This window comes from Gordonia aichiensis NBRC 108223 (assembly GCF_000332975.1).
Lineage (GTDB): Bacteria > Actinomycetota > Actinomycetes > Mycobacteriales > Mycobacteriaceae > Gordonia > Gordonia aichiensis.
Genome location: NZ_BANR01000022.1, coordinates 1 through 103,777, shown reverse-complemented (window position 1 = coordinate 103,777; position 103,777 = coordinate 1). Strand labels below are relative to the sequence as shown.

Annotated in this window: 87 protein-coding genes and 4 tRNA genes; 51 read left to right on the top strand and 40 right to left on the bottom strand. The window is 65.6% G+C overall.

Annotation, left to right across the window (positions count from 1 at the left end; genetic code table 11):
* Positions 1–48 precede the first annotated feature (48 nt).
* From GOACH_RS17995 to GOACH_RS17985, 3 genes are all read right to left on the bottom strand, one after another.
* The gene (locus GOACH_RS17995; RefSeq protein WP_005177855.1) at positions 49–1,893 is read right to left on the bottom strand and encodes an FAD-dependent monooxygenase; all 1,845 of its coding nucleotides are present in this window, start codon (positions 1,891–1,893) and stop codon (positions 49–51) included.
* 74 nt (positions 1,894–1,967) lie between these two features.
* Positions 1,968–2,888, bottom strand: coding sequence for a VOC family protein (locus tag GOACH_RS17990; RefSeq protein ID WP_005177853.1), 921 nt, complete (start codon positions 2,886–2,888; stop codon positions 1,968–1,970).
* A gap of 6 nt (positions 2,889–2,894) precedes the next feature.
* The gene (locus GOACH_RS17985; RefSeq protein ID WP_005177850.1) at positions 2,895–3,758 is read right to left on the bottom strand and encodes a fumarylacetoacetate hydrolase family protein; all 864 of its coding nucleotides are present in this window, start codon (positions 3,756–3,758) and stop codon (positions 2,895–2,897) included.
* 152 nt (positions 3,759–3,910) lie between these two features.
* On the opposite strand from GOACH_RS17985, the gene GOACH_RS17980 reads away from it, so the two are divergent.
* Positions 3,911–4,606 carry a GntR family transcriptional regulator gene (locus GOACH_RS17980; protein WP_040519082.1) on the top strand — a complete coding sequence of 232 codons (696 nt, stop codon included), beginning with the start codon at positions 3,911–3,913 and terminating at the stop codon, positions 4,604–4,606.
* Between the two features lie 15 nt (positions 4,607–4,621).
* On the opposite strand, the gene GOACH_RS17975 is transcribed toward GOACH_RS17980, so the two are convergent.
* The 3 genes from GOACH_RS17975 to GOACH_RS17965 all read right to left on the bottom strand — a co-directional run bounded on the left by GOACH_RS17975 (position 4,622) and on the right by GOACH_RS17965 (position 9,128).
* Positions 4,622–6,193, bottom strand: coding sequence for an APC family permease (locus GOACH_RS17975; protein WP_005177845.1), 1,572 nt, complete (start codon positions 6,191–6,193; stop codon positions 4,622–4,624).
* A 16-nt stretch (positions 6,194–6,209) separates the two neighbouring features.
* A complete protein-coding gene (locus GOACH_RS17970) occupies positions 6,210–7,088 on the bottom strand; it encodes a universal stress protein (protein WP_005177843.1) in 879 nt (292 codons plus the stop codon).
* Between the two features lie 186 nt (positions 7,089–7,274).
* Positions 7,275–9,128 carry an NAD(P)/FAD-dependent oxidoreductase gene (locus tag GOACH_RS17965; protein WP_005177841.1) on the bottom strand — a complete coding sequence of 618 codons (1,854 nt, stop codon included), beginning with the start codon at positions 9,126–9,128 and terminating at the stop codon, positions 7,275–7,277.
* Between the two features lie 202 nt (positions 9,129–9,330).
* Between GOACH_RS17965 and GOACH_RS17960 the strand changes: the two genes are divergently transcribed.
* The 3 genes from GOACH_RS17960 (at position 9,331) to nucS (ending at position 12,868) form a co-directional block, all read left to right on the top strand.
* Positions 9,331–10,590: a helix-turn-helix domain-containing protein gene (locus GOACH_RS17960; protein ID WP_052004063.1), complete on the top strand. Its 1,260-nt coding sequence runs from the start codon at positions 9,331–9,333 to the stop codon at positions 10,588–10,590.
* Positions 10,591–10,648: 58 nt separating this feature from the next.
* Positions 10,649–12,085 (top strand): glutaminase A, encoded by a 1,437-nt coding sequence (glsA, locus tag GOACH_RS17955; protein WP_005177835.1) that lies wholly within the window; start codon positions 10,649–10,651, stop codon positions 12,083–12,085.
* 84 nt (positions 12,086–12,169) lie between these two features.
* On the top strand, positions 12,170–12,868 hold the full coding sequence (nucS, locus tag GOACH_RS17950) for an endonuclease NucS (RefSeq protein WP_040519073.1): 699 nt from the start codon (positions 12,170–12,172) through the stop codon (positions 12,866–12,868).
* 17 nt (positions 12,869–12,885) lie between these two features.
* Here nucS and GOACH_RS17945 read toward each other — a convergent pair whose 3' ends face one another.
* Both GOACH_RS17945 and mce read right to left on the bottom strand, forming a co-directional pair.
* Positions 12,886–13,926, bottom strand: coding sequence for a coiled-coil domain-containing protein (locus GOACH_RS17945; protein ID WP_005177832.1), 1,041 nt, complete (start codon positions 13,924–13,926; stop codon positions 12,886–12,888).
* Between the two features lie 79 nt (positions 13,927–14,005).
* Positions 14,006–14,524 carry a methylmalonyl-CoA epimerase gene (gene mce / locus GOACH_RS17940; RefSeq protein WP_040519072.1) on the bottom strand — a complete coding sequence of 173 codons (519 nt, stop codon included), beginning with the start codon at positions 14,522–14,524 and terminating at the stop codon, positions 14,006–14,008.
* A gap of 81 nt (positions 14,525–14,605) precedes the next feature.
* On the opposite strand from mce, the gene GOACH_RS17935 reads away from it, so the two are divergent.
* The 5 genes from GOACH_RS17935 (at position 14,606) to trxA (ending at position 18,868) form a co-directional block, all read left to right on the top strand.
* Positions 14,606–15,811, top strand: coding sequence for an acetyl-CoA C-acetyltransferase (locus GOACH_RS17935; protein WP_005177821.1), 1,206 nt, complete (start codon positions 14,606–14,608; stop codon positions 15,809–15,811).
* Between the two features lie 61 nt (positions 15,812–15,872).
* Positions 15,873–16,241: a DUF3817 domain-containing protein gene (locus GOACH_RS17930; RefSeq protein ID WP_005177819.1), complete on the top strand. Its 369-nt coding sequence runs from the start codon at positions 15,873–15,875 to the stop codon at positions 16,239–16,241.
* A 62-nt stretch (positions 16,242–16,303) separates the two neighbouring features.
* Positions 16,304–16,609, top strand: coding sequence for a thiamine-binding protein (locus GOACH_RS17925; protein ID WP_005177816.1), 306 nt, complete (start codon positions 16,304–16,306; stop codon positions 16,607–16,609).
* A 31-nt stretch (positions 16,610–16,640) separates the two neighbouring features.
* Positions 16,641–17,876: an MFS transporter gene (locus GOACH_RS17920; RefSeq protein ID WP_005177815.1), complete on the top strand. Its 1,236-nt coding sequence runs from the start codon at positions 16,641–16,643 to the stop codon at positions 17,874–17,876.
* Between the two features lie 86 nt (positions 17,877–17,962).
* Complete coding sequence (gene trxA / locus GOACH_RS17915) at positions 17,963–18,868, top strand: thioredoxin (RefSeq protein ID WP_005177811.1); 906 nt, start codon at positions 17,963–17,965, stop codon at positions 18,866–18,868.
* Positions 18,869–18,904: 36 nt separating this feature from the next.
* Here trxA and glgB read toward each other — a convergent pair whose 3' ends face one another.
* The 5 genes from glgB to GOACH_RS17890 all read right to left on the bottom strand — a co-directional run bounded on the left by glgB (position 18,905) and on the right by GOACH_RS17890 (position 27,398).
* Entirely contained in the window at positions 18,905–21,112 is a 2,208-nt protein-coding gene (gene glgB / locus GOACH_RS17910; protein WP_005177809.1) for a 1,4-alpha-glucan branching protein GlgB, read from the bottom strand.
* Between the two features lie 7 nt (positions 21,113–21,119).
* Entirely contained in the window at positions 21,120–23,120 is a 2,001-nt protein-coding gene (locus GOACH_RS17905) for a maltotransferase domain-containing protein (RefSeq protein ID WP_005177806.1), read from the bottom strand.
* A gap of 116 nt (positions 23,121–23,236) precedes the next feature.
* Positions 23,237–25,360, bottom strand: coding sequence for an ATP-dependent DNA helicase (locus tag GOACH_RS17900; RefSeq protein WP_005177802.1), 2,124 nt, complete (start codon positions 25,358–25,360; stop codon positions 23,237–23,239).
* The gene (locus GOACH_RS17895; protein WP_005177798.1) at positions 25,360–25,971 is read right to left on the bottom strand and encodes an isochorismatase family protein; all 612 of its coding nucleotides are present in this window, start codon (positions 25,969–25,971) and stop codon (positions 25,360–25,362) included. The genes GOACH_RS17900 and GOACH_RS17895 overlap by 1 nt, the downstream gene beginning before the upstream one ends.
* Before the next feature lie 122 nt (positions 25,972–26,093).
* Positions 26,094–27,398, bottom strand: a complete 1,305-nt coding sequence (locus GOACH_RS17890) for a nicotinate phosphoribosyltransferase (protein WP_005177796.1) — start codon at positions 27,396–27,398, stop codon at positions 26,094–26,096.
* Positions 27,399–27,418: 20 nt separating this feature from the next.
* Between GOACH_RS17890 and clpS the strand changes: the two genes are divergently transcribed.
* The 11 genes from clpS to rdgB all read left to right on the top strand — a co-directional run bounded on the left by clpS (position 27,419) and on the right by rdgB (position 35,060).
* Positions 27,419–27,760: an ATP-dependent Clp protease adapter ClpS gene (clpS, locus tag GOACH_RS17885; protein ID WP_005177792.1), complete on the top strand. Its 342-nt coding sequence runs from the start codon at positions 27,419–27,421 to the stop codon at positions 27,758–27,760.
* Positions 27,761–27,777: 17 nt separating this feature from the next.
* Entirely contained in the window at positions 27,778–28,353 is a 576-nt protein-coding gene (gene aosR / locus GOACH_RS17880; protein ID WP_040519071.1) for an oxidative stress transcriptional regulator AosR, read from the top strand.
* Positions 28,353–29,477, top strand: a complete 1,125-nt coding sequence (locus GOACH_RS17875) for a P1 family peptidase (RefSeq protein WP_005177785.1) — start codon at positions 28,353–28,355, stop codon at positions 29,475–29,477. Before aosR ends, GOACH_RS17875 begins: the two co-directional genes overlap by 1 nt.
* Positions 29,478–29,594: 117 nt before the next feature.
* Positions 29,595–30,002, top strand: coding sequence for a M67 family metallopeptidase (locus GOACH_RS17870; RefSeq protein WP_005177783.1), 408 nt, complete (start codon positions 29,595–29,597; stop codon positions 30,000–30,002).
* Positions 30,003–30,009: 7 nt separating this feature from the next.
* Positions 30,010–30,318, top strand: coding sequence for a MoaD/ThiS family protein (locus GOACH_RS17865; RefSeq protein WP_005177781.1), 309 nt, complete (start codon positions 30,010–30,012; stop codon positions 30,316–30,318).
* Between the two features lie 7 nt (positions 30,319–30,325).
* Positions 30,326–31,297 carry a PLP-dependent cysteine synthase family protein gene (locus GOACH_RS17860; RefSeq protein WP_005177779.1) on the top strand — a complete coding sequence of 324 codons (972 nt, stop codon included), beginning with the start codon at positions 30,326–30,328 and terminating at the stop codon, positions 31,295–31,297.
* 46 nt (positions 31,298–31,343) lie between these two features.
* Positions 31,344–31,994, top strand: a complete 651-nt coding sequence (locus GOACH_RS17855) for a rhomboid family intramembrane serine protease (protein ID WP_040519070.1) — start codon at positions 31,344–31,346, stop codon at positions 31,992–31,994.
* Positions 31,961–32,800, top strand: coding sequence for a glutamate racemase (gene murI / locus GOACH_RS17850; protein ID WP_005177775.1), 840 nt, complete (start codon positions 31,961–31,963; stop codon positions 32,798–32,800). The genes GOACH_RS17855 and murI overlap by 34 nt, the downstream gene beginning before the upstream one ends.
* A 104-nt stretch (positions 32,801–32,904) precedes the next feature.
* Positions 32,905–33,672 carry a cyclic nucleotide-degrading phosphodiesterase gene (locus tag GOACH_RS17845; RefSeq protein WP_005177771.1) on the top strand — a complete coding sequence of 256 codons (768 nt, stop codon included), beginning with the start codon at positions 32,905–32,907 and terminating at the stop codon, positions 33,670–33,672.
* A gap of 17 nt (positions 33,673–33,689) precedes the next feature.
* Complete coding sequence (rph, locus tag GOACH_RS17840; protein WP_040519069.1) at positions 33,690–34,445, top strand: ribonuclease PH; 756 nt, start codon at positions 33,690–33,692, stop codon at positions 34,443–34,445.
* A gap of 3 nt (positions 34,446–34,448) precedes the next feature.
* Positions 34,449–35,060: an RdgB/HAM1 family non-canonical purine NTP pyrophosphatase gene (rdgB, locus tag GOACH_RS17835; protein WP_005177766.1), complete on the top strand. Its 612-nt coding sequence runs from the start codon at positions 34,449–34,451 to the stop codon at positions 35,058–35,060.
* 20 nt (positions 35,061–35,080) lie between these two features.
* Here rdgB and GOACH_RS17830 read toward each other — a convergent pair whose 3' ends face one another.
* Genes GOACH_RS17830 through GOACH_RS17820 form a run of 3 tightly spaced genes read right to left on the bottom strand, consistent with a single transcriptional unit; the run spans position 35,081 to position 37,071 of the window.
* Positions 35,081–36,187 carry a glycosyltransferase gene (locus tag GOACH_RS17830; RefSeq protein ID WP_005177764.1) on the bottom strand — a complete coding sequence of 369 codons (1,107 nt, stop codon included), beginning with the start codon at positions 36,185–36,187 and terminating at the stop codon, positions 35,081–35,083.
* Positions 36,188–36,232: 45 nt separating this feature from the next.
* Entirely contained in the window at positions 36,233–36,604 is a 372-nt protein-coding gene (locus GOACH_RS17825; protein ID WP_005177762.1) for a DUF3817 domain-containing protein, read from the bottom strand.
* A complete protein-coding gene (locus tag GOACH_RS17820) occupies positions 36,601–37,071 on the bottom strand; it encodes a glucitol operon activator (RefSeq protein WP_040519068.1) in 471 nt (156 codons plus the stop codon). The genes GOACH_RS17825 and GOACH_RS17820 overlap by 4 nt, the downstream gene beginning before the upstream one ends.
* Positions 37,072–37,131: 60 nt before the next feature.
* Between GOACH_RS17820 and GOACH_RS17815 the strand changes: the two genes are divergently transcribed.
* Positions 37,132–37,216 (top strand) — tRNA-Leu (locus tag GOACH_RS17815).
* Positions 37,217–37,321: 105 nt separating this feature from the next.
* Positions 37,322–37,519, top strand: a complete 198-nt coding sequence (locus GOACH_RS17810) for a hypothetical protein (RefSeq protein WP_157227823.1) — start codon at positions 37,322–37,324, stop codon at positions 37,517–37,519.
* A 3-nt stretch (positions 37,520–37,522) separates the two neighbouring features.
* Here GOACH_RS17810 and GOACH_RS17805 read toward each other — a convergent pair whose 3' ends face one another.
* From GOACH_RS17805 to GOACH_RS17795, 3 genes are all read right to left on the bottom strand, one after another.
* Entirely contained in the window at positions 37,523–39,475 is a 1,953-nt protein-coding gene (locus tag GOACH_RS17805) for an ATP-binding protein (RefSeq protein WP_052004062.1), read from the bottom strand.
* A gap of 221 nt (positions 39,476–39,696) precedes the next feature.
* On the bottom strand, positions 39,697–43,002 hold the full coding sequence (locus tag GOACH_RS17800; protein ID WP_005177748.1) for a GH92 family glycosyl hydrolase: 3,306 nt from the start codon (positions 43,000–43,002) through the stop codon (positions 39,697–39,699).
* A 108-nt stretch (positions 43,003–43,110) separates the two neighbouring features.
* Entirely contained in the window at positions 43,111–44,418 is a 1,308-nt protein-coding gene (locus tag GOACH_RS17795) for an SGNH/GDSL hydrolase family protein (protein WP_005177746.1), read from the bottom strand.
* Between the two features lie 115 nt (positions 44,419–44,533).
* On the opposite strand from GOACH_RS17795, the gene GOACH_RS17790 reads away from it, so the two are divergent.
* Complete coding sequence (locus GOACH_RS17790; protein WP_005177744.1) at positions 44,534–45,910, top strand: NAD-dependent succinate-semialdehyde dehydrogenase; 1,377 nt, start codon at positions 44,534–44,536, stop codon at positions 45,908–45,910.
* 67 nt (positions 45,911–45,977) lie between these two features.
* Here the strand turns inward: GOACH_RS17790 and GOACH_RS17785 are convergent, their stop codons facing one another.
* On the bottom strand, positions 45,978–47,711 hold the full coding sequence (locus tag GOACH_RS17785) for a hypothetical protein (protein WP_005177743.1): 1,734 nt from the start codon (positions 47,709–47,711) through the stop codon (positions 45,978–45,980).
* 399 nt (positions 47,712–48,110) lie between these two features.
* Here GOACH_RS17785 and GOACH_RS17780 point away from each other — a divergent pair, with 399 nt between their 5' ends.
* Together GOACH_RS17780 and GOACH_RS17775 are read left to right on the top strand one after the other, a co-directional pair.
* Positions 48,111–49,592, top strand: coding sequence for a DUF7782 domain-containing protein (locus GOACH_RS17780; protein WP_040519067.1), 1,482 nt, complete (start codon positions 48,111–48,113; stop codon positions 49,590–49,592).
* Positions 49,593–49,752: 160 nt separating this feature from the next.
* The gene (locus tag GOACH_RS17775; protein ID WP_005177739.1) at positions 49,753–50,901 is read left to right on the top strand and encodes a phosphatase PAP2 family protein; all 1,149 of its coding nucleotides are present in this window, start codon (positions 49,753–49,755) and stop codon (positions 50,899–50,901) included.
* Between the two features lie 152 nt (positions 50,902–51,053).
* Here GOACH_RS17775 and opgC read toward each other — a convergent pair whose 3' ends face one another.
* The 3 genes from opgC to GOACH_RS17760 form a co-directional block, all read right to left on the bottom strand.
* Entirely contained in the window at positions 51,054–52,220 is a 1,167-nt protein-coding gene (gene opgC, locus GOACH_RS17770) for an OpgC domain-containing protein (RefSeq protein WP_085950625.1), read from the bottom strand.
* 104 nt (positions 52,221–52,324) lie between these two features.
* Positions 52,325–54,112, bottom strand: a complete 1,788-nt coding sequence (locus GOACH_RS17765) for an AMP-dependent synthetase/ligase (RefSeq protein ID WP_005177734.1) — start codon at positions 54,110–54,112, stop codon at positions 52,325–52,327.
* Between the two features lie 395 nt (positions 54,113–54,507).
* Positions 54,508–55,230, bottom strand: a complete 723-nt coding sequence (locus GOACH_RS17760) for a hypothetical protein (protein WP_005177732.1) — start codon at positions 55,228–55,230, stop codon at positions 54,508–54,510.
* A 352-nt stretch (positions 55,231–55,582) separates the two neighbouring features.
* On the opposite strand from GOACH_RS17760, the gene GOACH_RS17755 reads away from it, so the two are divergent.
* From GOACH_RS17755 to GOACH_RS17745, 3 genes are all read left to right on the top strand, one after another.
* Positions 55,583–57,340 (top strand): DEAD/DEAH box helicase, encoded by a 1,758-nt coding sequence (locus tag GOACH_RS17755; RefSeq protein WP_005177731.1) that lies wholly within the window; start codon positions 55,583–55,585, stop codon positions 57,338–57,340.
* Positions 57,341–57,499: 159 nt separating this feature from the next.
* Positions 57,500–57,832: a rhodanese-like domain-containing protein gene (locus tag GOACH_RS17750; RefSeq protein ID WP_005177728.1), complete on the top strand. Its 333-nt coding sequence runs from the start codon at positions 57,500–57,502 to the stop codon at positions 57,830–57,832.
* A 97-nt stretch (positions 57,833–57,929) separates the two neighbouring features.
* Positions 57,930–62,087 carry a PDDEXK-like endonuclease domain-containing protein gene (locus tag GOACH_RS17745; protein WP_005177726.1) on the top strand — a complete coding sequence of 1,386 codons (4,158 nt, stop codon included), beginning with the start codon at positions 57,930–57,932 and terminating at the stop codon, positions 62,085–62,087.
* A gap of 68 nt (positions 62,088–62,155) precedes the next feature.
* Here the strand turns inward: GOACH_RS17745 and GOACH_RS17740 are convergent, their stop codons facing one another.
* Both GOACH_RS17740 and GOACH_RS17735 read right to left on the bottom strand, forming a co-directional pair.
* Positions 62,156–62,998 (bottom strand): NAD-dependent deacylase, encoded by an 843-nt coding sequence (locus GOACH_RS17740; RefSeq protein WP_005177723.1) that lies wholly within the window; start codon positions 62,996–62,998, stop codon positions 62,156–62,158.
* A complete protein-coding gene (locus tag GOACH_RS17735) occupies positions 62,995–63,444 on the bottom strand; it encodes an HIT family protein (protein WP_005177721.1) in 450 nt (149 codons plus the stop codon). The genes GOACH_RS17740 and GOACH_RS17735 overlap by 4 nt, the downstream gene beginning before the upstream one ends.
* A gap of 498 nt (positions 63,445–63,942) precedes the next feature.
* On the opposite strand from GOACH_RS17735, the gene GOACH_RS17730 reads away from it, so the two are divergent.
* Together GOACH_RS17730 and acpS are read left to right on the top strand one after the other, a co-directional pair.
* On the top strand, positions 63,943–73,155 hold the full coding sequence (locus GOACH_RS17730; RefSeq protein WP_005177719.1) for a type I polyketide synthase: 9,213 nt from the start codon (positions 63,943–63,945) through the stop codon (positions 73,153–73,155).
* Between the two features lie 4 nt (positions 73,156–73,159).
* A complete protein-coding gene (gene acpS, locus GOACH_RS17725) occupies positions 73,160–73,552 on the top strand; it encodes a holo-ACP synthase AcpS (protein WP_005177717.1) in 393 nt (130 codons plus the stop codon).
* Positions 73,553–73,587: 35 nt separating this feature from the next.
* On the opposite strand, the gene GOACH_RS17720 is transcribed toward acpS, so the two are convergent.
* Together GOACH_RS17720 and bcp are read right to left on the bottom strand one after the other, a co-directional pair.
* A complete protein-coding gene (locus GOACH_RS17720; RefSeq protein ID WP_052004060.1) occupies positions 73,588–74,244 on the bottom strand; it encodes a TetR/AcrR family transcriptional regulator in 657 nt (218 codons plus the stop codon).
* A 22-nt stretch (positions 74,245–74,266) separates the two neighbouring features.
* On the bottom strand, positions 74,267–74,737 hold the full coding sequence (bcp, locus tag GOACH_RS17715; RefSeq protein WP_005177713.1) for a thioredoxin-dependent thiol peroxidase: 471 nt from the start codon (positions 74,735–74,737) through the stop codon (positions 74,267–74,269).
* A 245-nt stretch (positions 74,738–74,982) separates the two neighbouring features.
* Here bcp and GOACH_RS17710 point away from each other — a divergent pair, with 245 nt between their 5' ends.
* The 5 genes from GOACH_RS17710 (at position 74,983) to GOACH_RS17690 (ending at position 79,244) form a co-directional block, all read left to right on the top strand.
* Positions 74,983–75,204: a DUF3618 domain-containing protein gene (locus GOACH_RS17710; protein ID WP_005177709.1), complete on the top strand. Its 222-nt coding sequence runs from the start codon at positions 74,983–74,985 to the stop codon at positions 75,202–75,204.
* The gene (locus GOACH_RS17705; protein WP_005177707.1) at positions 75,201–76,445 is read left to right on the top strand and encodes a L,D-transpeptidase; all 1,245 of its coding nucleotides are present in this window, start codon (positions 75,201–75,203) and stop codon (positions 76,443–76,445) included. Before GOACH_RS17710 ends, GOACH_RS17705 begins: the two co-directional genes overlap by 4 nt.
* Positions 76,446–76,536: 91 nt before the next feature.
* Positions 76,537–76,609, top strand: a tRNA-Lys gene (locus GOACH_RS17700).
* Positions 76,610–76,825: 216 nt separating this feature from the next.
* Positions 76,826–78,031, top strand: a complete 1,206-nt coding sequence (locus tag GOACH_RS17695; protein ID WP_005177705.1) for a L,D-transpeptidase — start codon at positions 76,826–76,828, stop codon at positions 78,029–78,031.
* Positions 78,032–78,101: 70 nt separating this feature from the next.
* A complete protein-coding gene (locus GOACH_RS17690; protein ID WP_005177702.1) occupies positions 78,102–79,244 on the top strand; it encodes an acyl-CoA dehydrogenase family protein in 1,143 nt (380 codons plus the stop codon).
* A gap of 18 nt (positions 79,245–79,262) precedes the next feature.
* Here GOACH_RS17690 and GOACH_RS23820 read toward each other — a convergent pair whose 3' ends face one another.
* From GOACH_RS23820 to orn, 3 genes are all read right to left on the bottom strand, one after another.
* On the bottom strand, positions 79,263–79,424 hold the full coding sequence (locus tag GOACH_RS23820) for a hypothetical protein (protein ID WP_005177699.1): 162 nt from the start codon (positions 79,422–79,424) through the stop codon (positions 79,263–79,265).
* 212 nt (positions 79,425–79,636) lie between these two features.
* Positions 79,637–79,709 (bottom strand) — tRNA-His (locus GOACH_RS17685).
* A 103-nt stretch (positions 79,710–79,812) separates the two neighbouring features.
* Positions 79,813–80,412 carry an oligoribonuclease gene (gene orn / locus GOACH_RS17680; RefSeq protein ID WP_005177697.1) on the bottom strand — a complete coding sequence of 200 codons (600 nt, stop codon included), beginning with the start codon at positions 80,410–80,412 and terminating at the stop codon, positions 79,813–79,815.
* 101 nt (positions 80,413–80,513) lie between these two features.
* Here orn and GOACH_RS17675 point away from each other — a divergent pair, with 101 nt between their 5' ends.
* Positions 80,514–82,079, top strand: coding sequence for a helicase HerA-like domain-containing protein (locus GOACH_RS17675; protein ID WP_005177696.1), 1,566 nt, complete (start codon positions 80,514–80,516; stop codon positions 82,077–82,079).
* Position 82,080: 1 nt separating this feature from the next.
* Here the strand turns inward: GOACH_RS17675 and def are convergent, their stop codons facing one another.
* From def to GOACH_RS23815, 7 genes are all read right to left on the bottom strand, one after another.
* Positions 82,081–82,656, bottom strand: a complete 576-nt coding sequence (gene def / locus GOACH_RS17670; protein WP_005177695.1) for a peptide deformylase — start codon at positions 82,654–82,656, stop codon at positions 82,081–82,083.
* Between the two features lie 15 nt (positions 82,657–82,671).
* Entirely contained in the window at positions 82,672–83,481 is an 810-nt protein-coding gene (cmrA, locus tag GOACH_RS17665) for a mycolate reductase (protein ID WP_040519078.1), read from the bottom strand.
* A 45-nt stretch (positions 83,482–83,526) separates the two neighbouring features.
* A complete protein-coding gene (locus tag GOACH_RS17660; protein WP_005177692.1) occupies positions 83,527–84,036 on the bottom strand; it encodes a nitroreductase/quinone reductase family protein in 510 nt (169 codons plus the stop codon).
* A gap of 84 nt (positions 84,037–84,120) precedes the next feature.
* The gene (locus tag GOACH_RS17655) at positions 84,121–86,199 is read right to left on the bottom strand and encodes an NADPH-dependent 2,4-dienoyl-CoA reductase (protein WP_005177690.1); all 2,079 of its coding nucleotides are present in this window, start codon (positions 86,197–86,199) and stop codon (positions 84,121–84,123) included.
* Between the two features lie 75 nt (positions 86,200–86,274).
* Positions 86,275–86,853 (bottom strand): PadR family transcriptional regulator, encoded by a 579-nt coding sequence (locus GOACH_RS17650; protein WP_005177688.1) that lies wholly within the window; start codon positions 86,851–86,853, stop codon positions 86,275–86,277.
* Positions 86,854–86,897: 44 nt separating this feature from the next.
* Positions 86,898–88,655, bottom strand: coding sequence for an ABC transporter ATP-binding protein (locus GOACH_RS17645; RefSeq protein ID WP_005177686.1), 1,758 nt, complete (start codon positions 88,653–88,655; stop codon positions 86,898–86,900).
* A gap of 120 nt (positions 88,656–88,775) precedes the next feature.
* Positions 88,776–88,913, bottom strand: a complete 138-nt coding sequence (locus tag GOACH_RS23815; protein WP_157227822.1) for a hypothetical protein — start codon at positions 88,911–88,913, stop codon at positions 88,776–88,778.
* A gap of 321 nt (positions 88,914–89,234) precedes the next feature.
* Between GOACH_RS23815 and GOACH_RS17640 the strand changes: the two genes are divergently transcribed.
* Positions 89,235–90,494, top strand: coding sequence for a uracil-xanthine permease family protein (locus GOACH_RS17640; RefSeq protein WP_040519076.1), 1,260 nt, complete (start codon positions 89,235–89,237; stop codon positions 90,492–90,494).
* Positions 90,495–90,521: 27 nt separating this feature from the next.
* Here the strand turns inward: GOACH_RS17640 and GOACH_RS17635 are convergent, their stop codons facing one another.
* Positions 90,522–91,046, bottom strand: coding sequence for a GNAT family N-acetyltransferase (locus GOACH_RS17635; protein ID WP_005177683.1), 525 nt, complete (start codon positions 91,044–91,046; stop codon positions 90,522–90,524).
* 741 nt (positions 91,047–91,787) lie between these two features.
* Here GOACH_RS17635 and GOACH_RS17625 point away from each other — a divergent pair.
* From GOACH_RS17625 to GOACH_RS17570, 12 genes are all read left to right on the top strand, one after another.
* Entirely contained in the window at positions 91,788–92,891 is a 1,104-nt protein-coding gene (locus GOACH_RS17625; RefSeq protein ID WP_005177678.1) for a tyrosine-type recombinase/integrase, read from the top strand.
* Between the two features lie 190 nt (positions 92,892–93,081).
* On the top strand, positions 93,082–93,279 hold the full coding sequence (locus tag GOACH_RS17620) for a helix-turn-helix domain-containing protein (RefSeq protein ID WP_005177677.1): 198 nt from the start codon (positions 93,082–93,084) through the stop codon (positions 93,277–93,279).
* 154 nt (positions 93,280–93,433) lie between these two features.
* Positions 93,434–94,765, top strand: a complete 1,332-nt coding sequence (locus GOACH_RS17615) for an AAA family ATPase (protein ID WP_005177674.1) — start codon at positions 93,434–93,436, stop codon at positions 94,763–94,765.
* Positions 94,766–94,929: 164 nt separating this feature from the next.
* The gene (locus tag GOACH_RS17610) at positions 94,930–95,253 is read left to right on the top strand and encodes a hypothetical protein (protein ID WP_005177672.1); all 324 of its coding nucleotides are present in this window, start codon (positions 94,930–94,932) and stop codon (positions 95,251–95,253) included.
* The gene (locus GOACH_RS17605) at positions 95,250–95,474 is read left to right on the top strand and encodes a hypothetical protein (protein WP_005177669.1); all 225 of its coding nucleotides are present in this window, start codon (positions 95,250–95,252) and stop codon (positions 95,472–95,474) included. Before GOACH_RS17610 ends, GOACH_RS17605 begins: the two co-directional genes overlap by 4 nt.
* On the top strand, positions 95,471–95,749 hold the full coding sequence (locus GOACH_RS17600; RefSeq protein WP_005177666.1) for a hypothetical protein: 279 nt from the start codon (positions 95,471–95,473) through the stop codon (positions 95,747–95,749). Before GOACH_RS17605 ends, GOACH_RS17600 begins: the two co-directional genes overlap by 4 nt.
* Positions 95,750–96,175: 426 nt before the next feature.
* Positions 96,176–97,642 carry a terminase large subunit domain-containing protein gene (locus GOACH_RS17595; protein WP_005177657.1) on the top strand — a complete coding sequence of 489 codons (1,467 nt, stop codon included), beginning with the start codon at positions 96,176–96,178 and terminating at the stop codon, positions 97,640–97,642.
* Between the two features lie 14 nt (positions 97,643–97,656).
* The gene (locus GOACH_RS17590; protein WP_005177655.1) at positions 97,657–99,000 is read left to right on the top strand and encodes a phage portal protein; all 1,344 of its coding nucleotides are present in this window, start codon (positions 97,657–97,659) and stop codon (positions 98,998–99,000) included.
* Positions 98,997–99,545 carry a hypothetical protein gene (locus GOACH_RS17585; RefSeq protein ID WP_005177651.1) on the top strand — a complete coding sequence of 183 codons (549 nt, stop codon included), beginning with the start codon at positions 98,997–98,999 and terminating at the stop codon, positions 99,543–99,545. Before GOACH_RS17590 ends, GOACH_RS17585 begins: the two co-directional genes overlap by 4 nt.
* Positions 99,546–99,765: 220 nt before the next feature.
* A complete protein-coding gene (locus tag GOACH_RS17580; RefSeq protein WP_005177648.1) occupies positions 99,766–100,599 on the top strand; it encodes a phage major capsid protein in 834 nt (277 codons plus the stop codon).
* 76 nt (positions 100,600–100,675) lie between these two features.
* Positions 100,676–100,993 (top strand): hypothetical protein, encoded by a 318-nt coding sequence (locus tag GOACH_RS17575; RefSeq protein ID WP_005177646.1) that lies wholly within the window; start codon positions 100,676–100,678, stop codon positions 100,991–100,993.
* Between the two features lie 23 nt (positions 100,994–101,016).
* Positions 101,017–101,310 (top strand): hypothetical protein, encoded by a 294-nt coding sequence (locus GOACH_RS17570; RefSeq protein ID WP_245551938.1) that lies wholly within the window; start codon positions 101,017–101,019, stop codon positions 101,308–101,310.
* Positions 101,311–101,473: 163 nt separating this feature from the next.
* On the opposite strand, the gene GOACH_RS17565 is transcribed toward GOACH_RS17570, so the two are convergent.
* Positions 101,474–101,547: transfer RNA gene (locus tag GOACH_RS17565), tRNA-Arg, on the bottom strand.
* A 197-nt stretch (positions 101,548–101,744) separates the two neighbouring features.
* Here GOACH_RS17565 and ssb point away from each other — a divergent pair.
* Positions 101,745–102,182 (top strand): single-stranded DNA-binding protein, encoded by a 438-nt coding sequence (gene ssb / locus GOACH_RS17560; RefSeq protein ID WP_005177642.1) that lies wholly within the window; start codon positions 101,745–101,747, stop codon positions 102,180–102,182.
* A gap of 55 nt (positions 102,183–102,237) precedes the next feature.
* Here ssb and GOACH_RS17555 read toward each other — a convergent pair whose 3' ends face one another.
* The gene (locus GOACH_RS17555; RefSeq protein ID WP_245551939.1) at positions 102,238–103,098 is read right to left on the bottom strand and encodes a formylglycine-generating enzyme family protein; all 861 of its coding nucleotides are present in this window, start codon (positions 103,096–103,098) and stop codon (positions 102,238–102,240) included.
* A 487-nt stretch (positions 103,099–103,585) separates the two neighbouring features.
* Between GOACH_RS17555 and GOACH_RS17550 the strand changes: the two genes are divergently transcribed.
* The coding region (locus tag GOACH_RS17550; RefSeq protein ID WP_005177637.1) for a hypothetical protein at positions 103,586–103,777 on the top strand (192 nt) is incomplete at its 3' end.

Here is a 103,777-nt window from a genome sequence, read left to right as displayed (position 1 = left end):
TCCGGTGCGGGGCATGACTGCATTCTGAGGCACTTTTTTGTCCGATGTTCAGATCCCGGCGGTGACAACTGGCGCCACGGAAGCAGGGTCTGGAATTCGTCCGTCCTGGGTGTCGAGGTCCTCGTCGGGTGGTGTGGTGTGGGCAGGGACGGATCTGGCAAGCACTGTGGCCAGTGCAGTGCGGAGAGCTGTCACCGGATCAGTGTCCATCGCCATGCTGCGCCACGCGACATGGTGGTCGGGTCGGACGAGTAATGCGCCGTCGTCGCCGACCTCGCGCTGCTGGGTCCATTCACGCAGTACGTCGTGGTATTCGCATCCCGTTCCGATGGCACGTACCCGAAGACCGACTCCTAACTCGTGGGCTACCCGTCGAGCCGCGTCGGCCCAACGGGCACCGTTCTCGCCGATGACGAGGGTGAGTTCGCCGTGGCCAGTGACGTCGATCGTGGAGACCCGGCGCCGACCCTTTTCCACCCACGCGTGGGGAATGCGGGCTCCCGGATGCGTCGTCGGCTGGTAGTAGAGCTCTTCATCGCGGGGGCTGTCCGGGTAGTCGGTGCCGTCGTCGACGATGCACGTCGACGAATAGCGTTGTCCCAGTTCCACTCCGTGCGCGTTGAACTGGTAGTTCTGCAACGCGACAGCGCTGTCGAGTTCGCGGCGTCGCTGCGCGCCACGCTCGGTTCCGGAGAACAACTCGTCGAGCATCCTCCAACCGTCCTCCGCGGACTGTCCCGGCTCGAAGCCGAGCGCCTTCGAGATGGGCAGCATGTTGCGTACGCTCTGCATCGCGCGATCAATGACCTGCTCACCGACGGGTTGTCTCTCCTGCGTGTAGGTGTCGAGCAGTGCGGGTCCGGCGCCTCCGCGCAGCACCATGGCGAGCTTCCACGCAAGGTTGAACGAGTCCTGCACCGAGGTGTTGGTGCCGAGACCGTTCGCAGGCGGGTGCCGGTGTGCCGCGTCGCCCGCCAGAAACACCCGGCCCTTACTGAACGTGTCGGCGATGACGTGGTTGATCTGCCATTTGCTGACGGACTTGATGCGGATGTCGATCGAGTCGTCGCCGATGGTGGTGCGGGCACGCTCGATGACCGCCTCCTCGGACGTGTCGGGTTCGCCGTCCTCGGGGTTGTACATGCACAGCAATACCCATTCCGTCCACGGCTTCACGCAGATCCACGTGCCGCTGCCGACCCAGTAGTCGTTGCCGGGCTGCGCCATCCAGTAGAGGGTTCCGGGACGGTGAGCGGTGTATTGGGAAAGGTCTGCTTCGAGCCAGATGTTCATGGCGGCCCCGAGTCCCATCTCGCCGCGCAGTGGGAACTCCAGTTGCTGTGCAACTGTCGACCGTCCGCCGTCGGCGCCGATCACATACGTGGCGCGTACGCGATACTCGGCGCCTGTCGTGCGTTCGCGCACGATGGCATCGACGTGATCGCCGGTGTCGGTCAGCGAGACGGCCTCCGTGCTGAACCGGATCTCTGCGCCGAATTCACGCGCTGCCTGCAGCAAGATCGGTTCGAGGACATGCTGCGGAATGTTGCACATCTCTGTCGGGCTCGATACCTCGTAGTCGGCGTGCCGAAGTGTCCCCGAACCCCAGGAGTTCAACCGGGCGATCTCGGTCCCCGCAAAGCTGGTCGCCCAGACGTTGTTGCCCATGTACTCGTTCGGCACGGCTGCGGCGCGCACCCGGTCATCGATGCCCAGGTCCCGGAAGACCTCCATCGCACACTGATTGGTGATGTGGGCGCGTGGTGAGTTCGCGGTGCCGGAGTACCGGCTGACGGTCAGGGCCCTGACGCCGTACTTGGCGAGCAGTGCTGCTGCGGTCAGGCCTGCCGGCCCTGCGCCGACGATGAGGACATTCGTGGTAACGGTTTCCATGGGAAGTCGACCTCCGTTGGTCGGAGTACCGGCGTCAGGCCGGCGGGGTGAATAGGGGGTGCGGGTTTGCGGCGTCAGTTGGTGGCGTGGGAGCCGGTCATCATGGCAGCGAGGTCTTCGGGCGCGAGAAAACTCGGGGGAGGTGGCGGTCCCCAGTTGAACAGTCCTCGTGCGCCTTCGAGATCTTCCGGCGTCCACAGCGCATCGTCGGGGATGCAATCCATGTCGGAGTAGTACTCGGAAAAGTTCCCTGCGGGGTCCTTCAGATACCAGAAGAAGTTCGACCCGGCGTGATGTCGGCCGAGGCCCCACACATGGCGTTCGGGATTGCCCTCGAGCATCGCGGCGGCGCCGCGTCCCACGTCGTCGATATCGTCGACCTGCCATGAGGTGTGATGCAGGTAGGTCACCGGCGAGTTCATGACGAGGACGTTGTGGTGGTCTTGTGAGCAGCGCAGGAACGACCCATGCCCCTTGATGTGGTCGCTGATCTTGAAGCCGAGTCCGTCGACGAAGAATCGGCAGGTCGTTACGTAGTCGGTGGAACCGAGGACCGCGTGTCCGAGCTTGTGCGGCTTGATCGCGTAGTCGCGCATCACACCGGGTGCGCGGCCGTACCGATCGATGCGACCGGGACCGTTGTACGGAGTCGGTTCGACACGCTGTTGGTTCAGGCGGGGCAGGACCCGGACAGTGGCACGGAGATCGGCGACCGGTTCGTGGGCGGTCACCTCGTTGCCGTGCCGTTGCGCCAGAAAGCCTTTCGAGATCAGTTCGTGGTGGATGCGGTCGATGTCGTCGAGATCGTCAGCGCCCACCGAGAGTTCGAGAAGTCGACGTGTCGGCGCGGCGACGATCCGCAACTGTTCGCCGCCCTCGGTGGTCGACAACCAGCCGTCCGACGTCGGCGTCAGCCCGAACTCCGTGTAGTAGGCCAGAGTTTCTTCGACATTCGGTACGCCGATGGTGACCGACGCGAGTCTGTGCAGTGCCATTGTCGATCACCGCGTCTCTACCGGTGCGACGAAGCGCTGCTCGATGTCGCCGATCCCGGCGACTCTGGAAGTGAGAACGTCACCGTCGGTGAGGAATCGCTGCGGCGTTCTGCCCATGCCGACACCGGACGGCGTGCCTGTGAAGATGATGTCGCCCGGGAGGAGCGGCGTGATGTGCGAGAGACGCGAGACCAATTGCGGGACAGAGAAGATCATCTCCGACGTGCGGCCCTTCTGCATCTGCTCTCCGTTGACGGCGCAACTGAGTTCGAGGTCGTCGCGGTCGGCGAACTCGTCCGGCGTGACGACGACAGGTCCCATCGGCGCGTACCCCGGATACGACTTACCGAGGCTGAACTGCGGTGGATGCGCATTGAACTGCGTCTCGCGATCGGAGATGTCCTGCCCGATCGTCAGACCCGCCACGTGGTCCCACCCGTCTGCTTCGCTGACACAGTGCGCGGCGCGGCCGATCACCGCTACCAACTCGACCTCCCAGTCGACCTCGGGACCGGTCAACTCGACGACGCCGACGGGGCCGGCCAGCGATGTCCTGAACTTGGTGAACACGGGCGGGAAGTCGGGAACGTCGTACTTCGACTCCGCCGCGTGTTCGGCATAGTTGAGGCCGATCGCGAAGACCTGAGACGGCTCGGGGACCGGGTTGTCCAGAGTGGCGTCGAAGACGCTGCCGTTGGCGGGGTCGATGGTGCGGGCCCACTCGGTGAAATCGTCCCAGCCGTTGTAAATCGCGGTGATCGATGGCCCGAAAAGTCCATCGCTTGCCTCGGCGATGTCGATTGCCAGCCGATTCCCGTCGTCGACCAACACCGCACGCTTCTCGAGAACTCCAGGCGCATGCTCGCTCACTTCCTCCTGTTGCTGCGCATCGATGCCAGTGGGTGATCGGTGTCACAGTTACTGAACCCTGGTCTACTCCGTCATATTCGTCAGTGCAAGTGATTTTCGAAAATCGAGCGATATGACGCGGATCTAGCGAATGATGGACTATGGTTGTGACCATGGCCACAGCGAAGACGAGGCAGACGAGAGGCGATCTCGTCTACGCGCAGTTGCGCGGCGAGATCCTCGGCGGTCGATATCTGCCGGGTGACCGCCTGAAGTTCGGAACCCTTGCGGCGGAGTGTGACGCGAGCATGAGTGTGATTCGCGAAGCGCTCACACGGTTGTCGCTCGAAGGGCTCGTCACCAACGAGCCCAACGTCGGGTACGCGGTCACCGAGATCTCCGTTCCTCGATTGCGCGAACTGACCGACGCGCGTCTCGAACTGGAGGGGCTGGTGTTCGGCCGCGCGATCGGCGACGGCGACCTCGCGTGGGAATCGTCTGTCGTCGCCGCTCACCATCGGATGGTCGGTACGCGCTATCTCACCGACGACGCTCCCGTGCGTGTGACCGATGAATGGGCGCTGGCCCATGCGGCGTTCCATCGTGCATTGCTCGAGGGTTGCGCGAACAAGAAGCTCCTGCAGCTGGCCAACGGTCTGCGCGACGAGGCAGAACTCTACCGACGATGGTCGCAGCCGTTGGGGCGCGAGAAGAATCGCGATCTCGATGGCGAGCATCGTCGAATGATGGAGTTGGCGCTCGCGCGTGACGTTGGCGGCGCAGTGACAGCATTGCGTGACCACATCGCCCACACCACGGACTTGCTCGTCGAGAGCGACATCGCCGTGCACACTGCTGTCACGATGTGACAGCGCTCGGCGGTCCTAGCGGCTGTCTGCGTCCGATGAGACGGGCAGCGACCGCGGCAGCGTTTCGCCCTTGAAGAACGCCGGCTGGCGCACGCGGAGGTAGAGCATCACGAACAGCCCGAGCACCAGCAATCCGAAGCCGATATAGAACACCAGACCAACACCGAATATCGAAGCGCCACTGCCGTTGTCGGGGTTCATGCTCTCGCCGACGGAGATGATGAACACGACGATCAGCGCGGCACCGCCCAGCAGCGGGAACAAGAATCTGAAGAAGAAGTTGTGGGCTGAGGAGAACAAGCCTCGGCGGAAGTACCAGACGCACGCAAACGCCGTGATGCCGTAGTACCAGCAAATCATGATGCCCAGCGCCGCGATCGTGTCGATCAGCGTGCGCTCGGAGAGAATGGTTACCACGGTGTAGAACACGGCCGTCACGATCCCCGCCACCAGGGCCGCGAACGACGGTGACAGGAATCGCGGGCTGATCTCGGCGACCTTCCGGGGAAACGCTCCGTAGCTGCCCATGGCGAGCATGGTGCGCGCGACCGGAAGGAATGTGGTCTGCAGACTCGCTATCGACGAGACCAGGATCGCGGCGAACAGCAGCACACCGCCCCAGCGGCCCAGAATCGGATCTGCGAGGGCGCCGAACACATTCTCTGCATTGTTCTCATTGCCCAACCCGACTCCGTCGGTGCCGACGCCCGCGTACATCATCACCGCGACGGCGACCAGCAGATACGTGAGCAGGATCGACATCACGCACAGCAACCCGGCTCGCCCCGGGGTGCGCTTGGGGTCCTTGGACTCCTCGCCAAGCGTCAGACACGTGTCCCAACCCCAGAAGGCGAAGATGGAACCGGTGAGGCCGACGGCGAAAGCCGAGATCGTCAGTCCCGTGAAGGGATTGAACCAGTCGATGTCGAAATGCAGCCCGGCAGGCGCCGATCCATCAGCAACCTTCACGAACGCGATGATCGCGAACGCGAACAGCACGATGAGCTGAAAACCGACCAGCACGTACTGAATTCGCTCACTGGTGGTGATGCCGCGCATCGACACCCAGGTGGCGATCGCGAGCAAGGCCAACGTCGTGAGAATGTTGACGAGTTTGTTGGTGCCGAGGTCGGCGATCGATGGCTTGTCGAAGATCTGCGCGATGATCAGATAGAAGAACTGCACGCCGATCGCGGCGAGATTCGACAGGACGATAATGGTGGCCACGACCATGCCCCAGCCACACATCCACCCCACGTATGGTCCGAATGCCTTGGTAGACCAGGTGAAGGATGCGCCGCAATCGGGAGTGTCCGAATTCAGCTCGCGGTAGGCGTAGGCCGTCAGAAACATGGGAATGAAGCCGGCGATGAAGATCGCGGGCATCTTGAGTCCGACGGCCGCGACGATCAGTCCGATGCTCGCGGTGAGTGTGTAGCCGGGGGCGACCGTTGAGATCCCGAGGATCGCGCCGGAGAACACACCGACCTTCCCCGATGCCAGCCCCTTGCTGCTGGCGTCAACGGTCACGGGATTCGACGTCGCGGGGTCGGGTGATTCGATCGGCGACGGTTGGGACGAACTCATCTCTGCATCTCCGGTGTCAGGCGCCGCGGGGAACGACGATCATGGGAACGGCGAGTACCCGCAGCATCTTTGCCGCAGTCGAACCGAGGAACAGATGGAACGGCTGTGCCAGTCGGCTCGAACCGACGTAGATGAGATCGCCAGGCTCCCACTCCAACGACGCCGCGGCGTCCTCGACGGTCTTACCGGTCGCGATGGCCGTGCTCACCGGATGACCTGCCGGCAGGTCGGCGCGCACGGCGGCAACGGTGCGCTCGAGGTGGTCGTTGACCGCCCTGCGTGCATCGGAATCCTGGCTGGAATCGCTCGAGAGGCCGTCGTCGACCGGTAGCAGTGACAGCAATCGGAGCGGGACATCGGCCCGTGCACACGCCTCGGTTGCGGCCTGCAACAGTGCGTCGACTCCCGGTCTCCTGCCCACGGCGCATGTGATCCGTGTGACCGGCGAGACCACCTCGCGGATTCCGCGCGGCGTGACCGCGACCGGGGTTGTCGACGTGTGGACCAGGTTGGTGACGATCGACCCGAGCGAATGCCGACCGAGGATGCCGCCGCCGGAGCCGCCGACGACGATCATCGACGAGTTCAGCCGCCGCGCCTCGATCGACAGGCCTTCGGCGGTGTTCTCGTACTCCGCGACGTACCCCTCGGCGTCGACCCCGTCAGGTAGCGAGCTCAGCGCGTCGTCGAGCCAGGTGGTGGCCTGCCTGTCCAGGATCTCCTGGAAATCGCCCGGCGCCGCGGCCTTCTCGGCGGCTGTCGACGGTGGGACGACGAGGCAGACCTTCAACTCGGTGTGCAACGAGAGGGCCAGCTGTGCGCCGAGCGCGAGCGCGTCCTCGCCGCCGGGGGTCGCGAGATAGGCGACCAGAAGATTGGGCCGAGAGGTGGTCATCGTGGTGCGCTCCGATCGGTCGACACGGGAGGAAGGGCCAGGCAGCGTTCGTGGGTTCGATGTTCACGGCAGTGGATTCACTGTGCGCTGGGCCACTCCTGGACGCACTGGCCAGAATGTCCTGCGTCGGGGTGATGCGCAGGACATTCTGGCCAGTGAACGGAGGGGGCGGACTTCTGTGCCCGGTCAGCTGAGGTGGTGCACCTCCTGCAGGCCGTAGACCGGGGTGTCCATGTTCTCGAATCGCGCCTTGAGCTGCAGTGCGAGATACAGCGAGTAGTGGCGGGATTGGTGCAGATTGCCGCCGTGGAACCACAGTCCGGGCTGCTGGGTCGGCTTCCACATGTTGCGCTGCTCGCCCTCCCACGGTCCGGGGTCCTTGGTGGTGTCGGAACCGAGCCCCCACACCTTGCCCACGCGGTCGGCGACATCCTGCCCGATCAGATCGGCGGCCCAGCCGTTCATCGAGCCGTATCCGGTCGCATACACCACGACGTCGGCCGGCAGTTCAGTGCCGTCGGCAAGTACCACGGAGTTCTCGGTGAGGTGATCGACCTGGCCGTGTGCGAGTCTGATGCTGCCGTCGGCGACGAGATCGCATGCGCCGACATCGATGTAGTAGCCCGAGCCGCGTCGCAGGTACTTCATGAACAGGCCGGAGTCGTCGTCGCCGAAGTCGAGATCGAATCCAGCGGCCTCCAGTCGGGCGTAGAAGTCCTTGTCGCGCTCACGGATCTGGTCGTAGAGCGGAATCTGGAATTCATGCATGATCCGGTAGGGCAGCGACGCGAACGTGAGGTCGGCCTTTTTGGTGGTCATCCCCGACGCGACGGCTTGCTCACTGTAGAGCGCACCGAGACCGATCTCCATGAGCGATTGCGAGCGCACGATGTGGGTCGACGATCGTTGAATCATGGTGGTGTCGATTCCGTTCTCCACCAGTGCTTTACAAATGTCGTGCGCCGAGTTGTTCGCGCCGACCACCACGACCCGTTTTCCGGCGAACCCGTCGGGGCCCGGGTGCTGGCTCGAGTGGTGCTGCTCGCCTGTGAACACGTCCTGACCGGGGAAAGCGGGCACGTTGGGCTTGCCGGACATCCCGGTCGCGAGAACCAGTTGGGTGGGGGTGAGGGTCAGGGGTTCGCCGTCGCGGATCACCTCGACGGTCCACCGGCCTGCCTGCTCGTCGTAGGTGGCCGAGGTGCAGGTCGTCTTGGACCAGTAGGGCACCTCCATGACGCGCGTGTAGAACTCGAGCCAGTCGCCGATCTTGTCCTTGGGGGCGAACACCGGCCAGTTGTCGGGAAATGGCAGGTAGGGGAGGTGGTCGTACCAGACCGGGTCGTGCAGGCACAGCGTCTTGTACCGGCCGCGCCACTGGTCGCCCGGCCGGTCATGGCTATCGACGACGATCGACGGCACGCCGAGTTGCCGCAGTCGTGCGCCGAGCGCGATGCCGCCCTGGCCACCACCGACGACGAGGACGTACGGCTGACGTGTTCGGCCGAGTTCTGCTTCCTCCGCCTCGCGACGCTCGGCCCACGACCGCGTGTCCGGGTCCGAACCATGCACCGCGCCCAGCACTCTGCCGGTGCCTCGCGGCTCCTCGTGCCCCTTGAGCTCCTGCAGCGTGGTCAGCAGGGTCCATGCCTCGTCACGGTCGCTGCCGTCGGCCGCCTCTCGCAATCGCAGAATGCCCTCACCGCGTCCGGTGGATGTGTCGAAGGACAGAAAGGCGGTCACGACACCGTCGTCCTCGGTCGGGGTTTCCGTCGCCTCGAAAGAACCGGGATCGGTGTCCTCGAGCCGTGCCGCGAGCATGTCGGCAAGTTGATCGCGTCCCTCGACGGTCTTGAGGTTCCAGGTGAACGCCACGAGGTCGCGCCAGTAGCAGTCAGTCGCAAACATCCCGGTCACCGCAGCGATGTCGCGTGCCTTGAGCGCCGCTTCGAAGTCGGCGAACCATCGGTCGACGCGTTCGGTCGGGGTGCGTGGGCTCGATCGGTCATGACCGGTGGTCGGCTCGAGAGTCTGGGTCATCGCTGCTCCTTGTTCTGTGTTTCCGTGTTCTGTGTTTCGTTGACAGGACGTCTGGGCCGGGCGCGCGCATCGGGTTGACGGTGCCGCGCGACCTGTGAGCCACAGCACACTCGCCGGAGACTGTGGCGTGCAAGGGTTGCAGTGGGTTGCGATGTGTCACTTCTTTGCGACGACGGTGTGATGGAGAGCACAATCACTGGTGATGTCTTCCACCGCACCCTCCGGAACCGGCGAGCCCGCCGTCGCCGCGGGCGACGATCCGCGGCAGTACGCAGCGGTCCTCGCCGCCGTCTACGACGCCGCGATGTCGGGTAATCGGCCACCGGCGCGCCCACGAGACGTGATCAGCCAGTCGTGGGGGCGCGTTCTCGACGCAGGAGTCGATCCCGATCACGGATCGCCCGACCATCTCATCGACGCGGCAGAACTGGAGGCGCGTCGTGCCGCAACGCCGCTCGCGCTCGTCCTCGACGATCTCACCGGCGGTCTTGACGCGATGATCGCCGACGGCGACAACATCCTCGTGATCGCCGACGCCTCGGGGCGCATCCTGTGGCGCGGAGGGCAGACGCGTGTCCTGCACCGCGCTGATCGCCTCGGTTTCATTGAAGGTGCCGATTGGGGTGAACGATCGGTAGGTACCAATGCGATCGGAACCGCGTTGATGTCGGGCGGACCAGTGCAGGTCTTCTCGGCCGAGCATTTCGTCCGTACGCACCACACGTGGACGTGCGCGGGGGCTCCCATCCGAGACCCGCGGTCGGGGTCACTGCTCGGCGTCGTCGATGTCAGTGGACCCGCTGCGACGATCCACCCGACGACACTCGCGCTCGTGGGTGCCGTTGCCAAACTCGCGGAATCGCAACTGCGTGAACATCATCGGCGTCACCTCGACGAGCTGAGGGCGGTCGCGGCCCCGATCCTCGCGCGGTCGTCGGGCCCCGCGCTCGCCGTCGATGCCGACGGCTGGGTCGCGGCTGTCGACTCGGTTGCGCCGTGTTCGCGGCTGCTCCTACCGCGTCGGCCCGAGCCGGGACGGGCGTGGTTGCATTCCCTGGGCGCGTGCGAGTTCGAACCGCTGCCGGGTGGATGGCTCGTCCGCGTCGCCGACGTCCAGAGTCCTGCGCGGACGACTCTCGTCGAGCTCGACTTCACAGAGGGCCACCGGCCGACGGTGCGGATCTCGGGCGCCACCGGCTCATGGACTCATCGCCCGTCGCCGCGGCACGCCGAGATCCTCGCGCTCCTCGCAGCCCACCCCGACGGGTTGAGTGCTGCTGCGATGTCGGAGCATCTGTTCGGCAGCGACGACCGCACGGTGACGGTGCGTGCCGAGATGTCGCGCCTGCGAAAGAGTCTCGGCGGTGTGCTCTCGGCGAATCCCTATCGGTTCGCAGCGGGCGTCGACATCAGCACGGATCTCCGCGGGCGAACCGACGAGGGCGTCGAGCGCCGTAGCTGACCTCGCCTGCGTTGTGCGGTTACTCGACCGGCACCCCTTCGCGGGATACGGTCGGTGCGTGACGATTTCGCATGTGGACGGCTACCTGAGCAAGATCATGGCCGATTGTGCCGACGATCGGGCCGGGGAGGTGGCCGACTACATTCCCGAACTCGCGGCCGTCGATCCCGAGGGCTACGGACTCTCGGTCGCCATGCACGACGGCTACCTCTACTCACTCGGCGACGCGGACACCGAGTTCACCATCCAGTCGGTGTCCAAGCCACTGACGTATGCGATGGCGCTGAGCAGACTCGGGCCGAAAGAGGTCGACGCGAAGATCGGTGTCGAACCATCGGGCGAGGCGTTCAACCAGATCAGCGTCGACTCCAGGAGACGGCCCAAGAACCCCATGATCAACGCGGGGGCGATCGTCGCGTCGTCGTTGCTTCTGCCACCAGTGCGCGACGTCGGTCCCGAGATCGTGGAGAAGACCTTCGACGAGATCCTCGCCTTTTACTCCGCGTGCGCCGGACGTCAGTTGACTCTCAACGAGAAAGTCTTCGAATCCGAGGCCGCGACCGGGTCGCGAAACCGCGCGATCGCCTACATGCTCGACAGTTTCGGCGCACTCGACACACATCCCGATGCCGCGATCGCGCTGTACTTCCGGCAATGCGCCATCGAGGTGACGACCGACGACCTCGCCGTGATGGGTACGACGATCGCGTGCGGCGGCGCCAACCCGCGCACCGGACGGCGGGTGATCAGTCAGGAGGTCGCACAGCGGCTGTTGAGCGTGATGACCACCTGCGGCATGTACGACGCCGCGGGGGATTGGGTGACCGCGGTCGGAATGCCTGCGAAGAGCGGTGTGGGGGGAGGCATCCTCGCGGTGCTGCCCGGGCAGTTGGGCATCGGTGTCTACTCGCCGCGGCTCGACGAGCACGGCAACAGCGTGCGTGGGGTCGACACCTGCGAGCACCTGTCCACCGATCTCGGGCTGCACATGTTCAACGTCACCCGGGAGAACAGGGTCACGATCAGAGCGACCTACGACGTTGCGGACTACCCCGTCGGCGACGACTGGACCGAGGAGGAGCGCGGCTTCCTGCGGACCTGCAGGGACCGTGTTCGGGTGTACGAGTTGCAGGGCGACCTGACATTCGGGAGCGCGGAGAGCGCGTTACGCCGCGTCGAGGAGGACATCGAGCGCGTCGATGTCGTGATCATCGAGATCTCGCGGGTCGGTGTGATCGATCCCGTCGCGCGCACGATGATGCTCGCTGTCAAACGTACGGCTGACGACAACGGCAAGCGCGTGGTACTCGTCGACCCCGACGGCGAGGTGCGTGCGAGCGTCGAGCGTCATCGCTCCGACAGTGTGGTTCACAACCTCGCTGTTCCCGAGCAATTGCAGGGACTCGACCCGGCGCTGCCACATGTACACCCGTCGATGGCCGATGCCGTCGACGACGCCGAGCAGTTCCTGCTCAAGCTCTACCGGAACTCCTGACCGCGCGGGAAGGTCCGAGTGGTGTGGCTCGCCGGGCATCGGGGGTCGACTCGGTCGTCACGCGCGACCGATAAGCTGCCGGGTGTGCGTCTGGTGATCGCGGAATGCCAAGTGGACTACGTCGGCCGACTGACGGCTCATCTGCCGATGGCCAAGCGGCTGCTGCTGATCAAATCCGACGGGTCGGTCAGCGTGCACGCTGACGACCGCGCATACAAACCGCTCAATTGGATGAGTCCGCCATGCTGGTTGACCGAGGCGGAGGTCCCCGACGAGATCGCCGCAGCACACGATTCGGTCGAGGCGTACTGGGTGGTGACCAACAAGGCAGGCGAGGAGCTGCGCATCACGTTGGCGTCGATCGACCACGATTCGTCGCACGAGCTCGGTGTCGATCCCGGCTTGGTGAAGGACGGCGTCGAGGCGCATCTGCAGGAACTGCTCGCCGAGCACGTCGAGACTCTCGGACCGGGACATACGCTCATCAGACGCGAGTACATGACGGCGATCGGCCCCGTCGACATCCTGTGCAGGGACGCCGAAGGAGCGACGGTGGCCGTCGAGATCAAACGTCGGGGCGAGATCGACGGTGTCGAACAACTGACCCGCTACCTGGAGTTGCTCAACCGTGACCCGCTGCTTGCGCCGGTCAGCGGTGTTTTCGCGGCCCAGCAGATCAAACCGCAGGCGCGGACACTCGCCACCGACCGCGGAATCCGTTGTGTCATCCTGGATTACGACGCGCTCAGGGGAGCAGAGAGCACCGAGTTCCGATTGTTCTGAGCGCGGTCGGCGCGCAGTCAGTCGCCGGTGGTGAAGCGGGCGCGCTCGGACAGCACCCGATTGAGCAACTCGGCGTCGTCGGTATCCGACATCGAGGTGTAGTCGATGTCCTCGGCCGGACGCAGGGTCTCCGGGAAGGTCCCGAATTCGTTCTGGATCTCGGTGAGCTTCTTTCGGATCTCCTCGAACTCCTCGAGTACCTGGGTGCGAGCGTCGTCGGCCTTCGCCGACAGCATGCGCGAACTCGCGAGTCGTTCGACGGCGATGTCGCGCGCGGTGTCGCGGATCTGCTTCGCCTCGGCGAGTGCCTGACGCCTTTCTTCCGCGAGTTGCTGGTCGTGGCGTTGGCGTTCCTCGGTGCGTGCCTGCTTGCTCTGTCGTGCCAACTCGTCGGCGTCTGCGTGTGCCTTGTCGAGCAGTTGCGACGCCTGCGTACGGGCGGCACTCATCGTCGCTGTGTGCTCGGACTCCATGGCGGCGGCACGCTCCGTGCACAGTCGGTCGGATTCGGCGGCATCGGCCTTGGCCTTGGCGTGAATGGCCTCGGCATCGGTACGCAGGTCGGTGGCGTGGCGTTCGGCCTCAGCGACGATGCTCGCTGCCTTCTCCTCCGCGTCGGCGACGATCGACTCGGCCTTCGCCTGAGCCTCGGACACGATCCGGTCGGCATCGGCCCGCGACGTCTGTGCGAGATCGGCAGCCTCCTGGCGTGCCACCGACACCGTCTCCGCGGCCTCGGCGCTGGCTTCTGCGCGCATCTCCGACGCCTCGTCGGATGCGAGTTGCAACATGCGACTCAGGCGCTCGCTCATGCCCTGAGCGGTCGTGGGTGGCACCGAGAGCGCGTCGACCTCGCGCCGGAGCTCCTCGATCGTCGCGCGCGCCTCGTGTAGATGCGCGGCGAGCTCCTGGGCGTTGGCGGTCGCGGCGTCGCGGTCGGCGGCCAGGACGCGCATGTCGGCGTCGATGCGTCGGAATCGCTCTGCGACCTGCTCGCGATCGTATCCGCGCATGACGACGGCGAACGGGAGTTGCTGCCTCGGAGCCTGGCTCGACATGGTTCGACAGTCTAGTCGGCCGTGCTGTGGAGGCGCTGTGTCACACCGGGTACGCACACCTGGTGTGCGGGAGTGCGGATCAGTGCGCCGTAGAGCTCTGCTCGGCGGCCGGTTCGACCAATTCGAGAAGAACCCCGCCCGCGTCCTTGGGATGGACGAAGTTGATGCGCGAGTCGGCAGTTCCGCGTCGTGGCTGGGGATACAGCACACGAACGCCCGCGCTGGTGAGGCGTTCGGTCACCGCGTCGACATCGGTCACCCTGACCGCGAGCTGCTGAAGCCCGGGACCGTTTCGGTCGAGGAACTTGGCAATCGTCGACGACTCGGACGCCGGCGCGAGAAGCTGTATGACCGCGCCGGTTCCCGCGTCAGCAGGGCCGACCATGGCCTCCTCGACTCCCTGCTCGTCGTTGCGTTCTTGATGGAGGGTGACGAATCCCAGGTGATCGGCATACCACTGCTTCGCAGCGTCGAGGTCGGGGACCGCGATGCCGACATGGTCGATGGCGACCACGAGGTCGGAGATGAGGGCGGTGGCTCCGCGGGGTCCGGTGGTTCCGGCGGATTCGACGGGGGGCACGGATGGTGAGGTCGTCATGGGATAAAGGTAACGTTTAAGAGGTCATACGAACAGAGCGACCGCTCGGTTGGTCGCTGTCCCAGTACTTGGAGGTCTTCCATGTCCCCGGCATCAGATCAGGCGACGTCGGTCATTGTCGCAGGCGCGCGCACGCCGTTCGGCCGGCTCCTCGGCTCGCTCAAGGATTTCAGCGGTGTCGATCTCGGTGCGATCGCCATCAAGGCCGCGCTCGAACGCGGCGGCGTCCCGGCGTCGGCCGTCGACTACGTGATCATGGGTCAGGTGCTGACCGCGGGCGCCGGCCAGATGCCTGCCCGCCAGACCGCGGTGAAGGCCGGTATCGGCTGGGATGTCCCGGCGTTGACGATCAACAAGATGTGCCTGTCGGGCATCGACTCGATCGCACTGGCCGACCAGCTCATCCGCGCGGGTGAGTTCGAGTGTGTCGTCGCGGGCGGTCAGGAGTCGATGACCCAGGCTCCGCATCTGCTGCCGGGCAGCCGCAGCGGCTTCAAGTACGGCAACACCGAACTGGTCGACCACACGGCGTTCGACGGACTCTTCGACGCGTTCACCGATCAGCCGATGGGCGCGTTGACCGAGCAGGGCAACGACAAAGACGGGTTCTCCCGTGCCAAGCAGGACGAGTTTGCTGCGCGGAGCCATCAGCTCGCAGCGACGGCATGGAAGAACGGCCTCTTCGCCGACGAGGTCGTGCCGGTGAGTATCCCGCAGCGCAAGGGCGACCCCATCGAGTTCTCCGAGGACGAGGGTATTCGTGCCGACACCACCGTCGAGACGCTCTCCAAGCTGCGCCCGGCGTTCCGCAAGGACGGCACCATCACCGCGGGCAACTCGTCGCAGATCTCCGACGGCGGCGCAGCGGTGGTCGTGATGAGCAAGGCGAAGGCTGCAGAACTCGGCCTGACCCCGCTCGCCGAGATCGGCCCGCACGGTGTGGTTGCGGGACCCGACTCCTCGCTCCAGCTCCAGCCGGCCAACGCCATCGAGAAGGCTTGTGCGCGTGCCGGAATCGCGCCGACCGACCTCGACCTCGTCGAGATCAACGAGGCGTTCGCGGCGGTTGGGCTGGCCTCGACCAAGGCCCTCGGCATCAACCCCGACATCGTCAACGTCAACGGTGGCGCCATCGCCATCGGTCACCCGATCGGTACCTCGGGCGCGCGCATCGCACTGCATCTCGCGCTGGAACTGCAGCGTCGGGGTGGGGGCGTGGGTGCCGCCGCGCTCTGCGGTGCGGGTGGCCAGGGCGATGCGCTCATCATCCGCGTGCCCAAGGCCTGAGACAGTCGCGATCACGGATGCCTACTACGCAATGTCGTAGTAGGCGTCCGGGTCAGGCACAATGGCTGACATGAGGCGATTCTTCGATCTGTCCACGCCGGCCAAGCGATTCCGGTTCGTCGCTGTGCTGGAAGCGATCACCTGGGCCGCGCTGCTGGTGGCGATGTTCTTCAAATGGGTTCTCGGTCACACCGAGGCCGTCGCGATTCCCGGCATGACGCACGGGATCGTATTCGTTCTCTTCGTGGTCATCTCGATCGTCACTGCGATCTCGCTACGGTGGAGCCTGTCGGTGACCGCGCTGGCCCTGGTGTCCAGCCTTCCGCCCTTCGGCTCACTGGTCTTCGAGTGGTGGGCTCGCCGCAATGGTCACCTGGCCGAGTTGTCGACGGTCGGCGAGTCCGATTCCGCTCCCCAGTACGCGGCCTGATCCATTACGCGGTCTGAGACACCGCTCGCCCGATCCCGCACCCGTCGCGCAGAGGAGCCCGCATGATTGCCGCGTTCAGTGTCACCCCGTCGGGTGGAGAGGCAGTCGACGATGACGGTGGCATGAGCGCGGCCGTCGCGGAAGCGGTTCGGGTCGTGCGCGAATCGGGTCTGCCGTACCAGACCACGGCGATGTTCACCTACGTCGAGGGTGACTGGGATGCGGTGATGGGCGTCATCAAACGTGCCGCCGACGCGGTCGGTGAGCTCGCCCCGCGCGTCGGGCTGGTGATCAAGGCCGACATCCGTCCCGGTCACACCGATGAACTGACCGGCAAGGTCGATCGGGTGATGCGACATCTGTCCTGATCGGGCTGATGTCGGTGCTCGACCATCCCGCATGCACCGCGCACGCGGTGCGGTCTCGGTGATCTTCTTCCTCAATGGTTTTCTCGCCGCACTGTGGGTTGCCCACATCCCCGTCATCACCGCTCACACGTCTACCTCGCACGAACAACTCGGCGGACTCCTACTCCTGCTCGGGGGCGCGGCATTCGTGGGCATGCAGGTCAGCGGGCATGCTTTGGACCGATTCGGTTCGCGTTTCACGACGGTGGTCGCAGCGACCCTGCTGTGTCCGGTCATGCTCGGACCCGCGCTGGCGTCGAGCACCACTGCGCTCGCGGCGGCCCTCGCGGTCTTCGGATTCGTCAACGGCAGCCTCGATGTCTCGATGAATGCACAGGCCGTCGCCGTGGAACGCGCCTATCGCCGGCCCATCATGTCGTCGTTTCACGGATTCTTCTCGCTCGGCGGACTCGCCGGATCGCTTGTCGTCGCCGCGACGCTGTGGGCGGGGGTCGGCGTCGTTGCGACGGTCGGCGTGTCGGTGCTCGTGGGGCTGGTGGTGGTCGCGGTGGCCGCGCGCGGGCTCGTCGCGCCGGATGACACGAGAGTCGTCGGCGCGTCGGGGGAAACGGGCTCGGCGTCGAGCGACCCCGATGTAGGTGACGAACAAGCCCCGCGGGAACGGTGGTGGCACGGGCTGGATGTGCGCCGCCTGGTGATCCTCGCGGCCGTGGCGTTCGTGCTCATGCTGGCCGAGGGGACCGCCTATGACTGGAGCGCGCTGCAGATCGTCGAAGGTTTCGACACCCGTGATGCCGTCGGTGCGGTGGCCTTCGGTGCGTTCAGTGCGGCGATGACGATCGCTCGCTTCGGTATCGACCCGCTTGCAGGCAGACTCGGCCCGGTCTGGGTGGTGCGGACCGGTTCCGCGCTCGGCATGGTCGGGATCACCGTGGCGATCCTCGCCCCGGAGCCTGTCACCGCGATCGTCGGCTGGACTGTGTTCGGGGTGGGGCTTGCCGGACTGATCCCGCAGATCTTCACTGCCGCAGGCAATCTCACGACGTCGTCGAGCGGACGTGCAATCTCGGCCGTCGTGGGCTGCGGCTACCTCGGGATGCTGTCGGGACCGGCAATCGTCGGATTCATTGCCGGTCACTCAGGGGTGTCCATCGGCCTGACCCCCGTCATCGGAGCTCTGCTGTTCGCGTTGGTGGCGGCACCGGTCGTGCGTCCCGCCGCACGAGCGGTGAGCCGTCGGGACACACGTGACACACTGGAAGGGTGACACGACCGACCCCAAGGCCCCAGGGAAATGCCGCACGCGCTCAGGCTGCGGCAGCAGCACGTCAGCAAGCCGCAGCGACCGTCGCCATGTCCGGCGCGGTCGATCTCTCGGCACTCAAGGAGCGCGCCGACGCGCAACGAACGCAGGTGCGGCAGCAAACGACACCGTCTGCGCACTCTCCCGACGGTAGCCCTCCGGCGGGGCCGAGCGTCATCGACGTCACCGACGCGACCTTCGAGACCGAAGTCCTTGCCAGGTCCACCCGGCAGCTAGTCCTTGTCGACCTGTGGGCCGAGTGGTGCGGGCCGTGTAAGCAGCTGTCACCGGTGCTGGAGAAACTCGCGAATGCCTCGGGCGGATCGTGGGTGCTCGCCAAGATCGACGTCGACGCCAACCCGCAGATCGCGCAGGCATTCGGTGTGCAGTCGATCCCGACGGTCGTGGCGCTTGCTGCCGGCCAGCCAGTCGCCGCGTTCAACGGTGCGCGGCCGGAGGCCGAGATAGCCGACTGGATCGATCAGATCCTCGCCCAGGTCGGCGGCGCCCTGTCCGGCGCGCCGAGCGCCGATACCGAGCAGGAAGCCGCCGATGATCCGCGCATGATCGCCGCCGAGGACAAGATGAACGCCGGCGATTTCGACGGCGCGCTCGCCGATTACCGGGCGATCCTCGAGGCCGAGCCCGACAACGTCGAGGCCGCATCGTTGGTGCGAAACCTCGACTTCATGCTCCGTGCGCAGGCACACGATCCCGCGATCGTCGAGAACGCGGCCCCGACCGATGTCGACGCCCAACTCGCTGCCGCAGATGTCCTGCTGCTCGGGCAGGATCCCGAGGCTGCGTTCGCGCGCATCATCGACGTGGTCAAGGCGACGTCCGGCGACGACCGTACGCGTGCCCGCACACGACTTCTCGAGCTGTTCGAGCTTTTCGATCCGGCTGAACCGTTCGTCGTGTCCGCGCGTCGGAAGCTGGCCGCAGCGCTGTTCTGAGCTCGAGGCTCCGAGCGGAGTCGCGCCGGTGCCCGGTCAGTCGGCAGGCGCTAGCCAGATCGCCGAATTGGCGGGCAGCATGACCGATGCCGACACCTCACGTCCGTGCCAGCCGGGGCCGTCGGCCGTCACCGCACCGAGGTTGCCCTTGCCCGCTCCGCTGTAGGCGGCGGCGTCGGTGTTGAGGACCTCCGTCCACGTGCCGCCGCGGGGGAGCCCGACCCGATAGTCGCTTCGGTCGATTCCGGAGAAATTGAACAGGCACGCCATCACCGAGCCGTCCGAACCCCACCGGAGGAAGCTGATCACGTTGTTGGCGGTGTCGTTGGCGTCGATCCACTCGTAGCCGGCGGAGTCGGTGTCCTGGCTGAAGAGCGCGGGACTGTTCCGATAGATCCTGTTGAGATCGGTGGTCAGTGCCGAGATCCCGCGGTGGAGTTCACCTTCCCAGCCCTGGAGCTGATACCAGTCGAGGCTGCGATTGTCGGCCCACTCGGCCGTCTGGCCGAATTCCTGGCCCATGAACAGCAGCTGCTTGCCCGGATGCGACCACTGATACGCCAAAAACACCCGTACGCCTGCGGCTTTCGTCCACGAGTCGCCCGGCATGCGACTGAACAGAGTGCCCTTGCCGTGTACCACCTCGTCGTGTGAGAGCGGCAGGACGAAATTCTCGCTCCATGCGTACATCAGTGAGAACGTGATCTCGTGATGGTGGAAACTGCGGTGGATCTGGTCGCGACCCAGGTAACCCAGGGTGTCGTGCATCCAGCCCATGTTCCATTTGAAGCTGAACCCCAGGCCGCCGAGATCGGTCATGCGCGTGACTCCGGGCCACGCTGTCGACTCCTCGGCGACGGTCACCGCGCCGGGAAAGAGCTTGTGGACCGTGGCGTTGGTCTCCTGCAGGAACTGGACGGCCTCGAGGTTCTCGCGCCCGCCGTAGATGTTCGGCCGCCACCCGCCCGTCGGTCGGGAGTAGTCGAGGTAGAGCATCGAGGCCACCGCGTCGACGCGCAATCCGTCGACGTGGAACTCGTCGATCCAGTAGATCGCGTTGGCGACGAGGAAGTTGCGCACTTCGCGGCGCCCGAAGTCGAATACATATGTGCCCCAATCGAGTTGCTCGCCGCGCATCGGGTCGGCGTTCTCGTAGAGGGGAGTACCGTCGAAGCGCGCGAGAGCCCATTCGTCCTTGGGGAAGTGCGCGGGTACCCAATCGATCAGCACGGCGATTCCCAGCGAATGCAGATGATCGACAAGGTACCGGAAATCGTCCGGCGTGCCGAAGCGCGATGTCGGCGCGTAGTACGACGTCACCTGATAACCCCACGACCCGCCGAACGGATGCTCGGCAACAGGTAGGAACTCGACGTGGGTGAAACCCTTCTCCGTCACGTAATCACCGAGTTGCTCAGCGAGTTCGCGGTAGTCGAGCCCCTTGCGCCACGAGGCGAGGTGTACCTCGTACACGCTCATCGGTTCGCGGGTGGGTTCGCTCACCGTTCGGCGCTCGATCCAGTCGTCGTCCGACCACGTGTATCGCGAGTCGGTCACCACCGACGCAGTGGCAGGCGGCACCTCGGTACGCCTTGCCATCGGATCGGCCTTGTCGTGGATCGCGCCGTCGGCACCGTGGACACGGAACTTGTACAACGTGCCCTCGCCGACGTCGGGTATGAACAGTTCCCACACTCCCGACGGCCCCATCGACCGCATGGGTGCCGAGCGTCCGCTCCACCCGTCGAAATCGCCGATCACGACGACGCCGTGCGCGTTGGGTGCCCACACCGAGAACGTCGTACCGGACACCTCACCGTCGGGCGTGGTGTAGGTGACGATGTGCGCACCGAGGACCTTCCACAATTCCTCATGGCGTCCCTCGGAGAACAGGTGCAGATCGAGTTCGCCGATGCTCGGCAGAAAGCGATACCCATCGGCGACGATGAATTCCCTTGTGCCTCCCTGTCCGTCGGGATAGACGACCCGATAGCGGTAATCGATCAGATCGGCGACCGGCACGGTCACGACGAACAGATCGTCGGTCTGATGATGCATCGGATAGTCGACGCCGCCGATGACCGCCGACACCGAGATGGCGTCGGGACGCAGCGTCCGCAGGATCGTGTAGCCGCCGGGAGCGTCGTGCGCGCCGAGGAAAGAGTGTGGGTCGGGATGCGTCGTCGACATCAGACGGCGGAGGTCGTGGTCGGAGGCGAAAGGATCGGGCATTGTGCTGGTCACGATGAACTCACTGGATTCGGTAGGAGAGTCGGCGGGCGGCGTCGGGGTCAAGGGGCGGCAGGGCCACGATGTGCGCGACCGCCCGCCACGGTTCGAGCCGGACGTAATTGGCCTGGCCCCAGGTGAATTCCTCGCCGGAGACCTCGTCTGTGCCGACGAAGCGCTCCTGCCAGTCGAATCCGAGCGCAGGCATGTCGAGCCACAGCGTCGACTCCTCCGCGCCGAACGGGTTGATGTTGACCACCACGACGACGCGGTCGCCCGACACGGGATCGAGCTTCGAGTAGGCGATCAGGGCTGGATTGTCGAGGTGGTGAAAGGTGATGTTGCGCAACTGTTGTAGGGCGGGATGACGTCGTCGGATCTCATTGAGCGACGTGATCCACGGTTCCAGCGACTCGCCACGGCTCGCTGCGCCCTTGTAGTCGCGCGGGCGCAGCTCGTACTTCTCCGAGTTCAGGTACTCCTCGCTGCCCTCGCGCACAGCGACGTGCTCGTAGAGCTCATAGCCGCTGTACACCCCCCAGGTCGGCGACAGTGTCGCTGCCAGTGCCGCGCGCAGGGCGAACATGCCCGGTCCGCCGTGCTGCAGGCTCTCGTGCAGGATGTCGGGCGTGTTGACGAACAGGTTCGGTCGTGAGTCGTCGGCGTGTGCGGCGATCTCGCGGCCGAACTCCTCGAGCTCCCACTTCGCCGTCTTCCACGTGAAGTAGGTGTACGACTGGCTGAAGCCGAGGCGCGCAAGGCCGTAGAGCCGCGCGGGCCGCGTGAAGGCCTCGGCGAGGAACAAGACGTCGCGGTCGCGCTTCTTGACCTCCGTGATGAGCCATTCCCAGAAGTTCGGCGGCTTGGTGTGAGGGTTGTCGACCCGAAAGATCTTCACGCCCAGCTTGTTCCACGCCAAGACGATCTCGAGTACCGCGCGGTAGATTCCATTGCGGTCATTGTCGAAGTTGAGGGGGTAGATGTCCTGGTACTTCTTGGGTGGATTCTCCGCGTAGGCGATGGTGCCGTCTGGCAGCGTGGTGAACCAGTCCGGGTGCTCGCTCGCCCACGGGTGGTCGGGGGCGGTCTGCAGCGCCAGGTCGAGGGCGACCTCCATCCCGAGTTCTGCGGCGCGAGAGAGGAAGTACTCGAAGTCGTCCTGAGAGCCGAGCCGTGGATGAATGGCGTCGTGCCCGCCCTCGGCGGATCCGATCGCCCACGGTGAACCGACGTCGTCGGGCGCCGCGACCAGCGTGTTGTTGGGTCCCTTGCGGTTGACCTCACCGATCGGGTGGATCGGGGGGAGGTAGACGACGTCGAACCCCATGTCGGCGATGCGGGAGAGATCCGCGGCTGCGGTGAGGAAGGTACCGTGCACAGGTCTTCCGTCGTTGTCCCACCCGCCCGTCGAGCGCGGGAACATCTCATACCACGAGCCGTAGAGCGCGCGGCGACGATCGGTCCAGATCCGTAGGTTGCGGCTCTTGGTCACCAGCTCGCGAACCGGATATGCGTCCAGCAGTTCGGCGACCTCGTCCGACAGTGCCATCCCGACGCGGTTCTCGACGCGCCTGCGCCGCGAGCGGAGCGACTCGACGGCGTCGAGCAGCAACTGGCGGTCGTCGCCCTCCACGAGCTGCGCGCCTCGGGTGAGTACCTGCGCCCCGATCTCGAGGTCATTGGCGAGGTCTTCTGCGCCCTGGCCGGCGTCGATCTTCTTGGTGACGGCCGAGCGCCACGTCGAGTACGGGTCGCTCCACGCCTCGATGCGGAAGGTCCAGTAGCCGACGGCGTCGGGCACGATGGCCGCGTTGTAGACGTCGGGCTCGGTGGACGCGGACATCCGCACGTCGAACGAGGTGCGATACGGGGTCTCGACGTGCAGGGTGACCCCGAGCGCGTCGTGACCCTCGCGCCATGCCGTTGCGCTGATCGGGATCATCTCTCCGACAACGCATTTGGCAGGGAACTGCCCTGCGGAGATCAATGGTTGGATGTCGTCGATGCCCATCCGGCCGATCACTTCGGCCCCCTCTCGTCAGCGGCCACGCGTACGGCCGGGAGTCCTCATCGATCCCACACTCTTGATCTCACTGTAGTGATGTCGTCGGGTCGGGAGGTCCGATCCGGGCGTCAGATTCACCGTAGCGGTACGGCGGCGAGTCTGCCGAGTGCCGCGCGGACGACATCACGGTCGGTGGTGCGCCAGAACGGCGGCATCGAGGCCAGCAGATAGCCGCCGTAACCGGCTGTCGCCAGGCGCGAGTCGAGAACAGCCACGACGCCACGATCGTCGACCGAGCGCAGCAGTCGTCCGGCGCCCTGAGCGAGTAGGAGTGCCGCGTGATTGGCGGCCACGGACAAGAACCCGTTGCCGCCACGCGCGGTGACCGCGCGTTGGCGTGCACCGAGCAACGGGTCGTCGGGCCGCGGGAACGGAATGCGGTCGATGATCACCAACGAGAGTGACGGGCCGGGGACGTCGACACCCTGCCAGAGCGAGAGCGTGCCGAACAGGCAGGTGCGCGGGTCCTCCGCGAAGCGTGCGACCAGCGCCGCGGTCGTGTCGTCGCCCTGGCACAGAATGGGGAGGTCGCTGCGCTCGCGTAACGCTTCGCTGGCCTCGCGGGCCGCACGCATGGACGAGAACAGCCCCAGTGTGCGCCCGCCCGCGGCCTCGGTGAGTGCCGCGAGTTCGTCGAGTGTCGCCGGTGCGATGGAATCACGTCCCGGCCGCGGCAGGTGGCGTGCGACGTAGAGGATCGCCGAGCGCGGGTAGTCGAAGGGTGAGCCGGCGTCGAGGCCTGTCCACCGCATCGTCGAACCGTCCGACGGCGCCGCGCTGCCCGTCGCGGTGACGTCGCGCGCCGGTGTGTCGTTGCGGGCGTCACCAAGTGCGATGTCGTCGGCGGCCGGGGTGTCGGTGCCGCGTCCTGCTGCGGGCAGGCCCCAGGTGGCGGCCAGCGCGTCGAAGGAGCCACCGATGGTGAGCGTCGCCGAGGTGAGGATCACCGTCGATTCGGTGAACAGCGTCGCGCGTAGCAGCCCGCCCACCGACAGCGGTGCGATGTGCAGTACCGTGCGCGTCGATGCCTCGGATCGGCCCGTGCGTTCCTCGGCGACCCACACGACGTCGCGTCGTTTCGACGGATCGGGTTCGTCGAACGCGCCGAGGATGCGGACAGCGGTGTCGTGGAGCTCCTCCAGCGAGGTGAGGGCCGCAGACCGTGCGGCCCCCTGGCCGTCATCGGTTCCGCCGGGACCGCGCGCCGGGCCGATGGCCGAGCGCGCCTGCCACAACCGATCGCGCAGCGTCGCCAGAACCAGCGAGGCGTCCGCGGGCATGGCCGTCCACTCTCGTTTGGGCGCGTCGTCGAGCATGTCGCCGAGTTGCTCGCCCGCGCCGACGAGTGCGTCGACCGTCTCCTCATCGATCAGCTTCCCGCAGCGACGCGCCGCGACGGCGATCGATGTCGCCGAGAGATCGGCTGTGGACACCGATGTGATCCGGTCGACGAGGTCGTGTGCCTCGTCGACGATCACGACGCGGTGGTCGGGCAGGACATTGGCCGGGCTCATCGCGTCAATCGCGAGCAGCGCGTGGTTGGTCACCACGACGTCGACCTGCCCCGACGTCCGTCTGGCGCGTTCGGCGAAGCAGTCGTCCGCGTACGAGCAGTTCGACGCTCCGAGGCATTCACGCGAGGTGACGCTGACCTGGCGCCACGACCGATCGGCGACGCCGGGGCTCAGATCGTCGCGATCGCCCGTCTCGGTGTCGGAGACCCACTCACGTAACCGGGTGACCTCGCGGCCGGTGCGGGACAACTCGAAGGCGTCGAACAGTTCGGTGTCGGGCTCCTCGACCGTTCCCGCGTGGATCTTGTTGAGGCACAAGTAATTTCCGCGGCCCTTGAGAATTGCGAAGGTCGGCTCGCGGCCGAGTGCCGCCGCGAGTGCCTTGGCGAGCCGGGGCAGATCGCGCTCGACCAACTGCCGCTGCAACGCGATAGTGGCGGTGGAGACCACCACGGTGTCGCCCGATTCGACGGCATGCCTGATGGCAGGTACGAGGTAGGCCAAGGATTTTCCCGTGCCGGTGCCCGCCTGCACCGCGAGGTGCTGGCCGGTGTCGATCGCGTTGGCGACCGCGGAGGCCATCCGGACCTGCCCGTCGCGACGCTTGCCCGAGAGCGCGGTCACGGCGGTCTCGAGAAGATCGGTCACCGGTGGGATGCCGGTTACGGCTGCTGCCTCCGGCACTAGGACGCGGCCTGTCCGCCATAGACGAGATCGCCGACGAGCGTCACGCCCGCCTTGCTCATCGTGGTCAGCGCGGCGTCGGCCGTGGGTTCGGACACCGCAGCGGTGAAGTTCAGCAGAACGCGGGTGTCGAACCCCTGCGTAGCGGCATCGACAGCGGTGGCCCGCACGCAGTGGTCGGTGGCGATGCCCACGACGTCGACGCTGCGTACGTCGTGTGCACGAAGCCAGTCGGCCAGAGTGGTGCCGTCGGCGGCGACGCCCTCGAATCCGGAGTAGGCAGCGCTGTACTCGCCCTTGGAGAACACCTCCTGGACCGCAGAGGTATCGAATTCGGGGGAGAATGCGACGCCGTCGGTCCCGACCCGGCAGTGGGGTGGCCAGGTGTCGACGAAATCGGGATCGTCGGAGAAGTGCGCACCGGGATCGATGTGGTAATCGCGCGTCGCGACGACGATGTCGTACTCGCCGGTCAGCGACGCGAGCGACCGTGCGACCGCCGTGCCGCCGTTCACGCCGAGCGCGCCGCCCTCGCAGAAATCGTTCTGCACGTCGACGACGATGAGCGCCTGTGCGGGCTTGACGTCGGCATCGAAGTGGGGGCTGGACATTCCGAACTCCTCGGGTCGTGGTCGTGCTGCGTTACTCGGTCGGGTCGTGGGTTGGACGTGGGCGGGCGAGGATCGGTTCCCTGCTGATGCGCTGCCGGTGCTCGCGCGCCACCGATCTGGTCTCAGCCGAGTTGGAACCGGGTCGGTACTGCGGGGTCGCCGTGGGAGAGTCCGAGTCCCTCCCAGGGCAGGCTGACGAGGCCGTCGGCGAGGAACGCGCGCGCATCGTCGAGCGTCGGGAGGTCGTCGACGCGACGACCACCGCGGACCAGCGGTATCTGCAGCGGCCGGACGTCGTGACCGGGCACCTCCGGTGTGGGTGTACCCGCGCGGTAGAGGATCTCCTCGACGATGGTGCCGGTGGGGCGTGCGACACGCACCGCGTTCTTCGCTCCGCCCTTGGACTCCTTGTGACTGGCGCGCTTGGCCACCGGGATGCCGTCGACCTCGACGAGCTTGTAGACCATGCCGGCGGTCGGAGCGCCGCTGCCGGTGACCAGGGAGGTGCCGACCCCGTAGGTGTCGACCGGTTCGGCGCGTAGCGAGGCGATCGCGTACTCGTCGAGGTCGCCCGAGACCACGATCTTCGTGTTCGGCGCACCCAGCTCGTCGAGCTGCTCGCGAACCTGCCTCGCGAGCACGCCCAGATCGCCGGAGTCGATGCGGACCGCTCCGAGTTCGGGGCCTGCGACCTCGACGGCGTTGCGCACACCCTGGGTGATATCGAAGGTGTCGACGAGCAGCGTCGTACCGACGCCGAGTGTCTCGATCTGTGCGGCGAACGCGGCTTTCTCGTTGGTCCCATCGGGTTCTGTGAACGCGAGGGTGAACGAGTGCGCCGCGGTCCCCGCACTGGGCACTCCGTAGGTACGTGCGGCCTCGAGATTCGAGGTGGCCGCGACACCCGCGAGATAGGCGGCCCGCGCGCTCGCCACGGCAGCCCACTCGTGGGTGCGACGCGATCCCATCTCGATGATCGGTCGCCTGCTCGCAGCGCTCACCATGCGTGCGGCCGCGGAGGCGATCGCACTGTCGTGGTTGAGGATCGACAGGATCAGCGTCTCGAGGACCACTGCCTCGGCGAAAGTTCCGCGAACGGTGAGGATGGGCGAGTTGGGGAAGTACAGCTCACCCTCGCGGTAGCCGTCGATGTCGCCGCTGAACTCGAAGGTGCGCAGCCACTCGACGGTGTCCTCATCGAGAAAGCGTTCGACGACGGCGATCTCGTCGTCGCCGAAGCGGAACTGCGTCAACGCATCGAGGATGCGTGCGGTGCCTGCGACGACTCCGTACCGGCGGCCGTCGGGGAGGCGGCGAGCGAACACCTCGAACACACACTGTCGGTGTGCGATGGGGTTCCGCAGCGCGGCGGAGACCATGGTGAGCTCGTACTGGTCGGTCAGCAGGGCGGTGTTGCGGATGGTCACGATCCCTTACCCTAGGTTGTATGGCGCCTGACGATATTCGTGCGCATGAGGCTACTCCCGGATCCGGCGGCAACAGCGGTGGCACGGCCGTGGTGGATCCGGCCGTCGCCGACTCCGCGTCGGCGTTCGATCGACCCTGGGTGACCATCGTCTGGGACGACCCGGTCAATTTGATGCGCTATGTGACGTTCGTGTTCCAAAAGGTCTTCGGATACTCGGAGTCGAAGGCGAATCAGCTGATGATGCAGGTCCACACCGAAGGTAAAGCAGTGGTTTCCGCAGGTGAACGCGACAAGATGGAAGCCGATGTGACCAAGCTGCATGCCGCGGGCTTGTGGGCGACTATGCAGCGCGACAGCTGAGCGGCGGGGCAGAAATAGTGCGCGTCTTCACACGTAGGGGCCGAGGCCACTCGGTGCGATACACCACGTCGCTCCAGGCACATGAGTCCGAGCTTCTCGCGTCGATGGTGGTATCGATGTCGGAGTTGCTCACCGAGCGCGACGCGAGCGCACCGCGTGACGAGCTCGCAGAGCTGACGGGTATCCGGACGGGACACTCGAGTGCCCCGACCGACGCGACCCTCGGCCGGTTGCTGCCCGATTTCCATCGCCCCGACCAGGACACCGAACTCACCGCAGACGCGGTCAACGGACGACTCAACGCAGCGTTGCGCAGCGTGAACGAGCCGAAAATCATTGGTGCCAAACTTGCGGCGTCGTCGACGATGCTCGCGACGTTGCCCGAGGGCGGCGGCGACGTCTCGCTCACCGATGAGGAGGCGTTGAGCTGGCTGACCGCGCTCAACGATGTACGCCTCGCACTGGGCGCGATGCTCGGAATCTCCGAGGACACACCCGACCAGCTACCCGCCGACCACCCGCACGCGGCGCATCTGGATGTTTACCACTGGCTGACCGTCATCCAGGAACTTCTCGTCGAGGCGATGATGTGATGACCGCCCGGGCGCCTGAAGGCGACCGCATCACCGACGTGGCGGGTATCGGCGTCGGACATCACCACGTCATCGACCCCGACGCCACACTCGGGGCAGGCGGCCCCGACGATCCGCCGGGGACGGGCTGGGCAACGGGGACGACCGTCGTCACCGTCAGTCGACCCGAGGGCGCGGCGGGCGCGCCCACCGCTGCCGTCGACGTACGCGGTGGCGGTCCAGGAACTCGAGAGACCGACCTGCTCGATCCGTCGAACACCGTCACCACGGTGCATGCCATCGTGCTGACCGGCGGCAGTGCGTACGGACTCGCTGCCGCCGACGGCGTGATGGCCGGGCTCGAGGAGTCTCGCGTAGGACTGCCGATGAACGCCCAGGGTGCAGTCGTACCGATCGTCCCGGGAGCAGTCATCTTCGACCTCCCGATGGGTGCGTGGCACCACCGGCCCGACGCGGGCTTCGGTCGCGCGGCGCTCGACGCCGCGGGCACCGAGGTCGAGCAGGGGAGCGTCGGCGCGGGAGCGGGTGCGCGTGCCGGAGGCCTCAAGGGCGGCGTCGGGACTGCGTCGCTGCTGATCGATTCGGGTGCAGCGGCCGGGATCACCGTTGGCGCGCTCATCGTCGCCAATCCGGTGGGTTCGGTGATCGACCCCACCACCGGGCTTCCTTGGGGCGCAATCGATTCCGATCTGGCCTATCACGGTCTGGCTCGGCCGGACGGGTCAGACGTCGCGCGGCTCGCGCAGGTGGCCGCCAAACAGACTGTGCTCAATACGACCATCGGCGTCGTCGCCACCGACGCGGCGCTGTCGGCGGCGTCGGTGCGTCGAATCGCGATGTCGGCGCACGACGGACTCGCGCGCGCCATCCACCCGGTGCACTCACCGCTTGACGGGGACACAGTCTTCGCCGTTGCGACCGGGGCCCGCGCGGTCGGCCCGTCGCCCCTGGTGCCGCCCGGTATGAATCCGGATATCGCGGTACTCGCCGACATCTGTCGAGTAGCGGTCACGGTGACACAGCGCGCGATCGTCAATGCAGTTCTCGCCGCGGAGTCGGTGGCAGGGGTGCCCGCATATGCCGATCTCGCGCCGTCGGCCATCGCGATCGAGGGCATCTCGTAGGCATCGCCCGCGCAGGCGGCCGACCGGAATACCCACTCCTGCCCATGCGTTGTGCGCAGCGATGCGAGCGGTGTGACCGATGGCCGCCGAAGTCCATCACGAGGAGAACGAGGACGAGTGCTGCAGATCAGCCAGGAGTTGGTCGATGCGATGATCGCGCATGCGCGCGCCGACCACCCGGACGAGGCGTGTGGTGTGATCGCGGGTGCTGAGGGATCCGACCATCCCGAGCGCTTCATCCCGATGACCAACGCCGAGCGTTCGCCGACCTTCTATCGCTTCGATTCCACCGAGCAGCTCAAAGTATGGCGCGAGATGGACCGCAATGACGAGGAGCCGGTCGTCGTCTATCACTCACACACCGCGACCCAGGCCTACCCGAGTCGCACCGACGTGTCGTACGCCAGCGAACCTCAGGCCCACTATGTCCTGGTATCCACCCGCGACGCCGACGACACCGAGATCCGCAGTTATCGCATCATCGACGGTGAGGTCACCGAAGAACCCATCGAGATCAGGAGCTGAAACCACCATGACGGTCATCGTGTCCATCCCGACGATCCTGCGTACGCACACCGGAGGCGAGAAGCGCGTCGAAGGTTCCGGCGCGACGTTGTCGGAGCTCATCGACGATCTCGAGGCCGCCAACCCCGGCATCAAGGAGAGGCTTGTCGCTGCCGACGGCGACGGACCGGCAACACTGCACCGCTTCGTCAACATCTACGTCAACGACGAGGACGTACGTTTCTCGGGCGGCCTCGAGACCACGATCGACGACGGTGATGAGGTCACCATCCTGCCTGCTGTCGCGGGCGGTGCGCTGCCACCCCTCGGACGATAGGGACGTCGTGGCGCGATACACGTCGCTGATCTCGTCGGTGGGCAATACACCGCTGATCGGATTGCAGCGCCTCTCACCCCGCTGGGAAGACTCCGACGACGGCCCGCACGTGCGACTCTGGGCGAAGCTGGAAGACCGCAATCCGACGGGATCGATCAAGGATCGGCCCGCGTTGCGCATGATCGAGCAGGCCGAAGCCGACGGGCTGCTGCGGCCGGGCTCGACAATCCTGGAACCGACCAGCGGCAACACAGGCATTTCGCTGGCCATGGCCGCAAAGCTCAAGGGCTACCACCTGATCTGCGTGATGCCCGAGAACACCTCGGAGGAACGCCGATCACTACTGCGCATGTACGGGGCCGAGGTGATCTCGTCGCCTGCGGCGGGCGGCTCGAACACCGCGGTACGTGTGGCCAAAGAACTCGCCGCGGAGCACCCCGAGTGGGTGATGCTCTATCAGTACGGCAACGAGGCCAACTGGCGCGCGCACTACGAGGGCACCGGCCCGGAACTGTTCGCCGACCTCCCGGAGATCACCCACTTCGTCGCAGGGCTCGGCACCACGGGAACATTGATGGGTGTGGGGCGGTACCTCCGTGAGCAGAATCCCGACATCGAGATCGTGGCGGCAGAACCACGCTACGGCGACGAGGTGTACGGCCTGCGCAACATCGACGAGGGATTCGTGCCCGAGTTGTACGACGAATCGGTGCTGACCCGCCGCTACTCGGTACAGGGTGGCGACGCCGTCGCTCGCGTGCGTGAACTGATCGACCGCGAGGGGATCTTTGCCGGAGTGTCGACGGGCGCGATCCTGCAGGCGGCGCGCGGCATCGGGCGCAAGGCACTCAAGGAAGGCAGACGTGCCGACATCGGCGTCGTGGTGCCGGACGCGGGATGGAAGTATCTGTCCACCGGGGCGTACGACGGTAGCCTTGAGGACGCCGAGCAGGCGCTCGAGGGACAGCTCTGGGCGTAGCCGCACGCACGGCCGAGCTTGTCGAGACCCCCGGGAGAAGGACGAGATGACATCGAGTACGACCCCAGGGACTCGGGGAGCACGACCGCTGTGGGTGCGGTCGGCGATCGTGATGGCGTGCATCGTCGCGGTGCTGTTCATCATCGAGGCCATAGACGCCGCTACCCATTACGACCTCGATCGCGCGGGAATCGAGCCGCGTCGTATCGACGGCCTCGACGGGATCCTGTGGGCGCCCTTTCTGCATGCGGACTGGCAGCACCTGTTCGCCAATCTCGTGCCGCTGATCGTCCTCGGTTTCATCCTGTTGCTCAGTAAGCGATTCCTCGTCGTCACGGCGATCGTATGGATCGTCTCCGGGCTCGGCGTGTGGCTGTTCGCACCGCCCTACTCTGTGACGGTCGGGGCGTCGGGCATCATCTTCGGCTGGCTGACGTATCTCCTCGTGCGCGGTCTGTTCAACCGAGACCTCACCCAGATCGCGATCGGCGTGATCTTGTTCCTCGTGTACGGCTCGGTGCTCTGGGGCGTGTTTCCGGGCACCTTCGGGGTCTCGTGGCAGGGGCATCTGTTCGGCGCGATCGGCGGGGTGTTGGCTGCGTGGTTCCTTGCCGACCGGGATCGTCGACGATCACGGAGAATCTCAGCGGATCCTGCGTCGCCGTGGGGTCCGACGACACCGGGGGTGCGCTCATAGTCACCAACACACGCGCCGACGCGCCCATCGGAATCTTCGATTCCGGCGTCGGGGGACTCACTGTCGCGCGCGCGATCATCGATCAGCTGCCCGACGAGGACATCGTCTACATCGGCGACACCGCGAATGGGCCGTATGGACCGTTGACCATTCCCGAGATTCGGCATCACGCCCTGGCAATCGGCGACGACCTCGCCGAGCGCGGGGTCAAGGCGATCGTGATCGCCTGCAACACCGCATCCGCGGCCTGCCTGCGTGATGCGCGCGAGCGGTACGCGCCGATCCCGGTGATCGAAGTCGTACTCCCCGCGGTGCGCCGAGCGGTCGTCGCCACGAAGACCGGCAGGATCGGCGTACTCGGCACCGAGGCCACCATTTCGTCGCGCGCCTACCAGGATTCGTTCGCCGCTGCCCGTGACGCACAGATCACCGCGGTCGCCTGCCCGCGTTTCGTCGACTTCGTCGAGCGTGGCATCACCAGTGGACGGCAGATCCTCGGCCTGGCACAGGGCTATCTCGAACCTCTCCAGGAAGCCGATGTCGACACCGTGGTCCTCGGCTGCACGCACTATCCGCTGCTGTCGGGCGTGATCCAGTTGGCGATGGGCGACGAGGTGACGCTGGTGTCCAGTGCCGAGGAGACCGCCAAGGATCTGTTCCGCGTGCTGACCGAAAGCGACCTGTTGCATCCGCACAGCGGACGTGAAGCCGTCCGTCATTTTCAGGCGACCGGCGACCCGGAGATGTTCGCGAAGCTCTCGAGACGGTTTCTCGGCCCGGTCGTCAGGTCAGTCGACCCGGTCTGACACACGGCGTATCTCCGCGGCCCGGGCCTGGTCACGTCCCGCAGCGTCGTGCTTGTGGCCCATATGTGGTCTGCGCGCTACACGCGCGTGGCAAGGTAGTGCCTATGCGTTTGACTGTCCTGGGGTGTTCGGGCAGTGTCGGCGGCCCCGGCGCGGCGTGCTCGGGATACCTGCTGACACTTCCCGGTCACCGGCCCGTGCTCGTCGACTGTGGTCCGGGCGTGATGGGGGAGTTGCAGCGACTCGTCGATCCCAATGACGTCGACGTCGTCCTGAGCCATCTGCATGCCGACCACTGCCTCGACCTGCCCGCGATGCTCGTGTGGCGGCGCTACGCGCCCACGCCCGCGACCGGATTGGCATCGCTGTACGGACCACCCGGAACCGCGCTCCGTATAGGCGCGGCGTCGAGTGAGTTCGCCGGCCAGGTCGACGACATCAGCGACACCTTCGACACTCACGAGTGGACCGACGACATCGAGATCACGCTCGGGGGGATCACGATCGACCCGATCCGGGTCGACCACCCTCCCGCCACCTTCGGTTTGCGTTTCACCGGCCCGCAGGGGCAGGTCGTCGCCTACAGCGGCGATACAGGCCCATGCGACGCCGTGATCGATCTGGCCGCCGACGCTGACATCTTCCTCTGCGAGGCGTCGTGGACGCATGCGCCGAGCGAACGCCCACCGCACCTGCACATGTCGGGTATCGAGGCGGGCGAGGCAGCTACCAAGGCCAACGCGAAATCGCTGGCGATCACCCATGTTGCGCCATGGTCAGATGCCGAGGCGATCCTGGCGGAGGCGCGCAGCACCTTCTCCGGGCCCGTCGAACTGGTGCGTCAGGGCCAGGTGTTCGACCTTCCGGGTTGATCTCTACAGTTGACGTCGTGACCACACGAGCTGACGGCAGGGCCGACGACGAACTGCGTCCCATCACCATCACCCGCGGATTCACATCCAATCCCGCAGGGTCGGTGCTGATCGAATTCGGTCAGACGAGGGTGATGTGCACCGCGAGTGTCACCGAGGGCGTCCCGCCCTGGCGCCGCGGCTCGGGCCTTGGCTGGCTCACCGCCGAGTACTCGATGCTGCCCGCAGCGACCCATGAACGGTCGCGCCGCGAATCGGTCAAGGGCAAGATCGGCGGGCGGACCCACGAGATCAGCAGGCTCATCGGGCGGTCGCTGCGGGCCTGCATCGACCTCGGTGCGCTCGGCGAGAACACCGTCGCACTCGACTGCGACGTGCTGCAGGCCGACGGCGGCACGCGCACAGCGTCGATCACCGGCGCGTACGTTGCGCTCGCCGATGCGGTGACCTGGCTCAAAGCCGCTGGACGACTGTCGGATCCGCAGCCGCTCTCGTGCATGATCGCTGCGGTGAGTGTCGGTGTCGTCGACGGCCGGGTGCGCCTCGACCTCCCCTACGAAGAGGACTCGCGTGCCGAGGTCGACATGAACGTCGTCGCGACGGATGCGGGCACCCTCGTCGAGGTCCAGGGCACCGGTGAGGGTGCGACGTTCCCGCGCGCGACGCTCGACAAGTTGCTCGACATGGCCGAGATCGGGACCGACAAGCTCTTCGAGGCACAGCGCGAGGCCCTTGCGCTGCCGTATCCCGGCGATCTTCCCGAGTCGGTCTGACTGATGCCGCAGGTACTGCTCGCAAGTCGCAACCGCAAGAAACTCGCGGAGCTGCAGCGGGTGGTCGACGCCGCGGGCCTCAGCGGTCTCGAGGTGATCGGGCTCGACGCCGTGCCGGAGTATCCCGAGGAGCCCGAGACTGGTGCGACCTTCGAGGACAATGCATTGATCAAAGCGCGCGCGGGCGCGCGCGCCACTGGTTTGCCCTGTCTCGCAGACGATTCCGGAATCGAGATCGACGCGCTCAATGGGATGCCCGGGGTGTTGTCTGCGCGATGGAGTGGTGTGCACGGTGACGACGCAGCCAACAACGCGTTGGTGCTTGCGCAGCTCGCGGACACTCCTGACGAACGACGCGGTGCTGCTTTTGTTTCCGCATGCGCGCTGGTGTTGCCGTCCGGTGAACAGACCGTGGTGCGTGGCAAATGGCGCGGTCGATTTGCCCGAGAAGCGCAGGGTCGCAACGGCTTCGGATACGATCCACTGTTTCTGCCGGACGACGCAGATGCTGCCGGACGCTCGGCCGCTGAACTCTCTCCGTCCGAGAAGGACGCGTTGAGCCACCGCGGGAAAGCGTTGGCGCAGTTGGTGCCCGCACTCGCCGCGCTGGCGTGAGCGCCGGCAGCACCGTCGGCTCAATGACCGGCGTGCACCGACAGCATTCGTGACACCGAACCGGCCCAGGTGAACTGAGATGCCCGGGCGCGTGCGGCACGCTCGCGTGTCGGGCGCGGAATCGACAGAACCCGCTCGACGGCGTCGGCGAACCCCGCACCCGAATTGTCGGCGAGTGCGCCGCACGAATCGTCGACCATGCCCGCAACCGCCGACGACCGCGATCCGACGACGGGTGTTCCCGAGGCGAGAGATTCCAGTGCGGACAGGCAGAACGTCTCGTGCGGTCCCGGTGCGAACGAGATGTCGGTGCTGGCAAGCATGCAGGCGACGTCGTGGCGATTGCGCAGGTGGCCGAGGAATGTGACCGGAAGCCCGCGCGCCGCGTGCTGAAGTGCGCCACGCATCGGCCCGTCTCCCGCGATCACCAGGTGCACGGGAAGCCCGGCGCGATGAAGTCGACCGACGGCGGCGATCGACCGGTCGGCGCGCTTCTCCACCGACAGCCGACCACAGTGAGCGAGCAGCGTCGTCGAACCGTCTGCCCACCGAGCGCTGAGTTCCGGGTTGAGGTGATGGGGCGCGAATTGATCGAGGTCGACGCCGAGCGGTGCGCACACGACGTTCTCGGCGCCGATGCGCTCGAACTCTGCTGCAGCGAACCCGGTGGTGCACACCACTGCGTCGTACGAGCGTGCGGTGGCGGCATTCGCTCTGTCTGCCAGCGCACGTGCGCTGGGGCGCGGCATGATCAGCGTGAGTAGTCTGTCGAGGCGCTCGTGGGAGACCATCGCCGACGGGATGTCGCGACGTCGGGCCCACGCTCCGAATCCGCGCAACGTCAAGCGGTCCGACACCTCGAGTGCATCCGGTCGAACATGCGCGAGCACACCGGCCACACGCCGTGCCGACGCCAGTCGGTAACCGCCGAAGAAGGGTATGCGTGGTGCCGGAACCGACACCTTGACGACGCCGGAGGGCATCAGCTCCTCGCGCGAATCGTGTCCCGGGACCACGAGCACGACCTCGTGACCGGCGGCTACGTAGCCCGCTCCCCAGCGGTCGACGGCCGTGCGCAGCCCACCTGAGCGCTCACCATAGAAGTTGGCCAACTGGACGATGCGCATTCCGCCAGTCAGCCGCGGTCACATGAACGCGGTGCTGCACCGCGTTCACGAGATGTTGAACTGCGCCTTTACTTCCTTCGTCCGGATGTGCTCGACGTAGAAGGACAGGAACGGAATGGTGCCGGCGATGGCGGTCAGAACGATCTTTCCGACCGACCAGCGCACCTTGATGCCGAGGTCGATCGCGCAGATCAGGTAGATGAAGTAGATCCAGCCGTGGACCGGCGGCACGAAGTCGAGGGCGTGATTGCCGAACCCGTATCTGATGATCAGCTCGACGACGAGCAGCAGCAGCCAGATACCGGTGATCCATGCGAGAACGCGGTAACGCGTGAGCGCGCTCCGTACCTTGGCCACCGGCGTGGTCGTCTGAGCGGACTGCGCTGGTTCGACGGTCTGTGGGGTCTCGCTGCTCACCTGTGGTGTTCCTCCGTGTGTGTGGTGTCGCCGCGCGCTGCGGGCGCTGTGACAGGCTCCGCCGCGTGGTGCTCGCGGTCTGCGGCGGCGAGCTCGGCGAGGTATCGGTTGTAGTCGGTGAGCGTGGAGTCGTCGTGTGCGGGGTCGGCGGCGAGAGACGATGCGCTCGGTGTGTCGGCTCGCTCGGGCAGGATGCCCTCGGGTATCTCGGTGACGCCGTGCGGCCTGAGTTTCTCGACCTCATCCGGGTCGGCTTCGAGTACCACGAAACGCCGGTACGCCCAGACGAACGCGATCGCGAAGGCGGGCCACTGCAGCGCGTACCCGAGGTTCTGGCCGGTGCCGCTCGTCGACTCGTATCGGTCCCATTGCCACCACGCCATGCCGAGACATACGACGGCGGCGAGCGCCACCAGCACCAACAGTGCCGGGCGGTGCCGACGGGCACCACGACGCGTAGTAGACATACCTTCGACGGTACCTGGCCTGGGTCTATCGCCGCGCGACCGGTACTGTTGAGTGCGCACGCGCGAGTGGCGGAATTGGCAGACGCGCTGGATTTAGGTTCCAGTGTCCTAGGACGTGGGGGTTCAAGTCCCCCCTCGCGCACCAGCTGGTCAACACGGGTGAGGCACCCTATCCCTGGCACTTCGAGGATCACGCTGCCCAGAAATCTGACACAAGTTGACACAACTCGCGGCTAACTCTGCGTAAAGCTTGGTGATCGAGCGCGACGGCGACCTCATCGACCGGGCGTTAGTGCAAGTGCCGCCGAACCGTGCCGACGACGTGGTGGTGATCAACTTCGCCGACCTGCACAACTTCTTCTCGTACAACCCGCTCGACATTGAGAGCGCTGAGCATTCCGGTAGTCGGTTGGTGAACATCTTCAAGAAGCAGCCCCTAAACCCATGATCGCTATGCGCCAGCAGCTCTAAGCTTGTCTGGCACCGTCTCTTCGGCGAAGTGCTTGTTCACATAGTCAATCGCGTGTTCACGTGACGCATCGTGGTTCAGTGCATCCTTGAAGAAGCGAAGCTGATCAGCCCGCTCGTCAATGATCTGCGCCCAGGTTTTCACCCAGATTCGCGCGGGCGGATCTTGGTCGCGCCAATCGGCCAGTAAGCCTAGAGGGTTGTCTTGAATATCTTTCGTAGTGAGGCGGTCAATCTTGGTCGACACCAGGACGAAGTCCCAGTGTGACTTTCGACCTTTAAACTGCGCGTCGCTCGTTACGGCATCTGCGTACGACTTGATCTGGTTGACTTCCTTCGCGGAGATGGTCACGCTGGGGCGCTTGAGCTCTACGACCAAATAGTCGTTTCGTCCTACTGCAGGTCGGGATTGGCCGAGCATCATGTCGACTCGTCCGACTGAGCCATCTGCGCGACGAACGGGTTTTGGTTTCGTCGCTACACCTTCGATGTGTGCCATGTAGCGGTCGAGAACCGTATCGAGGCTGCGGTCACTTGCCATGAGGTCGTATTCCTCGCCGAAGACCCAAGTGTTCTTCTCGAGCATGGCGTGAAGCTGGGTTCGCTCCTGTGTTGACTTGTTCGTCTCGGGATCAAAGACCATCTGCTTCAGCGCCTGAAGGAAATCGAGCCGATTCACGAGCTTCGTATTTGCTTCGATGAGCTGGGTAATCTGTGTTCGGTCGAGTAGCGATGCGAGACGTTTGACTTCATGCTTCGGTAGCCCCATGACGCTCTCGAGCACCTGCATGGTCTCGTCCGGGCTGTTTGCAACGGTCGTCTTTAAGAGCGCGAGCATCCCGCGTTGTTGCTTTTCGCTCTTCGGCAGTTTGCGGGCGATGGTGGTAGCGACGAAGTCAAACGTCTCGCGTTCAAGGCGTTGAAGCTCATCCTCGGGGTCTTTGTCGTACGGATAGATCCCGTCATCAACCCATAACTTGACCTGTTCCTCACGACGGGCAGCGTCGCGATCTTTGAAGTACTCCTTGATTTCTTTTCGTGCGGCGGTGACAACGTCACTGACTGGACCATCGAGCTCGGCGGCTGCAAGTTCCTCATCGCTCAAGTCATTGAAGTGATCCCACAAGATGAACGCTGTGTACTCGAGTCCGGGCGTGTGGATGTTCGGATGTACCGAAGTCCGGATGGTTCCCTTTGTGTCGCACAGATGGATAGCGCGTTCGGCTGCTTCGTGCCATTCAATGATCCGGAGCTTGGGGATCTGGTTCTTGTCGTTCTTGAACTCGACCAGTTCCTTCTCAAAGCGGTGCCGTTCGGCCGCTGTAGGATCGAGCTCATCGCCCTTGAACAGAATTTTCACATCCGGGTTCTCAGTCAAGAAGACTGAGAAGGTTGTAGTCAGTCGGCCTACTGCGCTCTTGGCTTCAATGCGAGTGATGTACTTCGGTGGGTTGATCGCCTCGAAGACTGTTCCGGCGGTATCACCAGGGAGCGTCGGCTGCGTGTCGCTCTCGAAGTTCGTTGGATCGTTCACCGATCCGCTGATGACGCTGCGCTTCAACTCGCCAGGTGTATTGCGAGCAGTTGTCGTCCACTTGATCAGATCACCCAATGCGAAGCCGCGAATACGCCCTTGGCCATTGCGGCCATTCAGCTGTCGGTTGATGTTGGGCGACTTTTTTGCCGTCTGCTTCCACGAGCCCCCCAGATGCCCGAAGCTTGACTTCACTTCTTCTGGCATCACTCCATGGCCGTCGTCAGTGATAGTCACCCGAGCGATGCCGTCTAGTCCATCGGGTTCAACGTCGATGCTTACTTTGTGAGCCTCGGCATCGAGGCTGTTCCAGACAAGTTCAACGACGGCGCGTACAGGATCGTCACGGTGAGCGATCCGGATTACATAGTCGTCTTGAGCATCGATGTGGAAGCGGTTCACGTGAGCAGTATCGCGTACGACTCCGACAGGCGATGCCAACAGGCGACGTAGCTGTCACGTTTGTAGCTTGCATTCGATTGTTGGCACGTTGCCACGTAGTTGACAGAACTCGTGCCGACAGCCTTCCGCTCTGTTAGAGAACATGCAAGTCAGATGTGCGCACAAGACGCAACAGGGGCCATGTACTCGATTTAGGTTCCAGTGTCCTAGGACGTGGGGGTTCAAGTCCCCCCTCGCGCACCATCATCTTCGGTGCTCAGCCGGAAGAACTCCAGCTGCGACACCTCGACGTCGTGGGTGGCTCGTAGTCGGATCTCAGAGGTCGTGGTCGGCACCGGCAGCGTGAAGATCCGGGTCTGTCTGTCCCAACGGAACGTGGCCGTTCGTCCGTCGACGACGATCCACGTGTCGCTCGCATCGAGCGTCTCGACCGTCCATGCCGCCGTCCCCGCAGACCGTGGGGTGACCGTGTAGTTGTCGACGAGTGTCGGGACGTCGAACGCCCAGCCGACCGCCTGCCCGGCCGTCAACGTCAACGGGGGCGTCGACGAGTCGTCGTCGAAGGCGTTGCCCGCGTCGCTCGGTCCGCGGGAACAGCGGGCTGCGTCCTCGGGAAAGGTCAGATCTCGCGGCGGTCGGGGCATCGCGCCGGGCGGGGTCAGTGATGGTGGTACCGAGCCGGCGGCCCAGGGGGTCGGTTCTGGTCCGAGTGCGACGCGAATCAGCGCACCGTGACGTAATCGCTCGCGGGGGACCGTGATCTGCTGCCACGGCTCGCCGTCGATGGTCACCGACTCGATGTAGCGATTGGTCGCCGACGCCGCGGGCGCTTCGACGCGGACGACGGCGCCGTCGTCGAGCGTCCAGCTTATCGACGGGAACGTCGGTGCGGTGATCACGAACTCTCCGGAACCGATGGTCAGCGGGTACAGGCCGGTGGCAGCGAACAGGTACCACGCCGACATCTCGCCGTTGTCCTCGTCGCCCGGGTAGCCCTGTCCGATCTCGGAGCCGAGGAACAGTCGCTGCGTCGCCTCGCGCACCATCTCCTGGGTTCTGGCATGGGCGAGGTTGCCGGGTGTTGACGCGAATGCGTACATGAACGGAATGTGGTGGGCCGGTTGGTTGGACAGTGCGAGCATGCCCATACGCGTGTCGCGGGCCTCCCGCATCTCGTGGATGACAACGGGGTACGAGCCGCGGACGTCGTCGCGTCCGGTCTCCTGCAGCGCGCGGAACTCGTCGAGCCGTCGGCACAGGGCGTCGCGCCCGCCGTGCAGCGCAGCTATGCCCTCACCGTCTTGTGGTGCGGTGACACATGTTCCCCACGCGTTGGTTTCGGTGTAGTCGAGTCCCCAGTTGCGGGGATCGAAGGTGTCGATGGGTCGGAACCCGCCGGATCGATCGCGGCCACGGAAGAAGCCGGTCTGCGCATCGAACACGCTGGCGTAGTTCGTGGCTCGAGCGGTGAACCACGTCGCGTTGGCTCGGAATTCGTCGATCCGACGGTGCGTCGGAAACCGGTCGGCGAGCACGCGCGAGAACACCGCGATGGCCGCGTCGTTGATGGCGGCGTCGACGGTCCAGCTCATGCCCTCGAAGGTCTCGGTGTCGGTGAACCCTCGAAACAGTGAACGCTGCAAGCCCTTTCGTCCCACGCGCGGGTCGTCCGAGGGTGTGGTTGCGTTCCGAAGGCATGCGTCGTATGCGGATTCGAGGTCGAAGTCCAGACCTGCCAGCGCAGCGTCGGCGAAAACGGCGTCACTACTGGTGCCGGTCATGATGTCGGCAGGGCCTGGAGCCGACCAGCGACTCGTCCAGCCGCTGCGTCGGTAGTGCTCGACGAAGCCGTCGACGAGTTCCGCGGTCGACGTCGGCCACACGAGTGTGCGCAGCGGCCAACTCGCCCGGTACGAGTCCCAGAATCCGTCAGTCGTCGTCAGCGTGCCCTCGACGACGGGTCGTGCGGTGTGAGTGGGACCGTCGACTGGTGCTGAGCAGAAGGGATCGGCGTACGCCATGCGCGGACTGTGTGGGGTGCCGACGTTCTCGTGTGCGATGTTCGGGTACAGGTGCACGCGGTGCAGACACGAATACAGGGTGGTCAGTTGGTCGGCGGTGGCACCTTCGACGTCGAGCCGGCCGAGGATATCGTTCCACGCGGTTCGGCTGGTCGCCCAGATCTCGTCGAAACCGCCTCGCGCGAGCCACATGTCGTAGTCGAGGTTGCGGTGCGCCTGCTCGATACTGATAAACGACGTTCCCACGGCGAGAACGGCGCGCCGGTTGTTGGACACGTCAAGGTCTATCGAACCGAGGACCGCGCTACGTTCGTGCGTCGAATCGGCATGGGCGAGCGAGGTCACCGGTACGTCGATTCGTGCTGAGAAGTACATGCGGGGGACGGTGACCAATCCGCCAGGTCCGTCTACGAATCCGGTGACAAGCCCGTCGGTCGCCTTGTCCAGGACCAGCGCGCCGGCATTGTCGAACTGGTCGAAGATGAGGGACCCGGAATCGGTGGGAAATCGCATCCGAAGCCACACGGACCACAAGCCCGCAGTCAGCTCGGCGTCGATACCACCGTGATCGGCGCCTCCGCCGAGGGGAACGGCGTAGCGATCGGGTCGGTCGGCCTCGTCCTCGTGTGAGAACCGAAGCGCACGGGCGTCGCGGTCGAGCGGTGGACGGCGACGCACCGCAGGGAAGAACTGCAGCACGCCGCGGTCGCCCATCCAGGGACTGGGAATGTGGGATGTCGCGAAAGACTGTAGCCGCGAACGGTTCTCGGTGTCGTTGGCCTCGTGGTACGAGTACGGCCATCCCCGGTTCCCTCCGTCGGTCATCGGCAAGCCGAACACCGATCCGTGCGGTGAGGCCACCAACGGCGCGCAGTTTCCGCGGGAGAAGCGGTCACTCGAGTGCGTTCCGCGGGTCGTGCGTACACGATGAATGCGCTCGAGTGACTCGGGTTCGGCGCGGCGTAACCCCACGTCGTCGAGGAATCCGTGCATGCGTCGTCGTGTACGAGTCCCGTCGGCTCGTACGGGCGCCGTGATCCGTAGCAGCACCCGCGTGATGCGACGATCGGCGAAGGCAGACAACCGGATTCGTTTCAGAGTCCACTGGTCGACGGAGACGGTGCGCGAATCGTACTGCGCCGCTGGATCCACGATGACGCCGTGTTGGTCGCGCAGACGCTGATCGGACAGCGTGCTCCCGTCGTCGAATTCGAGGTCGAGTGCGACGGCGGTCCCCGCATAGGAGTCCCGCACGTCTGGCTCGTCGGCGTCGAACACGGGATGCAGCGCATAGACGAGTTCCTGCTCGCCGTCGATGACGAGCCCGACGAGGTCGCAGTCGCCGACGTCGAAGACCAATTCACGATCGGCCTCCGCCGTGAAGGCGTACACCCACGGTTGCAGCGACGTCAGACCAGCGAGTGGCTTGGAGTTGACCGGGTGGGCGGGGCCGGGCCCGCGACGCAGCGTGCCGTCTGGTCTGTCCCCGCGCCGAGATGCCTGCACGATCGCCACCTTAGCGAGCGATGCCCGTCAGCAGGTCCGAACGGGTGCGTGACGATGTGCGGAGCCGGAGCGATATCCGATGCTCGCGACCTTCAGGGATCGTGGCGTTCAGAGAATCGTGTCGACGACGAACTCCGATATCGCGCCGCGCGCGCCTACGCCGTTGGCGACCGCGGCGGCGCCCGGTTGTGCGACGCTCTCGACGCGCGCCACGTGGACCACGATTCCGTTCCGCATGAGCCAGACGTCGTCGCCGTGGACGCCGAGGGTGAGGAGGTCGCCGGGGCGTGTGATCGTGTGTGGTTCGGCGAGGTCGATCAGGCGGTCGTCGACGCGCAGGAGGAGGCTCAGCATTCCGTCCGGCGCGACGCTGCACCGAATCGCGTCGGGTGCTGTGGCGGTCTGCAGCGATTGTCGTCGTACATCGAGGAACCATTGCCGCGGCTCGCCGGTGGGGAGTTCTGCGAGGCGGGCGGTGAGTTCGTAGTCCGGCACCGGCATCTCGATTCCGACAACACCACGTCGGCTCCCGGTGTTGCGGAGCGCGCCGTCGGCCACCACATACTCTCCGGGTTCGCCCGACCAGATAACCGAGTTGCCACCCCACGCTGAGTCCGATGGTGCGCCCACCACCTCGCCGCAGTGGGCGAAGATGTCGGAGCACCACACGCGTCGACGTCCATCGGCGCGAATCGGGGCGGGCAGCGGAATGCGCAGCGCCGCAGTGATCGTCGACGCCAACAGATCGTGTCCCGCCACTGTCATGTGGACTGCGTCGGAGGCGATGAGGTGTAACGGATCCGCCTCGGGCAGGCCCGCCGCGCTGAACGGTTCCGATGCGTCGATCAGCAGCACTGCGTCGGGAGCGTCCGATGCGACGGCGCGCAACCGATCTCGATAATCGGTCCACGAGATCGTCCCGTCGGCGGTATCCATGCGGTGGTAGGAGTGCACCAGAACGTGCACCATCGCCGGCGACGCGTCAGCGAAGTACATGAGATTCGCACGAATGTTGCGCTCGTAGATCGCGGGATCGACACCGTCCCCGAAATCATTGGAACCGACCATGTGCGTCATGAGGATCGGCCGCAACGACGCGATCGCCGCCCGACTCGTGTCATTGAGGTAATTCGCCGACGTCGTACCCGAGACACCGGCATTGACCACCACGACGCCGGGCACGGCGGTTGACATCATCGACGAACCCGCGAGGGTGACGCGACCTTGCGACGGTCGGCCGTCCAGACGCGGATACGCGGCCTGCACCGTTCGGGCCCACCGCTGCACCCAGCTGTGTGACTGGTCGTCGAGGCCGTGGCCGGAGGTCGTCGACGATCCGGCGGTGACGATCACTGCTTGGCGCGAGCCTGCCGTGGCGAGCGCGGCGTGAATCCTGCCGAGGACGTGTGCGGACACCCGGCACACGTTACTCGTGGTGCACATGGGTTCGATGTGGCCGCAACGGGTTGCGATCGGATCAAGATGGACATTTCGGGCACAGCTGGTGTGATCGCGTCCGTAGCGTCGGGATATGAGCAGCTATGTGACTACAAATCCTGCGACCGGCGTCACCGAACGCGAATTCCCGACTCTTCCCGACGACCAACTCGACGCGCTCGCCAAGCGATCGCTCGACGCGTACACGCAATGGCGGGACACCTCGCCGGCTGCGCGCGCCGAGATGCTCTCGCGCACTGCGGATCTCTACGAGAAGCGGGCCGACGAGCTGGCCGCGGCGATCACCACCGAAATGGGCAAGGTGACCAAACAGGCTGTCGGCGAGGTGCAATTGGCCGCCAGCATCTATCGCTGGTACGCCGACCACGGGCCCGACCTACTCGTAGACGAGAAGATCGATCCCCAGGGCGCAGCCGAATCGCTCATCCAACGCCGCCCCATCGGGCCGCTGGTCGGAGTGATGCCCTGGAACTACCCCTACTACCAGGTGGCACGTTTCGTGGCCCCGAACCTGATGCTGGGCAACACCATCATCCTCAAGCACGCCTCGATCTGTGCGGCGTCGTCGGCGCTGATGGCGGACGTCCTGCACGAGGCGGGCGTGGGCGAGGACGTCTACATCAACGCGTACATCAACAGCGACCAGGTGGCGAAACTGTTGGAGAACACTGCTATTCGCGGTGTATCGCTGACCGGTAGTGAGGCGGCGGGTGCCGCGGTAGGCGCAGAGGCCGCCAAGAACCTCAAGAAGTCGGTGCTCGAACTCGGTGGGTCCGACCCCTTCGTCGTGCTCGATACCGACGACATGGCCCGCACGGTCAAGGTCGCGTCACGGGCTCGTCTGTCCAACACGGGTCAGGCCTGTAACTCGCCGAAGAGGTTCATCGTGCTCGACGACCTCTATGACGACTTCGTGGCCGGTCTCGTCGAGGCCTTCAAGTCTGCGAAGGTCGGAGATCCGACAGACCCGGCGACACAGGTCGGACCGCTGTCGTCGGAAAGCGCGCGGGACACCGTCGCCGAGCAGATCGACAAGGCTGTACAACAGGGAGCGACACTGCACACCGGTGGCACACCGATCGGCGACAGCGGTGCCTTCCTCGAGCCAGCAGTTCTGACCGACATCACTCCCGAGGCCGATGCGTACTCGGAGGAGATCTTCGGCCCGGTGGCGATGGTCTACAAGGCCAGCTCGATCGATGACGCTGTCCGCGTGGCCAACGACGTCCAGTTCGGGCTCAGCGGATCGGTGTGGAGTACCGACATCGAGAAGGCGCAGCAGGTTGCCGACCGACTCGACGTCGGTATGGCCTACATCAACGAGCACGGCACGACGCTGCCCGGACTGCCCTTCGGCGGGGTCAAGCGATCCGGCTATGGTCGCGAGCTTGGTCGGTGGGGGATGGGCGAATTCGTCAATACCCGGCTTCGCCGCACGTCCGAGAAGTAGTGCGGCGAATCCGGTTGCGATCGTCCTCGTAGATCGAGACCGATCGCAACCGGATCTGCGACCGAGGTCAGCCGGCGGCCGGAATGGTGAAGGGTAGCCCCGGCACCGGAGTGATCGCGGGCTTCGTCGAGGGGGCTGCCGCGCGACGACGGTCCTCACCGGCGGGCACCGACGGCGACGTCGTGGAAGTGCCTGGCTTTAGCGACTTCTCCGCGTCGGACTTTTCGGTGTCGATCTTCTCGGTGCGGAGACCGTCCCTGGCGTCGCGCAGCTTCTTGTTCTGCTCGGCGCCCAGCCCGGTGCCCGTGGTGTCGTCTTCACGCAGACACATCGAGCGGATCACGTTGTGGTAGTTGACGAGTCCGTAGGTGATGGCCGCAGATCCGGCCGCGTTGAGCAGGCGGACGGGAGTGAGCGGAAGACCTGTGATGCCTGCGGCCTCGAGGCCCGCCGACTCCACGAGTCCGCCCGCTGTGCTGAACAGATACAGAGAGAGGTACAGCGAGTAGTACGCGGCGGTCATTCCCTTGGTGACGGTGAGGTCGGAGAGCGGTACCGTCGCCGCGAGGTTGTCGCCCTGGCCGATGTTGTGCCCGAGGCCCAACGCGATGTCGAGGGGTGCGCCGCCGACGTAGGGAATGATCGTGCCGATGTAGGAGGCAATCGATTCCGCCGTGTTGAAGTCCGCGGGATCGGCAGGAATCAGGTTGTGCGGGATCGGCGTCGAGCGCATCGTCGAAAGAATGCGCTTGGTCTCGTTGCGGATGTTGCGCTTCTGCGCCTCGGTGGTGACCATCGTCTGCGCGTAGTCGGAGGTGCGGGTCACGATGCGTGACAACGGAAGCGAGCCGACCGGAGCGCAGGTCTTGTTATCGGCGAGTGCGAGTTGATCGGCGATGTCCTGCACGATCGCCGGGATCGGGATGTTGTAGCGAACGGTCTCACTCGGACGGCCGGCGTCGTCCTTCTGTTCCTTCGTGACGCGCGCGACGCACTGGTTGATCATCGAGCTGGCGATGGCCTGATAGGTGTACTGGGCTCCGAGCGCGCTGGCAGAGACTCCCAACTGCAGGATGCTCTTCCAGGTGATGAAGCCCGCGAGGGTGTTTTGGATTGATTGCCCGTTCTCGGTGCTAGGTATTGGACTGCCCGGAATCGGCGCGATCTGCGACAGCACCTTTGCCGGCGCCACGACCGTCGCGAACAGGTACAGCCAGGCGGTCTCGACCGCCTGCATGAGCGTGATGCGGCTGACCGGGATGGCGTCGTTCTGCTTGCCATCGCGGATCTTGAGGAGTTGCACGACGATCCACTGTGAGATGGGGGTGCGGTACTTCAGTGATGGGTCGTCGGTGTCGGCGCCCAGGGCGAGCGGGCTGTCGGAGATGGCCAGCGTCGAGACGTTCATCTGGTCCATGTCGCGGTGTGCCTGCGCGCGGGCAGCCAACGCGTTCTGCTTCAACTGCGGCGGAAGCGACGGCAGGATGGACTCGAACAGGGAGTCGTAGACGACCGATAGTGTCGTGAATTCTGCACTGACGCAGGTGGTTTCCTTGCCCAGGTTCTCCTTGGGGGTGGCCAGCAGTGACCGCTTCGATTCACCGATGCGGTCGAGACGCTCGTCGTACGTCTCGGCTGGCTTCGGCGTCGGCTTGGCCTTCTTCTGCGCAACGGACGTGGCAACCTGCTGCTGGTGCGCAGCCTGGGTCGCCACGACTGCTGCCGCGCCATTTCCGGTCGCCCCAGCGGCGAACACCGAACAGAGCGTGGTGGCCGCGGTGACCCGGACGAGCCACGTCACTCCGGTCCTCGACCGCCCTGCTGTCTCCGAATGGTCCTGACCCCCGCCTCGCACCATGAAGCTCTCTCTTCTCATGTACTCAACCGAATGGCTGCTGCCGACTGCTCACTCACCGTGTCGCAGGCGCAGACGCCGGGCGACAGTTGGTGAGGTTAGCATAACCTTAATGACACTCTCAGGTCACTATCAGGTCTCGTCGGACACTCGGAAGAGTAGGGCACAGGGAGCAGGCAGTACAGATACTTGCGACATGTGGTCCGAGTGTCCTGTGTCACGTTGTTGCCGACGTCGGTCCTACGATTGGCATGGACCAGCTCTCCGGGCCGGTTCCTGATCGGATGTCGAGAGGACCGTGATCGCATTTCCCCACATGACCATCGCCACCCACTCGCCGACGAGGTGGTTGTGGATTCGCTCGGCGACGACCTCCGGGCCGCGCACTACGACTCAGAAGGCGTATCCGACCTGCTCGGCGAGGACGCGAACTCCGCACTCGGCAGGGGGGTGTGGTGGCCCGCGTTTCGGGCTACCACGGCCGCTCCCGCCGCACGTCGACCGCTCGCGACGCTGATCCGATTGTTCCTTCTCGGGTCCGACGAACCGTGCGATGACGTGGTCGAGGCGTTCACGTCGACGCCGCTCGACGCATTGATCAGCAACGGCGTCGTCGAGCGCGTCGGCGATGGGCGGGTCCGCGCCATCCTCGACATCCGACCGCACGCCGACGACGTCCGGGACTACCTCGTGGTCTCCGACCAGGACGCCGCGATGCGATCAGGTCCGGTTGCCCCCGATCACGTGCTGGGCATAGGCGGTGCGTCGATCTCGTTGGCGCGCGCCATCATTCGTGACCCGGTCGGGTCCGCACTCGACCTGGGTACCGGTTGTGGAATACAGGCGCTGCACCTGGACACCCACGCCGACCGCATCGTCGCGACCGACACCAACCCCCGAGCGCTGGCGTTGGCTGCGGCGACCGCGCGCCTCAACGGGATGACGTGGGATCTGCGTGAGGGCAGTCTGTTCGATCCGGTCGGTGACGAACGCTTCGATGTGATCGTGTCCAATCCGCCTTTCGTCGTCGGTGCGGGATCGCGGGACTACGAGTATCGGGACTCCGGGATGGAGGGTGATGCGCTGTGCGCCCGACTGATTCGTGAAGTACCCCAACACCTGACACCTGGTGGCACCGCGCAGTTGCTCGCCAACTGGATCGTCCACGAGGACACCGACTGGCGCGAACGAGTCGGTTCCTGGATCGCGGAGACCGGCCTCGACGGCTGGGTCGTGCAGCGTGAACTCGCCGATCCGGTCGACTATGTCTCGCTGTGGTTGTCCGACGCCGGCGAGGAGCCCGCTCAGGTGGCCGCGAGGGGTGCGGCCTGGCTCGACTGGTTCGAGCAAGAGCGCATCGCGGGAATCGGCATGGGAGTCATCACGCTTCGCGATCGCAACGGCAGAAGCGGCGCGCCCGACGTCGTGCTCGAGGAGATCACCGGTGCCGGTGAGGAGGTCACCGGCGCCGAGGCCAGGGCGTTCCTCGATCGCCGCGAGTACCTGCGTGAGACGACCGATGCCGCGCTGCTCGCCGCACGACTGAAGACCGCTCCGGTGTTCCTCGACGCGCAGTCACTGCCCGGTGACGACGGCTGGCAGGAGGTCGGTGCCACCGTTCGGCGCCCAGGCGGCCCCGGTGCCGTACTCGGCGTCGACGAGGTCTCGCGGGCGCTACTCGCGGGCTGTCGGGGCCAAGTACCACTCGGCGCCCTCATCGACCTCCTCGCAGGATTTCATGGTGTTGACGCCGAGGCGCTTGCGCAGGCTGCGCTGCCGGTCGTGCGCGAGGCGATCGGTCGAGGAATTCTCTACGAGGTCCGTTGACGCCTCGACGGTGAACCGACCGGATTGTCCGACCCCGACTCATTGGGACAGTGCTGGTCATCTGACGTTCACCGGATCGTCGACGTCGCGTTGCTGCGGGCTGGTCAGCTGAGTGGGTTCAGCACGCCCCGGGCCGGGGCGTCTCGTCGGGAGGAGCATGATGCGCGTACGGAGTAGCCGTCGGATACTGACCGCAGCCGTCGTCCCGGTCATCGCAGCGGTGGGACTACTGATCCCGGGCACGGCGTCGGCCGCCCCGACAGCGTGCGCGTTCACGCCGACCACGGTCTCGACGGCGGGTGGCTTCTCCACGGGCGACAAGGCGGCACCCTTCAGCACGCCGAAGCCCTCGGATCACATCGCGACTCTCGACGCGTTCAGTTCGCTCTCCCCGGCGATCAAACAGCAGAATCTCCTGGAAACCATTGCGGTGAACAATACTGCGAGCCAGAAGGTGTCGAGTTACGCCGTCGACGACAACTATGCGATCGAGGGGCCTGCGATCTTCAACGCCCTCGGCTCCACGCTTTCCCCCGCCTTCTACGACGCGCTCAAGGCGGGACAGCTGCCGAAGACCAGCGAACTGCTGCTCGGCGAGAAGGCGTTGGTCGGTGAACGCGTGGGGACCTCAAAGGAGAAGAAGCACTTCGACTACAAGCGTCCCTTCGAGGTCGCACCCACGTTCATTCGCCACTACGGCGATGGTCGGCCCGACCTGTACGCGTCGGTGCGTGGCAGCGGCTCCTATCCCTCAGGTCACACCACCTGGGGTTACGCTCAGGCGTTCTTGATCGCGACGATGCTGCCCGAGGTCGGACCCCAGGTTCTCGCGCGCGGCGCCGAATACGGCTACCACCGCATCGTTCTAGGGGTTCACTATCCGCTCGACGTGATCGGTGGCCGGATGCTCGCGGAGAACATCACCTCCGAGGTCATCGCCGATCCCAAGTTTGCGTCGCTACTGGCTCAAGCGCGCACCGAGTTGCGTACCGTCCTCGCGGCCAGAGTCGGGGCACCGATCGGCCGCATCGTCGGATGCCAGCAGCCGTACGTGTCGACCGGCGACGCCCTGCGCAGCTACCGGCAGCGCGCCACCTATTCCTTCCTGCCAACGGGACCCGCAGCGCCCGTACAGGTTCCGGCAGGTGCAGAGAACCTGATCCGTGCCGCGCACCCGGGCTGGTCGACGCAACAGCTGCGAGACCTATTGGCGCGCACAGCCCTTCCCGGCGGCTATCCGCTCGACAAGACAGGACCGAGCGGCGGCTGGCAGCGACTCGACATCGCCAGGGCATGGGTGACTCGCTGAGGCAGGCCGCGCAGCTCAGATAGGTCGGATCGCAGCGCAGAAAACCACGTCCCTCGGGGCCTGCGCACGTACCGGTACATGCGGAGGCCTCGAGGGACGTAACTTTCTGCGCAGCCGACCTGAGTTCCCGGACCAGTCAACGGCTACGGAACTCAACCGGGTACAGCTTCGCTGACAGGTTCGCGTTCCGAGTTAGGAGCAGCCGAGCCGTCGGACGGCGGAGCAGCGGGGATGCGCGTCGCGCGGTAGGCGATCGTCGGTATCCGATGAAGCTTGTCGATGCCGACGACGCGCCGGAACTCCGCCCACGCCCAGCAGGCCCCGAACACGAGCAGGGTGGCTGCGACCGCGGTTGTCTCGGCCCACGGCCGATGGGCGATGTGGATGGGCACGATGATCAGAGCGATGGCCTGAATCACGTAGGAGTCGAGGCTGCGGGCACCGGTCATCACCAGGGGACGCAACCAGTCGTGATGCCACACACGCAGCAGCGCGCGGAAGATGCCGTAGAGAGCCGGGACCACGACCCACGCACCCAGTGCGCGAGCCGGGGCGAATGACACCTTGTCGGCGAAATGTGGCTCGAATTCGGCCCAGGGGCCGGTGTCGATGACGTAGTGGAACACCACCCACACGCACACGGCTCCCGCCACGATCGCGACGAGGTACTTGTCGATGAATCGAGCTCCATGCCACCGACGCCAGTTCCACCCGACGACCACTGCAGGGACGAACATGATCTGCCAGGCCGCCCAGTTCTCGGTGCGCGGCGACGCCATCGACTGTGTGAGGAAGAACCAGCCGGGGGAGTGGATCTGCGCGAGCACGTACAGCGCCGCCGATGTAACGAGTACGAAGACCCACCACCCGCGCATCAGCAGGGGGAACACCACATACGCCGACGCCATCAAGACCATGTACAGCAACAGGATGTTGCCACCACTCGGCAGGTAGTCCATGGCCAATGCCGACCGGATTCCGTCGAGCCACCCGTCGATCGGCAACAGGAGCGTCAGCCAGCGATGACCGGCCATGGCGGCGGCTACGGCAACGAGGGCGATCGTCAACTGGCAGACGTAGAGCACGACGATCCGCTTGGTGAGTCGGCGGTAGGCGAACCGCAGCCCGTGCCGCTCGATCCACCGCTGATACACCAGTCCGAGGACGAATCCCGACAACAGAACGAACGCCGACATTCCGTCGACGTAGGGGAAGGCGTGCGTCGGCTCTGCGATGCGCATACCGAGCGCGAAGTGTGCGGTGATCATCGACCAGATGGCGACGCCGCGCGTGGCGTCGATGGCGAGATCACGAGTCATGGTCACCCGAGCGTAGAAGACCGCACCCCGCGTGGCCGTGCAGGGCCACGCGGGGTGCGGGTGTGAAACGTGTCTACAGTGCCGTCACATGACGAGGTCGGCGATCACGTGTAGAGGTCGGCGATCGCCTTCTGATGAGCCGAGTGGATGACGTTGCGCTTGAGCTTCATCGTCGGTGTCAGCTCACCCGAGTCGATGGTGAAGTCGGTGTCTAGGATGTTGAACTTCTTGATCGCCTCGGCTTTGGACACCTTCGCGTTGGCGGCGTCGACCGCCTCGGCGATCTCCGCGCGCAGTTTCTCGTTGGTCGCAAGGTCGGAGAGCGAGGTGTCCGACGCCAGCCCGTTGCGCTCCAGCCACCCGGGAACCGACTCGGTGTCGATGGTGATGAGCGCTGCGATGAAGGGCTTGTTGTCGCCGACGACGAGGCACTGGCTGATCATCGGATGCGCACGGATCGAGTCCTCGAGCTGGGCGGGGGAGACGTTCTTGCCTCCGGCCGTGACGATCAGTTCCTTCTTGCGGCCGGTGATGTAGAGGAAGCCGTCCTCGAGGTGCCCCACATCACCGGTGTGGAACCACCCGTCACGAATCGCATCCGCGGTGGCGCCGGGGTTGTGCCAGTATTCGGTGAACACCACCGGCCCCTTGACGAGCACCTCGCCGTCCTCGTCGGCGATCGCGATGGAGACGCCGGGGATGGGACGTCCGACCGAACCCACACGCTGGTGTTCTTCGCTGTTCGCGGTGATCGCCGCGGTGGTTTCCGACAGTCCGTAGCCTTCGTAGACCGGAACGCCTGCACCGCGGAAGAAGTGCCCGAGGCGGGCACCGAGCGGGGCGCCGCCGGAGATCGCGCCATCGCAGTTGCCGCCGAGAGCCGCGCGCAGTTTCTTGTAGACGAGGGCGTCGAACACCGCGTGCTTGAGCCTCAGTGCGATCCCCGGACCACCCTGCTCGAGAGCCTCGCTGTACTCGATCGCGGTGTCGGCGGCCTTGTCGAAGATCGACCCCTTGCCACCGTCATACGCCTTCTGCTTGGCCGAGTTGTAGACCTTCTCGAAAACACGCGGCACAGAAAGGACGTAATTCGGCTTGAAGGTCGCGAGATGCTCGACGAGGTGTGGGATGTCGCTCGTGTGGCCGACGATGACCCCACTCTCGAGACTCGCCACCGCGATGACTCGGGCGAAGACGTGTGCCAGCGGCAGGAAGAGCAGCGTCGAATTGCCTTCTTCGAGTCCCGACCCGACGGCCTCGCGCGTGGCAGCGCACTCGGCGAGGAAGTTGGCGTGGGTGAGCACCACACCCTTGGGTCGGCCGGTCGTGCCCGACGTGTAGATCAGCGTCGCGGCGTCGGAGGAAACGGTATTGGCATGCCGCGCATCGAGTTCGGCGTCGGGGACGTCCTTCCCGCGCGTACTCAGTTCGTTGATCGCTCCGTTGTCGATGACCAACGTCTCGCGGACGGCAGGGAGTGCGTCGGTCACCTCGCGGAACTTGTCGCGATGGTTGTCGTCTTCGACGATCAGCATCACGGTGCCGGAGTCGTCGAGGAGGTACTGCACCTGATCGGGAGCCGAGGTCTCGTACACCGCGACAGTCGTCGCTCCCGCGCGCCAGATGGCGTAATCGAGAACCGACCACTCGTAGCGCGTGGCCGAACAGATCGCGACGCGGTCGCCCGGCTCGACGCCCGATGCGACGAGACCCTTCGCGACTGCGTCGACCTCGTCGGCGAAATGCTTGGCGGTCACCGTGATCCACTGGCCTGACGAGAGGCGCTTGAAGAGTGGCAGCGTCGGGCGCTCGTCACGGTAACGGAGGAGGGTATCGACCAGCGTGGCCTTGTCTTCGACGGTCAGATCCGACGGAGTGGCGTACTGCTGCATGTAGGTGGCTCCCTGGAAGCGTGTGATCCGGCATTTCGGACATAGGCGAGGGCGGACGTGTCGCCGCTCACATATGTTGGCACTGAGGGTAGCAGGGCAGTGGCGTGCGTCACATTCGGGCGCCTTCTGTCACTCAGTGGTCGCGTTCCCACTCCATCTCGAAGCGGACCTGCTTGGCGAGTTCGTTCCGGACTTCTTCGGGCATCGTGAGCCAGGAATTGCGGGTGTGCCATTCGAAACACGCCGTCTCGAGGCGAGCGGCGAACTCAACCTCCTGTCCGCACGGACCTGTCGGATGGTCGGCGAGGATGTCTTCGACTGTCGTTCCCGGTGGGGCTTTCAGCGCGGCGACGATGTGCGGGGGAGTCCGTCGAGTTCGTGCGCCATGGCGGGTCCTATTGGGTGGAGTGTGGCCAGCCTGGGCTGGGTGTGTGGAGTGTGTCGGTGTCGGCAGGTGTGGTGGGCGGGTGGTTGCAGCGGTCGGTGATTTGCACTGCGGGTCCGATCCAGTCGACGCCGGTCCAGTTGCCGAAGATGTTGGTGGTGGGTGCGGTCTGTGGTCCGTGTTGGTTGGTGGGTGGTGGTTTTCCGGTGCGGCGGTAGGTGAAGAAGAACAGGGCGTGGTCGGTGGCGGGGGGATGGGGGCCGGCGATGCAGATGGCTGCGGCGCCCATTCCGGGGGTGAGGGTGTGGCCTTGGCCGATGTCGGTGGGGTGGTCGGCGAGGTGGTCGTAGGGGAAGGGTGCGGCGAACAGGTAGATGGTTTCGGGGGGTTCGTGGTCGGTCTTGAGGGTGCCGAACTTTTTGCGCATCAGGTCGAAGTCGAGGGCGGGTCGGATGGCGTCGGTGAATCCGGGGGTCAGTCCTGGGTCGCCGAGAAGGCGTGCGTGGAGGTAGGTTTCGGCGATGCCGCGGACGAAGGTGCCGTCGCGGCTGGTGAGGTCGAGGTTGGGGGTGGGGAGCCAGCGGATGGGGTAATCGGCGACGGTGTGAGCTGTGCTCGGTGTGGCAGTGCCTGGTGTCGTGGTGGGAGATGACGTGCAGGCGTTGAGTAGTGCGACGACGAGTATGAGGATGCCGGCGCAGGTTGCTGTTCGTGTGCTTCGGTTGCGAGTCACTTCGGTCGCCGAAGGTATGAGGGTGTCCTGCGAAGCGCGTTCGGCTCCACGATGTGCGGCGGGGCGTCGAGGCAGGCGCCTCCCGCAGCGCTGATGACGAACTCCACTGAGATCGACGCTGCGGAGCCAGGCGTCGGGTTTTGTGGAGTCGGCTTCTGCCCTACGGCACGCCGTTCTGGCGGGGCGACCCCCAGTGTCATGGTGTAGGGAACTCCTTGGCTAGTAGCGTGTACCGGCGAGGATATTAGTCGCACGCTGCATTGCTCGCCTCGATGGCGCGTCTTGGCGCTCTGATTCCGCTGTTGGCGCTTCCGCGGATTAGAGTTGAGTCGATGAACGGGACACCCAGACCATGACCGACAGCCCGACCCCCGACGCACCGTCGATCACCTTCGACGACCTCGACATCGACGAACGCGTTCGCAACGCCATCGCCGATGTCGGCTACGAGACCCCGTCGCCCATCCAGGCGGCCACGATCCCTCCGCTCATGGAGGGGCGCGACGTCGTCGGCCTCGCGCAGACCGGCACCGGCAAGACCGCGGCATTCGCCATTCCCATCCTGTCGCGCATCGACCCGCAGATCCGTAGGCCGCAGGCGCTGATCCTCGCTCCGACCCGCGAACTCGCTCTGCAGGTGTCCGAGGCGTTCGGCAAGTACTCGGCGCACATGCCGGACGTGCGCGTGCTGCCGATCTACGGCGGGCAGAGTTACGGCGTCCAGCTTGCGGGCCTCAAGCGAGGTGCGCAGGTCATCGTGGGTACCCCCGGGCGGGTCATCGACCATCTCGACAAGGGCACCCTCGACATCTCCCAGCTCGATTTCCTGGTGCTCGACGAAGCCGACGAGATGCTGACGATGGGTTTCGCCGAGGATGTCGAGCGCATCCTGGCAGAGACTCCCGACGACAAGCAGGTCGCGCTGTTCTCGGCAACCATGCCGAGCGCGATCCGACGACTCGCTCAGCGCTATCTGCATGACGCGCAGGAGATCACGGTCAAGGCCAAGACCGCGACGGCGCAGAACATCACCCAGCGCTATCTGCAGGTCTCTCACCAGCGCAAACTCGACGCGCTCACGCGTTTCCTCGAGGTCGAGACATTCGACGCGATGATCGTGTTCGTCCGGACGAAGCAGGCGACCGAGGAACTCGCTGAGAAGCTCCGATCGCGAGGGTTCTCGGCGGTCGCCATCAACGGCGACATGGTGCAGGCGCAGCGCGAGAGGACGATCAATCAGCTCAAGGCGGGAGGGATCGACATTCTCGTCGCCACCGATGTGGCCGCGCGCGGCCTCGACGTCGATCGCATCTCGCACGTCGTCAACTACGACATCCCGCACGACACCGAGTCGTACGTACACCGCATCGGACGCACCGGGCGTGCCGGACGGTCGGGCAACGCTCTGCTGTTCGTCTCACCGCGGGAGCGTCACCTGCTGCGAGCCATCGAGAGGGCGACGCGTCAACCGCTCACCGAGATCGATCTGCCGTCGGTCGACGACGTGAACGCGCAGCGCGTCTCTCGCTTCGCCGACTCCATCACCGAGAACCTCGCGTCGGAGAACCTCGACATGTTCCGGCAGCTGATCGAGAACTACGCGCGTGACAACGACGTCGCGATGGCCGACATCGCGGCAGCGCTGGCGCTCGAGACCCGCGACGGCGGGTTCCTGATGGCGCCCGACCCGCCGAAGGGTGAGCGGCCCGAGCGACGGGAACGTGCTCCGCGCTCGGGTGGCGGCACCTTCGCCACCTACCGGATCGCCGTCGGACGCAAACACAAGGTGTCGCCAGGTGCGATCGTCGGCGCTATCGCCAACGAGGGCGGGCTCACGCGAGGTGATTTCGGCAACATCAGCATCCGCGACGACTTCTCGCTCGTCGAGCTTCCTGAGGATCTCGACCGCGACACCTTGGATCGTCTGCGGCATACGCGAATCGGCAAGAATCCGATCGATATCCGGCGCGATCAGGGGCCGCCTCGTGCCCGTGGCGGAAAACGCAATGGTCAGGGCGGTGGCGGCTTCAACCGCGATCGTCACGGCAAGCGTGGTGACAGCTGGGGCAAGCGTGCCAATCCGCGCGTGGCGGGTCGCGGTCGAGGCTGACGCCGCGGTTCGTCGCGTCCATGCGCGAGACCTGGCGGTTGGTGCGCAGGTGGACAGATTGATATCTTTCCGTAACCTTTTTGGGGGAGAAGTTGTGCGTCGTCAATCGCACAGCTTCCCGTACGGAAGCAGAAGTTCGATATCAGGAGTGAGTCACCAGTGTCAGTGGTGAGTTCGATTACCGCAGCAGAAGCCATCGATCATGTCGAGCAGGGTGACGCCGTCGTCGTCGACGCCCGTCCGCAGGTCGTCCGCCATCAGGGCTCTGTGCCCGGCGCAGTCGTCGTCGACCCGACTGAGGTCGCGACGCGACTCGCACCCACTCCTACAGGGTCGTTCCCGCTGGTTAGCAACCGCGACACCGAAATCGCCGTCGTATCGGTGCGTTCGCAGGCACCGCGCATCGCCGAGCAGATCGCCGGCCTGGGCTACACCAACGTGCACTACGTCGACGGTGGGTTCCCCGCCCTACGGAGCACCTCAGGTCGCTGAGCCGCTTCCCGACACGGTGGTCGTCGGCACGACCGGCTCACCGTGGCCTTGGTAGCGTTGATGAACTCTGGTATCGAGGCGGGAAGGCAACAAGCACATGGTCAACGACACTCCTGATGAGCGTCGGGATCAGGTGTCGAGGTTACTCGGCTTTCTCCGCGGCCTCGTTCGATCACGGTCGGTGTCGGTCAGCACCGTGGATTCCCACCCCGCGGTCCTGTGGTTGGGCAGGTCGACATCGGTGCCCATGCGCACCGTCGCCGCACCGGGGCAGACCATCGTCGACGTAGCTCCGGGCGACGACTCGTACGCCCAGGTATCGGCAATCGTCGACGACCTCCTCGCTGAACCGGAGTCGCGAGAACTCGTCCTCGCCAGCGGACTCGTGACCGTGGTCGACAGGGAAAACGACGTCGAACCACTCGTTCGCGAGCACTTGCTGACCCAGGACGTCGTCGCAGAGCGTGATCCCGACTCGGGGGCAATTCGGTTCTCACTCGGTTCCGCCGCCGTGCCGATGTTCCACGACACCCATCTGCTCGCGTCCATCGACGGCATAGATCTGTCCGACGCCGTCAAGCAGCGATCCCGCGTCGCCGGCTTGACGAACATTGCGAATTCAGATGCCGGGCAACTCATCTCATCCTGGCGTGACGGCGTTGGCGTCGACGACGATCGACTGTCTGTGACCGTCGATCTCGCGCCGGCCATCGTCTTGCGTAATCGGGGAACCGGTTCGGCGCTGCGCTTCTACGACGCGATGCTTGCAGCATTGCGCGACAACGAGACCGAGGTTCCGCTCGGTGTGGCACAGCTTGTCGCACCCATCGAGGCGGCCGATCGACTCGCGGCATTGACGGGGCCCGGTACGACTCCGCCGGGTGAACTCGTCTCCGACGCCATGTTTCCCCTTGCCTCCAACGTCGAACAGCGTGACGTGCTGGCCCAGTTGGGAGTCGACAGCGGGGTGGTCGTCGAGGGTCCGCCCGGCACCGGAAAGACCCAGACCATCGCGAACGTCCTATCCGCGCTTCTCGCGAAGGGGCAGCGCGTGCTGGTGACCAGTGAGAAGGTCAACGCGCTGCAGGTGTTGCGGGACATCCTCCCGCCGGAACTGCGCGAACTGACGGTGTCGCTCGCCGACGTCAGCACCGACAGCTATGACGCCGTTGTGTCTGGAGTCGAGGCGATTGCGGACCGCAAGTCCAGCTTCTCTGCCGGAGTCGCCGACGCAGAGATCGATGATCTCGCCTACCGCCGCGCGCAGGCCGTCGAGCGCAGGGAGCGCGCCCTGCGCGGACTGTGGGACCTGCGATCGTCGGAGACCGAGGTACACGAGTGGGTCGCAGGCGACTATCGCGGCACGGCAGCCGAAATCGTCCGCGCGTGCAACGCCGACGCGGAGCGCTTCGACTGGCTCCCGGGACCGCTCGAGGGTGCGCTGCCGCCACTCGATGGTGCCGAGTTCAGCCGACTCCTCGACCTGCTCCGTCGTGTCGGTGAGGAGTCCGGTCGCCTCGCGCAGCGGCTGCCCGACCTCGAGGAGTATCTGCCGGATGCGATGACGATGGATGCGATCTGCGAGCGGATCGGGCGCCGGCCCGAAGAGCCGATGGTCGGCAGCGGCTCGCTCATGTCGATCCTGTCGGACGTGGTCAGCGAACGCCTGCTGCGCATCAAGGGGATCTGTGACCACCTCGCGGTGGTTTCCGGCGAGGTTGCGACCTTTCCACCGCTGATCGTCGATATGGCCGACCGGCTGCTCGCCGGGCAGGAAGCGCATCTGTGGTCACGCGTGACGGCACTCTCTCCGGTGATCGGCGACGCCGCGCAACGAGATCGTGCCATCGGCGCCCATGTGATCGTGGTCGAGAACGCCAGACCGGGCGACGGTGACCGGTTTGAGGCAGCGGCCGAGTATCTGCGTGGCGGCGGGCGTTGGCGTGGTCGCCTGCTGAGGTCCGAACAGCAACGCGCGGTCGAGGAGTCGGGCGTCATCGCCACTGTCGACGGCAGGGCTCCGACCGACGCCGAAAGTCTGTCGCTTGTGGCCGACCATCTCGCGGTCCTCGATGCGGTGAGTCAGGTCCACCGTGTACTCGCTGATCTGCATGTTCCCGTCGACACCGCGGGCTCGCGGTCCAAGCAGCTCAACCAGCTCGTCCGTCTCGACACCCAGCTCGCCTGGGTGTCGGATCTACTCTCGGCGCGCGATGAGTTGATCCGCGAACTCGAGTACATCAGCCCCGGCGGTCCTCGGCCGCGCAGTGTCGCCGACGTCTCCGAGGTTGCCCGTCAAGGTGCGTCGATCGCTGCGGCCAACGACGCGATTCTCGCCGAGCAGGAGCTGGCCGACCACGCCTACCGACTCTCGACGGAAGTCGAGAAGGGGCCGTCGCCCGAGGGCGATGCGCTCGTGGCTGCACTCGCCAACGCCGACGCGCAGGCCATCCGTGCGGCGCGGCGCGCGTTCTCCGCAGCGCGGAGCGAACTGAACGACCAGGCGGCCGTGGACCTGCTCGCGTTGCGACTGCGCAGCAAGGCGCCCGAGTTCTATGCCGCGTTGGCCACCTCGCCCGACGACCCCGCCTGGGACGCCCGGCTGCGCGACGTGGTCTCCGCGTGGGAGTGGCGCAGGGCGCGGACGTGGGCGGCCGAGCGCAGCGACCCGGACGCCGAGGCCCGATTGACGTCTGCGCTCGACGAGGCCGACGCCGACATCGCGCAATTGACCACCAAGCTCGCGGCGGCGCGCGCCTGGCGTGCCTGTCTCGCGCGCACCACCGTGGCGCAGGTACAGGCATTGCAGTCCTACCGCGACCACATGATCAATCTGGGCAAGGGCTCGGGCAAGCACGCCAACCGATTCCGCACGGCGGCACGTGAGGCGATGGAGCAGGCGCAGTCCGCGGTTCCGGCGTGGATCATGTCGACCGGCCAGGTTGCCGATATGCTTCCGCCAGAACCGAATTCATTCGACGTCGTGATCGTCGACGAGGCGAGTCAAGCCGACATCACCAGTGCCTTCCTGTTGTGGCTCGCGCCGCGCGTGATCGTTGTCGGTGACGATAAGCAGTGTGCACCACGCGGACTCACCGGAACATCGCTCGACGATGCGTTCGCCCGCCTCGACGCAGAGCTTCCCGACCTTCCGCACTATCTTCGCGATGGCCTGACGCCCCGATCGAGTCTTTTCTCGTTGTTGCGCAGTCGATTCGGTCATCTCATCCGGTTGCGCGAGCACTTCCGCTCCATGCCCGAGATCATCGAGTTCTCGTCTCGACAGTTCTACGCCGGGTCGCCACTCGTGCCAGTCCGACAGTTCGGTGCCGACCGGCTCGATCCGCTGCGCACCGTACGTGTCGACGGCGTCGCGACAGGGCAGGGACAGTCGTTGGTGAACGACGCCGAAGCCGCCGCGATCGTGGCGACACTCCTCGATTGTCTGGCCGATCCTGCCTACGTCGGACTCGATTTCGGCATCATCGCGCTACAGGGCACCAAACAGGTCGACGAGATCACCCGGTTGTTGCGCGAGGCTGTCGACGAGGAGACCTGGCGTGCCCGTCGCATCCGGATCGGCACCCCGCCCGACTTCCAGGGCGACGAACGCCACGTGATGTTCTTGTCGATGGTGGTCTCCGATCCTTCATCCCTGGGTGCGCTGACCCGTGCGGAATCGCAACGTCGGATCAACGTGGCCGCATCGCGCGCCATGGACCAGGTGTGGTTGTTCCACTCGGTCGGGCTCGATGATCTGCGCCCCAACGATCTGCGCTACTCGCTGCTGGGGTACATGCAGGCCAACCAGGGGCCGACGATCGCTCCGATGCCCTCCGATGTCCCCGACGACGAACGTGTCGAACCTTTTGACAGCCTTTTCGAACAGCGGGTGTTCAATCGGTTGGCGAGCCTCGGCTATCACGTGACGCCGAAAGTCGTTGTCAACAACCGAACCATCGATCTGGTGATCACCGGATCCGAGGGGCGGATGGCCGTCGAATGCGACGGAGACGAGTTCACCTCAACCGGGGCCCAGGCGCGGTCGGATATGGAACGCGAACGCGAACTAAGGCGCTGCGGCTGGGAATTCGCGCGGGTGCGCGAATCGGAGTTCGAGCTCGACGCCGACGCCGCGCTCGCCGCTGTGATCCGACTTCTCGATCGGCGCGGCGTCAAGCCCGGTTCCGTGTCGGCTACCGCATCACGCGAGGCCGCGGTGTGGGAGCCGATCGATCTCTCTGCCGCGGAGTAGCAGCATCACGCGAGGCCGCGGTGTGGGAGCCGATCGATCTCTCTGCCGCGGAGTAGCAGCAAATACTTCTATCCGCCGCCGCGGCGTGCGGCCCGGACTGCTTCGACGATCTCGGGCAGGCCTCGTGCGGCGGTCGTTCTGATGCTGTGTGTGGCAACCGAACTCACGCCGGACGGATGTGGGTTGAGTTCGATGACCGGAATGCCGCGGGCTGCCGCGCGTTCGGGCAGGGCCGCTGCGGGGTAGACGATCCCACTCGTGCCCACGACGAGGACCGCATCGGCGACGTCGAAGACCTGCTCGGAGCGCGCCCACGACTCCGCGGGGAGCGGCTCGCCGAACCACACGACTCCCGGGCGCACGGGCGACAGACAGATAGGGCAGGCAGGGGGTTCGACCCGACGGTCGTCGGTCGCTGTCGCCGGGTCGGCATCGGTGCCCTCGTAGGGATGTCCACAGCGCGAGCAGCGAGGGGCGAAAAGGCTACCGTGAAGATGACTGACGACCGTGTTGCCTGCGCGCTCGTGCAAATCGTCGACGTTCTGCGTCACCACCATGACCGACGGCGCGTCGTGGGTCATGGTGTCGTGGGTCCCGTCCAACGGCTGCGCCAGAGCACTCAGTGCGAGGTGACCGGCATTGGGGGCGGCCTCACGAACGAGGTGCGCGCGCCATTGGTACCAGCCCCACACGAGTGCGGGATCGGAGTTCCACGCGTCGGGGGTTGCAAGTTGTTCGGCGTCGAAGTTCTCCCACAGTCCGGTCTGAGCGTCGCGGAATGTCGGGACCCCGCTTTCGGCTGACATTCCCGCGCCGGTGAACACGGTGATCCATTCGGCCTCGGCGAGGATGTCGACGGCCGCTCGCGGGATCTCGGCGTCACGATCGTCTCCGGCGTCGTGGGGGGTCATCGTCGCCCGATCTCGTCGAGGACCGACGTACGCACCGCAGCAGCGGTTGCGTCGGCGTCGGGGTCGCGGCGGACGATCAGTGATCGCGCCATGCGGAACTTGTCGCCACGGTGTCGGGGGACCACGTGCAGGTGCGTATGAAAGACCGTCTGGAATGCGGCTTTTCCGTCATTGACGACGAGGTTCACACCGTCTGCCGACGAGCCGTCGCGCGTGAGTGGTGTTCTTCGCAACGCAGCCGCCACAACCTGTCCTGCTCGCATCAGGGCGGCGCCGTCGTCTGGGGCCAGCTCTGCCAGTCCCGTCGAGTGCGTTCGCGGAACGATAAGGGTGTGTCCACGTGAGAGCGGCCGGATGTCGAGAAAGCCCACCACGGTGTCGTCCTCGTACACCTTTCTGGCCGGCGCCGAACCGTCGACGATCTGGCAGAACACGCAGTCGGTCATCCCTGCACCCTAACGATTCCGCTGCCGCGTCTCGACCGCCCGTGCAGCACGGCAGGTCGCATTACTCGCCACGCAGTGCGTCAGGTCACATAACGATTAGATAACGCCTTGTGGTGGGCGCTTCTGGCGCCCGCGACAGACGAGAAATGCGGTGCTAACTGGCCAAATGCGCGCGGGCGTGCAGACGCAACTCATCGCGGGTCTTGTTACTCGTCGGACTACTCGTGGGTATACCTGGCGGTCGGAAACAACATGAGGAACGCCTCACGTTTTTATGCCATCATGAGTGCCACGTGCATGCCGACGATGTTCCCCGATGAACGGTCAGTCGCCCGCCACAGCGTCAAAGGTGTTGCTGGGCAAGCATGTTCGTGAGAGGCGCGTGTGCGACCCGGCGTTGTCCCCCCCGCCGCCGGGTCGTGCCACGTCGTGCTCTCGCACGAGACCAGACAACTCCTGCACCTCACATCAGCCGAGCCCGATCCACGAGGAGAGCCCGTGACCGTCGACCAATTCCGCCCCGGACAACACGGAACCCGCCCCGCAGACGCCCTGATCGATCGGCTCCAAGCGGGCGAGCGGTACGCGATCAGTTTCGGTGGGCAGGGCGGTCCATGGTTGTCGACGCTGGCCGAGCTCGTCGTCGACGCCGATCTCGAGCACAAGTTGGCCAGTGCCGTCGCCGTTGCCGAGCGCATGCTCGCGCCAGTGGCCGAGTCGATCGAGATCGCGCGTCCCGACGGTTTCCACCCGTTGGAGTGGGTGCGTGCGGCCGACGCGGGCGAGCCTGTGCCCACAGATGCCGAACTCGCCGACTTCGCGCTCAGCGGGCCAGGAGTCCTCCTGAGCCAGGTGGCTGCCGTGGAGTCGCTGAAGAAGCAGGGTCTCGACACCGACGTGATCGCGCCGGTGGCGGTCGTCGGACACTCGCAGGGCTCGCTCGCGGTCGACGCGATCAGGCACGGCGAGAGCGGCTGCGGACAATTGCTGGCGATAGCGCATCTCATCGCCGCCGCGGGCACTCTGGTCGCCCGACGTCGAGGTGTGGCCGCGGGGCCCGACGGAAGTCCCATGCTCTCGATCTCGAACGTGGCCCCGGACAGGATCGACGAGATCCTGGAGGCCTACCGCTCGGGACTTCCCGAGGCGGAGCTGTCATCGGCACCCGTCGTTGCCATCGCCAACAGTCGACGTTCGGTTGTGCTGTCGGGCGCTCCGCGGCATCTCGCGGCATTCGGGGCAGAATGCGAGCGCGTCGCTGCCGTTGAGGCCGACGAGCGCAAGCGCAAGGTCACCGGCGGTGCGCCTCTGGCCCCGATTCTCGACGAGCTGTCGGTCAGCATCGCATTCCACCATCCGGGTATGGCGGAGGCGGTCGCCATGGTCCGCGAGTGGGCGCAGGAGTGCGGTATCGACGCCGAACTCGCTGCACGTCATGCCGAATCGATTCTGGTTGCCCCCGTCGACTGGGTCGCGCAGATCGATGCCGTGATCGCCGACGGCGCAGCGTGGATCCTCGACTTCGGTCCGAGTGATCTCGCAACCCGACTCACCGCGCCGCTCGTCCGCGGACAGGGTGTCGGCCTGGTCGCGACCGCGCTGCGCGGCGGCCAGCGAAACCTGTTCAGCCCCGGCGGAATTCCCGAGGTCGCGCGCAAGTGGTCCGACTTCGCACCGACACTTGCCGACCTCCCCGATGGTCGTCGAGTTGTTCAGACAGCATTCACCCGGCTCACTGGCCGCTCGCCGATGCTCCTGGCAGGGATGACACCCACCACCGTCGATCCGGCGATCGTCGCTGCTGCCGCGAACGCGGGGCACTGGGCAGAACTCGCCGGCGGTGGCCAGGTCACCGAAGAGATCTTCACGCGCAACATCGCCACACTCACCGACCTGCTCGGGCCGGGCCGCGAAGCGCAGTTCAACGCGTTGTTCCTCGACCCGTACCTGTGGAAGCTCCAACTCGGGGGCAAGCGCCTCGTGCAGAAGGCACGTGCGCAGGGCGCTCCGATCGATGGAGTGATCGTATCTGCGGGCATCCCCGAACTCGAGGACGCCGTCGCGCTCGTCGACGAATTCGTTGACGCGGGACTCCGTTTCGTCGCATTCAAACCGGGCACGGTCGAGCAGATCCGTTCGGTGATCCGCATTGCTGCCGAGGTACCGCAACACCCGGTCATCGTGCAGATCGAAGGCGGCCGCGCCGGTGGCCACCATTCGTGGGAAGACCTCGACGACCTGCTGCTCGCCACATACGCCGAGCTTCGCGTTCGCGACAATGTCATCATCTGTGTCGGTGGCGGCATCGGCACCCCGGAGCGCGCCAGTGAGTACCTGACCGGCGCGTGGGCGACGACGCACGGATATCCGTCGATGCCCCTCGACGGCATTCTGATCGGTACCGCGGCCATGGCGACCGCCGAGGCGACCACCGCCCCCGAGGTCAAGCAGTTGCTCGTCGACACCGAGGGCGTCGACGAATGGATCGGTGCGGGTCGGGCAGCCAACGGAATGGCGTCGGGACGAAGCCAGCTCGGTGCTGACATCCACGAGGTCGACAATGCGGCGTCGCGCTGCGGGCGACTGCTCGACGAGGTCGCAGGTGACGCCGACGCCGTCGCTGAGCGCCGCGACGAGATCGTGGAGGCAATGGAACCTACCGCGAAGCCCTATTTCGGCGACGTCGAGTCCATGACATACCGCGAGTGGCTGGATCGCTATGCGACATTGGCCGTCGGTGACGGCCGCACCGACCAGTACGCGTGGGCCGACATCTCCTGGCAGCAGCGGTTTGTCGAGATGCTGCATCGCACCGAGGCGCGCATGCACCCGAAGGACTCGGGGCCGGTGCCCACGATGTTCGCCGACCTCGCCACGACCGACGATCCGCATGCGGCGATCGATGCGCTCGGCGGCGTGTATCCGGAGATCGAGACCGACGTCCTCCATCCGGCCGACGTCGCGTTCTTCCTGGGCCTCTGCAGGACACCCGGCAAGCCGGTCAACTTCGTCCCCGTCATCGACAAGGACGTGCGCCGCTGGTGGCGTAGCGACTCGTTGTGGCAGGCGCACGACGCCCGATACGGGGCCGATGCCGTGTGCATCATTCCGGGGCCGGTGGCCGTGTCAGGCATCACGCGCGTCGATGAGCCGGTGGGAGAGCTTCTCGATCGATTCGAGGCGAAGGTCGCCGACGACCTGGCCGCCGATGGCGCCACCCCCGAATCGATCACCGCGCGCAAGCAATCGGGCCTGGTGAACGCCGGGCTCCTCGGTGCTGTCCTGGCCGCGGACGACGTGTCGTGGGCAGGCCGTGCCGTGCCGAGTCCTGTTGCGCTGCTCGGTGATCGGGAGCTGTGGGAGGTGTGCACGGAGCATCGTGCCGAGCATGCGGCAACAGGCGCCGTTCTCGAGCACTGTGGCGAAGACCGCATCGATCTCATCGTGCCCATCTCGGGATCGTCGGTGCGCATTCCGCTGCGAGTCGACCGGAGCATCGCCGACGGCGGCAACCCGCGCGTGGCGCGTGACGACGCCGCGGATGCCATGCGTGACATCCTCACCGTCGCAGCGGGCGGCCGCCTGACCGACGTCGTCGACGGTGCTGCGGTCACCACCGTCGACTGGAGCGCAGACAGCGTGGCCGACCACGCCGTCGTCACCGCCAACACGCTGCCCGCGCAGCTGCATGCCGTGACGCCGTCACAATCCTTCGGATTCGCGGTGCCCGACACTCTCGTCGGAGCCTGCTGGCCCAGCGTCTTCGCGGTGATCGGTGCCGCCACCACCGCGGACGGTGTACCCGTCGTCGAGGGCCTGCTCGATCTCGTACACCTTGATCACAGCATCGAACTCCTCGGGGACGTTCCCGAGTATGACACCGCACTCACCGTCGTCGCCCGATCCGGCGCTGTCCGCGATACCTCCGTCGGACGCGTCATCGATGTCGCCGTCGACATCTCGGGTCCCGGTGGCGATATCGCTCGCATGACCGAACGATTCGCCATCCGCGGCCGCGTCGGTGACGCAGAACTCGACGATCCCCAGCGCGCCGGGGGAGCGGCTGATGACGAGTCGACGGCCACCCGTAAGCCGCTGCGCACGGCCACCATCACCGCTCCGACCCGTATGGGTGCATTTGCAGCTGTCTCCGGTGACCGGAATCCCATCCACACCGATCCGTCCGCGGCGAAACTCGCCGGTCTCGGCGAGCCGATCGTGCACGGGATGTGGCTGTCGGCAGCCGCCCAGCATGTGGTCACGGCAGCCGATTCGCGTAACAGGGTTCCCTCGCCGCGACCGATCATCGGGTGGACTGCACGGTACCTGGGGATGGTCCGCACCGGTGACGCCATCTCCGTTCGTGTCGACCGCGTCGGACTCGATCACGGCCGCGAGGTCGTCGAGGTGACCTGCAAGGTCGAAGACACCCTGGTGATGAGTGCGACGGGTCTTCTCGCGGCTCCGCGCACCGTGTACGCCTTCCCCGGGCAGGGGATTCAGAGCAAGGGCATGGGCCTCGACGCCCGCTCTCGCTCGAAGGCGGCCCGCGCCATCTGGGACCGCGCGGACAAGCACACCCGTGCCGCACTGGGCTTCTCGATCCTCGCGGTCGTCCGTGACAACCCGACGACCCTCGTGGCCAATGGCACGACCTACAACCATCCCGATGGTGTGCTGTACCTGACACAGTTCACGCAGGTGGCGATGGCCACTCTCGGCGTCGCGCAGATCGCAGAGCTCAAGGAGTCCGGCGGCTTCGTCGACGGCGCGATCACCTGCGGACACTCGGTCGGTGAGTACAACGCCCTCGCCGCGTGCGCGGGAGTGTTGCCACTCGAAGCCGTTCTCGAGGTCGTGTTCCAGCGCGGAGAGGCCATGCATCATCTGGTTCCGCGAGATGAACTGGGCCGCAGCGACTATCGAATGGCAGCCATTCGTCCGAGTCAGTTCGGCCTCGCCGACGCCGACGTCGAGTCGTTTGTCGCGCAGGTCGGGGAGTCGGTCGGCGAGTTCCTCGAGGTGGTCAACCTCAACCTGCTCGGCTCGCAGTACGCGATCGCTGGCACGGTACGCGGCCTCGAGCATCTCGAAGCCGAGATCGAGCGTCGTCGAACCGAATTCGGCGGAAAGCGATCCTTCATCCTCGTCCCCGGCATCGACGTCCCGTTCCACTCGACGGTCCTGCGCGCCGGAGTGCCCGAATTCCGTGGCAAGCTCGACGAACTGTTGCCGCAGCATATCGACCCGGACATCCTCGTCGGTCGCTACATCCCGAACCTGGTGCCGCGTCTGTTCACACTCGACCGCTCGTTCGTCGAAGAGGTCGCCGCACTTGTTCCGTCCGAGCCGCTCGACGCAGTGCTCGCCGACTGGGACACCCATGCGGACGACCCGGCAGGCCTCGCACGCATCCTGCTGATCGAACTGCTCGCCTGGCAGTTCGCCAGCCCCGTGCGGTGGATCGAAACGCAGGATCTCCTCTTCGGGGGCGCCGAGCGCGGGGGATTGGGAATCCAACGCTTCGTCGAGATCGGTCTCAAGGGCGCACCGACACTCGCCGGCCTCGCCACCAACACACTGAAGCTCGACGATTACAGCTCTGCGACAACGGAAGTGGCGAACCTCGAGCGCGACTCCGACGTCATCCTCGCGAAGGACGCCGGCCAGGAGCTCGACGACGAGCCCACAGAAGACACTGCGGAGAATCAGCACGCTCCCGAGGCTGCGGCGCCCGTCGCCGCCGCCCCCAGTGCTGCCGAGCCCGCTGCACCGAGCGCACCTGCGGGCGCGCCACGGCCGGACGACATCGCGTTCGGTCCGTCGGACGCGGTGCGTGCGGTGGTCGCATTGTGGACCAAGATCCGTCCCGAGCAGATCGGCTCCGCTGACACCATCGAGGCGCTGTGCGACGGCGTGTCGTCGCGGCGAAATCAGCTACTGCTCGACATCGGCGGTGAACTCGGACTCGGTGCGATCGACGGTGCCGCAGAAGCCGACATGGTCGCGCTTGCCGCCACGGTCGACAGCCTTGCGCGCGGCTATCGGCCGCTGGGCGCCGTACTCACCGACGCGGTATCCGATCAGGTCCGCAAAGTGCTCGGCCCTGTCGGCAAACGCCAGGCATACATTGCTGACCGGGTAACCGGCGTATGGCAGCTCGGCTCGGGCTGGGCGCTGCACACGACCGTCGCCCTCGCACTCGGCACGCGCGACGGGGCGAGCGTTCGCGGTGGCGAGCTCGGCGATCTGCTCGACGGCCCGCTCGCGAACGCCGACGCTCTCGACGCGCTCATCGACCGTGCGGTTGCCGCGGTCGGCGCGGCCCGTGGTATCGCGGTTGCCAAGCCTGCGGCCGAAAATGGCGGTGGCGCAACGGTCGACGCTGCCGCGCTCGGCGAGTTCACCGAGCAGCTCACGGGACGTGGCGGGGCGCTGGCCTCGGCGGCGTACACCGTGCTGGCCAAGCTCGGACTCACCGAGGACGACGCTGCCCCCGAAATCGCCGAGGGCGTCGACGCAGCACTCGCCGAACGCGTGAGCGCCGAACTCGGCTCCGACTGGGCGCGGACGGTCGCGCCCGCGTTCGACGCCGAGAAGATCGTCCTGGTCGATGACCGGTGGGCGACGAGTCGCGAAGACCTCGTACGCATCTGGTTGACCGCCGAAGCCGATCTCGTTGACGACCAGGAGACCATCGTCGACTCCTTCACTGGTGCGGGACTCACCGTCGCGCAGCACGCCACGTGGTGGCAGGACAAAGCACGCGCAGCGGGAGAGGACACGCATGCGCAGATCTTCGGCGCGATCGCCGACGCAGCTCAGATGTCGAACCCGGGCGTATGGTCCGACGAGGTGGCGCTCGTCACCGGCGCAGGCAAGGGCTCGATCGCCGCAGGTGTGATCGGGCGACTGCTCGCCGGTGGCGCGACGGTGATCGCCACGACGTCGAAGCTCGACTCGGGCAAGCTCGACTTCTACAAGAAGCTCTATCGGGAGAACGCACGCCACGACGCAGCACTGTGGGTGGCACCGACGAACATGGCTTCCTACACCGATGTCGACGATCTCGTCGAGTGGGTTGGCAGTGAGCAGACCGAGAGCGTCGGGGGCACAACGGCCGTGATCAAGCCGGCGATGAAGCCGACGCTGCTCTTCCCGTTCGCGGCTCCCCGCGTCGCCGGTGACCTCACCGATGCGGGGGCTCGTGCCGAACTGGAGATGAAGGTTCTGCTCTGGTCGGTCGAACGGCTGATCGCGGGGTTGTGTGAGATCGGTGCGGACCACGACATCGCGGCCCGCTTGCACGTCGTGCTCCCCGGATCGCCCAACCGCGGCATGTTCGGCGGCGACGGTGCGTACGGAGAGTCCAAGGCAGCACTCGATGCGCTTGTGACCCGTTGGTCGGCGGAGGACTCCTGGGGCTCGCGAACCACTCTCGCGCATGCCTTGATCGGGTGGGTGCGTGGCACCGGACTCATGGGACACAACGACGGGATGGTCGCTGCGGTGGAAGCCGCGGGGGTGCGGACATGGAGCACCGACGAGATGGCGGACAATCTGCTCGGACTGTGTGGTCCCGAGCAGCGCACCGCCGCCCGGGAGTCTGCGATCCTCGCCGACTTCACCGGAGGACTCGACCCCTCCATCGATCTCAAGGCATTGGCCGCCGATCAGGAGTCCGTCGAGGAATCCGCCGAGCTGGACGACGTCGAGACTGCCACGGTCGCGGCGCTGCCCGCGCCGGCACGGGCTGTCACGGGTGTGGCCCCCGCTTGGCCCTCGATCGACGCCGCTCCAGAAGATCTCGTGGTCATCGTCGGCGCGGGTGAACTCGGGCCCTACGGTTCGTCGCGCACCCGCTTCGAGATGGAGGTCGACGAAAAGCTGAGCGCAGCAGGTGTTCTGGAGCTCGCCTGGAACACCGGACTCATCGCGTGGGACGACGCGCCGAAGCCGGGCTGGTACGACACCGAGAGCGGTGATCCGGTCGACGAGGCCGACATCGCCGAGCGCTATCACGACGCGGTCGTCGAACGCTGCGGCATCCGACGCTATGCCGACGACGGCGCGATGGTCGACAACACGTCGCCGCTGCTGACGTCGATCTTCCTCGACGAGGACCTGAGCTTCACGGTCAGTTCCGAAGACCAGGCGCGGGCCTTCGCCGCAGCAGACCCGGACAAGACGCGGATCGCGCCGATCTCCGACACCGGTGACTGGCGGGTCACACGTCTTGCGGGAACCGAGATCCGGGTGCCCCGCAAGTTCGAACTGAGCCGGACGGTCGGCGGTCAGATTCCGACCGGATTCGACCCGACGCGCTGGGGCGTGACCCCCGACATGGTGGAGTCGATCGACCGGGTGGCGCTGTGGAATCTCGTGGCGACCGTCGACGCCTTCTTGTCGTCGGGATTCACCCCGTCGGAATTGATGCGCTGGGTACATCCCGGGCTGGTCGCGAACACGCAGGGCACAGGTATGGGCGGTATGACGTCGATGCGTGAGCTGTACGTGAACACGCTGCTCGGCGAAGCGAAGGCCAATGACATCCTGCAGGAGGCGTTGCCGAATATCGTTGCCGCACACGTTGTCCAGTCGTACGTGGGAAGCTATGGCGCGATGATCCACCCGGTCGCGGCGTGTGCGACGGCCGCGGTGTCGGTCGAGGAGGGAGTCGACAAGATCCGTCTGGGGAAGGCGATGTTCGCCGTGGCAGGCGGATTCGACGATCTCGGAATCGAAGGCATCGTCGGATTCGGCGACATGTCGGCGACGGCGGAGTCGTCGAAGATGGCCGCCCGCGGAATCGACGAGCGTCGATACTCCCGCGCGAACGATCGCCGACGCGGCGGATTCGTCGAATCGGCCGGTGGTGGAACGATTCTGCTCGCACGTGGCGACGTCGCCGCACAACTGGGACTCCCGGTGCTCGGTGTGGTCGCCTGGGCGCAGAGCTTCGGCGACGGCGTGCACACGTCGATTCCCGCGCCGGGACTCGGAGCGCTGGGAGCGGCGCGTGGTGCGCTGGCCTCGCCGCTGGCCAACGCGCTGGGTGCACTGGGCGTCACCGCCGACGACGTCGCGGTGGTGTCCAAGCACGACACCTCGACCCGCGCAAACGATCCCAACGAGTCCGAGCTCCACGAGCGACTTGCCGATGCGATCGGCAGGACACCGGGAGCACCGCTGTTCGTCGTGTCGCAGAAGTCGCTCACCGGCCACGCGAAGGGTGGTGCCGCTGCATTCCAGCTGATCGGGCTCTGCCAGGTGCTGCGTGATGGGGTCATCCCGCCCAACCGCAGCCTGGACTGTGTGGACGAGCAGATGCGCGAGTATCCCCACCTCGTCTGGGCGCGCGAGCCTCTCACGCTCGGTGAACGATTCCCCTTGAAGGCGGGCCTGCTGACCAGCCTCGGATTCGGGCACGTGTCCGGCCTGATCGCCGTTGTCCATCCGGAAGCCTTTGTCGCAACCCTCGATTCGGACCAGGCGCGAAGCTATCGGGAGCGGGCTGCACGGCGTCAGCGCGACGGTGCGCAGCGCCGTCTGGTCGCGATGTGCGGCGGCGAGCCTGCGTACCGGCGCCCCTCGGGCCGTCGCTTCGACGACACGATCGATGAGCACGACGCCGAAGCCGGGCTGCTGCTCGATCCGGGCGCACGCCTCACGACTGACGGTGCGTACGGTGCCGCGGTCGAGGGACTCTGACGCGATGGCGGTACTCGGGGTGGGGATCGACGTCGTGTCGATCCCGGAGTTCGGTGAGCAACTCGACCAGGTGGGTACGACATTCGTCGACCGGTTCACCGTGGGCGAGCGACGGGACGCGGCGACCGGTACGGGTGAGGACGCCCGCCATCTGGCCGCGCGCTGGGCGGCCAAGGAGGCGGTGGTCAAGGCATGGTCGGTGAGTAGATTCTCCCGCTCACCACTCCTGCCGCTGATCCGGCACAGCGATATCGAGGTGGTCACCGACACCTGGGGACGACCGGCGATCCGACTGTCGGGTGAGATCGCCGAACATCTCCGGGACACCACGGTGCACGTCTCGCTCACCCACGACGGCAACACGGCCGCCGCGGTGGCGATCCTGGAAGGCAACTGAACCGCGGGCCCCGACTGGCGGACGGCGCGAGCGGGTCAGCTCCCGGTCGACTCCTCGAGCAGGAGGTAGCCGGCGAGCATCCGCTTGAGTTCGTCGACCGTCGCGTCGTGGTCGTGGCCGTCCTGCACCGAAAAGCTCAGCAGCGAGTAGGCGGTATGGACCAGGACCTGAGCCATCATGTTCCGACGTTCGACCTGCGATGGGGTCAGCGGCGCCAGCAGTCTGGCGACCTGGTCGGCGAGAACCCGCTCGTTGAGGGTTGCCGTCGCACGGGTTGCCGGGGTCGACTGCACCGCGAGCCACACCGCCCGACGCGACGGGTCATCGCGCCAGAGCGTCGCGAGGTGATCGAGGAACTTCTCGAGGAGGTTCGGCCATTCGAGTGAGGGCACCTCGGACGCGAACGCCGCGAGCTCCTCGCGGACTCCCACCGTGTCCTGTCGGTCGAGTTCGCAGACGATGACGTACTTGTTGGCGAAGTACTGGTAGAGGGTGCCGATCGGTACTCCGGCCCGGACGGCGATCTCTTCACAGGTGAGCGATTCGAAACCCACCTCGGTCAGCAGGTCGCGTGCGGTTGCGAGCATCGCGGAGAACTTCCGCTTACTGCGCTCCTGCGTCGGGCGCTTACGCGGCACCAGTGGTTCGGTACTCGACACCGACTCGGCGGTCGTCGGGGTTTCTGGACTCATCGACTTGGTCGGCGGGCGCCGGTCACACCGACAGATCGCGCCTGAGCTTGGCGACGTGGCCGGTTGCGCGGACGTTGTACTGCGCGAGCGCGATGATCCCGTTTTCGACGAGGAAGGTCGACCTGATCACCCCGGTCACGGTTTTGCCGTACAGCTTTTTCTCGCCGAACGCGCCCCACTCGGTCATGACCTTCTTGTCCGGATCGGACAGCAGCGGGAACGTCAATCCCTCGGCGTCGGCGAACTTTGCGAGCTTGTCCGGCTTGTCGGGCGAGATGCCGATGACGGCGATGCCCTCGCCGGCCAGTTCACCGAGGTTGTCGCGAAAATCGCACGCCTGCTTCGTGCAACCAGGGGTCGACGCCGCCGGGTAGAAGTAGACGATGACCTTCGAGTCGGCGTAATCGGATAGCGAGACCGGAGAACCGTGCGCGTCGGTGAGCGTGAAGTCGGGAGCGGTGTCGCCCACGGCAAGACGGGAGGAGCCAGACATGATGGCCAGGCTAACCGATCGCCCGGGTCGACCGGGCGATCGACCCAGAGCCGGGCAATCCGGGCATTGTCTCAGTCGGTCCGCGCGGGACGAGGCTCGGGGCGTTGCGATGACGTACTCTCGACATATCGTCTGCCCGTCGACGCGCGCGTGACCTGCCCTGGCCGCCGCGTCGACGGTGTTGTGGCGGAAAGACGCGGAACGGTGAGTCCGCAAGTGGAGTAAGACAGTCTGGGAGGACAACTGTGGCCGGCGACACCGACCGTATCGAACAGGACATCGTGCAGGCGCGCGAGGATCTGGCCAACACACTCGACGAACTCGCAGTGCGTGTGAGTCCGGAGCGACTTGCTGACGACGCGAAGACCAAGGTGATCGCGTTCGTCAACAAGCCTGCCGTCAAGATCTCGCTGGCTGTAGCCGGAGCTGTGGTGTTGGTGATCGTCGCCCGCAAGGTGATCGCGTGACCCGTGCTCGCTTCTTTGCGGGATTCGCTTCCCGCGGATCGGGAGAACATCGTTCGCGGGTACGCCGCGCAGGTGCGATCGCTGCGGCTGGACTCATTGTCGTCAGCGCGGCCGCGTGCTCTCAGTCGCCCGAGTACTCCGACACGATCACCAATGCGCCAGCCCTGCAATCCTTTGCCCAGCCGACGATCTCGGTGACCGGCTGGCGTGATCGTCCGATGTCGGATCACGCGGTCGGCGTCATGCCCGGTGCACCGGTGAAGGTCGCCGCACAGAATGGCAGTCTCACGTCGGTTGTCGTGTCGGGCCCTGACGGTCCCGTCGCCGGCAAGGTATCTGCCGACGGTGGCACGTGGGTCTCGAGTCAGCCGCTCGACTTCGGAGGCGACTACACGCTCACCGCCGCAGCGAAGGGCGTCGAGGGTGACGGTGCCCGCAAGATCAACTTCACCACGGCGTCTGCGGACTCACTGGCCTCGGCGTCGTCGGTGGTGGAGGACAACGAGACCGTCGGTGTCGGTCAGACCGTCGCAATCAACTTCGACACCCCGATCACCAACAAGCTCAACGCCCAGCGCGCGATCACGGTGACCACCGACCCGCCGGTCGAGGGGGCCTTCTACTGGCTCAACGACAGCATGGTGCGCTGGCGTCCCGAACACTTCTGGAAGCCGGGAACCAAGGTGCATGTCGCCGCCGACATCAAGGGCATCGACCTCGGTGGTGGCGTCTACGGCAGCAACGATCTCGACACCAACTTCAAGGTGGGTCGGAGTTTCGTCGCCGTTGCCGACGACAAGACCAAGAACATCACGATCTCGGTCGACGGCAAGGTGGTCAAGACGATGCCGACGTCGATGGGCAAGGACTCGACGCCCACCAACAACGGCATATACATGGTTGCCGAACGCGAGCCGAGCGTGATCATGGACTCCTCGACGTACGGGGTCCCGGTGGGATCGCCGGGCGGTTACCGTGAGACCGTCTACGACGCGACGCGGATCTCCTTCAGCGGCATATATGTTCACTCCGCGCCGTGGTCGTTGGGTGACCAGGGCGTCGACGACGTCAGCAACGGCTGCCTCAACGTGAGTCCCGATAATGCGGAGTGGTTCCTGAACCACGCGCTCCGCGGTGACATCGTGATCGCGAAGAACACCGTGGGAGAGCCGCTTCCGGGAGACGACGGCCTTGGCGACTGGAATGTTCCGTGGGCTGTCTGGAAGAAGGGCAACGCGTGAGTCCCCGTGCGGGAGAACCCAGAAATGGCTTCTGAGCAGGCGATTTCACTTCTGAGGCAGTGACCCTGTAAGGTTCTTTCTCGCACGGCAAGCGCCATTAGCTCAATTGGCAGAGCAGCTGACTCTTAATCAGCGGGTTCGGGGTTCGAGTCCCTGATGGCGCACAGAAGACACACGATCGCCCCGGCTCCGGCCGGGGCGATCGTCGTTTTCAGTCGACGTCGCGATGCAGCGTCGGGACGGCAGGTCATGTCGGTCGACTCGGGCAATCGGCATATCTCGTACACTGGTGTCGCGCTCTCGCGCACCATCACTTGATCCACACACTGCGGTTCCGTTCGCCGGAACCGTACATCGGCGAAACATCGGGCAGGAGTCACATGGGGAGCGGTCGTATCCGTCGAAACGGATTGATCATCGTCGGATTGATGGTTGCCGTGGCCGCACTGCTGAGTTCGTGCTCGCAGGCAGCCAAGTATTCCGAGAACGTGCAGAGCTCAGCGCTTTTCGGCGACCTTCTCATGCCGGGGCTCGAGATCACCGAGTGGGCAGAGCGGCCATTGGTCGATCAGGCCGTCGGCATCCAGCCGGGCGCGCCGATCACCGTCCAGGCCAGCGAGGGTGCGTTGACGAACGTACGGATCGACAAGGCCGACGGAACACCCCTGCGCGGAACCCTCAGTGAGGACGCAACGCGCTGGATCAGTGCGGAGCCGCTGGGGTACGGCCGCAATTACACGGTGCAGGCGGACGCGAAGGGGGTCGGTGGGACGAGCACCAAGCGCGTGTCGTTCACCACAAGGGCGCCCGCGAATCTGACCCAGGCGTACCTGACACCGTCGAATGGTGAGACCGTCGGTGTAGGCCAGCCTGTCGCCGTCAAATTCGACGAGCCGATCCCGGATCGCAAGGCCGCCCAGCGCGCGATCTCCATCACTGCCGACCCTCCTGTCGAGGGCGCCTTCTACTGGATCAGCGACACCGAGGTGCGCTGGCGGCCTCAGCACTACTGGAAGCCGGGAACCAAGGTGTCGGTCGCGGTGAACACGTACGGCATCGATCTCGGTGACGGGCTCTTCGGCCAGGAGAACGTCAAGGCCAACTTCACGATCGGTCGCTCGATGATCGTCACCGCCGACGACCGCACCAAGCAGGTGGTCTTCAACCGTGACGGCAAGGACATTCGCACCATGCCCACCTCGATGGGCAAACCGGGCACCGAGACCGACAACGGTGTGTATCTCGTCTCAGACAAACACGACCACATCATCATGGATTCCTCGACGTACGGCGTCCCTGTCGGTTCCGCCGACGGCTACCGAACTCCGGTCGATTACGCGACACGGATGTCCTACAGCGGAATCTTCTTCCACTCGGCTCCGTGGTCGGTCTGGGCGCAGGGCAACACCAACACGAGCCACGGATGTCTCAACCTGAGCCCCGACGACGCACTCTGGGTCATGCAGAACACGCTTCGAGGAGATCCGGTCGTCGTGAAGAACACGGCGGGTGGAACCCTGTCGGGAACCGACGGTCTCGGCGACTGGAATGTGCCGTGGGAGGTCTGGTCGAAGGGCAACGCCTGACGCGCATCGTTACATCGTTCACTGTTACGATCGCCGGTGACATTGTTTGCCGACGATCGAGGTGTACAGCATGGCCGAGCGCTCTCCCTGGGAAACCGACGACCTGACAGCGGTGCGCGATCTTGCCCGCAGCTTCTGCGAGAAAGAGATCAAGCCCAATATCGAGAAGTTCATCGACCAACACCACGTCGACCGCGATCTGTGGAACAAGGCCGGCGATCTCGGTCTGCTGTGCATGTCGATTCCCGAAGAGTACGGCGGAGGCGGCGGGACTTTTGCCCACGAGGCCGTTCTGATCGAAGAGCAGGCGCGTATTGCCGACTCGTCGTGGGGCGCCAGTCTCCACAACGGGATCATCGCGCACTATCTGCTCGCCTACGGTTCGGAGGAACAGAAGCGCACGTGGCTCCCGAAAATGGCCTCGGGCGAGGTCGTCGGTGCCATTGCGATGACCGAGCCGGGTACGGGATCTGATCTCCAGAGCGTCAAGACCAAAGCGATCCGTGAGGGAGACGAATACGTCATCGACGGTTCGAAAACCTTCATCACCAATGGCGGACAGGCCGACCTCATCATCGTCGTGGCCAAAACCGATGTCAGCGAGGGCGCCAAGGGCATCTCGCTTGTCCTCGTCGAAGCCGACCGCCCCGGGTTCAGGCGCGGCCGGGTGCTGGACAAGGTAGGGCAGCGCGGGCAGGACACGTCAGAGCTGTTCTTTGACGGTGTTCGTGTGCCGACGTCCAACCTGCTCGGCACCGAGGAAGGCCAGGGGTTCATCCAGCTCATGCAGCAGCTGCCGCAGGAGCGTCTGATCATCGCGGTGGCGTCGACGGCCGGCATGGAGGTCGCGCTCGAACACACGCTGGCGTACACCAAGGATCGCACCGCGTTCGGTCGGCCGATCTTCGGGTTCCAGAACACCAAGTTCAAACTCGCCGAGGTCGCGACCGAGGCGCGGATCGCCCGGGTGTTCACCGACGACTGCATCATCAAGCATCTCGACGGCAAGCTCGACATCCCGACCGTTGCCATGGCCAAGTGGTGGACCAGCGAGCGGGCGATGGCCGTTGCCGACGAATGTCTGCAGCTCTTCGGCGGGTACGGGTACATGAACGAGTACCCCATCGCGCGGATGTGGGCGGATCAGCGGGTACAGAAGATCTACGCGGGCACCAACGAGATCATGAAGGAGATCATCTCGCGCAGTCTGTGAGGATGCCGAGCCGCGGGGTCACTTGCGGTCTTTGATGATCTTCTTGACCTCGTCGGCATCGATGTTCTTGGCGATGAGCTTGCCGCTCTTGGCCTTCCGTACCGAATAGGTGTCCTTCTTCTTGCCCGGCGCGACGTGGAGCCCCGACTTCTTCGCGGCCTTGTTCAGATCTTCCAGCACGGGTGCTGATCGTAGAGCATCAATGTGAACGGCATGCGTCACAGCGGATCGACGAGTCGCCGGGCGGGGAGCGGCGGTTCGACGGGCTCGACGGTAGGCACGTCGAGCCCCAGGTGTCATGTGGTCAAGGACTGCGGGTCCAATGACACACGGGTTCAACGACAAGGCCCTGCCTCCCGAAGTTCTCGGGAGGCAGGGCCTTGTTCCTGCGGGGTGAGCGACGGGACTCGAACCCGCGACAGCCAGGATCACAACCTGGTGCTCTACCAACTGAACTACGCTCACCATCGGCGTCGGATACCCAGGAAGATCACTGGGTGCCAGAGCCAAGGTCATACTCTAGCGGTTCAGGCGCACCGAACTCCAATCGATTGGCTGACCTGCGTGTTCAGGCCGGTCCGAGATCTTTGACGATCGTCGCGAGGGTGTCCACGTCGGGGCCTGGCTGAGGAACGAAGACCGCGGCCCGGTAGTAGCGGAGCTCACGGATCGACTCGCGGATGTCGGCAAGGGCTCGGTGAGCGAGCCCCTTCTCGGGCTGATTGAAGTAGATACGCGGATACCAGCGTCGGCATAGTTCCTTGATCGAGCTGACGTCGACCATGCGGTAGTGCAGGTAGGCGTCGAGCTCGGGCATGTCGCGTGCGATGAACCCGCGGTCGGTGGCGATGGAGTTGCCTGCGAGAGGCACCGCGCCAGGGGTGGTCACGTGCTTTCGGATGTAGTCGAGCACCATTGCTTCGGCTTCGGGGACGGTGACCGTCGAGCGTCGAACCTCGTCGGTGAGTCCGGAATCGGCGTGCATCTTTGTCACGACATCGGGCATCGAATCGAGGTCGGCGTCGTCGGCGTGGATGACCACGTCGACACCGTCGCCCAGGATGTTGAGGTCCCCGTCGGTGACCAGGGCGGCGATCTCGATCAATTTGTCCTTCTCGAGGTCGAGGCCGGTCATTTCGCAATCGATCCACACCAGTTTGTCCTGCACGCATCAACCTTAGCTGGCGACGCTCCGCGACTATTGTTTTGCTGTTAGTGCACTGACGACCGCTGTCGTGTTCAGTCGACCATCGCCGAGAGGACATGTTCGTGACCGATCCCACCCAGGCTGCCCAGACGATCGCCGAAGGCTATCGATTCGACTCGACCGCGCTCGAACTCGGCACGGTATCCGTCGACGGCCACGTTGATCCGACAGCCAAGGTTCGTATTCCGCTGGCGATGATGAATCGCCACGGACTCGTTGCCGGAGCGACGGGCACAGGCAAGACCAAGACCCTGCAGCTCATCGCCGAACAGCTGTCGGCCAATGGGGTTCCGGTGGTGATGGCCGACATCAAAGGCGACCTGTCGGGCTTGAGTCGTCCGGGAGCGCCCAACGACAAGATCACAGCGCGGGCGTCGCAGACCGGGGACGACTGGGCGCCCACGGCGTATCCGGTCGAGTTCGTATCGCTCGGTGGCGACGGAATCGGTGTGCCGGTACGTGCGACCATGTCGGCTTTCGGGCCGATCCTCCTCAGTAAAGTCCTGGGGCTCAACGAGACCCAGGAGTCGACGTTGGGCCTGATCTTCCACTGGGCGGACAAGAACGGTCTGCCGTTGCTCGATCTGAAGGACATCCGGTCGGTGATCGCTTACCTGACCAGCGACGAGGGAAAGCCGGAGCTCAAGGCGATCGGCGGTGTATCGACGCAGACCGCGGGTGTCATCCTGCGCGCTCTGACCAACCTCGAGGCGGCAGGCGGCGACACGTTCTTCGGTGAGCCGGAGATCGAGCCCGCCGACCTGTCGCGGGTGTCGCCCGACGGCAAGGGCATCATCACGCTGTTCGAACTCGCGGGCGCGCAGGCCACCAACCCCGTCCTGTTCTCGACCTTTCTCGTATGGATACTCGCCGACCTCTTCGAGCACCTGCCGGAGGTCGGCGACATCGACAAACCCAAGCTCGTCTTCATCTTCGACGAGTCGCACCTGCTGTTCGACGGCGCGTCGAAGACCTTCGTCGACCAGGTGGTGCAGACGGTGAAACTCATCCGTTCCAAGGGCGTGGGCGTGTTCTTCTGCTCGCAACTGCCCACCGATATCCCCGACGAGGTGCTCTCGCAGTTGGGCGCACGCATCCAGCACGCGCTGCGTGCGTTCACGCCGAATGATCAGAAAGCGCTCACCAAGACGGTGAAGACCTACCCGGTGTCGGATGTGTACAAGCTCGATCAGGCGTTGACGTCACTCGGCACCGGTGAGGCCATCGTGACGGTGCTGTCGGAGAAGGGGGCGCCGACGCCGGTGGCGTGGACGGTCGTCCGCGCTCCTCGCTCGTCGATGGAAGCGGTTGCCGCAGCGGACATCACCGCAGCGGCGAAGGCGAGCGAATTGTTCGCGAAGTACGGGACGCCGGTCGACAACGAGTCGGCCTATGAAAAGCTCGCCGCCAAGATGCTGTCACCGGGGGAGTCACCCGACGCGCCTCCACCGACACCGGCACCGGCACCTGAGCCGAAGCCTGCGCCCGCACCCGCGCCTGAAGAGCCCGGCATGATCACCGAGATCCTGACGAGTAAACCGATGCAGAGCTTCCTTCGTAATGCAGCGAGTCAGGCCGGCCGCGAGTTCAGCCGAGCGATCTTCGGTACCGGGCGTCGTCGACGCTGAATCACCGCATCGGTGAGACCGGCCAGTCGTCGGGATACCGGTCGGCGACGTCGGCCGCGTCGCGGAAGAGGCGCTTGCGGGCCTTGGCGGTCAGACGATCGCCGAACACCATGCCGCGCGTGTGATCGGTCTCGTGCTGCAGGCAACGGCCGAGAGTCCCGCCTGCTGTGATGGTCACCGGCGCGCCGAACTGGTCGACACCTCGGCATGTCGCGACCTTGGGGCGGGCGAGCTCCTCGTGGGCGCCGGGCAACGAGAGACATCCCTCGCCGAGTGTGGCGAGTTCTCTGTCGCGGCCCTCGGGCAGGTCCAGTTCGGGATTGCAGACCACGCCTACCCGACGTCTGCCGGTCTCGTCGCCGCAGTCGTAGACGAACACGGCGAGGTCGACACCAATCTGTGCAGCCGCCAGACCGGCTCCCGGCGCCGCGGTGTTGGTGGCGAACATGTCGGCGATGAGGTGCTGCAACTCGTCGTCGAACTCGGTCACCCGACGGGCCGGCTTGTGTAGCACGGGATCGCCCCATCGCACGATCGGGCGTGGTGCTCCGATGCGGAGCAACTCTTCGAGCGGCATCGAGTTCCTCTTTTTCTACGAGTCGGATCCGAGTCGCTTGTAGAAGGTGCCGACGATGGGAGCGACGACGGCCCGCGGACTGTATCCGCCCGCGACCGACATCGCCTTCGACAGAGGGCCCGGAACCACCCGCATCTTGTTGTGTTCCAACGCATCCAGGCTCATCTTGGCCACCTCGGTGCTGTTGTGCCACAGAAAACCGGGCACCATTTTGTCGACGATCGATGCGTCCTGCGGGTCGGGTGTGTGAGTGCGGACCGGGCCAGGGGCGAGCAGCGTGACGTGGACTCCCTGTCCGGACACCTCGCCGCGAAGCGACTCGCTCAACGTGTTCACGAATGCCTTCGACGCCGCGTAGGTGGCGTTATTGGGTATTGGCATGTTCCCCGCTGCAGAGCCCACCATCAGGATTCCGCCGGAACCGCGGGCGACCATCTGGGGAAGTACCGCGAGGGTGAGGTCGTGGACAGCGTTCACATTGAGTCGCACCTGTGCGCGCTCGTAGTCGGCGTCGAGGTCTGCCAGCGGACCGAAGGTGGCGATGCCCGCGTTGTTGCACAGGATCGAGATCTCGCGGTCGCTGAGTTCGGCCGCGATCACCTCGACGGCCTTCGAGTCCGACAGGTCACTGGGGCGGACCTCGACCTGGACGTCATGCTGTGTACGCAACTCCACCGCAAGCTCTTCGAGAATGTCCCCGCGACGCGCGACGACGATCAACGAGTGTCCGCGACGAGCCAGCTCGCGGGCGAGTTCCATACCGATACCGGACGACGCACCGGTGACGACAGCTCGCGCGGAGGCTGTCGGAGACGCAAGGGGCATGGCGGTCATGGTAGCCGCCGCCTGCGCTGCGACGGCCGTCGCCGGTCAGCTCGCGGACAACCGGAAGACCCTGATCTCGCGGTCGGTACGGTCGCGGTACACCGCGTACACATCGGTGACGTCGCGCTCGAAGAGGCGGTAGATCCGTTCGCGTTCGGGTCCCTCGAGCAGCGTGGCAACGGCGTCGACCTCCGTGCCCGCGGTGTTCACGGTGCACGCGGGGTTGGCGAGCAGATTCGACGTCCATGCCGGGTGGCGCTCTTGGCCGAAATTGGATCCGACGACGAAGAGATCGGCGCCCTCACGTGCGTAGAGCAGCGGTGACGTTCGCGCGAGCCCCGATCGTGCGCCTGTTGTCGTCAACAACAGGGTGGGTGCTCCGATCGGGCCGAGGACGGTGAACCGGCCGTTCGATGCGTGCAGCAGACGCCGGTCGACACCTGCCGATCGGCGGACCAACCACGACCCGGCGCCGGTCTTCGCGAGCGCGGTCATCGGCCGGCGCAGGGGACTCGACGTCGAACCCCAGCGACGCTCGGCGAAGGGAGATGACATCACGGTTCCTCCGGTCGGCGAGAGGTGAGCGGCTTCATCCTGCCAGCTGCTCGGGCGTCGTGTTCGCGGCTTGCGCCGATCGGCTCACTCGATTCCCGCTGCGACCTCCGTGCCCTGGCGGATCGCGCGCTTGGCATCGAGCTCTGCGGCGATGTCGGCGCCGCCGATGACGTGCGTGCGCACGCCTGCGACGGTGAGCGGGTCGACGAGATCGCGCACCGATTCCTGGCCTGCGCAGATCACCACATTGTCGACTTCGAGCAGCCGTGTCTCGCGCACCGCGCCGTCGTCGTCGCGAAAGCTCAGGTGTAGCCCTGCATCGTCGATCTTGTCGTAGGTGGCGCCGGAGATCTGTTCGACGCCTTTCATCTTCACGCTCGCCCGGTGGACCCAGCCGGTCGTCTTGCCCAGTGACTTGCCCTGTTTGCCGCGTTTACGCTGCACCAGGTAGACCTCGCGGATCGGCGGTAGTGGTCGTGGCGTGGTGAGGAATCCGGGAATGTCGAGATCTTCGCTCACACCCCATTCTTGTTCCCATTCTTTGAGGTTCAGGGTGGGCGAGTCGTCGACGGTCAGGAACTCGGTGATGTCGAAGCCGATCCCGCCGGCGCCGATGACGGCGACCCGCTTGCCGATCTCGCGGTGTCCGAGGACGGCGTCGGCGTACGACATCACCATTGGGTGGTCGATGCCGGGGATGTCGGGCATGCGTGGGGTGACACCTGTCGCGACAACGACCTCGTCGAATCCGGCGGCGATGATGTGCTCGGCGTCGACGCGCTCCTCGAGATGGACCCGGACGTTGTTGAGTTCGAGCTGGCGGGTGTAATAGCGCAGTGTCTCGGCGAACTCTTCCTTGCCGGGAATTCTTGCGGCAATGGAGAATTGGCCGCCGATGGTCGGTCCTGCCTCGAAGAGCTCGACCCGGTGTCCGCGTTGCGCCGCCGTCACGGCGGCGGACAGTCCCGCAGGCCCGGCGCCGATGACGGCGACCTTGCGCGCCCGACGCGTGGCCCCGAGTGTCAATGTGGTCTCACGGCCTGCGCGCGGATTGAGCAGGCATGAGACCTTCTTCCCGACGAACGCATGGTCGAGGCATGCCTGATTGCAGCCGATGCAGGTGTTGATCTCGTCCGCGCGTCCGGTCATGGCCTTCACCGGGAACTCCGGGTCGGAGAGCAGCGGTCGTGCCATCGACACCGCGTCGACACGGCCGCGGTCGAGGATCTCCTCGGCGACCTCGGGGGTGTTGATGCGGTTGCTCGCGATGAGTGGAATCGACACCTCGTCACGCAGGCGCTCGGTGAACTTCACGAACGCGGCCCGCGGCACCGAGGTGACGATGGTGGGCACGCCTGCCTCGTGCCATCCGATGTCGGTGTTGATGGCGTCGACGCCGAGTGCCTCGGCCTTGCGTGCCATGAGAGCGATCTCGTCCCACGTCTGACCGCCCTTGACGAAGTCGGCGATCGACTGTCGCAGGATGACCGGGAAGTCGCGGGGGACGCGGCGTCGGATCTCGGTGATGACCTCGACGAGGAAACGCTGACGATTTTCAGTCGACCCACCCCACTCGTCCGTTCGGTCGTTGGTGTGCGGACACAGGAACTGATTGACCAGATAGCCCTCGCCGCCCATGATCTCTACGGCGTCGTAGCCGGCCTGCCGCGCTAGCTTTGCTGCCTGTCCGTACGAGCGGATCACGTGCCGGATGACCGGCTCGGGCATCGGAAGGTTCTTGAACGGGTGAATCGGCGAATTCTCACTTCCGGGCGCCACTTTGAGAGGCGTGTAGCCGTAACGACCCGCCTGCAGGAGCTGCATGGCGATCTTGCCGCCCGCCTCGTGCACCGCACGGGTGACGCGTTGGTGACGCTTGGCGTCCAGAGCGTTGGTCATCTTGCCCGCGAACGGCAGCAGCTGGCCGGTCCGACTCACAGCGAAACCGCCCGTCACGATCAGGCCCGCGCCACCGCGGGCACGTTCGGCGTAGTAGGCCGCGAGCTTGTCGGTGTCCCAGACGCGGTCTTCGAGACCTGTGTGCATCGATCCCATGACGATGCGGTTACGCAGCGTCGTCCCACCGATGGCGAGTGGCTCGAACAGCCGCGGGTAGTACGGATTCGGCTGACTGGGACCGGTATTCGCGGATGGGGCTGACATCTGCGTCTCCTGTTTGTAGGGGCATGGGTTTGTAGCGGCCTGGATTGTGGGGGCGTCGTCGGTCGGGTGTCAGGATTAGGTCGTCGCGGAGGTCTGCGTCGGTGTGCCGATTCGACGCTGCTCATCCGCGAGCGCGGCGATGACCTCGTCGCACCATCCGATGAAGCCCTCCTCGATGCGTACGCCGCCGCGCAGCACGAGGTACTGGTGCAAGCGGCGTCCGGTCAGAGCCTGTGGATCGGGATAGTCGTCCGATTCGAATGAGCGGTAGAGACGCAGGCGAGCGAGATGCTCGGCGCGATGCCTGTGCAGTTCGTCGATCACGTCGGTGAGGTCTGCATGCTCGGCCGCGCGAATCTTGAGTCCGAGATCGTCGCGCAGCTGCTGCATGGGTGTCGGCGATGACACCCACTCGCGCAACGCATTCCGACCCTGATCGGAGAGCGTGTAGACCTTCTTGTCTGGCCTGCCCTCCTGCGGTACGGGCTCGTAGCTCACCATGCCGTCGGCGTGGAGCTTTCCCAGAGTGCGATAGATCTGCTGGTGGGTCGCAGACCAGAAATAGCCGATGGAACGGTCGAACTGCCTGCCGATCTCATAGCCGGTACCCGGACGTTCGGAGAGCGACACCATGATCGCGTGTTCGAGTGCCACGCCCCGACGCTACCAATGCACTCACGCACTATGCAACAGTCACACTATGCAACAGGGTGCATACCATCAGTGATCTGTGGAGGTGTGCCGGAGCGTCCTGCGTGTTCGTCCGGGTAGGTCATGTCGAGAAGGTGTCCATCACGGAGTTCGAGCACGCGGTCGGCGATGGCGGTCACCCGACTGTCGTGTGTGATGAGCAGGGTTGTGCGACCGTCTGCCAGGCGCCGGAGGGGGTCGAGGATTCGGGTCGTCGTCGCCGCGTCGAGTCCCGATGTCGGCTCATCGAGGATGAGAGCAGGGGTGTTCCTGAGCATTGCCCGCGCGATCGCGATGCGCTGCCGCTGGCCGCCGGAGAGAGTGAGGCCCCCGTCGTCGAGTCGTGCGTCGTAACCGTCGGGAAGCCTGCTGACGAACTCGTCGGCGTCGGCGGCGATGGCCGCGGCGACGATCTCGGCGCGCGTCGCATCCGGTCGCCCATAGGCGATGTTGTCGGCTACCGTGGCGCCCTTGATGATTGGTTGCTGGGGCAGGAGTGTGATGTGATCACGTATCCAGTGGCCGGTCAGGTCGTCGTAGTCCATGTCACCGATGCACAGTGTCCCGGAGTCCGGATGCTCGAACCGGCACAGCAGCGATGCCAACGTCGATTTTCCGACGCCACTCGGACCGATCAGGGCTGTGACGGTTCCCGGCGCGAGGTGAAGGCTCACGTCGTCGAGGATCGTCTGATGTTCCCGGGCCAGCGTGACGTCGCACAGTGAGATGCCGACAGGCGTCGTGGGGCGTCGTGGCGACCGCAGGGTGGCGGACGGCGCGGTAGAACCGGCGTCGACACGTTCGACCGGCACGATGTCGAGGATCTCGGCGACGCGCTCCGCACTGATCAGAGCGGACGCGATCGCGATACGGATATCGGCTAGTTCTTGCATCTTGGGGTAAAGCATTCCGAGGTAGCCCGTCAGGGCGAGCAGCCCGCCGACGCTCAGCTGCCCCTGCCGCACCTGCCAGACGCCGACGACCGCGATGGCAAGGGTGACGACGACCTGCCCGAAGCTGAGGATGCCGCCGAGCCCGGCTTCGACACGAGTCTGCGCGAGGCGGGCGCCCATCCAGGCCACACCGTTGGCGTGGAGTCGAGCGTGCTCACGGCCCTGCTGGTTGTAGGCGACGGCAGTCTCGTGGCCGGCCAGTGCGGTCTCGACGGAGTCTGCGATATCGCTGTTCGCACCCCGCTCGTCGCGGGTCACCCGCTCCTGTCTGCGGGCGAAGAAGGCCGAAAGGCCCCACAGCGCAGGCACCGCCGCGAGCGCGACGAGGGCGACCTGCCAACTCATGATGAGTGCGGCGATCACCAGACCGATCGTGTGGGCCGCCGCGATCACGAACTGCATCACACCCGTGCCGATCAGATACTCGACAGCCTCGAGGTCTCCGGTGTGCCGCGTGACGAGGTTCCCCAGGCCGAGCCGACGGTGCTGGACTGGATGGAGACGCTGGACGTGGTCGAAGAGACGGTCGCGCAGTCGGAGAACGACGCGTTCGGAGATTCCGACGGAGACGACCTGCCCCGCGTAGTCGCCGCCGCATGAGATCGCTGTGATGAGCAGCCAGATGAGTGCGAGACGTGCGAACGTCGTGAAGCTGTCGGAGTTCAGCGCTCCGTCGATGACGTCTGCGAGAACGAAGACGGCGAACACCTCGCACGCTGCGGCGAGACCGAGGAGGGTTCCCGCGACGACGAACCGTCGGCCCTCGCCGCGGACCGCTGGGGAAAAGCGTCGAAATGCTTGTCGGGCGTTCATCGAACTTCCTTGCTGGCGGCGTCCGCGGCGAGAGGGAGTATGCGTGCGACGCCGCGATGTTGGCATGAGAACGGGAGCCGATACGGGCGTCCACCGTGTCGGCTCCCGTGGGGCCCAGGGTCAGTAGACCCAGCGCCAGTCCCAGCGATGGGCGCGGGCATTCCAGAAGCGTTGGCGACGACGCCACCGCGGTGGCTGTGGGGCCGGGGCCCGTCGCGGACCGTTGTTGTTCTGCTGCGGCCCGTTGTTGATAGGCATCGGGGATCTCCTTGGTGAATTCCGGCCGGCTGCGTTGCCGACGAGAAGAACACTAGGTAGCGTCGCTGACCGCTCACTGCCGCGCGGCTGGGAGGGCGCTGTCAACGCAGAAGCTCACTCGGACAACGTTTTAGCGACTCTCGCGGTGGGCAGCGCGCACGTGCGGGCGTGCGAGTGGGCAGCGAAACCCGGCGACACGCCGCCCGATACCGCAGACTGTTCCTCGTGCATGACGACGAGGCCCATGACGGTGGTGACGGCAGCGAAGACGGTCGGCGTGATGCGGGAGATCGCTACGGGGCCACAACGACGTCGAAGCGGATAGCCGACGGGGCGGGGTGGACACGCGTCGACGTCGACGACGTCGTCGGCCCGGGGGAGCGGTTGTCGTGGCCGAAGACGGTCGGTATCGGCGTGCAGCACGTCGTGGCGATGTTCGGTTCGACATTCCTGGTGCCCGTGCTCACGGGTTTCCCACCTGCCACGACGCTCCTGTTCTCCGGTATCGGCACTGTGCTGTTCCTGATCATCACCGGCAACCGCTTGCCGAGCTACCTCGGATCGAGCTTCGCGATCATCGCTCCGGTGCTCGCGGCGACCGCGTCGCATGGTCAGTCGTCAGCGCTCGGCGGGATCGTGGTGGTCGGCGCTCTGCTTGCGCTGATCGGCGTGATCGTGCACTTCGCAGGCGTCCGCTGGATCGACCTCGCCATGCCACCGATCGTCACCGGAACGATCGTGGCGCTGATCGGCCTGAACCTCGCGCCGTCGGCGAAGGCGAACTTCGAGAAGCAGCCGGTGACGGCCACGATCGTTCTCGTTCTGCTGGTTCTGTCCATCGCACTGCTGCGCGGACTGCTCGGCAGGCTCGCGATCGTGTTGAGCGTGGTGATCGGGTACGTGGTGGCGTTGATCCGTAACGAGGTGGATACCAGCGCCATCCACGCCGCGAGTTGGGTCGGCCTGCCCGACTTTGAGACCCCGACGTTTCATTTTTCGGTGATCCCGACGTTCCTACCAGTCGTTCTCGTGCTGGTCGTCGAGAACATCGGGCACGTGAAATCGGTTGCGATGATGACCGGCTCGGACTTCGACAGCCGGATGGGCCGGGCGTTGTTCGCCGACGGATTGTCGACGATGATCGCCGGTTCGGGCGGCGGATCGGCGACCACGACCTATGCCGAGAACATCGGTGTGATGGCGGCGACGAAGGTGTACTCGACCGCTGCGTACTGGGTGGCGGCCGCGGCGGCGATCGTGCTGGGGCTCTGTCCGAAGATCGGCGCTGTGATCGCGTCGGTGCCTGCCGGTGTGCTCGGCGGAATCACCACCGCGCTCTATGGTCTCGTCGCGATCATCGGCGTGCACATCTGGGTGACCAACCGCGTCGACTTCTCCAGACCGATCAATCAGTTCACAGCGGCGATTCCACTCATCATCGCGATCGCCGACTTCAGCTGGACCATTGGCGATGTGAGCTTCGGAGGTATCGCGATCGGCGCGGTCTGCGCGCTCCTCATCTATCACATGATCCGACTCGTCGGAGGGTGGCGCGGCACCGCGGGGGCGCGCGGCGCGTAGTGCAGATGAGATGCGTTGCAGGCTGATTCACACTCCGAAGGGTGCCGCGTAATGCATGACACCGGTGGGAAGTGGCCGGTCCGCATCCAACGTCAACGCCATGAAGGCGTCATCGGGGACGTCGAATGGCAGGCTGATTCCGTGTATCGAGGCGGGTTGAAATCCGAACCGTGGGTAGTAGTCGGAATGCCCGAGTACCACTACGTGGGCTTCGCCCATCTCTCTCGCGGCCCGCAGAAGTGCTCGGTTGATGGCGCTGCCCGCGCCACGATTCTGGAACTCCGGTAGTACCGACACGGGTCCCACTCCGAGGACCGGAGCGTCGTCGACGTAGCCGCGGGTTGCGACGCCGTGGCCGACGATGCGCCCTGCGGTGTCGGTGGCGACGATGGAGAGCCCGTCGATCCATGCCGGGTCGCGCCGCAGGCCGTCGAGGATGTCAGCCTCTTCGGCCGTGGGAAAGGCTGCGAGCGTCACCTCACGGACGGGGGAGACGTCATCGGGGGTTTCGGTACGCGTGTGCCATTCTGTGGCGTCGGTGTGCTCAGACATCGTCGGACGACGCTATCAGCGGTGCGAGGGGGCGCAAGCAATTTTCAGTCGTCGACGGCAGCGAAGACTGGTCGTGACAGGATCGGCTGATGAGTACGACGAATGAGTCTGTGCAGCGATCTTTGCCGCGGTATGCATCGCCACCGGTAGCGGGTGGTCCCTTGGGGGACTGATCGGCGTGGGGATCTTTGCCCTGTTCTCGGTTGTGTCGGTCGTCGCGTGTCTGGTCGGGGCCCACGTTCAGAACCGCAGGATTCTCAAAGCCGGTGCAACGTGGCGAGCAGGTTCCGACGACGAGCACCTGCGCGTAGACACTCCCGTGTTGACGCTGTTGCTCCGGCGGGAGGGCCTGCAGTTGAGCACACCTTTGGGTAAGCACCTCGTACTGGTAAAGGCTGGATCGATGAAACAGGGAACGTTGCTGCCCGCTGCTCTGCTCGTTGAGCCTGTGTGGAGTTGCACCGAATCCGGCGCACGGCTGGCGGAGTCACCCTGTGGCCACGCGGGTCGCCTTGCTCCAAGCAGCGGTGCACGCCGGCCGAAGTTCGACGAGATCCTGACAGTGCCCCCGGCAGGACTCGAACCTCATTTGCCTGGCAGACAGGATCTCGGGCCTACCAGCGCATTGTCCACGTTCCACCAGGTCAATCGGGGAACTGACGACAGGACAACGGTGGACCAGGACGGCACCGATGTACTCTCATCTTGCACGCATATTGCACGGGTGAGAGGGCAGCGACATTGGCAGGAACGCGCACCAAACGGGGATTCGGGCGTCTACGTGAACTCCCCTCGGGGCGATGGCAGGCGGCATACCTCGGACCCGACAGCATCCTCTACAAGGCCCCGGCCACGTTCGCGGCCAAGGTAGATGCCGAAGGCTGGCTATCGGCAGAGCGACGCAAGATTGACCTGGAGACCTGGAGACCGCCAACCGCTGAGGCTGCACGCGGCGTGACCGTCAAGACCTACTCGGAGCAATGGCTGGCCCAGCGTGACATCAAGCCCCGGACGCGCTCCCTCTACAAGGACCTCCTCCGGCTCCACATCAATCCCGGCCTTGGGGACGCGGAGCTGGCCAAGGTGACCCCGAGCCAGGTCCGCGCATGGCACGCGGGCTTGGAGACCGGCGCGACACGCAAGACCCACGCGTATCAGCTCCTCCACGCGATATTCCGTACCGCGGTGACCGATGAGGTGATCGACGCCAACCCATGCCGCCTGGAGGGAGCCATGCACACCAAGCGCAAGCGGGAGCCCGTCGTCCTGGACGCCAAGGAGCTGACCGCGCTGGCCGACGCCATGGGGCCACGGTGGGGGATGTCGGCCCTACTCATGGGCTGGTGTGGTTTGCGGCGCGGAGAGTTGTTTGAACTCCGGCGCGGGGACGTGAACCTCAAGTCCGGGACAGTCTCGGTCACGCGCGCGGTGACGTATCGGGACGGGAAGTTCCGGGTGGACACTCCCAAGACCTCGGCGGGTACCCGGACCGTGGTGGTGCCGCCGCACATCGTCCCGGACCTCAAGAGGTTCATGCGGGAGCACGTCGGCAAGGGCTCGGACGCGCTTTTGTTCGCCACTGACGCCGCTACTCACGTAGGGGAGTGGGACTACCGCAAGATTTTCAACCCGGCCCGCGACAAGATCGGCAAGGCGGATCTGCGGGTTCACGATCTGCGGCACGCCGGGGCCGTTCTCGCTGCGCAGAGCGGCGCGACGGTGGCCGAACTCATGCACCGCATCGGCCACACCACGCCGACAATGGCCCTGCACTACCAACACGTTGCCGCGGGTCGGGACGCCGAGATTGCCCGCCGAATGAGCAAGTTGGCCGCCGGGAGTTAACGCTCGCCGTTAGCGTGTTGACGCATGAAGTCAACACGGGGACAACGAATCTCGGCGTGTCCATGTTTGACAGACGCGGCGCGCACGCATACCTTGATCCTCACACCGCACCGAGACATTGACCAGGACTATGTAGGCCCTATCGGGCCAGCCGTCTCGGAGTCACGACCGACTCCCGTGTGAGGTGAACATGGCTACCAAGGCCACCACGTACGTGTCCCTCGTTGATCTGGCCGAGCGCTGGGATTGCTCCACCCGGACCGTCCGCCGCTTGATCTCATCCGGCCAACTCGCAGCGTTCCGGCCCACTCCAGGCGTCATCCGTATCTCGGAGACTGAGGTGGCCCGTTTTGAGGCCAAGGCCTCGGGTTGCTTCCCCGCCGCGTGACCTGGAGACGAATCACCAACCCGAACAACATCATTCGGTTCGTCTCCAGGAGTGCAAACGTGACATCAATTCTCATCGTCATGGTCTCGGCCATGGCTTGGCCCGCCGGATACGGCCTCGGCGTCATTCTCCGCCACCTCCAGGTGGTGGGCCGATGACCGAAACCATCACCCTCGCATCGGGTGAGAAGGTCCCCGTAGAGGGTCTGGTGGCCGCCGAGTTTCGGCGTATCAAGGCCGAGGCGCGTCTCACGGTCCTCAAGGTTAAGGCCGACGACCTGGAGAAGGAGCGCCGACGCAGGGCAACCAAGCGCCAAGCCGATGCCGAGGAACGATCCGCCGAGGCCTTGAAGCTCCGGGACCAGATCCCGGCGACCGAGTCCCTGGCGGATCTCCTGGCCGACCCGCCGGAGGCCGAGGAGTACGCGGTGGAGGGTCTCCTCCCGACTGGCGGCCGAGCCCTGTTCCCCGCGGCCCGCAAGTCCGGCAAGACCACGGCCCGCAATGAGCTAATCCGCTCCCTGGCCGATGGAGTCCCGTTCCTCGGGCACTTCCCGACGCGCGCCAGGAGCAAGGTCACGGTCATCGACATCGAGATGTCGCGCGCCCAGAGTTACCGCTGGCTGGCAGATCTCGGTATCCAGAACACCAAGGCCGTGAACATGATTCACCTCCGTGGGAAGGCGGCCACGTTCGACATCACCGACCCCGCCACACGGGCCGTGTGGGCCGAGGAGCTGGCCGGGTCCGATGTCGTGCTCCTGGACTGCCTCCGGCCGATCCTGGACGCGCTCGGGCTCAACGAGAACACCGACGCTGGCCAGTTCCTCGTGGCGTTTGACGCGCTCCTGGATGAGTCCAAGGCCTCGGAGGCCGTAGTTCTCGACCACGCCGGACACGGCAACGACCGAGCCCGCGGCGACTCCCGTAAGGAGGACTGGGCCGATGCCCTCTGGTACCTGGAGATGGAAGACCGCCAGGACCCGGCCTCCGAGCGCAAGTTCCGCGCCATGGGCCGGGACGTGGAGGTTGCCCAGGGAACCCTTGAGTTTGACTCCGAGACGCGTCGGCTGCTCTACCTGCCGCCGGTACCCGATGCCGCCAAGGTGGCCAAGGACACCGAGCGCAGCGCCCGCAACATCAAGGCCCGGGCGGCCGTTGCCGAGTGGGTACGGGAGCAGAACAACATCGGCGTCGAACCGACCAAGCGCGACACCGAGAACTACGCCGGTGAGGGTCTCCCGAGGGCTGCTATCCGGGCCGCGGTCAAGGACCTCATCGAGTCAGGGGAACTGGCTCTGTCCACCCAAGGCCGTAGCCACCATCTACGCGCTGTAGACCCAATGTCGGCCAGACCTCTCAAGGCCGTGAATCCGTTCTCCGAACCGGCAAAACCGCAGGTCAGCGCATTGGCCGCTATTCGCCGCCCGGATTCGCTGGAATCGGGCCAGGTTCGGCGAATAGACCGGCGAATAGGCGGCGAATAGCCCATGCCATCTGACCTGCGGAAACGCACCCTATTCGCCAACTCGCCGGTATTCGCCGGTATTCGCCAAACGTATTCGCCAACTCGCCGCCGCCCTATAAGGGGCGGTGGCCCCGGCGAATGGCGCATAGAAGTTCAACTTCCAACAACCAAGGAGCCCCCACCGTGAGTACCGACGACGACATCTTCCAGGACCCCGAGCTACTCAAGGCATCGGAAACCACAGACCCCCAACCGCTCAACCGAGACGAGATAGCGGCGTGGGTTGAGTTCTACGCAGCCGAGGGCGGATCCGTGAAGTTCCTACACCAGCGGCGTCGGTGGCTGACCGATCACGACGCGGTCCGACTGGAACAGGTTGGCCCGGATTCGTTCGACATTGTCGTCCGGGTCGACGGGACCTATCACGGCCGCGACGACGCCGAACGTATGCGGACGTTCATCGCTGAACAACTCGCCGCGGCCATGGCATTGGTGATGAGCCAATGAGCGCGCCAGCCCGTATCCCCGGCATCGACATGCGTCTGCGGCATCGGGGAGATCCGGCCGCCGAGGAGGTGCTCGCACTGCGGGAGTGGTGCCTGGAGTTGGCCGACATGTTGGACGACTGGCTCAGCGCACGGGAGGCCTATCGAGAACACCAGGCCGAGCAGGCCGAGGCCCGTGAGCACCGAGCACAGACCGAACTATCTGGAGGCACACACCGATGAGCACACAACCGAAGATCGACAAGCAGGCCTACCGCGACGCGCTCGCATACCTGTATGCCAAGGCATCGGGAGACCAGGACGGCATGAGGGCCGTGGCGTTGGGATGCGACAACGCCGGGCTGGTGCTCGACGCCATCGCGGACATGAGCCTCGGCCTGGCTGCCATCGCCACCAGCGGTGAGCCACGCCTGTGGCTTGACAAGCTCCGCGATGACCTGGACACGCTCCTGGACGCGTACAACCAACGCGCCGAGGACGGTGGTCGGGATGCTTAGGGTCTGCCTCGGCTGCGGGGAGCCCACCGAGGGCACACGGTGCGGACCATGCGCGTACGACCATGAGCGCGTCACCGAGCGGCCGACCCGCGAGCAGCGCGGCTACGACAAGCGTTGGCGTCGGCTCTCCGAACGTGCCCGCAAGCTCCAGCCGTTCTGTGAGGACTGCGGAGCCACCGAGAACCTCACCACCGACCACTCCCCGGAGGCCTGGCGTCGGCGCGCTCGGGGCCTGGCTGTGAGGCTCCAGGATGTCGCCGTTGTTTGCGGCCCCTGTAATAACCGCCGAGGCCGCGCCAGGCCGTCACCGGACGACTCAGAGCCCAGGGGGGTTACCCCTGGTCAGAGGCCTAGGCCACCCGCCGGTGAGTCAAAGTGTGCGACAGTAATCTCAGATAGTGAGACAATGATCCCAGGAGGTGAGCGGTGAAGTCCGGTGCAAAGGGCACGATCACGGCCGAGCCGTTGACGTTCAAGGGCTACCCCAAGGACCGGGCGCGGCGTCGGGAGCGGTTCATCGGTCAGTACCTCAAGGTACCCAAAGGCGTTGGCGCACTGGAGGATGTCAAGCTCCGCAAGTTCCAGCGCGACATCATCCGGGAGGTCTACGCGGACGGTATCCGTACCGGCCTGGTCAGTATCCCGCGCGCTAACGGCAAGACCTCGCTGGCCGCAATGCTGGCCGTGGCGGAGTTGTTCGTCGGTCCGGCCTCGGCGGAGGTTCTGGTGGTCGCCAGCGACCAGCGCCAGGCCAACATCACCCTGAGGTTGGCGCGCAGGATGATCGAGTTGAATCCGGAGCTGGCGGAACGGGCTCACGTATTCCGCGACCGTATCGAGGTGCCCGAGAACGACGCCACGCTGATCCCGCTCCCGGCCGAGCCTGGAGCCCTCCACGGACATGACCCGTCGCTGCTCATCGTGGATGAGCTTCACGTGGTCACCGCGGAGGTGTGGGAGGCCGTCACCTCGGTCACCGGCAAGCGGCCGGAGAGCCTGACCCTGGCCATCTCGACACCGGCGGCGTCGGTGGACTCGGTCATGTGGAAACTCGTGGCTCACGGCCGCGCGGGCAATGACCCGGCGTTCGCCTTGAAGGAGTACGCCGCGCCGGAGGGTTGCGCCACCGACGACACCGAGGCCTGGAGGACGGCCAACCCGGCCCTGGCGTGTGAGCGGCCATTCTTGGCGTTGGACGGCATGGAGGCCGCACGGCAGACGTTGCGGGAGCCCGTGTTCCGCCAGCTCCGCCTCGGCCAGTGGGTCGGCCAGGTAGACCGCTGGCTTCCATGGGGAGCGTGGGAGGAGCTGGCCGCGCCGGAGATCCAGGTCATGGGCCGCCAGCGCGTGGTGTTGGCGTTCGACGGGTCGGCCTCGGGTGACTCCACGGCGTTGGTCGGCGCGACGTTGGGGCCTCGGCCCCACCTGTTCCTGGCCGGTCTGTGGCAGAACTCCGGAGATCCGCGTTGGCGAGTCCCCCGCTCCGACGTGGACGCCAAGGTCCGGGAGATGTTCGACCGCTACGACGTGGTGGAGCTGGCCGCCGACCCGTGGGGTTGGCGCTCGGAGATCGAGACGTGGGGCGCACGGCATGGGGAACGTCGGGTACTGCAGTGGAACACCGCCAACGCCCAGCGCATGGCCCCGGCAACTGACAGGTTCTATGCCGCGGTGACCACCGGCCAGCTCACCCACGACGGCGCGGAGGATCTCGCCACCCACCTCGGCAACTGCGTGGCCAAGTCCACGCCGCAAGGGGACCTGGTGAGCAAGGACAAGCGCGGATCTCCCCGCAAGATCGACGCCGCGGTGGCCGCCATCGTCGCGTTGGACCGAGCCGCACACCACACAACCAAGAAGAACCGAAGGCGCGCAAGGAGTTTCGCGTCATGACAAGGAGTAACTCAGTGAACGAACCGACCAACCACGAACTGGCCCAGGCCTTGGATGTCCGGGCCGCCAAGCTCCATGAGCTGGAGCTGTACTACCGAGCCCGCCAGCCGTTGGCGTTCCTGGCTCCCGAGGCGAAGAAGGCCTTGGGGTCCCGGTTCGGCATCCTCGGGGTCAACTTCGCGCGGCTGGCCGTGGTCAGCATCGCGGAGCGGTTGCGCGTCTCGGGATTCACCGACACCGCCGGTAACCGTGACACCGCGGCCTGGGAGCGGTGGCTCCGGTGCGACCTAGACCAGCTCGCGCCGACCGTCCACCGTGAGGCGTTGGCGTTGGGTGAGGGCCACGTCATCGTCTGGGCCGATGACCGCGGCCGTGCTCGCGCCACGGTGGAGTCCTCTCACCAGGTCAGCGCGTACCGCGACAGCGGGAGCGGGGAGGTCCTCGGCGCGGTCAAGCGGTGGGAGGACTTGGACCCGTCCGGTGTGGCGCGCCAGACCAACTACGTGGTGTTCCGGCGTGACCGGATCGAACACCTGGTGAGCGACGGGGCCAGCATCACGGCCGCGAAAACCGTTCGGGTGGTGGACAATCCGCTGGAGGTTGTGCCCGTGGTGCCGTTCGTGAACGCGGACCGGGTGATGGATGTCCACGGTGTCAGCGAGATCGAGGACCTCATCCCGCTCCTGGACAGCCTCAACAAGGTGGTCAGCGACATGTTGGTGGCCTCGGAGTTCTTCGCGCGGCCCCGTCGATGGGCCACCGGCATCGAATTGGAGGAGGTGCCGGTCCTGGACGACAACGGCCAGCCGGTGACCGAGGACGGTGAGGTGGTCACCGAGGCCGCCAACCCGTACCCCGATGGTGATCGGATGATGATCTCCGAAGCGCCGGAGTCGAAGTTCGGCCAGCTCGACGGCGCGGATCTCACCGCGTACCGGGAGGCCGTGGACATCCTGGCCGAGCAGATCCGCGCGGTGAGCGCGCTCCCTCCGCATTACACCGGCACCGTGACCGGCAACCCGTCGTCGGCGGACGGCATCCGCGCGGCCGAGGCCAGCTTGACCGCGCGCGCCGAGGCCAAGCAAGCGACGTTCGGCCGGAGCTGGGAGACCGTGGCCAAGCTCATGGCATCCATCGACACCGGCACCGAGGTGTCCGAGCACACGCCGCGCGTCGTCTGGGCCGACCCGGCGACCCGGAGCGCGGCCCAGGAGGCCGACGCCACCACCAAGCTCTACGCCGCCGGTCTGCTCACCCAGGAGGAGGCGCGTGAGCGTCTCGGCATCACGAACCCGGCCGCCGGTCCGACACCGGCACCCATCGAGAACACCGACAACGTGACGGAGGACGCCGCGTGAGCATCACCGACGACAAGGACAAGACCGCCGACCCGGCCGCCGAGGCCCCAGATACGGCATCGGAGACCACCGACGCCATCACCGGCGACCAGGCACAACAGCCGGAAGCAGGCCCAGACGCCGCACAGACGGCCGATCCCGCGGCCTCGGCCCCGTCAGACCAGGACACCGCCGATAACGCCGCTGCGGGTGACGATTCCGGCACTGCTGAGGGTGACGAGCCGAAGACCTTCGACGCCGAGTATGTCGGCAAGCTCCGCGCCGAAGCGGCCGGATCTCGGGTCCGGGTCAAGGAACTGGAGGCCAAGCTCCATCGGCTCCTGGTGGAGCAGGACGGCCAGCTTGCCGATCCGGCGGACCTGGAGTTCGACCCGGCGCATCTGGACGATCCCGAGGCGTTGGCGTCGGCCATCGCGGCGTTACTGGAGGCCAAGCCGCACCTCAAGGCCAGGCGTTTCGAGCCCGGAGCCGCTGCCCAGGGAGCCAAGTCCGGGACCTCGGGATCGGTGGATCTCGCGGGACTCATGCGCCAGGCCACGATGTAGGCAGAAGAGAACCCTCACCGCGATTGGGCTTTGGATTACGCCGCTGGTTTGGCAGTGAGGGCTACCGACGACGATACCCGAGGCCTTGGCATAGTTGCCAGGGTCTCGGGCATCTCATATTCTGGGATGTAACACCCAGGTGGTGGGATTGCAAGACGCCGAGGTGGCCAGGTGCCCAGAGTGCGAACACCGTTGAACTACAACCACTTTGGAGATACTCGTGGCAACTCAGACCACCGGCACCCTGCCCACCTTGCAACAGGATCAGATCGCATCGTTGCTGGTCCAGCCCTTGGAGGCCGAGAGCGTATTCCTCGCGGCCGGTCCCAAGATCATTGACACCAACGGCCCGATCCGGGTCCCGCGCATCGCCACCGGCCTGTCGGTCGGTTTCGTCGGTGAGGGTGCCCAGATCCCCGAGGCCTCGGTCGGCATGGATGAAGTGTCGATGCTCCCGAGCACGCTCAAGAGCCTCAAGGTCCTTTCCCGCGTCACCGCGGAAGTCCTCCGGTCCAGCGCGGTGGCCTTGGATTCGATCCTCAAGACCCGCCTTGTCACCGACACGGCCGCGGCCCTGGACACGGCACTGTTCACCAGCACCGGCTCCAGCAACACGATCAAGGGACTCCTCAACCAGTCCGGCGTCGCCACCGGCGTCCTGGACGCCACCGAGCCCGACTCGTTCCTGGACGGCATCGGCATCGCGCGCGCCAACGAGGTCCGCCCGAATCGTTGGTTCTTGTCCCCGGCCGACTACCTGGCCGTCCGCAAGATCAAGGACGCGGACGGACGGTACATCCTGGAGCAGGACATCACCGCCGAGGGTGCCGAGCGTCTGTTCGGTATCCCGGTGACCGTCACCAGCCGCATCCCGACCGGCAAGGCCGTCCTGGCGGACATGAGCCTGGTGGCCGTGGCCCGCGACATGGCCCCGACCGTGGTCATCGACAGCTCGCGGTACTTCGACACTGACGAGGTGGCGCTCCGCGTCGTCGCACGGTTCGACCTGGCGCTCCTCCAGCCCAAGGCCGTGACCGTTCTGACCGCGGCCTGATCGTCCCTCAATCGTGGTCCGCGGCATCGGTTGTCACGTTCCGATGCCGCGGGCCGCTTCCACATAGGAGGTAACCGTGGCCGTCACCAACACCGACCTGGTCAAGTGGCTCGGGGCCGACACCACCGACACCACGCTCATGGCCCAGGCCACCCAGGCCGTCACCATGGCCGAGGCCATGTGCGACGCCTACTGTCGGGGAGCCCACCGCTACGCCTCGGGAGCCACACGTCCCGGCGTGGACGCCGTCGTCCTCATGGCCTCGGCCAGGATGCTGGCCAACCCGGAGGGACTCCGCTACGCCACCGGCGTCGTGAGCTTCGACGACGCGTTCAACGGGTTCACCCTGGCCGAACAAATGGTGTTGAACCGCTACCGGAAGCGGGCCGCGTAATGCCGCGGCTCCTCCTCCGGGACATGGTGACGCTACGCATCGGTGGAGGCCGGGATGAGAATGACGACCCGATCCCAGCCCAGGACGTGCCGATCCGGGCATCGGTCATCCCGATCTCCGGCCAGGAGCAGGCCCAGCGCGGCCGGTCCACCACGCTCACGACGTACCGGCTGGTGGTCACCGATGCCCGTATCGAACAGGTCACCACGGTGGGCTGGCGGACCAAGACATGGACCTTGGAGGGTCTGCCGATGCCGTACCGCGTCGGCCGCGCGACACATCATTACGAGGTGATGATGTCCCTGGGCCAAGGGTGAGAGAATAAGGGCAACAACTCAATATCTCGGAGGTCGGACACCTCCGCGTCACGCTGGCAAAGGCCCCGGATCTCGATGAGGTCCGGGGCCTTGGTCGCAGGTCGAGAGTTGCACGGATATTGCACGCTTCAACCGAAAAACGCTCTGACCAGCTATGTCACAGTGCCCCCGGCAGGACTCGAACCTGCGACCTAGGGATTAGAAGGCCCTTGCTCTATCCACCTGAGCTACGGAGGCGAAACCGACACGCAGAGTGTACGGCAGCGCGCTCCTGACGCCGACGGCGGCCGTATCCACAACCGAGGTTCTGTCCACAGTGTGTTCTCGTGCGCGGTTTCGGTACTGGTTTCTGCGCAATGCTCATGAGCAGCCATCTCATTCCGGGTACCGAGCCCGGTGTGTAGCCGTATGGCACAGCACGCAGGAGCGGATCAATGTACGAGACGTATTCGACGGTCGTGGGGCGAGTGATCACCGACCCCAGGCGGAGTCGTATGGCAAATGGTGACGAGGTGATCTCGTTTCGCGTTGCGAGCAACACGCGGCGACGGGATCGTGCCACCGGGGAGTGGATCGACGGGCACAGTCTGTTTCTGACCGTGTCGTGCTGGCGACGTCTGGTCAACGGCGTAGCGAGCGCGATCGAGAAGGGTCGACCGGTGATCGTGCACGGGGCGATTCACACCAACAGTTACACGACCAGCGATGGCGAGTCCCGCACCGAACTCGAGTTGATCGCCGATTCGGTCGGCCTCGACCTCTCACGATGCGTCGTCGAATACCGCGGACGCGGTGACGGGGTGGCTGCCCATTCAGCGGACACGCAGCCGTCCGTCGTCGAGTCGGGAGATGCTTCCGGCGCTGCCGCATGATCGACGTCCCGCCGCGATGAGCCCCGGAGGGGTGTGCTCGTCGCGGCGGGACCGGTCAGTGCTCGGAAGGATCTGCAGCGCAACGGAACCCGAGGTGTGACGTCGCCGAGTCGTCCGATTGCGGTGAGCGCGCGGCGGGCCGGTAGCGGCGGCAGTAGTGCGGTGAACACAGATGCGAGCCGCCCTTGGTGACCCGGGAGACGTGGGGCGATGCGGTCGGTGCGAGAAGGTTGGTTCGACCGTCGGGGGAGACGGTTGCCAGATCCGGCGGTACGTGGCGTGGCGTGAAGACGTCCGATGTGCGCTCCCAGACGTTGCCGATCATGTCCACCAGCCCGAAACCGTTGGGCGGGTAGCTAGCCACCCTCGACGTTCCACCCCAGCCGTCGCTCGCGTAGGGGAAATCACCGATCCAGGTATTGGCGAGGATCGCACCATCGGGGTGCAACTCGTCGCCCCACGCGTACTCGTGCGCGCCGCCGATCCCACCGCGCGCGGCGTACTCCCACTCGGCTTCGGTCGGGAGTCGACGCCCCGCCCACTCGGCGTAAGCGACCGCGTCCGCGTAGGCGATCTGGGTGACGGGGTGGTCCTCGTAGCCGACGAGATCGGTCTCGGGACCGAGTGGGTGCCGCCACGATGCTCCCGGCTGCCAACGCCACCAGTGCCGCCAGTCGGTGAGATCCACTGGGCCGGACGTCGGTGTGAAGACGAGTGCACCGGGCACGAGCAGTGCCGGGTCGGCGCCGGGGAAGTCGGCTGGGTCTATCGGCAGCTCTGCGATCGTCACGTACCCGGTGGCCGCGACAAACGCCGCGTACTGGGCGTTGGTCACCGGGTGTCGTTCGATGGCGAACGCGTCGACACGGCGCTCGTGGTGAGGACGTTCCTCCGGGTAGAAGCGATCCGATCCCATGGAGAACCGGCCACCGGCGAGTTCGACGAGTTCGGTCAGTGGGGCAGCGGTCGACACACCATCGATGGTGCCAGCGTGGTTGGCGGCTGTCCGCCCGCGACGGTGGACCGACTCGATCACGGCCATGTGGGAGTGTGTCGCGCCACGTCGATAGAGTGGTATGCGACGTTGCGCCGAGAGCCCGTCGTGTCACCGATGAGTGGCACCCCGGCACCAACTCTCCGGAACCGGGACCCGAGCGCAGATGACCACAACACCGCAGGTAAGGACATTACGTGGCTGGCGAGTTCATTTACACGATGAAGCTCGAAGCCATCATGCACACCGAATCTGTAGAACGCAAGGTCAACGTCGTTTACGCACTTCAGTAGGCGTGTCTCACCCCATTTTCGAGTGGTTGTTTGTGGCGCCTGAGAGCGGTCAAAATCGGTTGCGGTGGTGAGGAATGTGTGAGCCTCACATACTCTGACCGCGATACGCTCCCCGCATGGCGATCCTGAAACGGCAGTGGGGTGAGAACTCCAAACCCCGCTACGAGGCTCGTGTACGTGTTGGCGGCAAGTCCCGTTCCAAGAGCTTTCCCACCCGACGTGAGGCGCAAGAGTGGGAGCGCGAACAGCAAGGCCGCAAGCCCATCGGCAAGCGAGCCGACAACCGGCTGATGAGCGTTCAGGTGGGG

Coding starts and splice junctions, on each gene's coding strand:
- GOACH_RS17740 (WP_005177723.1), bottom strand. CDS start 62,998: ATGACCCCCCACGACGCCGGAGACGATCGTGACGCCGAGATCCCGCGA.
- GOACH_RS17845 (WP_005177771.1), top strand. CDS start 32,905: ATGCGTTTGACTGTCCTGGGGTGTTCGGGCAGTGTCGGCGGCCCCGGC.
- GOACH_RS17645 (WP_005177686.1), bottom strand. CDS start 88,655: ATGAACGCCCGACAAGCATTTCGACGCTTTTCCCCAGCGGTCCGCGGC.
- GOACH_RS17855 (WP_040519070.1), top strand. CDS start 31,344: ATGACATCGAGTACGACCCCAGGGACTCGGGGAGCACGACCGCTGTGG.
- GOACH_RS17930 (WP_005177819.1), top strand. CDS start 15,873: ATGGCTGACATGAGGCGATTCTTCGATCTGTCCACGCCGGCCAAGCGA.
- GOACH_RS17655 (WP_005177690.1), bottom strand. CDS start 86,199: ATGTCAGCCCCATCCGCGAATACCGGTCCCAGTCAGCCGAATCCGTAC.
- GOACH_RS17790 (WP_005177744.1), top strand. CDS start 44,534: ATGAGCAGCTATGTGACTACAAATCCTGCGACCGGCGTCACCGAACGC.
- GOACH_RS17555 (WP_245551939.1), bottom strand. CDS start 103,098: ATGGGATCGGATCGCTTCTACCCGGAGGAACGTCCTCACCACGAGCGC.
- GOACH_RS17635 (WP_005177683.1), bottom strand. CDS start 91,046: ATGTCTGAGCACACCGACGCCACAGAATGGCACACGCGTACCGAAACC.
- GOACH_RS17765 (WP_005177734.1), bottom strand. CDS start 54,112: ATGCAGCAGTACGCCACTCCGTCGGATCTGACCGTCGAAGACAAGGCC.
- GOACH_RS17895 (WP_005177798.1), bottom strand. CDS start 25,971: ATGTCCAGCCCCCACTTCGATGCCGACGTCAAGCCCGCACAGGCGCTC.
- GOACH_RS17745 (WP_005177726.1), top strand. CDS start 57,930: ATGGTCAACGACACTCCTGATGAGCGTCGGGATCAGGTGTCGAGGTTA.
- GOACH_RS17775 (WP_005177739.1), top strand. CDS start 49,753: ATGCGCGTACGGAGTAGCCGTCGGATACTGACCGCAGCCGTCGTCCCG.
- GOACH_RS17965 (WP_005177841.1), bottom strand. CDS start 9,128: ATGACCCAGACTCTCGAGCCGACCACCGGTCATGACCGATCGAGCCCA.
- GOACH_RS17925 (WP_005177816.1), top strand. CDS start 16,304: ATGATTGCCGCGTTCAGTGTCACCCCGTCGGGTGGAGAGGCAGTCGAC.
- GOACH_RS23815 (WP_157227822.1), bottom strand. CDS start 88,913: ATGCCTATCAACAACGGGCCGCAGCAGAACAACAACGGTCCGCGACGG.
- GOACH_RS17980 (WP_040519082.1), top strand. CDS start 3,911: ATGGCCACAGCGAAGACGAGGCAGACGAGAGGCGATCTCGTCTACGCG.
- GOACH_RS17660 (WP_005177692.1), bottom strand. CDS start 84,036: ATGTCATCTCCCTTCGCCGAGCGTCGCTGGGGTTCGACGTCGAGTCCC.
- GOACH_RS17995 (WP_005177855.1), bottom strand. CDS start 1,893: ATGGAAACCGTTACCACGAATGTCCTCATCGTCGGCGCAGGGCCGGCA.
- rdgB (WP_005177766.1), top strand. CDS start 34,449: ATGCCGCAGGTACTGCTCGCAAGTCGCAACCGCAAGAAACTCGCGGAG.
- GOACH_RS17695 (WP_005177705.1), top strand. CDS start 76,826: ATGGGGAGCGGTCGTATCCGTCGAAACGGATTGATCATCGTCGGATTG.
- GOACH_RS17970 (WP_005177843.1), bottom strand. CDS start 7,088: ATGACCACCTCTCGGCCCAATCTTCTGGTCGCCTATCTCGCGACCCCC.
- opgC (WP_085950625.1), bottom strand. CDS start 52,220: ATGACTCGTGATCTCGCCATCGACGCCACGCGCGGCGTCGCCATCTGG.
- cmrA (WP_040519078.1), bottom strand. CDS start 83,481: ATGCCCCTTGCGTCTCCGACAGCCTCCGCGCGAGCTGTCGTCACCGGT.
- GOACH_RS17720 (WP_052004060.1), bottom strand. CDS start 74,244: ATGAGTCCAGAAACCCCGACGACCGCCGAGTCGGTGTCGAGTACCGAA.
- GOACH_RS17975 (WP_005177845.1), bottom strand. CDS start 6,193: ATGAGTTCGTCCCAACCGTCGCCGATCGAATCACCCGACCCCGCGACG.
- GOACH_RS17935 (WP_005177821.1), top strand. CDS start 14,606: ATGTCCCCGGCATCAGATCAGGCGACGTCGGTCATTGTCGCAGGCGCG.
- def (WP_005177695.1), bottom strand. CDS start 82,656: ATGCCGCTCGAAGAGTTGCTCCGCATCGGAGCACCACGCCCGATCGTG.
- GOACH_RS17620 (WP_005177677.1), top strand. CDS start 93,082: ATGGCTACCAAGGCCACCACGTACGTGTCCCTCGTTGATCTGGCCGAG.
- ssb (WP_005177642.1), top strand. CDS start 101,745: ATGTACGAGACGTATTCGACGGTCGTGGGGCGAGTGATCACCGACCCC.
- GOACH_RS17570 (WP_245551938.1), top strand. CDS start 101,017: ATGGTGACGCTACGCATCGGTGGAGGCCGGGATGAGAATGACGACCCG.
- GOACH_RS17615 (WP_005177674.1), top strand. CDS start 93,434: ATGACCGAAACCATCACCCTCGCATCGGGTGAGAAGGTCCCCGTAGAG.
- acpS (WP_005177717.1), top strand. CDS start 73,160: ATGGCGGTACTCGGGGTGGGGATCGACGTCGTGTCGATCCCGGAGTTC.
- GOACH_RS17990 (WP_005177853.1), bottom strand. CDS start 2,888: ATGGCACTGCACAGACTCGCGTCGGTCACCATCGGCGTACCGAATGTC.
- GOACH_RS17960 (WP_052004063.1), top strand. CDS start 9,331: ATGTCTTCCACCGCACCCTCCGGAACCGGCGAGCCCGCCGTCGCCGCG.
- GOACH_RS17755 (WP_005177731.1), top strand. CDS start 55,583: ATGACCGACAGCCCGACCCCCGACGCACCGTCGATCACCTTCGACGAC.
- GOACH_RS17735 (WP_005177721.1), bottom strand. CDS start 63,444: ATGACCGACTGCGTGTTCTGCCAGATCGTCGACGGTTCGGCGCCGGCC.
- GOACH_RS17605 (WP_005177669.1), top strand. CDS start 95,250: ATGAGCGCGCCAGCCCGTATCCCCGGCATCGACATGCGTCTGCGGCAT.
- mce (WP_040519072.1), bottom strand. CDS start 14,524: ATGACGACCTCACCATCCGTGCCCCCCGTCGAATCCGCCGGAACCACC.
- GOACH_RS17600 (WP_005177666.1), top strand. CDS start 95,471: ATGAGCACACAACCGAAGATCGACAAGCAGGCCTACCGCGACGCGCTC.
- GOACH_RS17945 (WP_005177832.1), bottom strand. CDS start 13,926: ATGTCGAGCCAGGCTCCGAGGCAGCAACTCCCGTTCGCCGTCGTCATG.
- GOACH_RS17690 (WP_005177702.1), top strand. CDS start 78,102: ATGGCCGAGCGCTCTCCCTGGGAAACCGACGACCTGACAGCGGTGCGC.
- trxA (WP_005177811.1), top strand. CDS start 17,963: ATGTCCGGCGCGGTCGATCTCTCGGCACTCAAGGAGCGCGCCGACGCG.
- GOACH_RS17875 (WP_005177785.1), top strand. CDS start 28,353: ATGACCGCCCGGGCGCCTGAAGGCGACCGCATCACCGACGTGGCGGGT.
- GOACH_RS17865 (WP_005177781.1), top strand. CDS start 30,010: ATGACGGTCATCGTGTCCATCCCGACGATCCTGCGTACGCACACCGGA.
- GOACH_RS17820 (WP_040519068.1), bottom strand. CDS start 37,071: ATGTCTACTACGCGTCGTGGTGCCCGTCGGCACCGCCCGGCACTGTTG.
- GOACH_RS17830 (WP_005177764.1), bottom strand. CDS start 36,187: ATGCGCATCGTCCAGTTGGCCAACTTCTATGGTGAGCGCTCAGGTGGG.
- bcp (WP_005177713.1), bottom strand. CDS start 74,737: ATGTCTGGCTCCTCCCGTCTTGCCGTGGGCGACACCGCTCCCGACTTC.
- GOACH_RS17920 (WP_005177815.1), top strand. CDS start 16,641: ATGCACCGCGCACGCGGTGCGGTCTCGGTGATCTTCTTCCTCAATGGT.
- clpS (WP_005177792.1), top strand. CDS start 27,419: ATGGCGCCTGACGATATTCGTGCGCATGAGGCTACTCCCGGATCCGGC.